General features: G+C 65.7%; 104 protein-coding genes and 1 pseudogene (2 of these 105 running past the window's edge). 47 read left to right on the top strand and 58 right to left on the bottom strand.

Going from position 1 to position 112,765, the window contains the following annotated elements:
* The 3 genes from phbB to DWG20_RS13430 all read left to right on the top strand — a co-directional run.
* Positions 1 to 322, top strand: the 3' portion of a protein-coding gene (phbB, locus tag DWG20_RS13420) for a beta-ketoacyl-ACP reductase (protein ID WP_115434274.1). Its footprint begins 416 nt before the window's first position; 322 of the gene's 738 nt are visible here — the last part of the coding sequence; the start codon falls outside the window, past its left edge; it ends in the stop codon at positions 320 to 322.
* Between the two features lie 174 nt (positions 323 to 496).
* Positions 497 to 1,000: a hypothetical protein gene (locus tag DWG20_RS16180; protein WP_181880924.1), complete on the top strand. Its 504-nt coding sequence runs from the start codon at positions 497 to 499 to the stop codon at positions 998 to 1,000.
* Positions 922 to 1,404, top strand: a complete 483-nt coding sequence (locus tag DWG20_RS13430; protein ID WP_115434275.1) for a GAF domain-containing protein — start codon at positions 922 to 924, stop codon at positions 1,402 to 1,404. The genes DWG20_RS16180 and DWG20_RS13430 overlap by 79 nt, the downstream gene beginning before the upstream one ends.
* A 6-nt stretch (positions 1,405 to 1,410) precedes the next feature.
* Here DWG20_RS13430 and DWG20_RS13435 read toward each other — a convergent pair whose 3' ends face one another.
* Entirely contained in the window at positions 1,411 to 2,469 is a 1,059-nt protein-coding gene (locus DWG20_RS13435; RefSeq protein ID WP_115434276.1) for a DNA-binding protein, read from the bottom strand.
* A gap of 598 nt (positions 2,470 to 3,067) precedes the next feature.
* Entirely contained in the window at positions 3,068 to 3,490 is a 423-nt protein-coding gene (locus tag DWG20_RS13440; RefSeq protein WP_115434277.1) for a pyridoxamine 5'-phosphate oxidase family protein, read from the bottom strand.
* A gap of 214 nt (positions 3,491 to 3,704) precedes the next feature.
* On the opposite strand from DWG20_RS13440, the gene DWG20_RS13445 reads away from it, so the two are divergent.
* On the top strand, positions 3,705 to 4,826 hold the full coding sequence (locus DWG20_RS13445) for a tyrosine-type recombinase/integrase (RefSeq protein ID WP_115434278.1): 1,122 nt from the start codon (positions 3,705 to 3,707) through the stop codon (positions 4,824 to 4,826).
* Positions 4,827 to 4,927: 101 nt separating this feature from the next.
* The gene (locus tag DWG20_RS13450; protein ID WP_115434815.1) at positions 4,928 to 6,706 is read left to right on the top strand and encodes an ABC transporter ATP-binding protein; all 1,779 of its coding nucleotides are present in this window, start codon (positions 4,928 to 4,930) and stop codon (positions 6,704 to 6,706) included.
* 62 nt (positions 6,707 to 6,768) lie between these two features.
* On the opposite strand, the gene DWG20_RS13455 is transcribed toward DWG20_RS13450, so the two are convergent.
* Positions 6,769 to 7,065 carry a hypothetical protein gene (locus DWG20_RS13455; RefSeq protein WP_066609488.1) on the bottom strand — a complete coding sequence of 99 codons (297 nt, stop codon included), beginning with the start codon at positions 7,063 to 7,065 and terminating at the stop codon, positions 6,769 to 6,771.
* 168 nt (positions 7,066 to 7,233) lie between these two features.
* Here DWG20_RS13455 and DWG20_RS13460 point away from each other — a divergent pair, with 168 nt between their 5' ends.
* From DWG20_RS13460 to DWG20_RS13480, 5 genes are all read left to right on the top strand, one after another.
* Complete coding sequence (locus DWG20_RS13460) at positions 7,234 to 8,373, top strand: imelysin family protein (RefSeq protein ID WP_115434279.1); 1,140 nt, start codon at positions 7,234 to 7,236, stop codon at positions 8,371 to 8,373.
* 110 nt (positions 8,374 to 8,483) lie between these two features.
* Positions 8,484 to 9,881 (top strand): di-heme oxidoreductase family protein, encoded by a 1,398-nt coding sequence (locus DWG20_RS13465; RefSeq protein ID WP_115434280.1) that lies wholly within the window; start codon positions 8,484 to 8,486, stop codon positions 9,879 to 9,881.
* A gap of 9 nt (positions 9,882 to 9,890) precedes the next feature.
* Positions 9,891 to 10,922 carry an imelysin family protein gene (locus tag DWG20_RS13470; RefSeq protein ID WP_115434281.1) on the top strand — a complete coding sequence of 344 codons (1,032 nt, stop codon included), beginning with the start codon at positions 9,891 to 9,893 and terminating at the stop codon, positions 10,920 to 10,922.
* Positions 10,903 to 12,006: a DUF1513 domain-containing protein gene (locus DWG20_RS13475; protein WP_115434282.1), complete on the top strand. Its 1,104-nt coding sequence runs from the start codon at positions 10,903 to 10,905 to the stop codon at positions 12,004 to 12,006. The genes DWG20_RS13470 and DWG20_RS13475 overlap by 20 nt, the downstream gene beginning before the upstream one ends.
* 317 nt (positions 12,007 to 12,323) lie before the next feature.
* Positions 12,324 to 13,517: a branched-chain amino acid ABC transporter substrate-binding protein gene (locus DWG20_RS13480; protein ID WP_245944727.1), complete on the top strand. Its 1,194-nt coding sequence runs from the start codon at positions 12,324 to 12,326 to the stop codon at positions 13,515 to 13,517.
* Positions 13,518 to 13,679: 162 nt separating this feature from the next.
* Here the strand turns inward: DWG20_RS13480 and typA are convergent, their stop codons facing one another.
* Entirely contained in the window at positions 13,680 to 15,488 is a 1,809-nt protein-coding gene (gene typA / locus DWG20_RS13485; protein ID WP_115434284.1) for a translational GTPase TypA, read from the bottom strand.
* Positions 15,489 to 15,612: 124 nt separating this feature from the next.
* Between typA and DWG20_RS13490 the strand changes: the two genes are divergently transcribed.
* Positions 15,613 to 16,470 carry a hypothetical protein gene (locus DWG20_RS13490; protein ID WP_115434285.1) on the top strand — a complete coding sequence of 286 codons (858 nt, stop codon included), beginning with the start codon at positions 15,613 to 15,615 and terminating at the stop codon, positions 16,468 to 16,470.
* Between the two features lie 283 nt (positions 16,471 to 16,753).
* Here the strand turns inward: DWG20_RS13490 and DWG20_RS13495 are convergent, their stop codons facing one another.
* Entirely contained in the window at positions 16,754 to 17,731 is a 978-nt protein-coding gene (locus DWG20_RS13495) for an NAD(P)H-quinone oxidoreductase (protein WP_115434286.1), read from the bottom strand.
* Positions 17,732 to 17,811: 80 nt separating this feature from the next.
* Here DWG20_RS13495 and DWG20_RS13500 point away from each other — a divergent pair, with 80 nt between their 5' ends.
* From DWG20_RS13500 to DWG20_RS16185, 4 genes are all read left to right on the top strand, one after another.
* A complete protein-coding gene (locus tag DWG20_RS13500) occupies positions 17,812 to 20,295 on the top strand; it encodes a heavy metal translocating P-type ATPase (RefSeq protein WP_115434287.1) in 2,484 nt (827 codons plus the stop codon).
* An 18-nt stretch (positions 20,296 to 20,313) separates the two neighbouring features.
* Positions 20,314 to 20,514, top strand: a complete 201-nt coding sequence (ccoS, locus tag DWG20_RS13505) for a cbb3-type cytochrome oxidase assembly protein CcoS (RefSeq protein ID WP_115434288.1) — start codon at positions 20,314 to 20,316, stop codon at positions 20,512 to 20,514.
* A 53-nt stretch (positions 20,515 to 20,567) separates the two neighbouring features.
* Entirely contained in the window at positions 20,568 to 21,887 is a 1,320-nt protein-coding gene (locus DWG20_RS13510; protein WP_115434289.1) for an MFS transporter, read from the top strand.
* 302 nt (positions 21,888 to 22,189) lie between these two features.
* Positions 22,190 to 22,360, top strand: a complete 171-nt coding sequence (locus DWG20_RS16185) for a hypothetical protein (RefSeq protein ID WP_181880925.1) — start codon at positions 22,190 to 22,192, stop codon at positions 22,358 to 22,360.
* 89 nt (positions 22,361 to 22,449) lie between these two features.
* Here the strand turns inward: DWG20_RS16185 and DWG20_RS13515 are convergent, their stop codons facing one another.
* Entirely contained in the window at positions 22,450 to 23,841 is a 1,392-nt protein-coding gene (locus DWG20_RS13515; protein ID WP_115434290.1) for a dihydrolipoyl dehydrogenase, read from the bottom strand.
* Between the two features lie 110 nt (positions 23,842 to 23,951).
* Positions 23,952 to 24,689, bottom strand: a complete 738-nt coding sequence (locus DWG20_RS13520; RefSeq protein ID WP_115434291.1) for a glutathione peroxidase — start codon at positions 24,687 to 24,689, stop codon at positions 23,952 to 23,954.
* A 200-nt stretch (positions 24,690 to 24,889) separates the two neighbouring features.
* Here DWG20_RS13520 and trkA point away from each other — a divergent pair, with 200 nt between their 5' ends.
* The 6 genes from trkA to DWG20_RS13550 are packed head-to-tail and all read left to right on the top strand — an operon-like array spanning position 24,890 to position 32,917.
* Complete coding sequence (gene trkA, locus DWG20_RS13525) at positions 24,890 to 26,269, top strand: Trk system potassium transporter TrkA (RefSeq protein WP_115434292.1); 1,380 nt, start codon at positions 24,890 to 24,892, stop codon at positions 26,267 to 26,269.
* Between the two features lie 10 nt (positions 26,270 to 26,279).
* Entirely contained in the window at positions 26,280 to 27,734 is a 1,455-nt protein-coding gene (locus DWG20_RS13530) for a TrkH family potassium uptake protein (RefSeq protein ID WP_115434293.1), read from the top strand.
* An 11-nt stretch (positions 27,735 to 27,745) separates the two neighbouring features.
* Positions 27,746 to 29,605 carry a lytic transglycosylase domain-containing protein gene (locus DWG20_RS13535; protein WP_115434294.1) on the top strand — a complete coding sequence of 620 codons (1,860 nt, stop codon included), beginning with the start codon at positions 27,746 to 27,748 and terminating at the stop codon, positions 29,603 to 29,605.
* A gap of 20 nt (positions 29,606 to 29,625) precedes the next feature.
* Positions 29,626 to 30,576, top strand: a complete 951-nt coding sequence (locus DWG20_RS13540; RefSeq protein ID WP_115434295.1) for a complex I NDUFA9 subunit family protein — start codon at positions 29,626 to 29,628, stop codon at positions 30,574 to 30,576.
* The gene (locus DWG20_RS13545; RefSeq protein WP_115434296.1) at positions 30,573 to 31,805 is read left to right on the top strand and encodes a multifunctional CCA addition/repair protein; all 1,233 of its coding nucleotides are present in this window, start codon (positions 30,573 to 30,575) and stop codon (positions 31,803 to 31,805) included. The genes DWG20_RS13540 and DWG20_RS13545 overlap by 4 nt, the downstream gene beginning before the upstream one ends.
* On the top strand, positions 31,802 to 32,917 hold the full coding sequence (locus DWG20_RS13550) for a 2-methylaconitate cis-trans isomerase PrpF family protein (protein WP_115434297.1): 1,116 nt from the start codon (positions 31,802 to 31,804) through the stop codon (positions 32,915 to 32,917). The genes DWG20_RS13545 and DWG20_RS13550 overlap by 4 nt, the downstream gene beginning before the upstream one ends.
* Before the next feature lie 82 nt (positions 32,918 to 32,999).
* On the opposite strand, the gene DWG20_RS13555 is transcribed toward DWG20_RS13550, so the two are convergent.
* The 3 genes from DWG20_RS13555 to DWG20_RS16615 are packed head-to-tail and all read right to left on the bottom strand — an operon-like array spanning position 33,000 to position 33,969.
* On the bottom strand, positions 33,000 to 33,593 hold the full coding sequence (locus DWG20_RS13555; RefSeq protein WP_115434298.1) for a transglutaminase-like domain-containing protein: 594 nt from the start codon (positions 33,591 to 33,593) through the stop codon (positions 33,000 to 33,002).
* A 32-nt stretch (positions 33,594 to 33,625) separates the two neighbouring features.
* Entirely contained in the window at positions 33,626 to 33,841 is a 216-nt protein-coding gene (locus DWG20_RS13560; RefSeq protein WP_115434299.1) for a hypothetical protein, read from the bottom strand.
* Positions 33,838 to 33,969 carry a hypothetical protein gene (locus tag DWG20_RS16615; RefSeq protein ID WP_281269920.1) on the bottom strand — a complete coding sequence of 44 codons (132 nt, stop codon included), beginning with the start codon at positions 33,967 to 33,969 and terminating at the stop codon, positions 33,838 to 33,840. The genes DWG20_RS13560 and DWG20_RS16615 overlap by 4 nt, the downstream gene beginning before the upstream one ends.
* A 219-nt stretch (positions 33,970 to 34,188) precedes the next feature.
* Between DWG20_RS16615 and DWG20_RS13565 the strand changes: the two genes are divergently transcribed.
* Positions 34,189 to 35,124: an NAD(P)-dependent oxidoreductase gene (locus DWG20_RS13565; protein WP_281269921.1), complete on the top strand. Its 936-nt coding sequence runs from the start codon at positions 34,189 to 34,191 to the stop codon at positions 35,122 to 35,124.
* A 394-nt stretch (positions 35,125 to 35,518) separates the two neighbouring features.
* A complete protein-coding gene (locus DWG20_RS13570) occupies positions 35,519 to 36,880 on the top strand; it encodes a DEAD/DEAH box helicase (protein ID WP_181880926.1) in 1,362 nt (453 codons plus the stop codon).
* A 122-nt stretch (positions 36,881 to 37,002) separates the two neighbouring features.
* Here the strand turns inward: DWG20_RS13570 and DWG20_RS13575 are convergent, their stop codons facing one another.
* Positions 37,003 to 37,317 carry a YkgJ family cysteine cluster protein gene (locus DWG20_RS13575; RefSeq protein ID WP_115434301.1) on the bottom strand — a complete coding sequence of 105 codons (315 nt, stop codon included), beginning with the start codon at positions 37,315 to 37,317 and terminating at the stop codon, positions 37,003 to 37,005.
* 40 nt (positions 37,318 to 37,357) lie between these two features.
* On the bottom strand, positions 37,358 to 38,086 hold the full coding sequence (locus DWG20_RS13580; RefSeq protein ID WP_115434302.1) for a pseudouridine synthase: 729 nt from the start codon (positions 38,084 to 38,086) through the stop codon (positions 37,358 to 37,360).
* Between the two features lie 173 nt (positions 38,087 to 38,259).
* Here DWG20_RS13580 and DWG20_RS13585 point away from each other — a divergent pair, with 173 nt between their 5' ends.
* Positions 38,260 to 39,762: an amidase gene (locus tag DWG20_RS13585; RefSeq protein ID WP_115434303.1), complete on the top strand. Its 1,503-nt coding sequence runs from the start codon at positions 38,260 to 38,262 to the stop codon at positions 39,760 to 39,762.
* A 159-nt stretch (positions 39,763 to 39,921) separates the two neighbouring features.
* Here DWG20_RS13585 and DWG20_RS13590 read toward each other — a convergent pair whose 3' ends face one another.
* The 3 genes from DWG20_RS13590 to DWG20_RS13600 form a co-directional block, all read right to left on the bottom strand.
* Positions 39,922 to 40,575: a Pr6Pr family membrane protein gene (locus DWG20_RS13590; protein ID WP_115434304.1), complete on the bottom strand. Its 654-nt coding sequence runs from the start codon at positions 40,573 to 40,575 to the stop codon at positions 39,922 to 39,924.
* A gap of 154 nt (positions 40,576 to 40,729) precedes the next feature.
* On the bottom strand, positions 40,730 to 41,878 hold the full coding sequence (locus DWG20_RS13595; protein WP_115434305.1) for a lytic polysaccharide monooxygenase: 1,149 nt from the start codon (positions 41,876 to 41,878) through the stop codon (positions 40,730 to 40,732).
* A gap of 231 nt (positions 41,879 to 42,109) precedes the next feature.
* Entirely contained in the window at positions 42,110 to 43,357 is a 1,248-nt protein-coding gene (locus DWG20_RS13600; protein ID WP_181880927.1) for a glycosyltransferase, read from the bottom strand.
* A gap of 80 nt (positions 43,358 to 43,437) precedes the next feature.
* Between DWG20_RS13600 and DWG20_RS13605 the strand changes: the two genes are divergently transcribed.
* Both DWG20_RS13605 and DWG20_RS13610 read left to right on the top strand, forming a co-directional pair.
* Positions 43,438 to 44,679 carry a nucleoside recognition domain-containing protein gene (locus DWG20_RS13605; protein ID WP_115434307.1) on the top strand — a complete coding sequence of 414 codons (1,242 nt, stop codon included), beginning with the start codon at positions 43,438 to 43,440 and terminating at the stop codon, positions 44,677 to 44,679.
* 119 nt (positions 44,680 to 44,798) lie between these two features.
* Positions 44,799 to 45,035 (top strand): hypothetical protein, encoded by a 237-nt coding sequence (locus DWG20_RS13610; RefSeq protein WP_115434308.1) that lies wholly within the window; start codon positions 44,799 to 44,801, stop codon positions 45,033 to 45,035.
* A gap of 48 nt (positions 45,036 to 45,083) precedes the next feature.
* Here the strand turns inward: DWG20_RS13610 and DWG20_RS13615 are convergent, their stop codons facing one another.
* The 4 genes from DWG20_RS13615 to DWG20_RS13630 all read right to left on the bottom strand — a co-directional run bounded on the left by DWG20_RS13615 (position 45,084) and on the right by DWG20_RS13630 (position 47,386).
* Positions 45,084 to 45,437 (bottom strand): hypothetical protein, encoded by a 354-nt coding sequence (locus DWG20_RS13615; RefSeq protein ID WP_115434309.1) that lies wholly within the window; start codon positions 45,435 to 45,437, stop codon positions 45,084 to 45,086.
* 117 nt (positions 45,438 to 45,554) lie between these two features.
* On the bottom strand, positions 45,555 to 45,851 hold the full coding sequence (locus tag DWG20_RS13620) for a hypothetical protein (protein WP_115434310.1): 297 nt from the start codon (positions 45,849 to 45,851) through the stop codon (positions 45,555 to 45,557).
* A gap of 83 nt (positions 45,852 to 45,934) precedes the next feature.
* A complete protein-coding gene (locus DWG20_RS13625) occupies positions 45,935 to 46,324 on the bottom strand; it encodes a lysozyme inhibitor LprI family protein (RefSeq protein WP_115434311.1) in 390 nt (129 codons plus the stop codon).
* Between the two features lie 138 nt (positions 46,325 to 46,462).
* The gene (locus tag DWG20_RS13630; RefSeq protein WP_115434312.1) at positions 46,463 to 47,386 is read right to left on the bottom strand and encodes a LysR family transcriptional regulator; all 924 of its coding nucleotides are present in this window, start codon (positions 47,384 to 47,386) and stop codon (positions 46,463 to 46,465) included.
* 120 nt (positions 47,387 to 47,506) lie between these two features.
* Here DWG20_RS13630 and DWG20_RS13635 point away from each other — a divergent pair, with 120 nt between their 5' ends.
* The gene (locus DWG20_RS13635; protein WP_115434313.1) at positions 47,507 to 48,115 is read left to right on the top strand and encodes an FMN-dependent NADH-azoreductase; all 609 of its coding nucleotides are present in this window, start codon (positions 47,507 to 47,509) and stop codon (positions 48,113 to 48,115) included.
* A 290-nt stretch (positions 48,116 to 48,405) separates the two neighbouring features.
* Positions 48,406 to 48,852 carry a universal stress protein gene (locus tag DWG20_RS13640; protein ID WP_115434314.1) on the top strand — a complete coding sequence of 149 codons (447 nt, stop codon included), beginning with the start codon at positions 48,406 to 48,408 and terminating at the stop codon, positions 48,850 to 48,852.
* 94 nt (positions 48,853 to 48,946) lie between these two features.
* On the opposite strand, the gene eptA is transcribed toward DWG20_RS13640, so the two are convergent.
* The 3 genes from eptA to DWG20_RS13655 form a co-directional block, all read right to left on the bottom strand.
* A complete protein-coding gene (eptA, locus tag DWG20_RS13645; RefSeq protein WP_115434315.1) occupies positions 48,947 to 50,581 on the bottom strand; it encodes a phosphoethanolamine transferase EptA in 1,635 nt (544 codons plus the stop codon).
* An 81-nt stretch (positions 50,582 to 50,662) separates the two neighbouring features.
* The gene (locus DWG20_RS13650) at positions 50,663 to 50,998 is read right to left on the bottom strand and encodes a helix-hairpin-helix domain-containing protein (RefSeq protein ID WP_115434817.1); all 336 of its coding nucleotides are present in this window, start codon (positions 50,996 to 50,998) and stop codon (positions 50,663 to 50,665) included.
* A gap of 237 nt (positions 50,999 to 51,235) precedes the next feature.
* Positions 51,236 to 51,439 carry a hypothetical protein gene (locus DWG20_RS13655; RefSeq protein ID WP_115434316.1) on the bottom strand — a complete coding sequence of 68 codons (204 nt, stop codon included), beginning with the start codon at positions 51,437 to 51,439 and terminating at the stop codon, positions 51,236 to 51,238.
* A gap of 286 nt (positions 51,440 to 51,725) precedes the next feature.
* On the opposite strand from DWG20_RS13655, the gene DWG20_RS13660 reads away from it, so the two are divergent.
* Genes DWG20_RS13660 through DWG20_RS13670 form a run of 3 tightly spaced genes read left to right on the top strand, consistent with a single transcriptional unit; the run spans position 51,726 to position 53,491 of the window.
* Positions 51,726 to 52,520, top strand: a complete 795-nt coding sequence (locus DWG20_RS13660) for an ABC transporter substrate-binding protein (protein ID WP_220271966.1) — start codon at positions 51,726 to 51,728, stop codon at positions 52,518 to 52,520.
* Complete coding sequence (locus tag DWG20_RS13665) at positions 52,517 to 52,885, top strand: DUF1289 domain-containing protein (protein ID WP_115434318.1); 369 nt, start codon at positions 52,517 to 52,519, stop codon at positions 52,883 to 52,885. The genes DWG20_RS13660 and DWG20_RS13665 overlap by 4 nt, the downstream gene beginning before the upstream one ends.
* Positions 52,886 to 52,933: 48 nt before the next feature.
* Entirely contained in the window at positions 52,934 to 53,491 is a 558-nt protein-coding gene (locus tag DWG20_RS13670; RefSeq protein WP_115434319.1) for a HutD/Ves family protein, read from the top strand.
* A gap of 50 nt (positions 53,492 to 53,541) precedes the next feature.
* On the opposite strand, the gene DWG20_RS13675 is transcribed toward DWG20_RS13670, so the two are convergent.
* The 3 genes from DWG20_RS13675 to DWG20_RS13685 all read right to left on the bottom strand — a co-directional run bounded on the left by DWG20_RS13675 (position 53,542) and on the right by DWG20_RS13685 (position 55,586).
* Positions 53,542 to 54,294, bottom strand: a complete 753-nt coding sequence (locus tag DWG20_RS13675) for a pseudouridine synthase (RefSeq protein ID WP_115434320.1) — start codon at positions 54,292 to 54,294, stop codon at positions 53,542 to 53,544.
* Positions 54,295 to 54,453: 159 nt separating this feature from the next.
* The gene (locus DWG20_RS13680; RefSeq protein WP_115434321.1) at positions 54,454 to 55,134 is read right to left on the bottom strand and encodes a Pr6Pr family membrane protein; all 681 of its coding nucleotides are present in this window, start codon (positions 55,132 to 55,134) and stop codon (positions 54,454 to 54,456) included.
* 248 nt (positions 55,135 to 55,382) lie between these two features.
* Complete coding sequence (locus DWG20_RS13685) at positions 55,383 to 55,586, bottom strand: cold-shock protein (RefSeq protein WP_115434322.1); 204 nt, start codon at positions 55,584 to 55,586, stop codon at positions 55,383 to 55,385.
* Positions 55,587 to 56,155: 569 nt separating this feature from the next.
* Here DWG20_RS13685 and DWG20_RS13690 point away from each other — a divergent pair.
* Complete coding sequence (locus DWG20_RS13690; protein ID WP_115434323.1) at positions 56,156 to 57,427, top strand: DUF3422 family protein; 1,272 nt, start codon at positions 56,156 to 56,158, stop codon at positions 57,425 to 57,427.
* 46 nt (positions 57,428 to 57,473) lie between these two features.
* Here DWG20_RS13690 and DWG20_RS13695 read toward each other — a convergent pair whose 3' ends face one another.
* Positions 57,474 to 58,616: a patatin-like phospholipase family protein gene (locus tag DWG20_RS13695; protein ID WP_115434324.1), complete on the bottom strand. Its 1,143-nt coding sequence runs from the start codon at positions 58,614 to 58,616 to the stop codon at positions 57,474 to 57,476.
* Between the two features lie 478 nt (positions 58,617 to 59,094).
* Here DWG20_RS13695 and DWG20_RS13700 point away from each other — a divergent pair, with 478 nt between their 5' ends.
* Entirely contained in the window at positions 59,095 to 59,295 is a 201-nt protein-coding gene (locus DWG20_RS13700; RefSeq protein WP_115434325.1) for a hypothetical protein, read from the top strand.
* 171 nt (positions 59,296 to 59,466) lie between these two features.
* Here DWG20_RS13700 and arfB read toward each other — a convergent pair whose 3' ends face one another.
* Both arfB and DWG20_RS13710 read right to left on the bottom strand, forming a co-directional pair.
* A complete protein-coding gene (arfB, locus tag DWG20_RS13705; protein WP_115434326.1) occupies positions 59,467 to 59,877 on the bottom strand; it encodes an alternative ribosome rescue aminoacyl-tRNA hydrolase ArfB in 411 nt (136 codons plus the stop codon).
* Between the two features lie 86 nt (positions 59,878 to 59,963).
* Entirely contained in the window at positions 59,964 to 60,995 is a 1,032-nt protein-coding gene (locus DWG20_RS13710; RefSeq protein WP_115434327.1) for a nuclease-related domain-containing protein, read from the bottom strand.
* A 342-nt stretch (positions 60,996 to 61,337) separates the two neighbouring features.
* Here DWG20_RS13710 and DWG20_RS13715 point away from each other — a divergent pair, with 342 nt between their 5' ends.
* Positions 61,338 to 62,072 (top strand): peptidylprolyl isomerase, encoded by a 735-nt coding sequence (locus DWG20_RS13715; RefSeq protein WP_115434328.1) that lies wholly within the window; start codon positions 61,338 to 61,340, stop codon positions 62,070 to 62,072.
* Between the two features lie 954 nt (positions 62,073 to 63,026).
* Here the strand turns inward: DWG20_RS13715 and DWG20_RS16025 are convergent.
* From DWG20_RS16025 to DWG20_RS13730, 4 genes are all read right to left on the bottom strand, one after another.
* The gene (locus DWG20_RS16025) at positions 63,027 to 64,469 is read right to left on the bottom strand and encodes a PIN-like domain-containing protein (RefSeq protein WP_147289967.1); all 1,443 of its coding nucleotides are present in this window, start codon (positions 64,467 to 64,469) and stop codon (positions 63,027 to 63,029) included.
* 227 nt (positions 64,470 to 64,696) lie between these two features.
* The gene (locus DWG20_RS13720) at positions 64,697 to 67,510 is read right to left on the bottom strand and encodes a valine--tRNA ligase (RefSeq protein WP_115434329.1); all 2,814 of its coding nucleotides are present in this window, start codon (positions 67,508 to 67,510) and stop codon (positions 64,697 to 64,699) included.
* Between the two features lie 114 nt (positions 67,511 to 67,624).
* On the bottom strand, positions 67,625 to 68,365 hold the full coding sequence (locus DWG20_RS13725) for a Mut7-C RNAse domain-containing protein (RefSeq protein WP_115434330.1): 741 nt from the start codon (positions 68,363 to 68,365) through the stop codon (positions 67,625 to 67,627).
* A gap of 100 nt (positions 68,366 to 68,465) precedes the next feature.
* Positions 68,466 to 69,296, bottom strand: coding sequence for an SDR family oxidoreductase (locus DWG20_RS13730; RefSeq protein WP_115434331.1), 831 nt, complete (start codon positions 69,294 to 69,296; stop codon positions 68,466 to 68,468).
* Positions 69,297 to 69,389: 93 nt separating this feature from the next.
* Here DWG20_RS13730 and DWG20_RS13735 point away from each other — a divergent pair, with 93 nt between their 5' ends.
* The 5 genes from DWG20_RS13735 to folE2 all read left to right on the top strand — a co-directional run bounded on the left by DWG20_RS13735 (position 69,390) and on the right by folE2 (position 74,413).
* Positions 69,390 to 70,370 carry a TerC family protein gene (locus tag DWG20_RS13735; RefSeq protein ID WP_115434332.1) on the top strand — a complete coding sequence of 327 codons (981 nt, stop codon included), beginning with the start codon at positions 69,390 to 69,392 and terminating at the stop codon, positions 70,368 to 70,370.
* Between the two features lie 106 nt (positions 70,371 to 70,476).
* Entirely contained in the window at positions 70,477 to 70,710 is a 234-nt protein-coding gene (locus DWG20_RS13740) for an exodeoxyribonuclease VII small subunit (protein WP_115434333.1), read from the top strand.
* A complete protein-coding gene (locus DWG20_RS13745) occupies positions 70,700 to 71,599 on the top strand; it encodes a polyprenyl synthetase family protein (protein ID WP_115434334.1) in 900 nt (299 codons plus the stop codon). Before DWG20_RS13740 ends, DWG20_RS13745 begins: the two co-directional genes overlap by 11 nt.
* Before the next feature lie 9 nt (positions 71,600 to 71,608).
* Complete coding sequence (dxs, locus tag DWG20_RS13750; RefSeq protein ID WP_115434335.1) at positions 71,609 to 73,456, top strand: 1-deoxy-D-xylulose-5-phosphate synthase; 1,848 nt, start codon at positions 71,609 to 71,611, stop codon at positions 73,454 to 73,456.
* Between the two features lie 162 nt (positions 73,457 to 73,618).
* Complete coding sequence (gene folE2, locus DWG20_RS13755) at positions 73,619 to 74,413, top strand: GTP cyclohydrolase FolE2 (protein ID WP_115434336.1); 795 nt, start codon at positions 73,619 to 73,621, stop codon at positions 74,411 to 74,413.
* 77 nt (positions 74,414 to 74,490) lie between these two features.
* Here folE2 and DWG20_RS13760 read toward each other — a convergent pair whose 3' ends face one another.
* Positions 74,491 to 75,288: an alpha/beta fold hydrolase gene (locus tag DWG20_RS13760; protein WP_115434337.1), complete on the bottom strand. Its 798-nt coding sequence runs from the start codon at positions 75,286 to 75,288 to the stop codon at positions 74,491 to 74,493.
* A 173-nt stretch (positions 75,289 to 75,461) separates the two neighbouring features.
* Between DWG20_RS13760 and dsbD the strand changes: the two genes are divergently transcribed.
* Positions 75,462 to 77,234: a protein-disulfide reductase DsbD gene (gene dsbD, locus DWG20_RS13765; RefSeq protein ID WP_115434818.1), complete on the top strand. Its 1,773-nt coding sequence runs from the start codon at positions 75,462 to 75,464 to the stop codon at positions 77,232 to 77,234.
* 79 nt (positions 77,235 to 77,313) lie between these two features.
* Here the strand turns inward: dsbD and DWG20_RS13770 are convergent, their stop codons facing one another.
* Complete coding sequence (locus DWG20_RS13770; protein WP_115434338.1) at positions 77,314 to 78,486, bottom strand: thiolase family protein; 1,173 nt, start codon at positions 78,484 to 78,486, stop codon at positions 77,314 to 77,316.
* Between the two features lie 81 nt (positions 78,487 to 78,567).
* Between DWG20_RS13770 and DWG20_RS13775 the strand changes: the two genes are divergently transcribed.
* Positions 78,568 to 79,683, top strand: a complete 1,116-nt coding sequence (locus DWG20_RS13775; RefSeq protein WP_115434339.1) for an enoyl-CoA hydratase/isomerase family protein — start codon at positions 78,568 to 78,570, stop codon at positions 79,681 to 79,683.
* 142 nt (positions 79,684 to 79,825) lie between these two features.
* On the opposite strand, the gene DWG20_RS13780 is transcribed toward DWG20_RS13775, so the two are convergent.
* The 18 genes and pseudogenes from DWG20_RS13780 to rimP form a co-directional block, all read right to left on the bottom strand.
* The gene (locus tag DWG20_RS13780; RefSeq protein ID WP_115434340.1) at positions 79,826 to 80,581 is read right to left on the bottom strand and encodes a competence/damage-inducible protein A; all 756 of its coding nucleotides are present in this window, start codon (positions 80,579 to 80,581) and stop codon (positions 79,826 to 79,828) included.
* A gap of 3 nt (positions 80,582 to 80,584) precedes the next feature.
* Positions 80,585 to 81,364 carry a YdcF family protein gene (locus tag DWG20_RS13785; RefSeq protein ID WP_115434341.1) on the bottom strand — a complete coding sequence of 260 codons (780 nt, stop codon included), beginning with the start codon at positions 81,362 to 81,364 and terminating at the stop codon, positions 80,585 to 80,587.
* A 6-nt stretch (positions 81,365 to 81,370) separates the two neighbouring features.
* Positions 81,371 to 82,080, bottom strand: a pseudogene (locus DWG20_RS13790) (ABC transporter ATP-binding protein).
* Entirely contained in the window at positions 82,077 to 82,847 is a 771-nt protein-coding gene (locus DWG20_RS13795) for an ABC transporter ATP-binding protein (protein WP_115434342.1), read from the bottom strand. Before DWG20_RS13795 ends, DWG20_RS13790 begins: the two are co-directional and overlap by 4 nt.
* A gap of 3 nt (positions 82,848 to 82,850) precedes the next feature.
* A complete protein-coding gene (locus tag DWG20_RS13800) occupies positions 82,851 to 83,927 on the bottom strand; it encodes an ABC transporter permease subunit (RefSeq protein WP_181880928.1) in 1,077 nt (358 codons plus the stop codon).
* Between the two features lie 21 nt (positions 83,928 to 83,948).
* On the bottom strand, positions 83,949 to 84,878 hold the full coding sequence (locus tag DWG20_RS13805; protein WP_115434344.1) for a branched-chain amino acid ABC transporter permease: 930 nt from the start codon (positions 84,876 to 84,878) through the stop codon (positions 83,949 to 83,951).
* A gap of 529 nt (positions 84,879 to 85,407) precedes the next feature.
* Complete coding sequence (astB, locus tag DWG20_RS13810) at positions 85,408 to 86,754, bottom strand: N-succinylarginine dihydrolase (RefSeq protein ID WP_181880929.1); 1,347 nt, start codon at positions 86,752 to 86,754, stop codon at positions 85,408 to 85,410.
* On the bottom strand, positions 86,751 to 88,214 hold the full coding sequence (astD, locus tag DWG20_RS13815; RefSeq protein ID WP_115434346.1) for a succinylglutamate-semialdehyde dehydrogenase: 1,464 nt from the start codon (positions 88,212 to 88,214) through the stop codon (positions 86,751 to 86,753). Before astD ends, astB begins: the two co-directional genes overlap by 4 nt.
* A complete protein-coding gene (astA, locus tag DWG20_RS13820) occupies positions 88,215 to 89,249 on the bottom strand; it encodes an arginine N-succinyltransferase (protein WP_115434347.1) in 1,035 nt (344 codons plus the stop codon).
* The gene (gene aruF / locus DWG20_RS13825; RefSeq protein WP_115434348.1) at positions 89,246 to 90,283 is read right to left on the bottom strand and encodes an arginine/ornithine succinyltransferase subunit alpha; all 1,038 of its coding nucleotides are present in this window, start codon (positions 90,281 to 90,283) and stop codon (positions 89,246 to 89,248) included. Before aruF ends, astA begins: the two co-directional genes overlap by 4 nt.
* 110 nt (positions 90,284 to 90,393) lie before the next feature.
* Positions 90,394 to 91,611 carry an aspartate aminotransferase family protein gene (locus DWG20_RS13830; protein ID WP_115434349.1) on the bottom strand — a complete coding sequence of 406 codons (1,218 nt, stop codon included), beginning with the start codon at positions 91,609 to 91,611 and terminating at the stop codon, positions 90,394 to 90,396.
* A gap of 435 nt (positions 91,612 to 92,046) precedes the next feature.
* Positions 92,047 to 94,191 (bottom strand): polyribonucleotide nucleotidyltransferase, encoded by a 2,145-nt coding sequence (gene pnp / locus DWG20_RS13835; RefSeq protein ID WP_115434350.1) that lies wholly within the window; start codon positions 94,189 to 94,191, stop codon positions 92,047 to 92,049.
* A gap of 175 nt (positions 94,192 to 94,366) precedes the next feature.
* On the bottom strand, positions 94,367 to 94,636 hold the full coding sequence (gene rpsO / locus DWG20_RS13840; protein WP_115434351.1) for a 30S ribosomal protein S15: 270 nt from the start codon (positions 94,634 to 94,636) through the stop codon (positions 94,367 to 94,369).
* Positions 94,637 to 94,738: 102 nt separating this feature from the next.
* On the bottom strand, positions 94,739 to 95,659 hold the full coding sequence (truB, locus tag DWG20_RS13845) for a tRNA pseudouridine(55) synthase TruB (protein WP_115434352.1): 921 nt from the start codon (positions 95,657 to 95,659) through the stop codon (positions 94,739 to 94,741).
* Positions 95,656 to 96,120, bottom strand: coding sequence for a 30S ribosome-binding factor RbfA (gene rbfA, locus DWG20_RS13850; protein ID WP_115434353.1), 465 nt, complete (start codon positions 96,118 to 96,120; stop codon positions 95,656 to 95,658). The genes truB and rbfA overlap by 4 nt, the downstream gene beginning before the upstream one ends.
* Positions 96,121 to 96,196: 76 nt before the next feature.
* The gene (infB, locus tag DWG20_RS13855; RefSeq protein WP_115434354.1) at positions 96,197 to 99,058 is read right to left on the bottom strand and encodes a translation initiation factor IF-2; all 2,862 of its coding nucleotides are present in this window, start codon (positions 99,056 to 99,058) and stop codon (positions 96,197 to 96,199) included.
* Positions 99,059 to 99,094: 36 nt separating this feature from the next.
* Positions 99,095 to 100,573 carry a transcription termination factor NusA gene (nusA, locus tag DWG20_RS13860; RefSeq protein WP_115434355.1) on the bottom strand — a complete coding sequence of 493 codons (1,479 nt, stop codon included), beginning with the start codon at positions 100,571 to 100,573 and terminating at the stop codon, positions 99,095 to 99,097.
* Between the two features lie 48 nt (positions 100,574 to 100,621).
* Entirely contained in the window at positions 100,622 to 101,047 is a 426-nt protein-coding gene (rimP, locus tag DWG20_RS13865) for a ribosome maturation factor RimP (protein WP_115434356.1), read from the bottom strand.
* A gap of 262 nt (positions 101,048 to 101,309) precedes the next feature.
* On the opposite strand from rimP, the gene DWG20_RS13870 reads away from it, so the two are divergent.
* From DWG20_RS13870 to DWG20_RS13890, 5 genes are all read left to right on the top strand, one after another.
* Positions 101,310 to 102,983, top strand: a complete 1,674-nt coding sequence (locus DWG20_RS13870) for a long-chain-fatty-acid--CoA ligase (protein WP_115434357.1) — start codon at positions 101,310 to 101,312, stop codon at positions 102,981 to 102,983.
* A 101-nt stretch (positions 102,984 to 103,084) separates the two neighbouring features.
* Positions 103,085 to 104,245, top strand: a complete 1,161-nt coding sequence (locus tag DWG20_RS13875; RefSeq protein ID WP_115434358.1) for a PilT/PilU family type 4a pilus ATPase — start codon at positions 103,085 to 103,087, stop codon at positions 104,243 to 104,245.
* 21 nt (positions 104,246 to 104,266) lie between these two features.
* Positions 104,267 to 104,617: an arsenate reductase gene (locus DWG20_RS13880; RefSeq protein ID WP_115434359.1), complete on the top strand. Its 351-nt coding sequence runs from the start codon at positions 104,267 to 104,269 to the stop codon at positions 104,615 to 104,617.
* Positions 104,614 to 105,744 carry a succinyl-diaminopimelate desuccinylase gene (dapE, locus tag DWG20_RS13885; RefSeq protein WP_115434360.1) on the top strand — a complete coding sequence of 377 codons (1,131 nt, stop codon included), beginning with the start codon at positions 104,614 to 104,616 and terminating at the stop codon, positions 105,742 to 105,744. Before DWG20_RS13880 ends, dapE begins: the two co-directional genes overlap by 4 nt.
* Positions 105,745 to 105,892: 148 nt before the next feature.
* A complete protein-coding gene (locus DWG20_RS13890; RefSeq protein ID WP_115434361.1) occupies positions 105,893 to 106,519 on the top strand; it encodes a MarC family protein in 627 nt (208 codons plus the stop codon).
* A gap of 76 nt (positions 106,520 to 106,595) precedes the next feature.
* On the opposite strand, the gene DWG20_RS13895 is transcribed toward DWG20_RS13890, so the two are convergent.
* The 6 genes from DWG20_RS13895 to hrcA form a co-directional block, all read right to left on the bottom strand.
* The gene (locus DWG20_RS13895; protein ID WP_147289968.1) at positions 106,596 to 107,222 is read right to left on the bottom strand and encodes a hypothetical protein; all 627 of its coding nucleotides are present in this window, start codon (positions 107,220 to 107,222) and stop codon (positions 106,596 to 106,598) included.
* Between the two features lie 35 nt (positions 107,223 to 107,257).
* Positions 107,258 to 107,854 carry a recombination mediator RecR gene (recR, locus tag DWG20_RS13900; RefSeq protein WP_115434363.1) on the bottom strand — a complete coding sequence of 199 codons (597 nt, stop codon included), beginning with the start codon at positions 107,852 to 107,854 and terminating at the stop codon, positions 107,258 to 107,260.
* Positions 107,855 to 107,980: 126 nt separating this feature from the next.
* Entirely contained in the window at positions 107,981 to 108,319 is a 339-nt protein-coding gene (locus tag DWG20_RS13905) for a YbaB/EbfC family nucleoid-associated protein (RefSeq protein ID WP_115434364.1), read from the bottom strand.
* A 4-nt stretch (positions 108,320 to 108,323) separates the two neighbouring features.
* Positions 108,324 to 110,282, bottom strand: coding sequence for a DNA polymerase III subunit gamma/tau (dnaX, locus tag DWG20_RS13910; RefSeq protein ID WP_115434819.1), 1,959 nt, complete (start codon positions 110,280 to 110,282; stop codon positions 108,324 to 108,326).
* Between the two features lie 16 nt (positions 110,283 to 110,298).
* Positions 110,299 to 111,324, bottom strand: coding sequence for a lytic murein transglycosylase B (mltB, locus tag DWG20_RS13915; RefSeq protein WP_115434365.1), 1,026 nt, complete (start codon positions 111,322 to 111,324; stop codon positions 110,299 to 110,301).
* Positions 111,325 to 111,427: 103 nt separating this feature from the next.
* A complete protein-coding gene (gene hrcA, locus DWG20_RS13920) occupies positions 111,428 to 112,459 on the bottom strand; it encodes a heat-inducible transcriptional repressor HrcA (RefSeq protein ID WP_342767279.1) in 1,032 nt (343 codons plus the stop codon).
* 217 nt (positions 112,460 to 112,676) lie between these two features.
* Between hrcA and recA the strand changes: the two genes are divergently transcribed.
* On the top strand, positions 112,677 to 112,765 hold the beginning of the coding sequence (gene recA / locus DWG20_RS13925) for a recombinase RecA (protein ID WP_115434366.1). It continues 967 nt past the right edge of the window; only the first 89 of its 1,056 coding nucleotides appear in the window; it begins with the start codon at positions 112,677 to 112,679; its stop codon lies off the right edge, out of view.

The raw sequence follows: 112,765 nt of genomic DNA on the forward strand, positions 1-112,765 counted from the left end.
GATCAACGGCCAGAAGGGCCAGTTCGGCCAGACCAACTACTCGGCGGCCAAGGCCGGCATGCACGGCTTCACGATGGCGCTGGCGCAGGAAGTCGCGAAAAAAGGCGTGACCGTGAACACCATCTCGCCGGGCTACATCGCCACCGAAATGGTGATGGCGGTACCGGAAGACGTTCGCAACAAGATCATCGCGCAGATCCCGGTCGGCCGCCTCGGCAAGCCGGAGGAAATCGCCAACCTGGTGGCCTACCTGTCGTCCGAGCTCTCCGGCTTCATGACCGGCGCCAACCTGGCGATCAACGGCGGCCAGCACACGATGTAAGCAGCACGAGACCGCACCACGCGGCAGGCTACAAAGGAGCAAACCCGGCCGTCAGGCCGGGTTTTTCTTTGGGCGCGATCCGGGCCGGGCGACACCATCGCATCCGGCGGGCGCATTGATCTCGGTCCGGCCGCAGCCTAGCCTTAGGCCATCGCGAAACCAAGGAAAGCGGCCATGAGCCTCTCCCGCCGGCTCCTCTTCCTGTCGCTTGCGGCCTTCGCCTCAGCAACCTTCTCCGCCGTGCCGGAAAAAGCAACGGGTATCGCCGCGGCGGCCGGATCGCGCCTCGCCGGCAGCGCGCTGTGGCTCACCGTTCAGCGGCGCTTCGTCTTCGTAGAAGGCTGCGCGAAGTCGCAAACACAGCTCGATTACGTCGAAGCCGTGCTGAAGTCCTTGCCCTGGGTGCAGTACGTCGGCGTCGACGCCAGCATCGGGCGATACGGGAAGAAAGGAAATGAACAAGGTTGGCCGAGACCGCCGGATGGGAGGGTGAGGCCCGCCCAAAAAAGGGAAGCGAGAAAGTCACGCTGGCAAGCCAAGGCATGGCTTGCTAGGCTCGCGTTTTCACCACATGCCTCACCAGATAAGGACAGCCTGTCATGGCCGAATCGCTGCTCGTCGACGGCAACAGCAAAGACGAACGCTACCGCACGCTCTTGCCACAAGCTCGAGCGCTGATCGCGGGCGAAACCGACCTCGTCGCCGCCCTCGCCAACCTGGCCGCCGCGCTCAACGCGACCTTTCCACGGCTGTGGACCGGCTTCTACCTCGTCAAGGGCGAGCAGCTGGTGCTCGGACCTTTCCAGGGGCCGATCGCGTGCACGCGCATCACATACGGTCGCGGTGTCTGTGGCGCGGCGTGGAAGGAGAACCGCACGTTCGTCGTGCCCGACGTCGACACCTTTCCCGGTCACATCGCCTGCTCGTCGAGCGCCCGGTCCGAGATCGTCGTGCCGGTGCATGATGCAGACGGCCGCATCGTCGCGGTGCTCGACATCGACGCCGACACGCCTTCCGCGTTCGACGAAACCGACGCGGCCCACCTCGAAGACCTAGTCAAGGCGCTCGCGCCGCTGTTTTAGACGCCCTTAAGCGCCGGCGGCCGGCTCGGCCAAGCCTTCCTGCAGCCAGCGGTAGACGCCGGCCTCGTCGAGTGCGGCCAGTTCTTCGGTCGCGCCGGCAAGCCGGCCGGCAAGACGCGGCAGCAGCACGGCCTGGCGCTCGCGCCACAGGCCGATCTGCTCGCTGGCGGCGAGCAGACGCTGCTGCACCTCGCGGCCCGCCTCGCGCTCGCGGTCGAGCTCGCCCGCCAACTGTACGGCACGTTCGAGTTGCACCTCGAGGTTGGCTGAGAGTCGGCCGTTGTCGCGCTCGAACTCTCCCAGGCGTTCGCGCGACTGTTGTTCACCCTGCTGACGCGCACGCCGCTCGGCCGCGAGCTCGTCTTCCAATCGCTTCTGCACGTCCTTCATCTGACGGCGCTCTTCCTCTACCTGTTCATACAGCCGCACCCTGAGGCCGTCCAGCCGCTCGTACGCGAGAGCCTCGCGCTTTTCGGCCTGCGCGCGCTCTTCCTGCACGCGCTGCTCGGTGCGCGCCTCGGCCTCGGCCAACCTGGCGTCGGACTGCGCCTGCTGCTCGCGCATCTCCTTGCGCAGCGCCTCCAGGCTCGCGCCCAGTTGGCCGAGCTGCTCCTCCTGCGCCTTGCTGCGCACCTCTTCGGCCCTTAACTGCTTTTCCAGCGTGTCGAGCTGCGTGTTCTTGCCGTCGACCAGGTTCGCGAGCGCGACGAGTTCGCCGGCGCGTGCGTCGATCTCGACGCGCGCTGCCGCAAGATCCGCCTCGAGCGCCCTCACCTGCTCGAGCGCCTCGGCCTTCACGCCTTCAAGCTGCCGCTCGGCTTCCTCGCACGCCTTCTGCCACACCTGCTCGAACGCCTCGGCGACGCCGGACGACCAGTCGGGGCGACGCGCCGACGTCGCAATCCGGGACAGGAATTCGTGCCGCCACTCCTTCAGCGTGTTGTTGATCGTCGTGTTCGAACCGGTGCCGAGCCGCTGCCTGACCTCGGCGACGGTCGGCCAGCTCCCTTCTGCGACCAGTTCGAAAGCGGCCTGACGGATGCGGGCGTAGATATCGGAAGCCATGGTTTTCTCGACGTAAGGAATTGCCGCGATTGTATCAGTTTTGGCTGGCACAAAATATGTACGTATATTACGTATTACATTATTTATTTAACTTGTCGTTTATAATTTTTCTCATAATAATTCTTATCGGAAGTTATTGACCCAAACAGGCCACCCGCACCCCGCATAGCCTTCGGCGCAAAGCGATGCACACGAGCACCCATGACGAGCCGCCACAAAGCAAGCGCTCACTTCAGGACCCCACCCCAAGCAAGCCCATCGGGATCCTGCCCCCCTGAAAGAAGATGGTGCGCACCCGACAACAGGGCGATATCAGACCACCATCCCTCTGGTACACGCAGACGGCACGAGATTGCATCAGGCCCTTCCGCCCACCGATACAGGCGAATACAAAAAAAACTCGACCGACCTTTTGCAAGGTCGACCGAGCTCCATTGCGGCGGCTTCACACCCCCGACTTTCCCACCGTTCTCGCCCCACGGGGAACGAAACGTGCACCCCCGTGCAACCGACCTCTCCAGAGGTGCGCAGCAGCCCAATCGGCAGACACTCCCTCGAAAAGCCGGCCACCCTTCCTGCCTATACGCTCAGGTCCGGCTCAATCCGCCAAGGTCATCTCGACGATCTGCGGCGGCTCGCGACCGAAGTCGCTGTAGCGCAGCCAGCGCGGGCGGACCAGCAGATAGGCGATATCGGGCCAACCTTCGCGCTCCGGTCCATCCGGAAAATGCGCGAAGTAGGCCTGTTTGCAGTGCGCCAACTCGTCGCCGACCGGCTCGCACGCCGTCCCCTCGTACTGCAGCGTCACCTTGTCCTTCCAGCCGATCACCAGCGCGACCTGCGGGTTGAGCCGCAGGTTCTGGTACTTGCGCGACAGCTGGCTGGTGTCGAGCACCAGCTCCAGCGCCGGCGTGACGATGAAGCCGACCAGCGCCGCCTCCGGGCGGCCGTCGGCGCCGACCGTCGCCAGGACGGCGTGGTCGTTGAGCCGCAGGAATTCGTAGATCTCGTGCCGGGTCATGGTTGTCTCCTCGCGCGTGCTTTCTCTATGTTATGCGGTCACCCGGAAAACCGAAGAAGATTTTCATCTTCAGCCACTTGCGTCCCTTTCCACCCGGCCATTCCACCCGGAAGGGCACCCCGACGCCGAGGACGGGCTCGGCCAACGTTGGTCGAGCCGGGGCGAGGCAACGCCGCTGTGGTATATAAAGGACCGTCACCGTAGCCCGCCGACCATGAACAAGCCCTTGCCCGCCCTTCTTCCATCCACCGACCTTGCCAGGCGGCGCGCGCCCGGCGCCGCACTGATCGGCGCCCGCGACGACGCCGAGGCGGTCGCGCTATGGCTGGCCGAGCACCACGACTCGCCGCGCACGCTCGCGAGCTACCGCAAGGAGACCGAGCGTTTTCTTCTGTGGTTGGCCGAGCGCGGCAGGGGCCTGTCCGGTGTGATGCGCGATGACGTGCTCGCCTATCAGGCTTTTCTCGCCGATCCGCAGCCCGCTTGGCGCTGGGTCGGGCCGAGCCGGCCGCGCGAGCACGCAGAATGGAAGCCGTTCGGCGGCCCGTTGTCGCCCGGCAGTGTGCGCCACAGCGTCACCGTGCTCGGCGCGCTGTTCGCCTACCTGAACGACGCGGCCTACCTGGCGGGCAACCCGTTCCGCTTGAAAAAGCGGCGGCAGTCGGCGGTGCGAACCACGGGCGTCGAACGCCATCTCGACAAGGACTGCTGGCAGACGGTTCTGACCACGCTCGACGCGCTGCCTACAGACACGCCGCGTGAACGCGACCACGCCGAGCGCGCGCGCTGGCTGTTCGCGCTGCTTTACCTGTCAGGCGCGCGGCGCAGCGAGATCGCCGACGCGAAGATGGGCGACTGGTTCGAGCGGCGCGGCCGCTGGTGGTGGCGCATCCACGGCAAGGGTGGCGTCACCGCCGACGTGCCGGTCTCCGACGCGCTGTTTGCCGCGCTGACCCGCTACCGCGCCCGCCTCGGCCTCGCAGCCCGCCCCTTGCCAGGCGAAGACGTGCCGCTCGTCTGCCGTATCACAGGCCGTGGCGCGCGCCGCTTCGCGCCGCTGTCGGACAAGGCGATCTACCTGATCGTCAAGACGGTGTTCGCGCGCGCCGCCGAAACGGCGCCGGCCGACAAGCGCGAGACGCTGCTCGCCGCGACGACGCACTGGCTGCGCCACACCGCCGCCAGCCATCAGCTCGACGCCGGCGTGCCGCTGCTGCTGGTCAGCCAGAATCTGCGCCACGCCAGCCTGCAGACGACGCGCCGTTACCTGCACAGCGAGGACGACGCGCGCCACGAGGCGAGCCGCGACCTCGACTGGCGGCCGACCGAGCCCTGAAGCCAGCGCCACGCATGCCATTGCTTCGCGTTATGATGTCGGGCTTTCCGACCCCCACCCGCGCCGCCGCCGTCTGGCTGCCTCAAATGGTGACTCACACCATGCAACCGTTGAAAAAACTGTTCGACCACGCGCGCCGCTACCGGCGCGACGCGTGGCTCGCATCCCTGTACTCGGTCACCAACAAGCTGTTCGACATCCTGCCCGAGGTGCTGATCGGCGTCGCGGTCGACGTCGTCGTCAGCCGCCAGGACTCCTTTCTCGCGCGGCTCGGCTTCGTCGACGTGAAGGTGCAGCTGGTCGTGCTCGGCGCGCTGACGGTGCTGATCTGGGGGTTCGAGTCGTTGTTCGAGTACCTGTACTCGGTGAAGTGGCGCAAGCTCGCGCAGAGCCTGCAGCACGACCTGAGGCTCGAGACCTATCACCATGTACAGAAGCTCGAGATGGCGTGGTTCGAGCAGAAGAAGAGCGGCCAGCTGATGGCGGTGATGAACGACGACATCAACCAGATGGAGCGCTTCCTCAACGGAGGCGCCAACAGCATCCTGCAGGTGCTGTCGTCGACCGTGCTGGTCAGCGCGGTGTTCTTCGCGCTGTCGCCGAAGCTCGCCGCGATCGCGCTGGCGCCGATGCCGCTGATCCTGTACGGCACCTTCTGGTTCCAGCGCCGCCTGGCGCCGCGCTACGCGGCGGTGCGCGAGGCGGCCGGCGACATCAACGCGCGGCTTGCCAACAACCTGTCGGGCATCGCGACGATCAAGAGTTACGCCGCCGAGGAATTCGAGGCCGCGCACGTCGAGGCCGCTAGCGACGCCTACCGCGACAAGAACGTCGAGGCGATCCGGCTGTCGAGCGCGATCACGCCGGTGATCCGCATCGCCATCCTCGCCGGCTTCGTCACCACACTGGTGTACGGTGGCTGGATGGCACTGTCGGGCGAACTGGCCGTCGGCAGCTACAGCGTGCTCGTCTTCCTGACCCAGCGCCTGTTGTGGCCGCTGACCGGCCTGGCCGAGATCGCCGACCTCTACCAGCGCTCGATGGCGTCGATCGCCCGCGTGCTGCACCTGGTCGACACGCCGATCGGCATCCCGTACGCCGGCCGCGCGCTGCCGCGCGACGGCGTCGCCGGTTCGGTCGAATTCCGTGACGTCGACTTCGCCTATGGCCTGGAATCTGGCTCAGCCCCGACGCTCTTCGGCGTCGACCTCGCGATTCCCGCCGGCCAGACGGTCGGCATCGTCGGCAGCACCGGCTCGGGCAAGAGCACGCTGATCAAGCTCTTGCTGCGCTTTTATACGCCGCGGAGCGGTCACGTGCTGCTCGACGGCGAGGACATCGCCTCGGCCGACCTCCAGGACTTGAGGCGCCTGATCGGCTACGTGAGCCAGGAGCCCTTCCTGACCGACGGCAGCATCGCCGACAACATAGCCTACGGTACGCCGGGCGCGACGCCGGGTCAGATCGAGGCTGCGGCGCGCGCCGCCGAGGCGCACGAATTCATCGCGCGGCTGCCGCAGGGCTACGACACCGAGGTCGGGGAGCGCGGCCAGCGCCTGTCGGGCGGGCAGAGGCAGCGCATCGCGCTCGCGCGCGCGATCCTGAAGAACCCGCCGGTGCTGATCCTCGACGAGGCGACGTCGGCGGTCGACAACGAGACCGAGGCGGCGATCCAGCGCTCGCTGGCCCAGGTCGCGAAGGGACGTACGACGATCGTGATCGCGCACCGGCTGTCGACGGTGCGCCAGGCCGACCGCATCTGGGTGATGGAGCACGGCCGCATCGTCGAGTCGGGTCATCACGATGAGCTGCTGGAAAAGGACGGGGTCTACGCCGGGCTATGGCGGCTGCAGACGGGGGAAAGGCTGGCCGAGGCTTGAGGCCGCCGGGCATGAAAAAGGGCGCCGTTAAGGCGCCCTTTCTATATCGGCTGGAGACGGCTTCAGAACAGCTCGCCGGTGCGGCCGGTCTGCGACTGGCACGCGATCACCAGCGCGCGGTTGATCGCCTCCTTCTTGCTGACGCCCCACCACTCGACCATCTTGTCGAGCGCCTTCTGCGCGTCGCGCGACAGCTCTACCGACATCGACAGTTCCTGGAAACGCGCGCGGCGCAAGGCGCGGCTGCGGCGCTTGCGCTCGGCGTCGGTCATCGCGCGCACGCCCAAGGGCTTGCGGCCCGGCTTCTTCTTCACGCCGCCGATCAGATCCAGGGTGTAGTGGTCGCAGGGGTCTTTCATGGGCTCGCGCCGGACGTAAGGGGGCGCAAGCATAGCACGAACCAACCTCCCGTCGGCCGTCAAAAACCGGGTTTATCCGCACGGCAAGCCGTTGACCCGGACAGGGCAAATCCCTATCATCGCAAAACGATAGTCATTCCCATTTAAGAACCAGAACGGACCGTCCTCATGAGCTTGCGCCACACCCTGATCGCCTCCGCCCTCCTCGCGCTGACCCTCGGCCAGCCCGCGACCGCCGCCGACGCGACGCCGGCCGCCGTCGCGGAAAACTACGCCAACATCGTCCACGCCAGCTACAGCGATTCGCTCGCCGCCGCCAAGGCGCTGCAGGCGGCGATCGACCGCTTCGTCGCCGCGCCGTCCGAGGCCGGCCTCGCCGACGCGAAAAAAGCCTGGCTCGCCGCGCGCGAACCGTACGGCCAGACCGAAGCGTTCCGCTTCTACGGCGGCCCGATCGACGACGACAAGGGCCCGGAAGGCCGCATCAACGCGTGGCCGCTCGACGAGGCATATATCGACGGCGTGAAGGGCAAGCCGAAGGCCGGCATCGTCAACGCCAAGGGCCCGATCACCAAGCAGCAGCTGGCCAAGCTTAACGAGCGCGGCGGCGAGGAAAACATCAGCACCGGTTTCCACGCGATCGAATTCCTGCTGTGGGGCCAGGATTTCAATCCGAACGGCCCGGGCGAGCGCGCGTACACCGACTTCGTCGACGGCAAAGCGCCGAGCGCCGAACGCCGTCGCGCGTATCTGAAGACCGTGTCCGACCTCTTGGTCGACGACCTGAACACCGTCGCCGGCGCGTGGACGCCTGACGCCGCCAACTACCGCGCGAAGTTCGTGAAAGACCCGGAAGCGCTGCGCAAGATGCTGGTCGGCATCGGCGTGCTGAGCCGCGCGGAACTCGCCGGCGAGCGCATCGAAGTCGCTCTCGACTCGAAGAACCAGGAAGACGAACACTCGTGCTTCTCGGACAACACCCACCGCGACATCGTCGCCAACGCGACCGGCATCCAGAACGTGTGGCTCGGCCAGTACCGCCGTGTCGACGGCAGCGTGGTCAAGGGTGCCAGCCTGAAGGACCTCGTTGCGGCGAAGAACGCCAAGATCGCCGAGAAGACCAGCGCCGACATCGCCGCCACCGTCGCGGCGGCCGGCTCGATCCAGGCGCCGTTCGACCAGGAGATCGTCAAGGCCGACGGCCGCAAGCGCGTCACGGCGACCGTCAACGCGCTGAAGAAGCAGGCGAACGACCTCGTCGAGGCGGCCGGCGCGCTCGGCATCAAGAGGCTGAACGTCAAGGGCTAAGGCCCAGCGCTTCCCGGCGGCGCGCCCACCCCGCGCGACGCCGGCGCAATTTGACCACCAGGCCGGACTCGTCCGGCCCTTGTCACATCTGGACTTCCCGTTTTAACGACATGAAAAACAAGCTCCTGATCGCCGCCGCGCTGCCGGTTGCCCTGTCGCTGGCGGGCTTCGGCGCCGCCGAAGTCGCCGCCTACCGAAGCGGCGACGAAAAACTGGGCGGAGACACGACCGTCTACGAGACCGGCCGCAACGCCTTCTCGCTGCCGGCCGCCAATATGGCGAGCGAGCGCCAGACGCGCTTCTTCATCGGCAACTCCTTCTTCAAGAAGGCGTGGGTCGAGGCGCCGTCGTCGACCACCGCGCGCGACGGCCTCGGCCCGCACTTCATCGCCCGCTCCTGTGGCGCGTGCCACGCCTTTGACGGCCGCGGCGAGACGCCGGCTTTCGAGAACGGACTGCAGTCCGAGCAGCCGATGGCGCTGCTGTTCCGTTTGTCCATCCCGAAGGGCAACGGGACCGCGCTCGAACCGAACTACGGCGGCCAGTTCAATAACGACGCGGTGCCGGGCGTGAAGCCCGAGGGCAAGGTCGATATCCGCTATACAGAACGATCCGGGCGCTACGCCGACGGCGAACCCTACAGCCTCGCCGTTCCCGACTACCGCTTCACCGAGCTCGGCTACGGGCCGATGCACCTGCAGGTCCAGGTGTCGCCGCGCATCGCGCCGCAGATGATAGGCCTGGGCCTGATCGAGGCAATCCGCGACGAGGACATCGTCGCCAATGCCGAGAAGCAGAAGAACGACCCCGACGGCGTGTCCGGCCGCCCGAACCGCGTACCCGACGCGTTCGCGAAGCAAACCGTGATCGGCCGCTTCGGCTGGAAGGCCAATGTCGGCAGCATCGCGCACCAGTCGGCCGGCGCCTTCAACGGCGACATGGGGATCACCTCGCCGCCGTTCCCGGCAGAGGAATGCATGCCGTCGCAGCAGGACTGCCAGAAAGCCGTGCGCGGCGGGCATCCCGAGATCGACGCGAAGAAGCTCGACGCGGTGATCTTCTACAGCCGGACCCTGGCCGTGCCGGCGCAACGCAACGCCGACCGTCTCGACGTGCGCCGCGGCGCATGGCTGTTCAACGAGGCGCGCTGCACGACCTGCCACACGCCGGGCTACACCACCGGTGTGCTCAAGAACCTCCCCGAGGTGTCGAAGCAGCGCATCCGCCCGTACACCGACCTGTTGCTGCACGATATGGGCGAGGGGCTGGCCGATAACCGTCCGGACGCGCTCGCGACCGGCCGCGAATGGAAGACACCGCCCTTGTGGGGCATCGGCCTGTTCAACGACGTGAACGGCCACACGCGCTACCTGCACGACGGCCGCGCGCGCAACCTTGCCGAAGCCATCCTGTGGCACGGTGGCGAGGCCGAAGCGAGCCGCAAGCGCTTCGCCAATTTTTCCAAGGCCGACCGCGGCGCGCTGATCGCCTTCCTCGATTCCCTGTAAGGACCCAGCATGAAACGACTGCTTCTGATCGCGGCGCTGCTGGCCGCGCCACCGGCGATGGCCGCCGCCACCGCCGAGCAGGAGGCCGCCGCCGAGCGCCTCCTGTCCGGCTGGGCGACGAGCCCGCTGCTCGCCAGCATCGAGCGTTTCGCCAGCCGCAGCGCGGCGCTCGAACCGGCGTTCGAGTCGCTATGCGCGAAACCGGCCGATGCCAAGCGCCTCGCCGGTGCCCGCGCCGCCTGGCAGAGCGCCTACCTCGCGTGGATGCCGGTCTCCAGCTTCAACTGGGGCCCGACCGCGCTCAGACGCACCGGCCGCCAGCTCGCGTTCCGCCCGGCGCGCGCCGAGCTGATTACCGCCGCGATCACGGCCGACGCCGGCCGCAAGGCCGACGAATGGGACAAGGTCGGCGTGCCGGCCAAGGGCTTCGCCGCGATCGAGGCGCTGCTTTATAAACAACCCAAGAGCTTGGCCGAGCCCGCCGCCTGCGCCTACCTGGTCCGGCTCGGCAAGGAAGCCGGCGATGAGGCGAAGGGGCTCGCTGCCGACTGGCGCACCTTCGCCGACGAGCTCAAGCACGCCGGTGAGCCGCGCGCCAAGGCCTATCCGAAGGCGAGCGCCGCCGTGGGCGACGTCGTCAACCTGCTGATCGCCGCGACCACCGAACTCGGCGAAAAGACCTTCGGCAAGATCGCCAAGCAGAAAACCGACAGCGTGCTCGGCGCCGCCAGTGGCAACGGCCGCGCGCTGGTCGCCGCGCAATGGCAAGGGTTGGCCGAGGTCGTGATCGGCAAAGACGGTGGCCTCGCCGCCTACCTCGACACGCAATACGAAAAACCGGTGCTCGCGCGCCAGTTGCGCGACGCGATCGCAGGCGGCAAGGGTGCGATCGCCGCCTTGCCGGCCAACCTCGCCGCCGCCCGGCCCGCCCAACTCGACAAGGCGCGCGCCGCCGTCGCCCGCCTGCAGGACCTGCTCGAGAACCCTGCCGCACAGGCGCTCGATTTGACGGTGAGCTTCAATGAAGCCGACGGCGACTGATCCGGCGCGCCGGCGCGTGCTGAAAGGCGCGCTGGCGCTCACGCTCGGCGCGGCGTTCCCGCTGCCGGTGCCGGCCGGAGAAACGCCGCTGACCTTGCTCGCCGCGTGGAACGTCGGCAGGCGCTCGTTCGCCGGCCGGCTGCCGGCCGGCGACGCCGACCTCGACGGCGCACCGCTGCCGACGCGCGGCCATCACCTCGCGCCGATACCCGGCCGGCCGGGCGAAATGCTCGTGTTCGCACGCCGCCCGGGGCGCACCATTTCGCGCATCGCGTGGAACGAGGGCCGCGAACTCGCGCGCTACGACTACCCGGAGGAACGCCACGGCTTCGGCCACGGCATCTTCGCACCGGACGGCGCGCTCTACACGACCGACAGCGACGTCGACACCGGCAACGGCCTGATCGCACGGCGCGACCCGGGAACGCTCGCAACGTTGGCCGAGTGGCCGTCGGGCGGCATCGGTCCGCACGAACTCGTGCCGCTGGCCGACGGGCGGCTGCTCGTCGCCAACGGCGGCATTCTCACGCTGCCCGAAACCGGCCGCCTCAAGCTCAACCGCGGCAGCATGGCGCCCAGCCTCGTCGTGTTCGAGCCGCGCACCGGCAAGATCGACGCGAGTTTTACCCTCCCCGACAATCGGCTGTCGATCCGTCACCTCGCCAAGGCGGCCGACGGCAGCGTCGGCGTCGCGCTGCAGTACGAGGGCGACGTGCCGAACCCGGCCGTGATGGCACGCTTCCACCCGCGTGACGGACTCAGCCTTCTCGGCGCGCCGAGCGAAGTACAGGCGCCGGCGCGCGGCTACGCGGCGAGCGTCGCCGGCAACGGCCGGCGCTTCGCCGCGACCTGCCCGAAAGGCGACGCGGTGCTGGTCTGGGAATCGGACGGCGCTTACGCCGGCAGCGTCGCCATCCCGCAGGCAAGCGGCATCGCGGCGACGCCCGACGGCAACCGCTTCGTCGTCAGCAGCGAAACCGGCCTGATCGCGCAGTTCGACGCCGACACGCTGGCGCCGCGCCCCGAGCTCGAGCGACGCTTCCCGGTGAGGTGGGACAACCATCTGAGCCTCGTCGCCGGCTGAGCCGGATCGTGCCAGACAGATTCCCGTCGCGCGGCTCGATTCATTTTCTTATGCACAGGTGCGGCGAAACTTTCAAAAGCCGCGCAGCACCGCGCCCTTTTCCTGCGGAACCCTTGACCGGCCAGGGGGAAAAAGATAAAACGTCACCATACGTCCGTAGTGTCGATTGTATACAAGCGAAACTATGACCGGCCGGTCCGGGCCAACCGCCCGCCCCGCGTTCCGACAGACCATGCGTGCCAAAAGCATCACATGGTTAATGACCCTGACGACCCCATTACAGACCGCATCCGTCTTAAATGAACAAGGGCATTTCCATGCAGTTCTTCCGCTACACCCTGATCGCCGCCGGCGTACTCGCGCTGGCCGCCTGCAACGAATCCCAAGACCAGGCCGCCACCGGCCAGCCGGCCGACGCCGGCGAGATCGTCGTCAAGATCGGCTCGGCCAACCCGCTGACCGGTCCGTTCGCCCACTGGGGGCGTGACAGCGACAACGGCGTGAAGCTCGCCGCCGAAGAAGCCAACGCCGAAGGCATCACGCTGGACGGCAAGAAGGTCAAGTTCGAAGTGGTGTCCGAAGACGACCAGGCCGACCCGAAGGTCGCGACCCAGGTCGCGCAGCGCTTCGTCGACGCCGGCGTCGCCGGCGTGATCGGCCACCTGACGTCGGGCGCCTCGATCCCGGCGTCGCGCCTCTACTCCGACGCCGGCATCCCGATGGTCGCCGCCTCGGTCACCAGCCCGAAATTCACCCAGCAGGGCTACAGCAACACCTTCCGCATCATCGCCAACGACACGCAGCAGGGCGAGGCGCTCGCCAAGTTCGCGCTCGGCACGCTGAAGGCGAAGAAGATCGCGGTGATCGACGACCGCACCACCTACGGCCAGGGCCTGGCCGACGACTTCGCCCGATCGGTGGAAGCCGCCGGCGGCAAGGTCGTCAAGCGCGAGTACACGACCAACAGCTCGACCGACTTCATGGCGATCCTGACGTCGATCAAGGGCGAACAGCCGGATCTGGTGTTCTACGGCGGCATGGACGCGCAGGCCGGCCCGATGGTCAAGCAGATGGCCAAGGTCGGCCTGAAGGCGGCCTTCATGGGCGCCGACGGCATCAACACCGCCGAGTTCATCAAGCTCGCCGGCAAGAACGGCGAGAATGCGTACGCGTCGAGCGCCGGCGCGCCGAAGGCCCAGATGCCGGGCTTCGCTTCGTTCAACGACAAGTTCAAGGCCAAGTTCAACGCCGAGATCCAGGCTTACGCGCCGTACACCTACGACGCGACGCGCGTGCTGATCGACTCGATGAAGCGCGCCGGCTCGGCCGAGCCGAAGCAATACCTGCCGGAACTGGCCAAGACCAAGCTCGAAGGCGTGACCGGCCCGATCGAGTTCACGCCGAGCGGCGACATCAAGAACGGCACCGTCGCGCTGTACCAACTCAAGACCGGCAAGTGGGAAACCGTGGGCGCCCCGGCCGCCAAGGCCGACGCGTCTGCCGCCAAGTAAGACCGGGCAAGGTTGGCCGAGCTCGGCCAACCTTTGCCAAAACAAAAAAGCCGCAATCGCGGCTTTTTTCATGTGTGCGACATGCGGCTGTCGGAAAATTCATTTGGGATAATAAAAAAGGCACCTTGCGGTGCCTTTTTTCATCCAGCGGGAACGTGACGCTTAGGCGTTCTTGCTCCTGCGGCGGTCTTGCTCCTGCAGGAAGCGCTTGCGCATACGGATATTTTGCGGCGTGATCTCGACGATCTCGTCGTCGTCGATGAACTCGACCGCCGACTCCAGCGTCATCTTGATCGGCGTCGTCAGACGCACCGCTTCGTCGGTGCCCGACGCGCGCACGTTGGTCAGCTTCTTGCCCTTGAGCGGGTTGACGACCAGGTCGTTGTCGCGGCTGTGGATGCCGATGATCATGCCTTCGTACAGCTTGTCGCCCGGGGACACGAACATGCGGCCGCGGTCCTCCAGGTTCCACAGCGCGTACGCGACGGCTTCGCCGTTTTCCTGCGAGATCAGCACGCCGTTGTGACGGCCCGGCATGTCCGGCTTCACCGGCGCGTAGTCGTCGAACACGTGGCTCATCAGGCCGGTGCCGCGGGTCATCGTCAGGAAGTCGCCCTGGAAGCCGATCAGGCCGCGCGCCGGGATGTGGTACTCGAGGCGGGTGCGGCCCTGGCCGTCGGATTCCATATTGGTCAGTTCGCCGCGGCGACGGCCGAGCTCTTCCATCACCGCGCCCTGGGTCACGTCCTCGAGGTCGACGGTCAGGTTCTCGTACGGCTCGCACTTCACGCCGTCGATGTCCTTGTACACCACGCGCGGTTTACCGACGGCCATTTCGTAGCCTTCGCGGCGCATGTTTTCCAAGAGGATGGTCAGGTGCAGTTCGCCACGGCCCGACACGCGGAACACGTCGGCGTCTTCGGTGTCTTCGACGCGCAGCGCGACGTTGGTCAACAGTTCCTTGGTCAGGCGGTCGCGGATCTGACGGCTGGTGACGAACTTGCCTTCGGTGCCGGCCAGCGGCGAGGTGTTCACCATGAAGTCCATCGTCAGCGTCGGCTCGTCGACGCCGAGGACCGGCAGGCCGACCGGCGCGTCGCGGTCACAGACGGTCACGCCGATGCCGATGTCGTCCAGACCCGAGATCACGACGATGTCGCCGGCTTCGGCTTCGTCAACGGCAACACGCTCCAGGCCTTGGAAGCCGAGCACCTGGTTGATGCGGCCCTGTGCGGTCTGGTCTTCGTGGTTCATCACGACGACGACCTGGCCCGGCTTGATGCGGCCGTTCAGCACGCGGCCGAGGCCGAGGCGACCGGTGTAGGTCGAGTAGTCGAGCGCCGAGATCTGCAGCTGCAGCGGCGCTTCCGGGTCGCCGGCCGGGACCGGCACGTGCTTGAGCACGGTGTCGAACAGCGGACGCATAGTGTCCGACTCTTCTTCGAGTTCGTACTTGGCGAAGCCGGACAGGCCCGACGCGTAGATGATCGGGAAGTCGAGCTGTTCGTCGGTCGCGCCGAGCTTGTCGAACAGGTCGAAAGTCTGGTCGACGACCCAGTCCGGACGCGCGCCCGGACGGTCGATCTTGTTGATCACGACGATCGGGCGCAGGCCGAGCGCCAGCGCCTTCTTGGTCACGAAGCGGGTCTGCGGCATCGGGCCTTCGACCGCGTCGACCAAGAGCACCACGCCGTCGACCATGCCCAGCACGCGTTCCACTTCGCCGCCGAAGTCGGCGTGGCCCGGGGTGTCGACGATGTTGATGTGCACGCCTTCGTAATCGATGGCGGTGTTCTTGGCCAGAATGGTGATGCCGCGCTCTTTTTCGAGGTCGTTGCTGTCCATCACGCGTTCGGCGACTTGCTGGTTCTCGCGGAAGGTGCCGGACTGGCGCAGCAGTTGGTCGACCAGCGTGGTCTTGCCGTGGTCGACGTGGGCAATAATGGCGATGTTACGGATTTGACGGGTCATGGTGCGTTTTGCGTGCGGAAAGATAAACCGACAGATTCTATCATGCCTTGGATGACAGGCCCAAGCTTGGGTCTCCCCTAGCCTTTCGGTAAACTGCGCCGGTTTGCGATTTTGGAGATGCACGATGTACGACTGGAACGCCCTCTGGCACGAAAACGCCGGGTTTCGCACCGGCTCCGACCTGACGCAGGAAGATCTGAACGGCCTCGAGGACGCGCTGTCGGCGACGCTGTTCAAGGCGGCGCGCGACGAAACGGACGTCGCGGTGTACGAAACGCCCGACCGTTTCATCCTGCTCGGCTACCAGGACGGCCTGCAGATGCTCGAAGTCGCCAAGCACACGCTGTTCGATCTGACGCTGCGCGTGGTCACCGAAGACGAAGGCCAGGGCATGGCGCCGCCCTACCTCGAGGCGCTGATCGACAACCTCGCCACCGGCGAATCGGGCGAGTGGCGCGGCGTGCTGACGCTGAACCCGGACGGCATCGCGCTGGTGAACGGCCAGGCGCTGTCGCCCGAACTGTTGCCCGACATGCTGTTCCCCGAGCTCGCGTTCACGCAGACGCCGCACTTTCGCGACCAGTTGGCCGGGCGCTGGCGCGAGGAATTGACCGCCGAACTGCCGATGATCGAAGCCGCGCTGAGCGGGGGCGCCGATGAAGGCTCGGCCGACGTAGGCCTGCCGCCGGCGCGCATGCAGCAGATCTACGACCGCTACGCCGAGATGGTGCGCCGCGAGCAGGCGAACCTGTCGCGCGTCTTTACCGACGCCGAGCTGCAGCTGGTGGCGGCGCTGTTCAAGGGCGTGACGTTCGAGTCGGCCGCGTCGTGCCGCGGCCTGTGGCTGGTGGTCGAGGCGCAACTGATCGACCAGGAGCCCGACCGTGAGCTGCAGGTCGACGCATTGGCCTTGCTGGAGAAGATGAAGGGGCTGAGCTATGCGCAGGAAGTGGCGCTGATCGAGGGACTGCTGGCTTCTTGAACCCGGCGGGCTTCTGTAAAGAAAAACGGGCGGCCGAAGCCGCCCCAATCCCATCCATACCAAGTCGGAAATCGCTTCCCAACGCCGCCACTATATGCGACATGAATATACTTGTCATTACTTTGCGTGATTAATAAACGCTATAAGCATATCGCCGTAGCGACTCGATATGTCTTGCTTGAAAGCCAAAAAGAATGGGCGGCCGAAGCCGCCCCAACCTCATCCATACCATCAACGGAAATCGCTTTCCGTGGAAACATCTTAGTCACCAAACGTGACTATTTCATGACAAATCCCAACTCAGCACCACCTTGCCGAGATTGCGGCTCTCTTCCACGTAAAGGTGCGCCGCACGGACCTCGCCGACGGGGAAAACGCGGTCGAGCGTCGGCCGCAGGCGGCCCTCGCCTAGCGCCGGCAACACCGTCCCGCGCAGCGCCTCGGCCAACCTTGCCTTCACGTCGAGCGGCTGGCTGCGCAAGGTCGATCCCAGGAGCGCGATGCGCTTGACCAGCACTTGCGCCAGATTCAGTTCTGCGCGCGTGCCGCCCATCACCCCAATCAGCACCAGGCGGCCGTCGCGCTTGAGCGCGCCAATATTCTCCGCGAGGTGACTCGCACCGACCGGGTCGAGCACGACATCGGCGCCGCCGCGCTCCTTCACCCACGCAGAAAACGCCGGCAGCTCGCGGTAGTTGAACGCGTCGCGAGCACCAAGCTTTCGGCAGAAGTCGAGCTTGGCCTCGCTGCCGGCGCTGGCGAGCGCGGTGGCGCCGATCAGGCCGGCCAGCTGGATCGCCGCCGCACCGACGCCGCTCGCGCCGGCGTGCACCAGCAACGTCTCGGCAGGCTTCAGGCGTGCGACCTCGACGAGGTTCAGCCACGCGGTCATCCACGCCTCGGGCAGGCTCGCCGCCTCTTCCCACGTCAGGCTGTCGGGCTTTTCGATCGCCAGCGCCTCGTCGAGCAGCGCGTATTCGGCGTAGCCGCCACCGGCCACCAGGCCGAATACCGCGTCGCCGGCCTTGAAGCGACTGCCGGCCGGCGCCGTGTCGACTAAGCCTGCGACCTCGAGGCCGAGGATATCGGTCACGCCGGGCGGCGGCGGATAGCGGCCCTCGCGCTGCACGATGTCGGCGCGGTTGACGCCGGCGGCGCGCACCCGGACGCGCAATTGACCTTCTCCCGGCTCGGGCAGTGGCGCGTCGCCGACGACGAGGGTGTCGGCCGAGCCGTTTGCTGTCTGGACGATGGCGAGCATGACTCCTCCATGAGGGCGAAAACAAAGCGTTGCCCAGCGCCGGCGCGCGGCGCACGGGGTTTGGATTACAATATCACGCCATGAGCGAACCCTGTTTTCACTGCGGCCTGCCGGTACCGGCGCGCGCCGACTTCCCCATCCACTACCGCGAACGCACCGAACAAACCTGCTGCGCCGGCTGCCAGGCGGTCGCCGCGACCATCATCGATTCGGGCCTGTCCGACTATTACGCGCACCGCACCGAAGGCGCGACCAAGGCCGAGCCGTTGCCGCAGGACCTGTTGGAACAGATCCGCCTCTACGACAACGAGACGCTGCAAAAGAGCTTCGTCAAGGTCGAGGACGGCCAACTGCGCGAGGCGGCGCTGATCCTCGAAGGCATCACCTGCGCCGCCTGCGTGTGGCTTAACGAGCAGCAGATCATGCGCTTGCCCGGCGTGGTTTCGGTCGACATCAACTACAGCAGCCACCGCGCCCGCGTGCGCTGGGACAATTCACGGGTTCGCCTGTCGCAGATCCTCGAGGCGATCGCCGCGATCGGCTACCGCGCGCATCCCTACGACGCCGCGCGCCAGGAAGCGCTCGCGCAGAAGGAGCGCAAAGCGGCGCTGAACCGGCTGTGGGTCGCCGGCCTGTCGATGATGCAGGTGATGATGTACGCGGTGCCGGTCTATATGTCGGCCGCCGGCGAGATCGACGCGGAGTCCCTGTGGCTCTTGCACTGGGCGAGCTTCGCCTTGACGCTGCCGGTCGTAGCCTACTCGGCACTGCCGTTCTACCAGGGCACGTGGCGCGACTTGAAGGCGCGCCGCCTCGGCATGGACGTGCCGGTCGCCGTCGGCGTGCTTGCCGCGTTCAGCGCGAGCAGCTGGGCGCTGTTCAATCGCATCGACCACGGCATCTACTTCGATTCGGTGTCGATGTTCGTCTTCCTGCTGCTCGGCGGCCGCTATCTCGAAGGTATCGCGCGGCGCCGTGCCGGCGAGGCGACCGACAGCCTGGTCAAACTGCTGCCGGCGTTCGCGCACCGCATTCAGGGTTGGCCGAGCTCGCGCGATGCGCACGAGGCGCCGGTCGCCGAACTCGCGGTCGGCGACGTGCTGCTGGTGAAGCCGGGCGAGACGATCGCGGCCGACGGCGTCGTGCTCTGCGGTGCGAGCGCGGTCAACGAGGCGCTATTGACCGGCGAGAGCCGGCCGATAGACAAGCGCCCGGACGACGCGCTGATCGCCGGCAGCATCAACCTCGCGAGCCCGCTCTATATAAAGGTCACGCAGACCGGACAGGACACGCGGCTTTCCGCCATCGTGCGCCTGCTCGACAACGCGCTCGCCGAAAAGCCGCGGCTGGCAAGGCTGGCCGACCGCTTCGCCGCGTACTTCGTCGCCGCGCTGCTCGTCGCCGCGTTGGCGACTTACCTCTTCTGGCTGCCGGCCGACGCCGACCGTGCGCTGTGGATCACCGTCGCGGTGCTGGTCGTCTCCTGCCCGTGCGCGCTGTCGCTGGCGACGCCGGCGGCGCTGACCGCCGCCACCGGCCACCTGGCGACGCTCGGCGTGCTGACCACGCGCGGCCACGCGATCGAGACGCTGGCCCGTGTCGACGACATCGTGTTCGACAAGACCGGCACGCTGACCTACGGCGAGCCGAAACTGGTCGCGACGCACGCCTTTGACGGCTGCGCGGCGTCGATGCTGGCGATCGCGCAGGCGCTCGAGGCCGGCTCCGAGCACCCGATCGCGCGCGCGCTGCTCGCCGCGCCGTGCAGCGAGGCTCGGCCAACGTTGGCCGAGCTCGGCAACCTGCCGGGCCACGGCGTCGAAGGCGTGATCGACGGCCAGGCCTGGCGGCTCGGCCGTGCAGAGTTCGTCGAAGAACTCGCCGGCGCGCTGCCGGGTGCCTTGAGCGACTGGCACGACGGCGCGACGGTGATCGCACTCGGCAACGGTGACGGCTGGCAGGCGCTGTTCGCGCTCGCCGACACGCCGCGCGCCGACGCGCAAACGCTCGTCAAGACGCTGAAAGCACAGGGCAAGACGGTGCACCTGTTGAGCGGCGACGCCGACGGCGCGGTCGCCGCGCTGGCGAAGACGCTCGCGATCGAGGAACACACCGCGCGCGCGACGCCGGAAGACAAGCTCGGCTACGTCGGCGCGCTGCAGGCGCAGGGCCGGCGCGTGCTGATGGTCGGCGACGGCGTCAACGACGCGCCGGTGCTCGCGCGCGCCGACGTGTCGCTGGCGATGGGCGGCGGCACCGACGTCGCGCGCGCCAGCGGCGACATGGTGCTGGTCAACGACTCGCTGGCGGCACTGCCGGCGGCGATGGCGCTGTCGAAGAAGACGCTCGCGGTGATCCGCCAGAACCTCATATGGGCGACCGGCTACAACCTCGTCGCGCTGCCGCTCGCGATGGCCGGTCACGTGACGCCGTGGCTCGCCAGCCTCGGCATGGCCCTGAGCTCCTTGCTGGTCGTCGGCAACGCGCTGCGTCTGGTGCGCCGTCGCGCCGACGCGAAACCCGAAGCCACGCCGGCGGCCGAGCCGATCGTCAACGGCCTTTAACCTGAACCGGATACGCTGATGGAAAGCCTGTACCTGTTGATCCCGATCAGTATCGTGCTCGTCTTCGTGATCGGCGCGCTGTTCTGGTGGGCGACGCGCTCCGGCCAGTTCGACGACCTCGAAGGCCCGGGCCACCGCATCCTGATGGACGATGAAAGACGCACCGGCGACCTGCTCGCCGACGACGACAACAAACAAGACAAAAACGACCGCGCCTGAACCCAAGGTTGGCCGAGCCTCGGCCAACCCTCGCGCCCACTTCGGACCGCCCCATGAACCCCAACACGAGCTTCGGCTTCTTCACCAAGCGGCGCTTCTTCCCGCTGTTTGCTACGCAGTTCCTCGGCGCATTCAACGACAACCTGTTGAAGACCGCGATCGTGGTGCTGATCAGCTACCACGGCCTCTCGCTCGCCGGCCTGCCGCCCGAGCAGCTGGTGAACCTCGCCGCCGGCATCTTCATCCTGCCGTTCTTCCTGTTCTCGGCGACCGCCGGCAAGCTGTCGGAGCGGCTCGACAAGGCGGCGGTCGCGCGCGTGGTGAAGCAGGTCGAGATCGTCATCATGCTCTTGGCCGGCGCCGGCTTCTTCCTGCACTCGGCGCCGCTGCTGTTGTCGTCGCTGTTCCTGATGGGCGTGCATTCGACCTTCTTCGGCCCGCTCAAGTATTCGGTGTTGCCGCAGCACCTCGGCGAACACGAACTGGTCGGCGGCAACGGCCTGATCGAGATGGGCACCTTCCTCGCGATCCTGGTCGGCCAGATCGGCGGCAGCCTGATGGTCGGCGGCGGCCCGTGGTCCATGGCCGGCTTCACGCTCGGCACCGCGCTCCTCGGCTACATTGCCAGCCGCTTCATGCCGAGCGCGCCGGCGACCAACCCCAAGCTGCAACTGTCGTTCAACGTGTGGGCCGACTCGGTGCAATTGATGCGCGAAGCGTGGGCGCTTCGCGAGGTGCGCTCGGCGATGCTCGGCATCTCGTGGTTCTGGCTGATGGGTGCGGTCTACACGACGCAGCTGCCGACCTTCACCCGCCTGCACCTGGGCGGCGACGCGGGCGTCTACACGCTGGGGCTGGCGCTGTTCTCGATCGGCATCGGCGCGGGCTCCATCGTCTGCGCGAAGCTGTCGCGCGGCAACCTGGAGCTCGGCCTGGTGCTGATCGGCGGCGCCGGCATGACGGTGTTCGGCGCCGACCTCGCGCTGTCGGCGTTCGCGCGCAACGGCCACGCGCTGCTGTCGCTTTCCGACTTCCTCGCCACCCCCAAACACTGGCGCTCGCTGGCCGACATCGCACTGTTGGGCTTCTTCGGCGGCTTCTTCACCGTGCCGCTCTACACCTGGCTGCAGACGGCGGCGCCGGAGAGCTTCCGCTCGCAGGCGATCGCCGCCAACAACATCCTGAACGGCTTCTACATGGTCGGCTCGGCGATCGCGAGCGCGGTGCTGCTGGCGCTGTACGACAACATCTCGATCCTGTTCCTGGCGGTCGCGCTTGCCAACATCGCCTACCTCGTCTACCTGACGCGCAACTCGGCGACGCTGCGCAACGCGAGCGCGAGCTGGTGGCGGCGCTGCGGCTGGCGCGGCTGAGCGGAACGACAGTCAAAAGACACGGCCAACCTTAGGGTTGGCCGTGTCTTTTAACGCCTGCGGCAGGATCGGCGGGGAGTCCGCTACGGCCGCTGCCCTAATCTGCAAGCCCCGGCATTGCCGCGCCCGCCGGGCTTCGGCAAATCATTTCACCGGCCCGGCTGTCTAAAGCAAATGTTCGCCGCCATCCGAATGGACAAGTGTGGCCCCGACCGCCATCCGCCATCGCGACGACGCACCAGCCCGCCGCATATCCTCGAAATTCGGGCAAAGCAGGCCGGCTCCGATAGAAGGAGGATGAAATGACAACTACACCGACATCGACGGCACTCAAGGTCATAGTGATCGTGCTGGCCGTCATCGGCGCTTTCACCGTAGCCGGTGCGCTTGGCGCATTGGTACTGCACGCCGGGATGATGGGCAATATGGGATCGTGCCAGATGATGATGATGGGCAACGCCCCGACCGCCTGAACCCGTCAATAGCGCATCGAGATGCAATAAGGGCGGAAACGCCATCGCCATGCAGGCAGGTCACGCTGCCCGCATGCGATCGATTCGATTTATTCCGCCAGCTTGGCCGCCGCGTCGCGCAACGCGGTGCGCAGCCCCTCCTCGATCACCGGGTGGTAGAACGGCATGTCGAGCATTTCCTTCACCGTCAGCCGCATCTGGCACGCCCACGCGAGAGTGTGCGCGATGTTCTCGGCGCGCGGCCCCAGCCATTCGGCGCCGAGGAAGCGGCCGGTGTCCTTGTCGGCGTAGACGTGCATCAGGCCCTTGTTCTTCAGCATCACGCGGCTGCGGCCCTGGTCCTCGAAGCTGACCTCGCCGGTGACGAAGCGGCCCTCTTCCAGGTCGGCGTAACGTTGGCCGACCATCGCGATCTGCGGGTCGGAGAACACGACGCCGATCGTCGCGCGGCGGTGGCCCGGTTTCACGCAGGGGTAATTGGCCGCGTTGTCGCCGGCGGTCTTGCCCTCGTCGGCCGCCTCGTGCAAGAGCGGCAGGAAGTTGTTCGCGTCGCCGGCGATGAACACCGGGCTCGCACCGCACTGCAGCGTTTCCTTGTCGAACACCGGAACGCCGTTCTTGTCGAGTTCGAGCGTGGTGTTTTCGAGCCCCAGGTGGTGGACGTTGGCTTCGCGGCCGGTCGCGGCGAGCACGTAGTCGAAGCGTTCGGTCACCTCGCGGCCGTCGTGGTCGATAAAGCGCAGCACCGCCTGCTCGCCGTCCTTCTGCATGTCGAGCACCTTCGCGTCGGCGTCGAAGGCGAATTCGCCGGAGAAGGCCTTGAGCGCGACGGCGCGCACCGCCGGGTCGGTCAGCGGGCCGACCGTGCAGCGCTTGCCGAACAGCCTGACGCGTACGCCGAGCCTCGACAGCGCCTGGCCCAGTTCGAGCCCGATGACGCCCGGGCCGAACACGGCGACGCTCTCGGGCAGGTCGTGCCAGCCGAACACGTCGTCGTTGACGATCAGCCGGTCGCCGAGTTCGCGGAACGGCGCGGCGATCTTCGGGCTCGAGCCGGTCGCGATGACGACGCGGCGGACGTGCACTTCGGTGTGGCCACCGACTTCGAGCACGGTGTTGTCGATAAAGCGCGCGTGGCCGACCAGCTTGTCGTCGTGAGGAATCGTCTCGACGCCCTTGACGACGAAGCCGACGAAGCGGTCTCGTTCGCGGCGCACGCGGTCCATCACCTCTGCGCCGGCTATGCGCACCGCGCCGTCGACGTGCACGCCGAACGGCGCGGTGTGGCGCGCCTCGAACGCGGCGTCAGCGGCGGCGATCAAGAGCTTGGACGGCATGCAGCCGACACGCGCGCAGGTGGTGCCGTAGGCGCCGCCCTCAATGATCACGGCAGACAGGCCCTTCGCCTTCACGGCGCGGTAGGCGGCGAGGCCGGCGGTGCCGGCGCCGATCACGGCGACGTCCACATTCAGCGTTTGCATTTTTCACTCCTTGGGGGCCACAGGCAGACCGCAGCATCCGGGACTGACGCTAGGGTCTTACGGCGGGAAAAGCGCCCCGGCGCGTCAGACCGCCGGGGCGTGGACTCGATTTACTTCTTGAAGTAGGTCTCGACGTCGTCGGCCGAGCCGATCAGCCTGCCGTTGATGAACACCTGCGGCGCGGTCATCGTGCCGGACACGGCGCCGAGCACCTTGCCGCGGATCTTGTTGTCGAGCGGCACGTCGACGTAGGCGAGGCCCTGCTCGTCGAGGATGGCCTTGGCGCGCGCGCAGTGCTGGCAGCCTATCTTGCTGAACACGACGATCTGGTCCGGCTTCTTCGCGTCCTTGTTGATGTAGTCGAGCAGGGTGTCGGCGTCCGACACCTTGAACGGATCGCCCGGCTCCTGCGGCTCGATGAACATCTTCTCGATGACGCCGTCCTTGACCAGCATCGAGTAGCGCCAGCTGCGGCGGCCGAAGCCGAGGTCGGTCTTGTCGACCAGCATGCCCATGCCCTCGGTGAAGTCGCCGTTGCCGTCCGGCACCATCACGAGGTTCTGCGCTTCCTGGTCCTTCGCCCATTCGTTCATCACGAAGGTATCGTTCACCGACACGCACAGGATGCTGTCGACGCCGCTCTCGAAGAAAGCCGGCGCGAGTTCGTTATAGCGCGGCAGGTGGGTCGACGAGCAGGTCGGCGTGAACGCGCCCGGCAGCGAGAACACCACGACGGTCTTGCTCTTGAACAGCTCGCCGGTGGTGACGTCTTTCCACTCGTTGCCGACACGGGTGTGGAAGGTCACATTCGGGACGCGCTGGCCTTCACGGTTCTGCAGTTGGGTCATGGTGCTCTCCTTGAGGGTGGGTTGGGGTTTTGAACGCTTCGTTCAATCGACAAATGCATTCTGATAGCCTGGGTAAAATGCGTCTAATTTATTGTCCAAATAAAATCGATAGTAATTTTCTACATGATTGACGGCAGGCTGTATCGGTGCGGCGAGCCGCTTTAGAATGACCGGCCGTGCACCGTGAATGACATGACAATATGAAGATACTGATTCTCGGCGCCGGCCAGGTCGGCTCCACCGTGGCGGAAAACCTGGTCTCCGAGAACAACGACATCACCGTCGTCGACCTCGACGCGAAGCTGCTGAAGCAGCTGCAGGACCGGCTCGACATCCGCACCGTGGCCGGCAACGCCGCCCACCCGTCGGTGCTGCAGCACGCCGGTGCCGAGGACACCGACCTGATGCTCGCCTTGACGCGCAACGACGAGACCAACCTCGTCGCCAGCAAGTTCGCGTCCGACCTGTTCAATATTCCGACCTGCGTCGCACGCGTCCGTTCGAGCGACTACGTCGAATTCGGCGGCGACGAGGACGCGCTCGTGCGCTTCGGCGTCGACCACTCCATCTGTCCCGAGCAGCTGGTCACCCACCAGCTGTCGCAGCTGTTCGAATACCCGGGCGCCTTGCGCGTGCTCGATTTCGCGGGCGGGAAGGTTCAGCTTGTAGTGGTGCGCGCTATAGAAGGCGGCTTGCTCGTCGGCAAGCCTCTGAAGCGCATCCGCGACGACCTGCCCGACGCCGTCGACTGCCGCGTGTGCGCGATCTACCGCAACGACCGGCTGGTGATTCCCGACGGCGACACCGTGGTCGCCGACCAGGACGAGGTGTTCTTTCTGGCCGCGCGCGAGCACATCGCGCTGGTGCTGCGCGAGATGCGCAAGAGCGAGCGGCCGGTCAAGCGGGTGATGATCGCCGGCGGCGGCAACGTCGGCTTCCGGCTGGCGCGCCTGCTCGAGAGCCGCTACGCGGTCAAGCTGATCGAGAGCCGGCCGGAGCGCAGCCTGTGGTTGGCCGAACACCTGTCGCAAACCCTGGTGCTGCACGGCGAGGCCACCGACGAAGAGTTGCTCGAAGACGAGCACGTCGACGAGATCGACATGTTCTGCGCGCTGACCAACGACGATGAAGACAACATCATGTCGGCGCTGCTCGCAAAGCGGCTCGGCGCCAAGCGGGTCGCCGCGCTGGTCAACCGCGGCAGCTACGTCGACCTGCTGGAAGGCAACCGTATCGACGTCGTCGTCTCGCCGCACCTGACGACGATCGGCGCGCTGCTCGCCTACATCCGGCGCGGCGACGTCGAGGCGGTCCATTCGCTGCGCCGCGGCGCGGCCGAGGCGATGGAGGTCGTCGTGCACGGCGACCGCAAGACGTCCAAGGTCGTCGGCCGCCGGCTCGACGAGATCGCGATGCCGGCCGGCTGCCACATCGGCGCGATCGTCCGCGGCGAGACGGTAGCGATGGCGCACCACGACCTCGTCGTCGAGGACGGCGACCACCTGATCCTCTTCGTCGCCAAGAAGCGGCTGGTGAAGCAGGTCGAGAAGCTGATCCAGGCCCGGTTCGGCTTTTTCTGAGGCAAGACGCATGTACAAGCTCCTGCCCGTCGTCCACGTGCTGTCGAAGCTGATCATGCTGTTCGCCGCGACCTTCCTGGTCCCGGCCGGCGTCTCGCTGATCTTCGACGACGGCACCTTCTTCGACTTCCTCGATTCGGCCCTGCTGGCCTTCATGATCGGCGCCGCCTTGTGGCTGTTCACGCGCCGCTTCGAGCGCGAGCTGCGGCCGCGCGACGGCTTCGTGCTGGTCGTCTCGCTGTGGGTCGGCTTCGCCGCGGTCGCCACCCTGCCCTTCCTGCTGCATTTCCCGGCGATGAGCTTCACCGACGCCTTCTTCGAGACCATGTCCGGCCTGTCGACCACCGGCGCGACGGTGATGACCGGGCTCGACACGCTGCCGCCGGCGATCAACTTCTGGCGCCACTTCCTCAACTGGCTCGGCGGCATGGGCATCATCGTGCTCGCCGTCGCCATCCTGCCGCTGCTCGGCATCGGCGGCATGCAGCTGTACAAGGCCGAGACGCCCGGCCCGATGAAGGACGCCAAGCTCGCGCCGCGCATCGCGCACACCGCGAAGAACCTGTGGTACGTCTACTCGGGGCTGACCGTCGCCTGCGTGCTTGGGCTCAGGGCGGCCGGCATGGGCTGGTTCGACGCGGTCTGCCACGCGTTCGCCGCGCTGTCGCTCGGCGGCTTCTCGACGCACGACGCGAGTGTCGGCTATTTCGACTCGCTCGCGATCGAGGTCGTGCTGTCGCTGTTCATGCTACTGGCGGCGCTGAACTTCGCGACCCACTTCATCGCGTGGAAAAACCGCTCGGCGCGCGCCTACCTCAACGATCCGGAAGCCAAGGCGATCGTGTTCGTGATCGCCGCGAGCATCCTGATGCTGAGCTTCTATCTGGCCGGGAAAGGCGTGTACGACTTCCCGACCGCGCTGCGCCACGTCAGCTTCAACCTGATCTCGATCGCCACCGACAGCGGCTTCGTCAGCGTCGACTTCGCGCAATGGCCGATCTTCGCGCCGTTGTGGATCCTGTTCCTGTCGTCGATCACCGCGAGCTCCGGCTCGACCGGCGGCGGCATCAAGATGATCCGTTCGCTGACGCTCGCCCGCCAGAGCACGCGCGAGATGGCCCAGCTGCTGCACCCGCAGGCGGTGCTGCCGCTCAAGGTGGGCGGCCAGCGCATCCCCGACTCGGTGGCGTTTTCGGTGCTCGGCTTCATCTTTGTCTACTTTATGAGCGTGGTGCTGTGCACCTTCGTTCTGATGGCCAGCGGCCTCGAATTTCTCACCGCGTTCACCGCGGTGCTCGCCTGCATCAACAACGCGGGACCGGGCCTCGGCGAAGTCGGCCCCGCGTCGAACTATCAGGGCCTGAACGACTTCCAAGTCTGGGTGTGCAGCCTCACGATGTTGCTCGGCCGACTCGAGGTGTTCACGCTGTTGATCCTGTTTACCCCGGCCTTCTGGCGCAAATAAGGCAACCCGACATGAAATTTTTTGATTCCGGCCGTCTGACCGCCGCCGTCCTTCTCGGGCTGGCTTCGCTCGCGCATGCCGCGCCCGCCGACGACCTCGTCGCCGCGCGCGACGCGTTCAAGCGCAAGGATGATGCGGCGCTCGCCGCTTACGCGTCGTCCATGGGCAACGATGCGCTCGCCGTCTACCCGCGCTACTGGCAGGCGTGGCGCGCGCTCGACGACGAGGATGACGAAGGCGTCGCGCGTTTCCTGAACGGCGAGCCGGCCGGCGCGCTCACCGAGCGCGTGCGCAACGAATGGCTGAAGAGCCTCGGCAAGCGCGACCAGTGGGCGCGCTTTGCCAGCGAGTGGGCGCTCTTGCCCGAGGCCGGCCGAGACGAGGAAAGCAGCTGCTACGGCGAACTGATTCTGCTGCGCCAGGGCCGCGCGCCGGGCAATTTCGACCGTTTCCTCGAAAGCCGCAGCGTGCCCGAAGGCTGCAACCGGCTGATCTACGAGGCCGGCAACCGCAAGGTGCTCAGTCAGAACTGGCTCGTGCAGCGTTACCGGCTGCTGCTGGCCGGCAACTTCGTTACCGCCGCGCGCGAACTGGCAACGAGCACCGGTCTGCCGGTCGCCGCCGGCTCGGCCAACCTCGAGACCGACGCCGGCAAGGAGGCGACCGTCGCCAGCCTGATCGCGAAGGCGCGCCAGAACCCCGACGCGGCCGCCTCCGAGCTGTCCGGCGTCGAGGCCGCGCTCGGCGAGGCACGCGCCGGCTTCGTCTGGGGCCAGCTCGCGCTCGCCGCGGCCAAGAAGCTGAACATGGCGGTCGCGCTGCAAGGGTTCGACAAGTCGGACATCCGCCAGCTGACGAGCGAGCAATGGGAATGGTGGGCGCGCGCTGCGCTGCGCCAGGGCGACTGGGTAAGGCTCGAGCGCATCGTGCGCGGCATGCCGACCGAGCTCGCCAACAAGCCGGGCTGGCTGTACTGGCGCGGCCGCGCGCTAAAGGCGCAGGGTCGCACCACCGAGGCGAGACCGCTGTTCGTCCAGGCAAGCCGCAACAACAACTACTACGCACTTCTGTCGCTCGAGGAGTTGGGCAACGTGCTCGACGCGCCGCACGACACTCGACGCCCGAGCCAGGCCGACGTCGACCAGGTGGCCGGCGAGCCGGCAATCCGCCGCTCGCTGCTGCTCGTCGACGTCGCGAGCAGCCAGGCGCGCGCCGAGATCCGCGAGGACGCCAAGCGCGAATGGCGCTGGGCGATGCGCGACAAGTCCGACAACGAGCTGTTGGCGTCGGCCGAGCTCGCGCGCCGCACCGGCTTCTACGACATGGCGATCTACAGCGCCGAGCGCACGCAGGGCAGCCACGACTACAGCCTGCGCTACCTGTCCCCCTACCGCGACGTCACGCAGCGCTATGCGCGCCAGTTCGACGTCGACGAGGCGTGGATCTACGGCCTGATCCGCCAGGAGAGCCGCTTCGTCAACGTCGCGCGCTCGGGCGTCGGCGCGTCCGGCCTGATGCAGCTGATGCCGGCCACCGCGCGCTGGGCGGCAAACAAGGTCGGCCTCGCCAGCTTCTCGGTCAACGACATCGACACCAACATCCAGCTCGGCACCTGGTATCTGCGCCACGTGCTCGACGACCTCGGCCAACCCGTGCTCGCGACCGCGGCGTATAATGCCGGCCCGGGCCGCGCCCGCGCCTGGCAGGCCGGCGTGCCGCTCGAAGGCGCGGTGTACGCCGAGACGATCCCGTTCAACGAGACGCGCGACTACGTGCAGAAGGTGATGGCCAACGCCGCCTACTACGCGCGCGACTTCGGCCACGCCGGCCTGTCGCTGAAGACGCGTATGGGCACCATCGCCGCCCGGTGAACCACAACAAGAGAGCAACCATGAAATTCCAGCGCATCGCCGTCATCGGCGGCAGCGGTTTTCTCGGGACCTATATCGCCGAACGCCTGGTCGAACAGGACGTCGAGCTGACCATCCCGAGCCGCCGCCGCGAACGCAACAAACTCGAACTGATCCTCTTGCCCAAGACCCAGCTCGAGGAAACCGACGTCAACGACGCGGCGGCGCTGAAGAAGCTCTTGGCCGGCCACGACGCGGTCGTCAGCATGGTCGGCATCCTGCACGGCAACGCACGAAGCTTCGAGGCCGCGCACGTCGAACTGGTGAAGAAGATCATCGACGCGATGAAGGAGAACGGCATCCGCCGCCTGGTGCACATCAGCGCGCTGGGCGCGAACGAGAACGGCCCGAGCCTCTACCAGCAGAGCAAGGGACGCGGCGAGAGAGTGGTGATGCAGAGCGGTCTGGACTGGACCATCCTGCGCCCGTCGGTCGTGTTCGGCCGCGGCGACCATTTCCTCAACCTGTTCGCCGGTCTCGGCAAGACGCTGCCGGTGCTGCCGCTGGCCGGCGCCGACACCCGTTTCGCGCCGATCTGGGTCGACGACGTCGCGCGCGCGGTGGTCGCCTGCTTCGCCAACGATGCGACCCTCGGCCAACGTTACGAGCTGACCGGTCCGAAGACCTACACGCTGCGCGAACTCGCAAGGTACGCGACCGAGCTGTCCGGCAATCCACGCCACGTGATCGGTCTGCCGCACAGCGTCGCGATGCTGCAGGCCGGTCTGATGGAGATCCTGCCCGGCCCGACGCTGATCAGCCGGGACAACGTGCGTTCGCTGGCGGTCGACAACGTCAGCGACCAGCCCTTCCCGGCAGACGTCATGGGCTTTGCCCCCGCCGAGCTCGAAACGGTCGCGCCGAAGTATCTGAGCCGCGCCGAGTTCAACGCCAACCTGTCGCGTTACCGCGAGGAAGCCGGCCGCCGATGAAGGTCTACGTGGTGGGCGGTGCGGTGCGCGACCGGCTGCTCGGCAGGCCGGTCGCCGACCGGGACTGGGTCGTGGTCGGCGAGAGCGCGGACTCGATGCTGGCCGCCGGCTTCCGGCCGGTCGGCAAGGACTTCCCGGTCTTCCTGCACCCTAAGACGCACGAGGAATACGCGCTGGCACGCACCGAGCGCAAGGTTGGCCGAGGCTATCACGGCTTCGCCTTCCACGCGGCGCCCGACGTCACGCTCGAGGAAGACCTCGCCCGCCGCGACCTCACCATCAACGCGATGGCCGAGGACGAACACGGCGACGTCACCGACCCGTTCGGCGGCCAGCAGGATCTGGCGGCCGGTGTATTGCGCCACGTAAGCGCCGCCTTCGCCGAAGACCCGGTGCGCATCCTGCGTCTGGCGCGCTTCGCCGCCCGCTACGGATTTTCGGTCGCGCCCGAGACGATGGCGCTGATGCGTTCCATGGTCGAATCGGGCGAAGCAGACGCCTTGGTCCCCGAGCGCATCTGGCAGGAAGTCGCCAAGGGGCTGATGGAAGATGCGCCGTCGCGCATGTTCGTCGTGCTGCGCGAATGCGGTGCGCTCGCGCGCGTGCTGCCCGAGGTCGACGCGCTGTTCGGCGTGCCGCAGCGCGCCGACTACCACCCCGAGATCGACACCGGCGACCATGTCATGCGCGTGCTCGATTACTGCGCGGCGATGGACGCGCCGCTGCCGGTGCGCTTCGCCGCGCTGATGCACGACCTGGGCAAGGCGCTGACGCCGAAAGACGTGCTGCCGCGCCACATCGGCCACGAAGGCCGCGGCCGCACGCCCATCCTCGCGCTGTGCGAGCGGATAAGGGCGCCGGCCGACTGCCGCGACCTGGCGCTGATCACCGCGCAATACCACACGCTGGTGCACCGCGCCGCCGAACTGCGCCCCGACACCTTGCTGGGGCTGTTCCGTGACTGCGACGCGCTGCGCCGCCCGGAGCGCTTCCAGATGATGCTCGACGCCTGCGTCGCCGACGCGCGCGGACGTCTACATTTCGAAGCCTGCGACTACCCGCAGGCCGCATGGTTGGCCGAGGCGCTCGCCACCGCGCGCGCGGTAGACGCCGGCGCTGTCGCGCGCGCCTGCGCCGAGCCGCGCGACATCGCCCGCGCGGTCGACGCCGCGCGCGTTGCGGCGCTCGCCGACTACAAACTCGCCCACCCCCTCGCCCCCCGCCCATGACCGACTATTACCGCCTCAAAGCCAGCCTGATGCGCGGCGGCACCAGCAAGGGGCTGTTCTTTAGCGCCGACGCGCTGCCCGACGACCCGGCGCTGGTCCAGCAACTGTTGATGCGCGCCATCGGCAGCCCCGACCGCTACGGCAAACAGATCGACGGCCTCGGCACCGGCATCTCGAGCACCAGCAAGGTCGCCATCATCGGCCCGTCCAACCGGCCCGACTGCGACGTCGACTATCTGTTCGGCCATGTCGCGATCGCCGACGCGCTGATCGACTGGTCGGGCAGCTGCGGCAACCTGACCGCCGCCGTGCCGCTGTTCGCGCTGATGGAAAAACTGGTCGACAAACCCGACGGCAACACCGAGATCCGCATCTGGCAGGCGAATATTGGCAAGAAGATCGTCGCCGAGCTGGCGGTGAAGGACGGCGAGCCGGTGCTGGCGGGCGACTTCCAGGTCGACGGCGTCGCCTTCCCCGCCGCGCCGATCAAGCTGCGCTTTCTCGACCCGGCCGGCGGCGTCACTGGCAAGCTGTTCCCGTCGGGCTCGCAAAAAGACACGCTGAAGCTGCCCGACGGCCGCAAGATAGCCGCGACGCTGATCGACGCCGGCAACCCTACCGTCTTCATCCGCGCGGCCGATCTCGACCTGACCGGCTCAGAAACCGCCGAAGACCTCGACCTTGCGCGGCTCGACGAACTCGAGGCGCTGCGCGCGCAGGCCGCGGTCAAGATGGGGCTGGCCAAGACCGTCGCCGAGGCGACCTTCGAGCGCCCGGCCATTCCGAAGATCAGCTTCATCAGCCCGGCGCGCGTCGAGGGCACCGAGATCAACGCGCGCATCGTGTCGATGGGCAAGCTGCACCACGCGTACACCGGCACCGGCGCGATCGCGCTGGCCGCCGCCGCCGCGATGAAAGACACCGTCGTCAGCGACATGCTCGGCCAACCGTGGCGCGAGAGGCCGCTGCCGTTCAGCCACGCCAGCGGCACGCAGACGCTCGAAGCCGTCGTCAAACGCCACGGCCGCGGCTGGAAGATCGCCGAGGTGGTGATGACGCGCACCGCCAGGCCGCTGATGGCGGGCGAGGTCTACATCCCGGCGCCGGGCTGAACGACGGACGCTGCGGCGCAAAAGAGCTCGGCCAACCTTTGAGGTTGGCCGAGCTCTTTTCTGGCTGCGCGCTTGCCGCCTGTCAGCCTATCAGTTCGACGTCCGGCAAGTTGTCCCGCACCTGGGCGACCGTCTCGAAAGTCGTCAGCACCGAGACCACCACCGGCAGCGGCTCGGGCCAGATCTCCGGCAGGTCGCGCTCGAGGCGGTCGCCGATAGCGAACGCCAGCCGTTCGACGGGCGGTCTGAAGGCCGCGTCGACGCCCGGCTTGTTGCCGCGCGCGTCGATGCGGTACCAGCCGTGCCCTTCGAGCCATACCGCGTTAAGCCCGTGCAGGCAGTAAGGCGCGCCTTCGCCGTCGAGCGACAGACGCTGGTAGCAGAGCCCGGCCGGGATGCCGTTGGCGCGCAGCAGCGCCGCCAAGAGATGGCTCTTCGCATAGCAGTAGCCGGTGCGGAAGAACAGCACGTCGGACGCCTTGCAGGTAACCGGGTTGTCCAGGTCGTCGCGGGAGTCCCAGCTGTGGCGGATCGTGTCGCGCACGAATTCGAAGCAGCGGCGCGCGATCTCGGTCTTGTCTTCACAGTCGTCGGCCAACTCGGCGGCCTTGGCCCTGATGGACGGGTGCTTCCAGTCGATGTCTTCGCTGCTGGCCAGAAACGGCGTCTTATCCATGCTTGTCTCGCTATTCCTTGGACATAAAGCCGCTAGCGTAACATCAGTTTCAGCAGGAATGCAGCCAGTCGCCCGTAAGGCGGCTCGACCAGCCGCATGCCGTTGAAGCGCCGCGGCTGGCGCAGCACCGGCTTCAGCTTGGAGAAGGTCAGGAAGCCTTCGTGGCCGTGATAATGGCCGATGCCCGACGCGCCTACGCCGCCGAACGGCAGCGAATGCTGGCCGACGTGGACGATCGTGTCGTTCACCGTGACGCCGCCTGCGTGCGTCGCGTCGCCAGGTCGGGAAACGGTTCGGCCGCCGCGGCGGCGCGCAGCCTTGCGAAGGTGGCAGACAGGGCCGCTTGGCCAGCGGTGTCATCGAGTCTGTTACTCATGGGCTATCCTTGCCTGACGTTTTAAACCAAACGGTTGTTTAGAGTTCGGGCTCCAATCTAGCGCTCCGGACCCCGCTTGTCACCCCCTGCCCCGCACGCCATGTTCGTCGACTTCTCCCTCGCGCTAAAAAACGGTTCTTCACGGATTACCGGGGCAGCGAGTACTTCTTCCTAAAGATCAAAGCCGCCTTCCCTGGCAATCCGTGAAGAATCTTTTTTTTGCCCGGACTAGCGCTTATCCTTGCGGCCTCGGACAAAACAACAGAAGAGACTGCCATGGACAAAATCGGATTCGTCGGCCTCGGCCTGATGGGCCAGCCGATGACGCGCCGCCTGATTGAGGCCGGTTTCGACGTCACCGTGTGGAACCGCTCCCCGGACAAATGCGCCGACCTCGTGAAGGCCGGCGCGACGCTCGCCGCCAGTCTCGGCGAGCTGGTCGAACGCGTCGACGTCGTGATGACCTGCGTGTCGGACACCGCGGCGGTAGAAGCGGTCGTGTTCGGCGAGGGCGGCGTCGCGGCGCACGGCGCCGCCGGCAAGCTGCTGGTCGACTTCTCCAGCATCGAACCATCGGCGACGCGCGACCTGGCCGAACGTCTCCAGGCCGCCTGCGGCATGCACTGGGTCGACGCGCCGGTGTCCGGCGGCACCGCCGGCGCCGAGAACGGCACACTGGTGATCATGGCCGGCGGCCGCGATGAGGACGTAGAGCGACTGCGTCCGCTCGCCGCGCCGCTGTCGCAGCGGCTGACGCGCATGGGCGGCGTCGGCGCCGGCCAGGTGACCAAGCTGTGCAACCAGCTGATCGTCGCCACCAACGCGATGCTGATCGCCGAGGCGGTGACCTTGGCCGAGAAGAGCGGCGTCGACGCCAGCCAGCTCGCGCCGGCGCTCGCCGGCGGTTTCGCCGACTCCAAGCCGTTCCAGATCCTCAGCCCGCGCATGGCGGCGAAGGACTACGAGCCGGTGCAGTGGAAGGTGGCGACGCTGCTCAAGGACCTCGACAACGCGACCAAGCTCGCGCGCGAAGTCGGCGGCGGTGCACCGCTGGCCGGCCTCGCCAACCAGCTGATGCGCGTGTTCGCCGAGCAGGGCAACAGCCAGCGCGACCTCGCCAGCGTGATCGAGCTCTACCAGGGCCCGGCGCGCTGACCGGCGCGCGCGGGTCGATCGCCGCACCGAATCTCGACCCGCGCGCGAACTTTGCGCCCTAAGTGGCCGTTTTTTCGCGAGTATTTCGAAACCCGCTTGCACTGGCACGGGTTTTGCCTTATATTGGCGCCACTTCGCGCTTGCTTCAACGGCAAGCGCATTATGTTTCATCGTCCCCCACCTCGCTTTTGCCTCGTCTTTCGCCGTTTTCCTTTGCTGAACACGCATCGCGGCTCGATTAACAGGTAGGTGCCGATGAGTATCGGATGCGCATAGACCGCATCCAGAACGCGCCGACCCTCCTGTTTAGTCCGGACCCATTCGTCCGGACAGCCTTGTATCGTCCAGGGCTCGGCCAACCTTTGCCGCCATGCCGGCAAAATAAGGAAAACACATGCTGCAATTTAGCGAACTGGGCTTGCCCGCCGTCATTACCCGTGCCCTGGAAGAAGTCGGCTACACCACCCCGACCGAAGTTCAAGCCCAGTCGATCCCGGCCGCGCTCAAAGGCGCCGACCTCTTGGTGTCCGCGCAGACCGGTAGCGGCAAGACCGCCGCCTTCCTGCTGCCGGCGCTCGCCAAATTGAGCGAGCGTTCGACCGGCACCGGCAGCGGCCCGCGCATCCTGGTGCTGACCCCGACCCGCGAACTGGCGCAACAGATCGAAAAGAACGCGCAGACCTACGCTTCCGGCATGCGCGGCATGCGCACCGCCTGCCTCGTCGGCGGCCAGCCGTTCGGCTTCCAGACCCGCGCGCTGTCGCGTCCGGTCGACGTCGTCGTCGCCACCCCGGGCCGCCTGATGGACCACATGCGCCAGGGTCGTATCGACTACTCGCGCCTCGAGATGCTGGTGCTCGACGAAGCCGACCGCATGCTCGACATGGGCTTCATCGAAGACATCGAAACCATCGTCAAAGCTACCCCGGCCACCCGTCAGACGCTGCTGTTCTCGGCGACGCTCGATGGCAACGTCGGCCGCCTCGCCCGCGAACTGACCAACAACCCGGAACGCATCGAGATCGCGCGCCAGGAAAGCGGCGGCAACATCGCCGAACACCTGTTGTACGCCGACGACATGCGCCACAAGGAGCGCCTGCTCGACGCGATCCTGAAGGATTCGAACTTCGACCAGGCCGTCGTGTTCACCGCGACCAAGATCAGCACCGAAGAAATCGCCGACAAGCTGTCGGACATGGGCTACGCGGCCGCTTGCCTGCACGGCGACATGCCGCAATCGTGGCGTAACCGCACGCTGAACGACCTGCGTCGTGGCCGCGTGCGCGTGCTGGTCGCCACCGACGTCGCCGCGCGCGGCATCGACGTGCCGACCATCACCCACGTCGTCAACTTCGACCTGCCGAAACAGGCCGAAGACTACGTGCACCGCATCGGTCGTACCGGCCGTGCCGGTCGTGACGGCACTGCGATCACGCTGGCCGACACCCGCGAGTTCCACAAGGTGCGCCGCATCGAGCAGTATCTGAAGCGCACGCTGCCGGAAGGCGTGATCGAAGGCCTCGAGCCGACCCGCCGCATCCAGAAAACCACCGGCGGCCCGCGTCGTCCGGGTAGCGGCGGCGCCGGCAACGGCCAGCGTCGCAACAGCGGCGGCGGCTACGGCGGTAACAAGTCCTACGGCGGCGGTAATGGCGGCAACAGCAGCTACGGCAACAAGCGCCAGGGCGGCCAAGGCGGCCCGCGCGGCAACGGCGGCGGCAGCTACGACCGTCGCGGCAGCGGCTCGCGCGACTAAGCCTCGCTGAAAGCACGATGAAAAACAGGCCACCTTCGGGTGGCCTGTTTTGTTTCGGCGTGCAAAAGCCTCAAAAAAGGGTTGGCTGAGCCTTTTCACGAGCTCGGCCAACCCTTCGGCCTTTACAACTCCAGCGGCGGCAGGCCGTGGCGCGCGCGAGCGCGGTTGCAGGCGTCGTCGTACACGCCGATCGCCGAGCGCGGCGCGAATTCGCGGCACGGCGACGGGCGCTCCTTGTAGATGCCGCAGTGCACTTCTTCACCGATCTTGCCGACCAGCGCGCGACAGCGCGGATTCGCGTAGTCGGTGCCCCTCAGACGCGCGAGGCTCGCGGTTTCCAGGTCGGCGAGGCCCGACGGCACCAGGCCGCCTTCGCTGTCGAGTTCGGAACGGTGGAAGGTCACGCGAAACGCCGCGCAACACGCGCCGCACGACAGGCAGACAACGGCTTTTCCATTACAGACCCCGGTCGGCGCGTCAGATCCGTTCGTCGGCGCCGAGGTAGCGCCACTGGCCGGTCGGCAGGTCGGACAGCTTCAGGCGACCGATGCGGATGCGCTTGAGGCCGACGACGCGCAGCCCGACCAGTTCGCACATGCGGCGGATCTGGCGCTTCTTGCCTTCCTGCAGCACGAAACGCAGCTGGTCTTCGTTCTGCCAGCTGACCTTGGCCGGCTTCAGCTTGTCGCCGTCGAGAGAAAGGCCATGGTTCAGCCGCTTAAGCCCCTCGTCGGATAGGTGGCCCTCGACGCGCACCAGGTACTCCTTCTCGACCTCGCTCGTCTCGCCGATGATGTGTTTGGCGACGCGGCCGTCCTGCGTCAGGATCAACAAGCCGACCGAATCGATGTCGAGCCGCCCGGCCGGCGCGAGGCCCTTCAGGTGCTCGGGCGAGAAGCGGATGCCGCTCTTGTCGCCCTTCCAGTGGTTCTCGCGCGTGACCAGCACCACCGCCGGCTGGTAATCCTTCTCGGCCTGCGCCGACACATAGCCCATCGGCTTGTTGATGAGGATGGTCACGCGCTGGCTCTGCTTTTCGCGCGCGCGCGGGTCCAGGTCGATGCGCTGGCCCGGCACCACTTTCTGCCCGAGCACGGCGACTTCGCCGTCCACCTTGACCCAGCCCTGCTCGATGTAGCTGTCGGCCTCGCGGCGCGAACACAGGCCGAGCTCGGCCAACCTTTTGGACAAACGGACGGGTTCCATGCGGACTCCAAATAAAACCGGGCGGCCAACGCCGCCCGCGGTGAAATATCGACCCCGTATTGTAAGAAATGCCGGCGTTCCGGCCAAGCTCGGGGACGCGCCCGGGTCATGACAAGAACGGGGTAGCCCGTGTTAGCCTGTGACGACAACATGCACAACGATGGGGCTAACACATGAAGGGCTTTACCGACTACGAGGACTACGACGGCCTGGGACTGGCCGAACTGATCAAAAAGCGCGAGGTGAGCGCAGAAGAGGTGCTCGACGCCGCGCTCGCGCGCATCGACGCGCGCAACGGCACGCTCAACGCGGTGGTGCACCGTATGGACGACGCGGCGCGCCGCCAGATCGCGTCGCCGCTGCCCGACTCGCCGCTGGCCGGCGTGCCGACGCTGATCAAGGACCTGCTCGCCGACGTCGCGGGAGAGCCGACGCGCAACGGCTGCCGGCTGTTCGACGGCTATAGAGCGAGCGCCGACGTCGAGCTGATCCGCCGCTACCGCGCCGCCGGCCTGGTGTTCGCCGGCAAGAGCGCGACACCCGAGCTCGGCCTCTACCCGTTCACCGAATCCGAGGTCTACGGCGCCACGCGCAACCCCTGGGACCCGACGCGCACGCCGGGCGGCTCGAGCGGCGGCGCGGGCGCGGCGGTCGCCGCCGGCATCGTGCCTTTCGCGCACGGCGGCGACGGCGGCGGATCGATCCGCATCCCGGCGTCCAACTGCGGGCTGTTCGGACTCAAGCCGTCGCGCGGGCGTTCGCCGATCGGCCCCAGCTTGGCCGAGGTCTGGCAGGGCATGGTGGTCGAGCACGCGATCAGCCGCTCGGTGCGCGACAGCGCCGCGTTGCTCGACGCGATGGGCGGCGCGGCCGACGGCGACGCCTACCGCTGCCCGCCGCCGGCCATACCCTTCCTCGAACAGATCGCGACGCCGCCCGCCGTGCTGCGCATCGCGGTCGGCTACGACGCGCCGCTCGGCGGCGCGCTGCACCCGGATTGCCGCCGCGCGGTAGAACACACCGCCCGGCTGCTGGAAGGCCTAGGCCACCACGTCGTGGAAGCCAGCCCGAAACTGCCGTCGGCCGAAACCTTCAACCGCGCGATGCTGACCATCGTCGCCGGCGAACTCGCGCTGCGCGTACGCAACAGCGAAACCAGCGTCGGCCGAGCCGCGCGCCACACCGACTTCGAGGCCGGCACCTGGGCGATGGCGCGTTACGGCGAACGACTGTCGGCCGGCCAGTTCGCGTGGGCGCGCGATTTCCTGTTCGATATCGGCCGCCGCATGGCCGCCTTCCACCGCGACTACGACGTGGTGCTGTGCCCGGTGCTGAACCGACCGCCGGCGAAGATAGGCGAACTCGGCGTCACGCCGCTCGAGAACGCGATGTCGCGCGTGCTGATCGGCGTGCTCGGCCAGGACTGGACGCTGTCGCTGAGCAATCTGATCGAGTCGAATTCGCTGAAGGTGCTGCACTACATCGGCTGGACGGTGCACGCGAACATGAGCGGCCAGCCGGCGATGAGCGTGCCGCTCTACTGGAGCGACGAGAACCTGCCGATCGGCAGCCAGCTGATCGGCCGCTACGGCGAGGACGGACTGCTGCTGCAACTGGCGGCGCAACTGGAAGCGGCGCAACCGTGGGCGCGGCGGCGCCCCTTGCTCCAGCCCTGAAGCCTGCGTAACGCGCCATCCGTTCCAAAGTTTTAAGAATTGACCGGAGCTCGGCCAACCTTTCCCCCCCTCACCTCCCCGGCTCGCGGCACACCGCGGGCCGGGACCCGCCTTCCTCCGCGCAGCGACCCCGCCACTCGAGTGGATTGCCCAACCCGATCATGAGCTTGCGTTTGACGGCGCCGGGTCCTTCCGGCGCCCCAGGACAATGAAAAGCGTCGCGATCCCGAGGAACGCCATAAGGATGACGACGCTGTTTTTGAACGCGACGCCGTAGCCCAGCCGGGCCACATCGATGAACGGGTACGGATAGGTTCCAGACAGCGCACCTCGGAGCAGCGCGTACACAAGGTAGGCCATGGGATAGAGCGCCCATCGCAGCGCGTCCCGCCAGCAAAGCGCCGTTTTCGGCACCCACAGCCACCAATAGACGATGAAGACAAGCGGCATGACGTCGTGCAGCAGCCCGTCGGCAACGAGTTGCGCCCCGGTCGGCTGCCAGGTCTGTCGCAAAAGCAGGCTGTAAACGATGCCCACGAGCGCGATGCTGACGGCAATGCCGCCGAGAACGGAGGGGCGCAAAAACAAACGAAACCAAGCTGCAGGCCTTAACACGGCGACCGTGAAGGCAACGGCGGCGAGAAGGTTCGTGAGGATCGTGAAGTAGCCGAAGAACACGAACAGACTGGCCAGGAAGCCTCTGCCCTGCGACAAGACCAGTGCGTTTGTCAGGTAGAACTGGAGGCCGAGCGCGAACCAGGCCGATACGCCGGCCGCTGCCGCAAAGAGGGTGCCCGTTTGATGCCGATTCATCTCGCCGATAACTCCATTCAGACGCGGCCCGACTCCAGCCGCCCGTCAGGCTAGCATGGCCGCGCGAACATAAAAAAAACCCAGCCCCCGCGGGGGCTGGATCGAAAGCATGCCGACGGCGGTGCGTCGGCATGCGGCTGCTTCGAATGCGGGATTACTTGAGGTCCCAGGCTTCTTTCCACGCGAGGCCCGTGCCCGGCGCGTAGTACATCGACGAGCCGTTGCACCAGCCGGTATACGGCCACGGTTTGCACGCATAGGCCTTGCCGTCGGTGCCTTTGACCGCGGTGCCGGCCACGTAGCCGCCCAGGCCCTGCGGGTAGGTGTACTGCGTCGTCACGCCGCCTGTGCTGCCCCCGTTGTCGGCCGGCGGTTTCGGCGGCTCGACCGGTTTCGGCGGGTCGACCGGCACGGGCGCGACGGCGATGTCGACGTTGAAGCCGATCTTGTCGCCGGCGTCGGCGCGGCGGAACACCTTGTTCGCATCGGCGCCCCTGGCGGCCTGCACGTTGCCGTTGGCGTCGATCGCGCCCATCTGCACCAGCGACGACGAAACGTTCACCTTGCCGGCCAGGTAATACGGCCAGTCGGCGGCGGCGGTCTGGCCGGCGACCAGCGTCACGCTATGCGACTCGAGGTCGCGGTAGGCGTTCGGGTCGGTCTTGTCGAACACGCGCAGCGTGACCTTGCTCTGCGGCGTCAGCGCCTGCTTGGCGCTGACCGGGCCGACTTCCTTCCACGACGACACGACGTTGCCGCCCTTCAGGTTCACGTCGATGCACGCGTAGAACGCCTCCTGGCTGTCCGAGCGCTGCCAGATGTTGTAGATCACGTGCTTGCCGGTTTTCTTCGGCAGCTGGCACGTCATCTTGTAGCGTCCGTTCTGCAGCGGCAGGTTACCCGTCGTGCAGAACGGGCTGCTTTCGAGGTCGGACCATTTCAAGGGCTTGGCCGGGTCGTAGCCGTCGCGGGTCACGTAGAACTCGAAAGACTTGGTCGCGTGAGGCGCGGTGCCGACGTAGCTGAATTCGTAGTTCCCGTTGCGGTCCGGCACGAGGGTCGCGGCCGGCCAGTCGCCGCGCGCGACGTCCAGCCCCTTGAAGTGCGAGTTGCCGCCACTGCACAGCTGGCCGTCCGGCACCACCGCGCGGTGGTTGCCGTTCGCGCTCCCCTGGTTCACGCCGTTCCAGTCGTAGAACTGTTGCGAGCCACCGATGGCCTTGGCCGCCTGACACGCGGCCGATTTCGGATTCTCTGCGCCTTCCTGAAAGCATTGCAGCACGCGGCTGGGCGGCGTCTCCATCGTGCCATGGGCGGCGGCGAGCGCCGGCGAGGGGGGCGCGAGAAAAGAACGATGACGCGGCGGTTCCGGGCGGCTTTTTGTTCCGCATGGGAAGCTAGCGAGGCAGGCAAGACGGAAGGATGATCCGGCTTCGCGACGGCGGAGTACGAGCGAGGAGGATCGCTGATGCGGTCCGCACGGACCGGCAGACGGATGGAAGGGCAAGGTCGGCCGGGCTCGTCATCGGACGGCTCACGGGACGCGCAAGGCCTCGATCGCATCGAGCGCCCTCTCCCGCCCGGCGGCGAAGTCGACGCGGCCGGCCAGCTCGGCGCAACGCTCGGCCAAGCCTGGCCGCGCGAGCAGCGACGCCAGCGTCGTCGCGAACGCGACGCCGGAGACCTTCGCGAACGGCAGGCTGGCCGCGACGCCAAGACGGGCGAGCCGCGCGGCGTTGTCGGGCTGGTCGTGCGCCATCGGCGTCACCAGCTGCGGCACGCCGGCGGCGAGCGCCTGCGCGGCGGTGCCGATGCCGCCGTGGTGGACGACCGCCGCGCAGCGCGGGAACACGGCGGAAAACGGCGCGTAGCGCACCGCGTACACGGTAGCCGGCAGCGCGGGCAGTTGCTCGGAGTGGCCGCTCAAGAGCAGGCCACGTTGGCCGAGCCTCTCGCAAGCGTCGACCGCCGCCCGGAAAAAGTCTCGCCCCTGGCGCATCGCGCTGCCGGCGGTGAACGCGAGCGGCGCGGCGCCTTCGCCGAGAAAGGCGTCGAGACCGGCATCGAGCCCGGCGCCGTCGCCCGCGTCATAGCGCGCGAAGCCGGTCAGCCGGGTCGCGGCTGGCCAGTCGGGCTGCGGCGCGGCGAACCAGCCGGGGAACGGGGCGACGACGAGGTCGGGCGAATGCATCCAGCGGCCGAACACCGACACGACCGGCTCGGCCAAGCCCAGCCTGCGACGAAAGGCGTTCAGCTCGGGCGCGATCAGGCGGTCGATCAAGAGCCGGTCGATGCCGGCGAATGCGAGGCGCTTGAGCCAGCGCGGCGTGCGCGGCCCGACCGGCAGGCCCGGGTAGCAGGCCGTTTCATAGACGCTGCGCAGCATCGACGGCTGCAGATGGACGGTGGCGAGCCGGAACCCGCGCGCCTCCTGCGCGACGCGCGCGCCGAACATCAGGCCGGACGCGACGAGTACCGTATCCAACGGATCGAACGCTTCGAGCGCGTCGTAAGTGGCCGGCAGGCCGGGCAGCATGCCGCTTTCGACGACGTACTCGAAGCCGCGGCGCGCGTCCCACAGCCGAGGATCGTCCATCGCCGCCTCGAAATCGGCCACAGTGCCGAGCGGCAGGAAAGCGAGCCCCTCGGCCTCGATCCGGCGCTGGGAATAGGGGTTGGTCATCAGCCACACCGCGTGGCCGCGCGCCTTGAGACCGGCGCCGAGCCCGATCATCGGGAACACGTCGCCGGCCGAGCCCATCGTGCACAACACATAACGCATACTCGCTCCTGACGGCCGTTGACGGCCTGTTATCATGGCACGCGGCGCCATGCCATCGACAACAACAACGAACGATCCCTATGCTGCTCAACGTCTTGTGGGCCGGCTTCATCCTTGCCGGCATCGCCGCCGCGCTCGCGCAGGCCTTCGTGTTCGGCCAGCCGCAGATCTTCGCCGAGATGACGCGTGCGCTGTTCGACGCGGCCAAGTCGGGCTTCGAGATCGCGCTCGGCCTGACCGGCGTGATGACGCTGTGGCTCGGCATCATGAAGATCGGCGAGAAGAGCGGCCTCGTCGCGCTGGCGGCGCGCGCGCTCGCGCCGCTGTTCCGCCGGCTGTTCCCCGGCGTGCCCGAAGGCCACCCGGCGCTCGGCAGCATGACGATGAACATCTCGGCCAACATGCTCGGCCTCGACAACGCGGCGACGCCGCTGGGGCTCAAGGCGATGCGCGAGCTGCAGACGCTGAACCCGACGCCCGACACCGCGACCGACGCGCAGGTGCTGTTCCTGGTGATCAACACCGCCGCCGTGACGCTGTTCCCGGTGACGATCTTCGCCTACCGCACGCAGCTGGGTGCGGCCGATCCGACCGACGTCTTCATCCCGCTGCTCTTGGCGACCTATGTCGCGACGCTGGCGGGCGTCACGCTCACCGGCCTGATCCAGCGCCTCAAGCTGTGGGACCCGGTAGTGCTGGCGTACCTGGGCGGCCTGTCGGCGCTGGTGCTCGGCGCGGCCGCGTGGTTCCTGCGACTGCCGCCCGAGCAGATGCAGGCGCAGTCTTCGCTGCTGAGCAACCTGCTGCTGTTACTGATCGTCGCCGCCATCATCGTCTCGGCGCTGATCAAACGGGTGAACGTCTACGAGAGCTTCATCGAGGGCGCGAAGGAAGGCTTCCAGGTCGCGATCGGCATCGTTCCCTACCTCGTCGCGATGCTGGTCGCGATCGCGCTGTTGCGCGCGAGCGGCGCGCTGGATTTGCTGATCGGCGCGATCAAGTCGCAGGTAGCCGCCGCCGGCTACGACGCGCGCTGGGTCGACGGCCTGCCGACCGGCGTGATGAAGTCGCTGTCCGGCAGCGGCGCGCGCGCGCTGATGATAGAAACGATGAAGACCGAGGGCGCCGACTCGTTCGCCGGCCGGCTGGTGTCCATCATCCAGGGCAGCAGCGAGACGACCTTCTACGTGCTGGCGGTCTACTTCGGCGCGGTCAACATCAAGAACACGCGCTACGCCGCCGGTTGCGGCCTGTTCGCCGACCTCGTCGGCTTCGCCGCGGCGGTCGCGGTCGCCTATCTGTTCTTCGGGCACCTTGCCTGATACCTTCAAACGGCTCGGCCGACTTGCAGGACTTGGACGTTGGCCGAGCGCTGGCGTATCACGAAGTACGACTCGTATTCACAGCCGTTGCGTCGAACGCGACGGACCGGGAGGACTGGATGGAAACGCTGAACGCTTACGACCTGGAGCTCATCGCCAAGCTGGAGAAATGGCAGCACGCGAGCAAGCCGGCACTGTCCGACGACGACGCCTGTACCTTGGCGGCGATGCGCAGCCTGCCGCCCGACGAACCGATCTCCGACGCGCTGTACTCCCGCTTTCTGGAGTTGGCGACGCGCTATATCCGGACATTGACCGTGCACGAGCCCAAGTCGCCGAGCGCCTCAGCGCCTTGAAAAACCAAAAGCGACCCGAAGGTCGCTTTTTTATGGCCAGCGGGTCGCTCAGCGGTAGCCGCGGCGGTCCCAGCGGTCGTGATCACGGCAGTCGCGGTCGTGCGACTGGCGCCAGATGTCGCGCGACAGTTCGCGGTGGTCGCGGCGCAGCGCTTCGCGTTCGCGCCAGTCGAGCCGGCCGTCGTCGCGCCAGAAGCGTTCGCGCTCGCGGTGCAGCGCGACGCGGTCGGCGTCGAGGCGGCGGGCCTCGTGCGGCGTCAGCCGGCCGGTGCGATAGCCGTGGTCGATGCGCTCGCCGAGGCTGCGCCCTTCCGGGCGGTAATGGTCGTTGGGGTGGGCCTCGGCGGCGGCCATCAGGCCGAAGGACAAGGCGGACAGGATCAGGGCGGAACGCAGCTTCATGGCGGTCTCCAGCGTGGGCTTGGGGGTGAACACGCCCTGACTGTAGCCGGCAAGTTTTGCCCAACTGTCAGCGCCGCGCCGCCATTCATTAACGGCTGTTAAGCCATGGGAATGCGCTCAGCCGACGTCCTTCAAGAGTTCACGCGCGATCTGTTCCCATTCTTCCTGCAGGCTGCAGGACGGGCGCTTGCGGCCGGCGGTGCGGTACCAGTAGTCGGCGTTCCACATCACGCCTTCGACGCGGTGCAGGTAGGCGTGCACCCACGCGTAGTCGGGCCGGGTCAGCTCGCGCACGGTTTCGTGCGCGTCGCCCCAGCGGTCGCGCGCGACCAGCCACAGCGCGGTGAGCGGTTCGGACAGACCCTCGGGCGGCGCGTCGGCCATCAGCGAATCGGAAAATTCGGCGTAGTTCATCTCGTGCCCCCTGCAAAAGCGGCAAGACTAGCAGAGCCGCAAGCGGGCGTCCAAGGCCGGACCCGGGTTTTCCCGCGCCACGCTCAACGCGGGCGCATCGCCTCGAGCTCGCCGGCGCGCTCGGCGGTCATCTGCAGCTTGCAGTCCACCGCCTGCACGCGCGCCATCGTGCCGCCGTCCGGGTCGTAGTAGAAGCCACAATTGGCGTCGCGGTAGCGCATCCACTGGCGCTGTACCGTTTGCAGCAGCGTACGGCGCGTGGCAGGCAACGCGGCCGACACCTGCCGGTAGGCGCGGTTGAGCCGTGCGTCCTGCCGGCCTATCTCGCCGTCCATGCATTCGACCATGCCCTGCGTGACGCCGTCGGCGCGGTCCATGCACGCGTTGTAGGCCTTGCTGTAAGCCGGTTCGCCGGCGTGCGCGGCGCCGGCAAGCAGCAGGCCGGCCAGCCACGCCCATTGTCTTGTTTTCATCGCGACCTCCTCATTCGTCTTCCACTCTAGCCTGAAGCCTTCACGACCGCCTACCGCGCCAAGATGCCAGCTTGTTTAACCCCATCGGGCGATGACCGGGCTGGCTCAGCCCGGCCGCCCCGAAGGCTCGGCCAACCCTCACACCCTCACATAAGCGGGATGGTCATCGGGCACCAGCTCGTCGGCGAGGAAGTCGATGAAGGCGCGCACCGCCGGCACCAGGTGGCGGCGGCTCGGGAAGGCCGCGTGCAGGATGCCACCGGGGATCTCGTAGCCGGGCAAGAGCCGTACCAGCCGTCCGTCGTCGAGCGCCTCGTGGCACACCAGCGTCGGCAGCACGGCGGCGCCGACGCCGCCGATCGCCGCCGCGGCGAGCACCATCAGGTCGTCGCTCATCAGCCGCGGCGCGTCGAGCTGCACCGTATAGAGCTGGCCGACCTCGTCGAGCAGATTCCATTCGCTTCGTCCGTCGGGCCGGCTCATCGCGAGCGACGGCCAGTTCGCCAGCCCGGCCGGGCTCGAAGGTTGGCCGAGCTCGGCGAGCAGAGCCGGGCTCGCCACCAGCGCCATATGGCTGATGCCGAGCCGGCGCACCACCAGGCTCGCGCTGTCGTCGATCCGGCTCCTGACGCGCAAGGCCACGTCGATCCCCTCCTCGATCAGGTCGACCGGCCGCCCGGTGATCTCGAGCAGCACCCTCACCTTCGGATGCGCGGCAAGAAAGCGCGGCAGCCGCTCGGCGAGCAAGGTCTTGGCGAGCATCTCCGGGCAGCTGACACGCACCGGCCCGCGCGGCTCGGCGGTGGCGCGCGCGATCGCCTCCTCGGCCGCCTCGGCCTCGGCCAACATCGCCTGGCAGTGCCGGTAGAAGCTCTCTCCGACCTCGGTCAGCGCCAGACGACGCGTGGTGCGGTGCAAGAGCCGCACGCCGAGCTTGGCCTCGAGTTCGGCCACGCGGCGCGACAGCCGCGACTTGGGCACGCCGAGCTGCCGGCCGGCCGCCATGAAGCCGCCGCACTCGATCACCTTGGCGAAGTAGAAGAAGTCGTTCAGGTCACGCATCGCTAATTGTCTCACTGATGGAACAATGTTTCCGATTTTAGCCGTCTAGTGCGGATTCGTCCCATTGCTTATCGTTACCCCATCGCAAGACGACTTGCACCCCACCGCAAAGGACACACCATGAACATCCTGCACATCGACTCCAGCATCCTCGGTCAGAACTCGGTTTCCCGCCTGTTGTCGCAGGCTCTGGTCGACGCGATCCGCGCCCGCCGCCCGGGCGCCGAAGTGGTGCAGCGCGACGTGAGCAGCGAAAACATTCCGCACCTGTCGGGCGAGATCCTTGGCGCCGCGTTCACGCCGGAAGCCGAATGGAACGACACGCAGCGCAGCGAACGCGCCCGCACCGACGCGCTGATCGAGGAATTCCTCGCCGCCGACGTCGTCGTGATCGGCGCGCCGATGTACAACTTCTCGATCCCGTCGCAGCTGAAGGCATGGATCGACCGCGTCGCCGCCGCCGGCCGTACCTTCAAGTACACCGAAACCGGCCCCGAGGGCCTGGCCGGCGGCAAGAAGGTGTTCGTCGCCTCGAGCCGCGGCGGCGTGTACAGCAGCGAACAGGGCCGCCTGATGGACTTCCAGGAAGACTACCTGAAGGCGGTGATGGGCTTTCTCGGCATCACCGACGTCGAATTCATCCGCGCCGAGGCGGTGAACATGGGCGAGGACAAGCGCGAGACCGCGATCTGGGCGGCCAAGGACGCGATCGGCAAGCTGGCGTTCTAAATCGCATCACACACAGCGACGGGGGCTTGAGCCCCCGTTTTGCATTGTGCGCGAGCGATAAGCGCTTGAGCCGGTACCGTGCCTCGCCGCCTCGACACGCCGGCCTGACACCGGCAGGCGTTCGACCATCAAGCCGACGCCAACGGCTAAATCCACGCCATGGGCATGGCACCCATCATAAACATCTTGAAATAGCAGCTTTAAGGATTTCCACTAGACTGGAAAGACCAAGGTGTTGATGCCATCGGGAACGCGCGAACCGTCGCCGCCTTCCCGGGCCGGAGGCCGCCATGCCCTACCAACGCATTCTCGTTCCGGTCGACGACAGTACCGTCTCGTCGCTCGCCATCGACCACGCCTGTATGCTGGCCAAGGAGATGAAGGGCAGGTTGCGGCTCGTGCATGTGGTCGAGCTCGACCAGTTCGGCTGGGGTCGCGCGCATCTGCTCAGGGAGGAAGAAAACCAGTACATCAAGGAAACCGGCGACCGCGTGCTCGATCTGGCGACGCTGCGCGCGCTGAAGGCCGGCATCACGCCCGAGGTGCACGCGCTCAGCGCCTGGCGCGAATCGATCACGCCGGCGCTGGTCGAAGAGGCGCGCCAGTGGCAGGCCGACCTGATCGTGATGGGCACTCACGGCCGCACCGGGCTCGATCACCTGATGGTCGGCAGCATCGCCGAGGGCGTGCTGCGCCACAGCGAAGTGCCGGTGATGCTGATCCGCCACCGCGGCTGACATCCCGCACCCGAAGATGTCTCAAACAAGCTTGGCCGAGCCCCCACGAGGGAAGCTCGGCCAAGCTTTTTGCCTTACGTACTGCGGCGCAGCGTCAGCTCGGACGGCAGGGGCGGAACAGGTCGAGTTCCGGCTGATACAGCCGGGTCTTCACGTTCATGATGCCCAGCACCGAATGGAACAAATTGTCCTGCGAGTGCGGCTGCGCCGCGCGCGCCTTCAGGCAGGCGGTGTTCACGCCGAAGTCCTTCTGGTAGCCGTCAGACAGCCACACCATCATCGGGATGTGCTTCTGCACGTCGGGCGCGAACAGGTACGGCGTCGCGTGCAGATACATATTGTTCTCGCCGAGCGACTCGCCGTGATCGGACATATAGATCATCGAGGTGTCGAAACGCCCGCCGTTCTTCTTCAGGAAAGCTATCGTCTGGCTCAGGAAGTAGTCGGTGTACAGGATGGTGTTGTCGTACACATTGGTGATTTCCTCGCGCGAGCACTCCTGCAACTGGTTGGTGCGGCAGGTCGGCTGGAAGGCGTCGAAACGCTGCGGGTAGCGCAGGTAGTAGGCCGGGCCGTGGCTGCCCTTCTGGTGCAGCACGATCACCGCGTCGCCCTTTAGCTGGTCGACGTAGTCCTGCAGCTTGTACAGCATCGCCTCGTCGTAGCACTCGTCGTCGCCGCAGGACTCGGGCAGCTTGCCGCGGTAATCGTCCGCACTTTCATAGGCCACGCGGTCGCACGCGCCCTTGCAGCCGGAGTTGTTGTCGCGCCACAGCACCTCGACGCCGGCGCGCTTGAGCACGTCGAGCAGGCCCTGCTGACTCTTCCCCTTCTCGTCGCTGTAGTTCTCGCGACCGAGGCCGGAGAACATGCACGGCACCGACACCGCCGTCTCGGTACCGCACGAGTGGGCATTAGGGAAGTTGATCAGCCCGTCCTGCTTTTTCAGCAAGGGGTTGGTCTCGCGAGCGTAGCCGTTGAGCGAGAAGTTGGCCGCACGCGCGGCCTCGCCGACCACGATCACCGTCAGCGCCTTCTTCGGCCGCGCCGCCTCGGCCGGATCGCGATGCGCGTCCTCGCCGATCGGCTTGATCTCCCGCGGCTTGCCGGTCGCCGACTTCGCGTACGAATAACCGGCCTGCAGCACGTTGCTCGGCACCAAGAGGAAACACAGCTGGCGGTTGTTGCGCGCGATCGACGCGATGTCCTGGTAGAAGCTCATCACCAGGCCGCCCGCCAGCGCGGCCGACAACACCAGCGCGCCGCCGCGCAACAGCAGGCCCTTCCACCAGCTATTGCCGTAGTCGACCCTCACCCAGCACACCAGCGCCGCCGGCAACCCGCCCAGCCCGACGATATACGCCAGCATCTGTGAATCGAAGAGTTCGGTCGCTTCGGCCGGATCGGTCTCGGTGACGTTGCGGACCATGTCGACGTCGATCATCACGCCGTACTTGTGCATGAAGTAGGCGAGCGACGCCGACAGGATCAGCAGGATCACCGCCACCGGCTTGGTCAGATAGGGCCAGGACAGCAGCGACAGCAACACGTTGAATATCAGGATCAACGCCGCGCCGACCGCGCCCATCAGCAACCAGGCTCGGTCGCCGGCGGCGGCGTTGGCGCCCGACAAGGCATGCCAGAACGGCAGGTTGTAGATCAGGACGAAAGCGGCCGAGAGCAGCAGCGTGACGACGGCGACGGGGACGCGCGGACGGTTCTTGAACATGGGCGGGCGGCGGATACGAAACGCAAAACTCGACACGTTAGCCGGCCTCGCTTAATGGAATATTAAGCCCGACCGATATCTCTAGCGCCTTGAACGACGGCTGGCTACCTGCTCGGCCAACGATCCCCCGCCAGCAACGCTGGCCTTGCGCTCGGCGGTGTAATCCCACCAGACGCGCGCGCCCTGGCCGTCCATATAGCGCACCACCGAAATCAGCACGTCGATCACGCATGGGTCGTGCCGCACCCCGCTCGACACGCACAATTCGTCGTATAGGCGGTAGGGATCACAAGCGACCAATTGCCCAGGGTGGGTGATGCCGATGAGACGCAGGTCCTCGGCCATTGCGGGCCCGATATTGGGAAGATCGGTCAGCGCCTTTGCCTCATGCGGCGGGCCGCAGCGTTTGGGATGCATGAAGATTCCGTCTACGGAAAAGGCTCCAACAAGAAGCCTCATGGCAATCGATACGCCGGTTTAGGGCGGGGGAAACCGGCGCGGTACAGACCATCAGTCGCCGAAACATCGGAAACGCACCGCCGGTGTCCGGGAACGACCAAAAGGACGAGGGTGAAGCGCGCCGTCGCCCGCTCCACCCTCGTCGATTCTTTCCTTGATTCTTATGGCCGGAATGCTGGAATACTTATTAAAGGCTCAGGCCGGCAAGTCGGGCTCGGCGTCCACGGTGTAGTCGTCGTTCGCCGCTTCGCTCGGGTCGATACTGCCATGCTGCTGGCACCATGCGGCGGCTTCGGCTCGATCGGTAAGCAGGCGCTCCGACCAGTAGGACAAGCCGCCCGGGCCCTCTTGGCCCGTCGCGATACCCCGCAGCGAATCGATGTAGTTCAATGCATCCATCGCGCTCCTCCTTTTTTATTTTTTGGTGGACTCTGAAGATAGTGTCTGGCAAGCCGTATCACCATAAGTAGGATTACCTATTTTTGTCATTATTTCACTGATGCGGCGCAACAAAGCGATTGATTTTGCAGGAAAAAGGGCAAAGACAAGGCAAACAAGCGTTTGTCGGCCGGGCACGATTGATGCTAGGCGATTATTTTCCCTCCCCACTCCGTCCTGGTCGCACGCCGAGCTACAATGCGCGTCTTTCCGAGCCTCCACCCGACCCCATCCCCGGAGACCCCGCTTGAGCCACTACCGCCGCATCGCCTGCCTCAGCACCGAGGCGGTCGAAACCCTCTATCTACTGGGCGCCGAAGACCGCATCGCCGGCATCTCGGGCTTTACCGTCTACCCGCCCGAGGCGCGCCGCGACAAGCCGAAAATCAGCGGCTTCTCCAGCGGCAAGCTCGAACGCATCCTCGCCGTCGAACCCGACCTGGTGATCGCGTTCAGCGACATGCAGGCCGAACTCGCACGCGAGCTGATCAAGGCGGGCCTCGAGGTCCATGTGTTCAACCAGCGCACCCTCGCCGGCATCCTGAATATGGTGTCGACGCTCGGCGCGCTCGTCGACAGGAGCGCCGAAGCCGCCGCGCTCTCGGCCAAGCTTGCGGCTAGGATCGACGAAGCGCGCGAGCAAGCCGCACCGGTCTCCCGGCGGCCCGGCATCTACTTCGAGGAATGGGACGAGCCGCTGATCAGCGGCGTCGGCTGGGTGTCCGAACTGATCGTTGCGGCCGGCGGCGTGGACGTGTTCGCCGAGACCGCGCATCACGCGTCGGCCAGCGAACGCATCATCGCCGACCCGGCCGAAGTGGTGAGACGCGCCCCTGACATCGTCGTCGGTTCGTGGTGCGGCAAGAAATTCCGGCCGGAAAGCTTGGCCGAGCGCGCAGGCTGGGAGGGCATTCCCGCACTGCAGAATGGCCACGTTCTCGAGATCAAGTCGGCCGACATCCTGTCGCCGGGGCCATCGGCGATCCTGCGCGGCCTGCCGCAGCTGCAGGCGGCCGTCGCACGCTGGCGGGCGGCGCAATGAGCGACATCCCTTCGCCGTGCGTAAAGCTGTGCCAACTCGACGATGCCCGCGCGTTCTGTACCGGCTGCCGCCGCACGCTCGACGAGATCGCCCAATGGTCGAAGTACAGCGCCGCACAGAAGCGCGCGGTGTGGGCGCGACTGGAGAGCGAATCGCCGACGCCGGTCGGCCGAGCCAAACGGTGCGAGCGCTGCGACGCCGAATTCGCTTGCGGCAGCGGCGGGCGCGACGGCCGCTGCTGGTGCAACGAACTGCCGCAGGTGCTGCCGCTGGCGGCCGACGGTGGCGACTGCCTGTGCCCGAACTGCCTCGCCGATCACCTGCGACGCGAATACGAAAAGCGCGACCTGACGCCGCCGTTCTGAGACCTTGACCATGCACAGACTCGACGCCACCCATTATCCGGTCGCCGCGTGGAAGAACGGCGGCGGCAGCACGCGCCAGGTCGTGATCCACCGGCCGGCGCCGACCTCGAGACCTTCGATTACCGCATCAGCCTCGCCAACGTCGCAAGCGACGGACCGTTCTCGTTTTTCTCAGGCGTCGACCGCACGCTGGCGCTGATCACCGGCGAGCGCGACGGAGACGGCCTCGAACTCAGCTTTGCCGACAGTGCCACCCACCACAGCCTGACGCCTCAGAGCGCGCCATTGGTATTTGCCGGCGAGCTCGCCGTCGTCAGCCGGCTGACGGGCGGCCCGGTACTCGACTTTAACGTGATGACCCGCCGTGCCCGCTGCCGTCACCGGGTCAGTGAATTGCGGCTGACTGAAGCGCTCACGCTGGCCCATGGCGCGGACACCTTCCTGCTGCTCGCCGCGGGCGACGCGTGCACCGCAAACGACGGGTTCCGTTGCGAAACGCTGGCCCGGCTCGACGCGCTGAGCCTGGCCGTGCCCGGCGTGCTGACCTTGACGCCGCACGGCCCGTGCCGGTTGTTCCGGATCGAGATCCTGCCGGCCGGCGCCTGAGGTCGGCCCAAACAAAACCCGCCATGAAGGCGGGTTTGTTTTTAGGCAAATCAGAAACGCTCGAACTCGCGCAGGTAGCGCCACTGCCCTTCGGCCAGATCGCCAAGCGCGATGCGGCCGACGCGGATGCGCTTGATCGCCGTCACGTTCAAGCCGGCCGCCTCGACCAGCCCCCGCACCAGCCGCGGCCGGTTCTGGCGCACGACCACGCGCAGCTGCAGATCGCTCTGGCGGCTGATCTTGTACGGCCCGATGCGCTTGCCTTCGAGTTCGCGCTTCGCGTTCAGACGGGCCAGCGCCTCCGGCGGCAGCGGCTCGGCCAACCACACCAGGTATTCCTGCTCGAAGTCGGTGGCGTCCTTGATCAGCTTGTTCGCGACGCCGTCGTCCTGCGTCAGCACGACGAGGCCGGTCGCGTCGTTGTCGAGCCAGCCGGCCGACACCAGATGCTGCTGGTGACGCTTGAGGAAGAGGATGCCGGAGCGGTCGCTTGCCGCCCGTTGTCCGACGACGACGAGTTCGGCCACGCCGTGCTCGCCCGGCCGCGTCTTGGACAGCGTGTAGCCGGCCGGCTTGTTGACGATCAGCGTGACCCTATCGGCCTGCACGCCGGCCGGGCGCGGTGCCAGCTCGATGCGCTGGTCGGCGCGCACGCGGCTGCCGAGCGCGTCGACCACCACGCCGTCGACCTTCACCAGCCCCATCTCGATCAGTTCGTCGGCCTCGCGGCGCGAGCAGCGCGCGAGTTCGGTCACGCGCTTGGACAGGCGGAGGGTGTCGTCGTTGGCTTGCGGGTCGGTCATGGCGGGGTTTCCGGAAAACGGGCGGGACCGCGATTATCCGCGTGTTTGCCGCGCGGCTCAAATCGCGATGCGAAAGACGCCGCCGGCGCGCGGATCCGGCCCGATGTCAAAGCTTGGCCGAGCGCTGTGCCGAATCTCATCGGCGGCTCGGCCAACGTGTCATCGGGCGTCCCCTTCTCCCGGCGGGTCGGAACGCACCGTCCGTGCCGCCTTCAGCCGCGCATCCAGCGCCACCACCAGCGAGCCCATCGCGAAGAAGGCCATCGCCAGAAACGCCGAGTTGAGCAGCACGCCTTCGTAGCCGAGGTGCAGCACATTCAGGAAGGGATAAGGGTAGTGCCCGAGGAAGGTGCCGCGCAACAGCGTGTAGCCGAGGTAGGCGGCCGGGTAGGCCAGCCACCGCAGCGCGTCGTGCCAACGCAGCCGTGCCGGCGGCACGTACAGCACCCAGTAGACGAAGTAGCCGAGCGGGATCGCATCGTGCAGCATCAGGTCGGCCAGCCACTGCAGGCCGGTCGGGTGCCACAGCTCGCGCAGCAGCAGCTCGTACACCAGGCCGACGATGGCGATATAGGTCAGCGACGCCGAACGCGCCGCCGGCCGGCCGAGGAAGCGGCTGAAGCGCATATCGGGGAACAGCAGCGGCAGCGTCAGCCCGGCCGCCAAGAGCAGGTTGGTCAGGATAGTGAAGTAGCTGAAGAAGTTGAACACCGATATCGGCCACGGCACGCCTTGCGCCAGCCCGGCCGCCACGCCGTGGTAGAGCTGCAGGCCGAGCGCGAACCAGCCCGCCGTCAGCAGCGCGACTTCGAACGCGCGTCTTGTTTGATGGTTTTTCATGACTGGCCCCTCGGCGCAGACGATTTGAAACCACGCTCGGGCGAAGAGCAGCGGCGAGCGAAAGCCCTGTCCCAAGACCGGAAGTAACAACAAAACGTGACAGCAGTTGTCGGCGGCTATTGAAAGCATAGCCAAAGCAGGGCTTGACGGCTCTCTCGGCTAGGCGTCGCGGGGGGCAGGACGGGACACCGCCAAAATACAAAAAGCCCCGCGATGCGGGGCTTTTCAGTCAAACACTCAGCCGGTAATTACTGCGGCTGGATGTTCGAAGCTTGCAGGCCTTTTTGGCCTTGGGTCACTTCGAAGCTCACGCGCTGGCCTTCTTGCAGGGTCTTGAAGCCGTTGGCGCGGATTTCGGAGAAGTGAGCGAACAGGTCGTCACCACCTTCGTCCGGGGTGATGAAACCAAAGCCTTTAGCGTCGTTGAACCACTTAACGATACCAGTTTTCATAATCTAAAACTCCCTAATTAGGACAAATGAGCAAATGCTCGGGGCGCATGTAAATCAAGGAGGGGGTAGCACAACTGAAGTACCGCTGAGGAACCACAAGTGGACAACGATCACACAACTTGAAAAACTTGCGAGACACGTTATACGGGAGATTGGCCCACAGGGCAAATTTATTTTGCGCGACACCCTATGCAAGACGCATTCTAGGCGACGAATCCAAACCGGACAAGCCCGTCACACAAGGCCCTGCGACATCATGGGCCCGCAGCAAGAAATTGGACCGAGCCTGCCGCGAGGCTCGGCCAACCCAGACCTAGCCGGCCACCGTCCCGCGAACGCCATCCGAGAGGGTGCGAGCAGCATCGCTACGGTTCAGCCCGGCAACTTCGCCGCCAAGGGGTCCACCTCCCGCCGGCCCGGCCGCAAGCCGCACCGGGATTACCCGCAAGACAATGGACTTCCCCTATCGCCCGCCCGGGCGGCATGGCCGATAGTGACCGTCGCCGGCGATGCCGGGACACGACCGCCCCGCGCCGGACGCCCCCTTACCGACTACTGGAGCTTGCAACGTGTTGGACCATCCGCTGAGGGACACCTTGGCCAGCGAAGTACACGCCCGCCCCTTTCTTCGCCTGGAGGGCTCGGCCCGCCTGTCTCACCTGGCGATCTACACCGACGAACAGCCAGACATCCACCACCGCCTGCTCGCCGCCCTGTGCGCGGCGCTGGGCACCACGCCCCCTCCGGCCTCGGCCAACCATTTCACCCACCGCCACGACGGCCTGCTGCTCAAGTGGGAGCGCCACATCGAGTTCTCGACCTTCACCTTCGTGCTCGAGGACACCCGCGGCGAGCCGTTCTCCGACACCGCGATCAGCCGCGTGCCGGCCGGATGGCTGTCGCAGCTGAAGGGCACGCGGCTGGTCGCGCTGCACGCCGAAGTCATCCAGCGCGGCGCAGCCGAACGGGCGCGCGCGTCGCTCAGGCAGTGGTTCTCCGGCCCGGTGCTGGTCGGCAGCCGCGTGCTGGCCGGCGGCGAGGTGTGGTGCGACTGGCATATCGCGCCCGACGGCTTCTCGCGCTTCCTGGTGCTCGACCTCGACTTTCGCGAGGCGCAGGTCGGCCGCCTGCTGCAGCGGCTATACGAAATCGAGACCTACCGGATGATGGCGCTGTTGGCGCTGCCGCTGGCGCGCGAGATGGCGGGCACCTTAGGCCGCCTGGAGGCCGAACTGTCCGCCATCATGGAAAGGATGGACGCCAACGCCGGCGGCAGCGAGGACCCGGCACTGTTGCAGCAACTGACCCGGCTGGCCGCGCATGCGCAGGCGCTGAGCGCGCACAGCACGCGCTTCAGCGCGTCGCGCGCCTACGACCAGCTCTTGACCGCGCGCATCACCGAACTGCGCGAAGAGCGCATAGAAGGCGTGCCGACCATCGGCGAATTCATGGAGCGCCGCCTGTCGCCCGCGATCAACACCTGCCGCTCGGTGCAGGCGCGCCAAGAACAGCTCGCCACGCTGGTCGCCCGCGCGATCGACCTGTTGCGCACTCGCGTCAACCTCGCGCAGGAACGGCAGACCAACGCGCTGTTGCAGGGGATGAACCGCACCGCGCGCACCCAGCTGCAGATGCAGCACGCGGTGGAAGGACTGTCGGTCGCGGCGATTTCCTACTACGTGCTGAGCCTGTTGGCGGTCGCGCTCAAGGCGCTCAAGCAGGCAGGCCTGCCGGTCAGCCCCGAGGTCGGACAGGGGCTCTTGATCGTGCCGGTGGTGCTGTGCGTGTATTTCGGCGTGCGGCGGCTGCACAAGAACTTCGCGGTAGAGGGCAAGCATTGAAAAAGGCCGGCCGGAGGGAGTCCCTCGGGCCGGCCCATTCACCCGATCAACGCGGCACGTGGCTGCTCACCTCGCCGCCGCGCACCTTGTGCAGCACCGCTTTGGCGGCGCCCTGCCCTTCGCTGCGCGTCCACGGCGCCTGCTGCAACGCATGCCGCATGTCCTGGAAACCGGCGTCGCGGCGCTTGGCGATCGACGAGCGCGAAAACTCGGCATCGCTGAACGAGCTCTGGTCGGCAGTCGGCTGGTAGGTGATGTGCACGATGTCGACGCGGCGCTGCTTCACCCTCAACGCCGCGCCCTCGCCGACGGCCTCGGTGTCCGGCGACGCGGCCAGCGCCGCGCGCAAATTATGCTGCGCGCACAAGGCTTCGACCTGGCTACTGCGGCTGGCGTACTGGATCTGCTTCTGGCGCCACGCCACCTCGTCCATCGTCGACGGCAGGCTGCCCTTAGCGCTCCACAGATCGATCATGAACACCAGCAGGTCGCTGTCGTCCTCGTCGTCGAGGATCGCGTTGAGCGGCGTGTTCGACACGCAGCCGCCGTCCCAGTAGTAATGCCCGTCGACCTCGGTGGCCGGAAAGCCTGGCGGCAGCGAGCCGCTGGCGAGCACGTGGCGCGGCCCGAGCGCCTGGCGCGCCGAATCGAAAAAGACCAGCTCGCCGGTGTCGACGCGCGTCGCGCCCAGGCTCAGGCGCGCGCTCTTGCCCTCGTTGAGGCGGTCGAAATCCGCCACGTCTCGCAGCGTGCCCAGCATCGGCGTGGTGTCGTAGAAGCTGGTCTTGTCCGGCGGCGCGCTTTGCACCAAGAGCGGGCTCGGCAGCCGCGGCGACCAGAAGTTGGGTTGGCCGAGCACCATGGCCTCGGCCACGTTGAACTGGTTGTACCAGCGCAACAGCGGGCCGGAAAGCAGCGTGCCCGACTCGTCCGGACGGGAGATGTCGTCCCACAGGCGCTCCAGCTGCGTCAGGCGTTTATCCGGCGGATTGCTGGCGATCACCGCCGCGTTGATCGCGCCGATCGAGATACCGGCCACCCAGTCGGGCTGAAAGCCCGCCTGCTCCATCGCCTCGTAGGCGCCGATATGGTAGGCCCCGAGCGCGCCGCCGCCCTGCAACACCAGCGCCACCTTGGGCTTACCCTCTGCCTTCTTGTCACCCGCACCGCTCTTCTGCCGTTCTGCCATCGTGCTTCCTTTCGTGGTCAAACGCTTCATGGACGAAATCGCCGCCTGACGATCATGCCAACCGGGCGAACCAATCAAACAGCATAGCCATCGGCCGCGTCAACTCTTTGAATTAATTGTGAAACGGCCGCTTGAAAATGCGTGACGTCGCCGGCAGGAAGGGCGGGGGTTCACTCGGCATGGCGGCAAGCTCGCCGAAGCAAGCCGTGTCCCTCGACCGACAAACGGCTTTTTTCTGCCTGGACGAGATGCTTTCCTGCGCACACCCTGCGCAAGACACGAAATTCCGTCAGGGTCGTTCGTGTCTTTACGTGGGGCCAATGGGAAACGCCCTCCTAAGTGAGCGGCACCCCGCAATAACGGTGGGCCGCGTTTTTCTCTGCTACAGTACGGGCCGCCGGCCAGGCCTTGGACGGTCTCGACGCCCGTCGCCGAATGGCCGTGCGAGTCAACACCAGCCAAAGAAAGGGCATCGACCATGGCACAAGACAAGAAACTGGACCCGGAAACCCTTGCCCTCTTGCAATGGTGCGAAGAGGTGGAAGCCGCGATGGTCGCCCGCGGCGCGCCGCGCAAGGACGCGCAGCAGCACATCGAAGAACAGGCCGAATGGTTCACCGACCAGTTCTACGAAGGCCTGACGCCCGAACAGGCGGCGGCCGCAGCGATGCACGACTGATCGCCGCAGCTGGCGGCGCGATCGCAGCGGTGACCGAAGCCAAGACACCCTAGACGGCATGTGCAGCAAAAGCCTGGCCGAGCCCTGTTACAGGCTCGGCCAGGCTTTTGCTTTTCGCCCACGGATGTAAGCCGGAGGGATACCGCGCGGGCGAACGTCGCCGGGAAAACGCTAGTGGGGGTCCACCTTGCCGCGCAGCGCCTTGATCCCGCTGCGGTTCGCCTTGCCCGCCAGGCGGCGCTGCCTGGACCCGAACGTCGGCTTGGTGGCCCTGCGCGCCTTGGGCGTGTGGCTGGCGCCGTCGATCAGCGCCTGCAGGCGCAGCAGCGCGTCGGCACGGTTCAGCTCCTGCGTGCGGTATTGCTGCGCCTTGATCACCACCACGCCGTCCTTGCTCACCCGCTGGTCGCCCGACCGCAGCAGCCGCTCCTTGACGAAGTCCGGCAGCGACGAGGCCTTCACGTCGAAGCGCAGATGGATCGCCGACGACACCTTGTTGACGTTCTGCCCGCCGGCCCCTTGCGCGCGGATGGCACTCATCTCGACCTCGTCGTCGCGAACTAAAAAGGATGGGGCTGACATGGCAAATCCTTGATAACAGGGCCGATATTCTACAACGATAGCGCCTTGCGCCGGTCGCGACGACCAAAGCCCGGCAAACGGCGCCTTCAGCCCTTCAACTCCGGTATCGGCCGGTCGTTGCGATGCAGCACCTCGGACAGCTTGCACGAGGCGCATTCGACGAACAGCAGCTGACCATCCTTGCGCAGCTTGGTCTGCCGTCCGCACTGGCGGCAATCGGGCTTGAGGGACGTGTTCTCGCTGCAATCGAGGCATCGCAGAAAATAGCCGAACTTGCCGTAACGGAACTCCAGATTCTGCGAGTCGCATTTGCGGCAATAGGTGGCGTAGACCTTGCGCGGTTCGTCGGCGCCGATCAGGCTGCGCAGCAAGCCGGTGCTTCTCAGGCGCTCGCCGATATAGCCCAGATGCGCCGGACGGCTTCGCACCAGCCGTTGCGTTGCCTCCGGCACCACCACGTAGTCCGCCTGCGGCTCGCGCGCCACCGATGCCGGCTCGATCGGCGCGGAGGCAGCCGGCTCCGGCGTCACGGCCTTGCGCGGCGTATGGCTACGGCACAGAAACTCGCCCAGCACCTTGCGGAACGCCGTCGGAAAGACCACTTCCCCGTTGGCTCTGGCCTGGATCTTCTCGCCGACCATGTCGGTCTTGCACACTTCGGCGGGCGGGTTTTCCTTCGGCGGGATGAACACGCCCTGCGACGAAATCGCCACCAGATAATCGAGATTCAGCTTGTCGATGATTTCCGGCTGGCGGGTATTGGCGCGCAGGAATTTGCGCAGGAAGTCGGCCTGCAGTTTCGCCTGGATCAAGGGCGAGGCCATGCCCGACGACTTGTCACCGTACCAGCGCAACCACTGCCCGTCCTGGCGCAGCTGGATCTTGCCGGCGACGCTCTTGGTTTCGACGATGGTCATCCCGGCCGAATGGATGATCAGGTGATCCATCTGCGCCGCGTCGTCGTTGAAGGCTATGCGGATATCGTTCAACACGAACACCTCGGAGTCGTCGGCGAAGTAGCGCTTCAGATAGAACGCCAGCTCCTTTTCTGCCGCGTCGCCGGCCGCCTGAAACTTGTCTTTCGCCTCGGCAAACGCTTTCTCTTTCAAAATCATCATCTACACCCGAATTTGCCCATCAAACATGACATGTAACTGGCCGGGGATTCTAGCGGCCGGGGCATGACGGAGCAACGACATGAGCATAGGGGTTGGCCCGGCAATTCGATGGAGCCCGGGCAGGACCCCCGGTCGATGAAGCCCTTCAACCGCGCCCGCATCGCGCCCCACCAGACCGGGTAGACGAACACGGCTCCCGGCCCTGAAAATGGCGTCCTACGCGACCTGCGCCGGCCCGTCACGCCGGGCATTGAGATTGCGATGATCGCTCCCATATAGCGAAAACCAGCGTTCGCACGCACCAGGCGGCGACTCCCTCTACCCGAAAGAAAGCCCTCATTCATGGCCATTACCGTCAACGGCGTCGAAATCACCGAAGCTCAAGTGCAAGCCGAAATGGACAATCACGCCGATACCCCGAGCCCGCGCGACGCCGCCGTGCAGCAACTGGTGCTGCACCAGCTGCTGCTGCAAAAAGCCAAGGAAAGCGGCCTCGACACCAGCAACGAAGGCCAGGCCGTCGGCGAGCTGCTCGACAAGGAGCTGCAGTTCACCCCGGTCGACGAAGCCGCGGCCCGCGCCTTCTACGACGCCAACCCGGAACAGTTCAGCCAGGGCGACAGCGCCGTCGCCAGCCACATCCTGTTCCCGCTCGGCAGCGGCGACGAGCTGGCCGCCATGCTCGCCAAGGCGAAGGCCGAAGGCGTGCTGGTCGAAGCGCAGGCCGACCCGGCCCGCTTCGCCGACCTCGCGCGCGAGCACTCGACCTGCCCGTCCGGCAAGCAGGGCGGCGACCTCGGCCAGTTCGGCCGCGGCCAGATGGTGCCGGCGTTCGAACAGGCGGTGTTCGGCACCGAAGCGGGCCAGATCGCCCCGCAGCTGGTCGAGACCCAGTTCGGCTACCACATCATCCAGGTGAACGACCGCCAGGACGGCGGCCAGGTCGCGTTCGAAGAGATCAAGGACCGCCTGCAGCAGTACCTGAACCAGATGGCCAGCCGTCAGGCGATGCACGAGTACCTGTCGAAGCTGGTCGACGCGGCCAAGATCGAAGGCTATGCGATGCCGGGGCTGTAATCCTGCTTGCGGCATGCACGAAAAAAAACCGGGCCTTGTGTCCGGTTTTTTTTATTGGCTGGAGTGGAGGTTGGCCGAGGTCCATGTTTCATGGCTCGGCCAACCTCTTGGGCTCATGGCCCGCGCTGGTGGTTTGCGACGATTGCCGGTTCCGCCCGGCGGACGGGAAAGGGGGCTGTATCGACAGCCCCCCTTTCATCCCCCAACGACCCCGACACCCCGCGAAACCCCGCCACAAAAGCCCCCGCCAAGGCGCCGCCGAACTCGCCGTTCGCTACCGTCGAACGACTCAGACAGACGGCGGCTTAAAACCTTGGCGGGGGCTTTTGTGGCGGCGCGGGGCGAACGGGGACAGGTCGCGCAGGGGCAGAATATACCGTTGAATTGACTTCAAGGTTGGCCGAGCTTTCCAAACCACTAGGCTCGGCCAACCTTGCGGTAGCACGCGAGCTGCCGGCGTCACGTCACGAAAATCGAACGCACGCAGCCCCCCCATTAATCACGTCCGACACAAAAAAGGTTGGCCGAGCCTCCGTTTCAGAAAGCTCGGCCAACCTTTTCATTCCCCAACTTACTTCGCAAACCACCGCCGCCCGTTTCCCCTTTGCCCGCCGAGCGGGTGGCCGTGGCCGAGGTTTTAAGCCGCCGGCTGTTTGAGCGATTCGACGTTAGCGAATCGCGAGTTCCGGCGGCGCCTCGGTCACGGACTCACCCGCGAGGGAAGCCGAAGGCCGGGCAAGCGGGGTGGCCTTTTCTTTGGTTACTTTCTTTTGGCCAGGCAAAAGAAAGTAACCCGTCCGCCGGGCGGAACCGGCAATTCAGGCACAACCACTTGCGTGACAAAAGGTTGGCCGACCCCATCATCAAAACAAGCTCGGCCAACCTTTACGTGCCAATGCTTTTGAACCCTAACGAATTAAGGCCGCGCCGAAGGCGTCGGCCTTGAATGACTTGTTAGAAAAGTCTTTCGTCTTCAGAAATCGGATCGGACTGTTCTAGAAATATTTCAAATTTTCCGTCAATAACGCCGCCTATAAGTATGGAATCGATGGGATATTTTCCTAGCAACCGTGCTAAACGACCACTTAGGATTGACATCTTTCCGGATTCTGCAATCTCAAAGAAACTTTCTTCTGATATTGCAATTACAAGAGTAAATAAATAAATCCTTCCTTCATTTTTCTCCATGTAACCGCGCAACATGCTATTTATGACGCTTGGTGAAACTATCATTCTCTCAAAATTTCGGAGATATTTAACTTCATAGCCATGAAGGCCGCGAGAGGTGTTAACCAAATAATCCGGAAATCCTCTTGAATTGTATTCAGGAGGCCCAATATTTGTTGATATCCATTCCCCTACGCACTCCTCGACATATCGAATTTCGTAGCGATCATCTGCATACATTCTAGTTTGGCGGTCAAGTATTTGAGTGTTCTCGGTTGAGTAATGCATAAAATTTGGAGCGCTTGTTTCTGTTTGGCTGGATAGGGAAACGTGTTTTATTTCTGCTACTGATTCAGTAGATACCGTGGCTTTCAAATATTCATTAGCGTGTTCGACGAATTGATCTGATGAGTACATCCAGAATAGCTCTACTCCGCCATCTTTTATTATTTCTCTAATTAGTTCGGGGTGAGGGCCAATCGTCCGTCCTTGCTCTCTCCACCACCAATCGTCTTTTCTGTCAGCGGTTATTAGAACAATTTCTTTTATGTTGTTGGCCTTGGCGTGGTTTATAAGCTGCCGCCACAAAATAAGGTCTCCAAATTTTCTCTGATATTTGATTTTGTCAAAAATAAATGTTGCTTCATTTGGGTTTTTATCTTTATCGGCGTCCATGAAGCCGGGAGGAATTTTATCTTTGAATCGCTCCTCTCCATTTTCAACTAGAGCATCTAGTTCCGCTTGTGATGCTGGGCCGGTTCCAACGCGAGAACTAAAAAGGTTGTCCACCTTTTCTCGGATAGGATCTGCAGCTGAGATACCAAGTTGTTGTTCATGGGCTGCTTTAATGGCAGCCACTAGCTGGCCGCTTGCCTTATCAAGCTCTGTTATGAGCGAATCAGAATTTATTTCTAATCCGCGCTTATCTATTTGAAGCCCGTCAACTCTTTTCCTGATCTCGTTAACTAGTCCGGACGCATATGTGAGTGCTTCGTCTGTTGATTTTCTCTCTGCCGAAATAACGGTTAAGCGATTTCTTTGAAATTCAAGAGCTACTTGATGGGGTATCCAGAATCTATCTTTTAATAGTTCCAATACGCTTAAGAAGTCTTTCCTTGCTGAAGATGGAAGCCTATAAAGATTTAGTAAAACATTTGCATCAAGGACAATTAGAGCGCCATCCCATAAGCGTTTGTATTCTTCTTTTGTTGGGGGGGTAATAACCAGCAAATGATTTCTTCATGGTATCTCTATAATTTCTAACTACAATTAGACGTCCTAAAAGACGTAATATTTTGCGTCACGACGCCTGGCTGCATGCGGACACCCCCACGTCTCAAGACTTTACGACAAATGAAATTCAATAATCATATCGCAAACACGTCGCTCGTTGGCACTTCGCGCCCAACAAAAAAGGCCGCCATTCCTGGCGGCCTTTCGTTTGCCTATCGCTTGGATCAGGCAAGCTTGGCGAGTTGCCCCTTCAGCTTCTCCAGCTTATCGGACAGCTCGGCCAACTGCGCCTTATCGCGCTCGACCAGGTGCGCCGGCGCCTTGTCGACGTAGCCCGGCTTCTCCAACTTCGCCGTCAACTTGGTCAGGTCGCCTTCGACCTTGCCGATCTCTTTCGTCAGGCGCGCGGTTTCGGCAGCCTTGTCGATCTCGACCTTGAGCATCATGCGCGCTTCGCCGCTGATGGCGACCGGCGAGTCGTCTTCCGGCAGTTTCTCGACGATGGTCGCGTCAGACAGGCGGGCCAAGAGCTTCAGATACGGCAGGAACACTTCAAGGTTGGCCGAGCCCTCGACGAACAGCGGCGCCTTCACCGCCGGGCCGAGGCCCATTTCGCCGCGCAGGTTGCGCACCGCGTTGACCATGTCCTTGAACGCTTCCATGCGCGCGTTGGCTTGGGCGTCGATCTTCTCGGGCGCGGCCACCGGCCAGGCGGCGACCATGACCGAGTCGGTCTTCTTCGCGTTCGCCAGCGGCGCGACGGTCTGCCACAGCTCTTCGGTGATGAACGGCATGATCGGGTGGATCAGGCGCAAGGCGACTTCGAGCACGCGCACGATGGTGCGGCGGGTGGCGCGCTGCTGGGCTTCGTTGCCGCCTTGCAGCTGCACCTTCGCCAGTTCCACGTACCAGTCGCAGTATTCGTTCCAGACGAATTCGTAGATCAGCTGCGACGCGAGGTCGAAGCGGTAGGTGTCGAGCGCCTCGGTGACGCTGGCTTCGACTTCCTGCAGGCGGCCGATGATCCAGCGGTCGACGAACGAATACTCGAGCGGCAGCGATTCGTCCTGGCCGCAGTCCTTGCCCTCGACGTTCATCATCACGAAGCGGGTCGCGTTCCACAGCTTGTTGCAGAAGTTGCGGTAGCCTTCGGCGCGCTTGAAGTCGAAGTTGACCGATCGGCCGAGCGACGCGTAGCTGGCCATGGTGAATCTCAAAGCATCCGTACCGAACGGCGGGATGCCGTCCGGGAACAGCTTCTCGGTGGCCTTGGCGATCTGCGGCGCCTTTTCCGGGCGGCGCAGGCCGGTGGTGCGCTTCTCGACTAGGCGTTCGAGGTCGATGCCGTCGATCAGGTCGACCGGGTCGATCACGTTGCCCTCGGACTTCGACATCTTCTTGCCTTCGTGGTCGCGCACGATGCCGTGGATGTAGACGTCCTTGAACGGGACCTTACCCATGAAATGGGTGGTCATCATGATCATCCGGGCGACCCAGAAGAAGATGATCTCGTAGCCGGTGACCAGAACCTGCGACGGCACGAAGGCCTTGAGTTCCGGCGTGTCGTTCGGCCAGCCCAGCGTGCTGAACGGCACCAGCGCCGAGCTGAACCAGGTGTCGAGCACGTCGTCGTCGCGGCGCAGCGTCTTGCCCGGCGCCTGCGCCTGCACTTCTTCGAGCGTACGGCCGACGTAGACCTTGCCGTCCTCGTCGTACCACGCCGGGATCTGGTGGCCCCACCACAGCTGGCGGCTGATGCACCAGTCCTGGATGTTGTTCATCCACTGGTTGTAGGTGTTGACCCAGTTTTCCGGGATGAAGCGCACTTCGCCCGACTCGACCGCGTCGATCGCCTTCTGCGTGATCGACTTGCCGGTCTCGTCGCCGTCGGCGACCTTGCTCATCGCGACGAACCACTGGTCGGTCAGCATCGGCTCGATCACCGAGCCGGTGCGGTCGCCGCGCGGCACCATCAGCTTGTGCGGCTTGACTTCTACGAGGAAGCCTTGCGCGTCGAGGTCGGCGACGACGGCCTTGCGAGCGTCGGCGGTCGACTTGCCGGCGTAGGCGGCCGGCAGCTCGATCGTGCCCTTCGCTGCGCCGTCGAACGCGAACACCTGGGCGCGCGACAGGAGGGTCGCGTCGAGCGCCATCACGTTGATCAGGTCGGTGTCGTGACGCTTGCCGACCTGGTAGTCGTTGAAGTCGTGCGCCGGCGTGATCTTCACGCAGCCGGTGCCGAAGGCGGCGTCGACGTAGTCGTCGGCGATCACCGGGATCTGGCGGCCGGTCAGCGGCAGTTCGAGCAGCTTGCCGACGAGGTGCTGGTAGCGTTCATCCGTTGGATTTACCGCGACGGCGACGTCGCCGAGCAGCGTTTCCGGACGCGTGGTGGCGACGACGACCGACTCGTCGCTATCGACGACCGGGTAGCGGATGTGCCACATCTTGCCGTCTTCTTCGACCGACTCGACTTCGAGGTCGGACACGGCGGTACCGAGTTTCGGGTCCCAGTTCACCAGGCGCTTGCCGCGGTAGATCAGGCCCTGCTGGTACAAGCGCACGAACACTTCGCTGACCACTTCGGCGCGCGTGTCGTCCATCGTGAAGTATTCGCGGCTCCAGTCGACCGAGCAGCCGACGCGGCGCATCTGGCTGGTGATGGTGCCGCCGGACACGTCCTTCCACTCCCACACCTTGTCGATGAAGGCGTCGCGACCGAGGTCGTGGCGGTTGACGCCCTTCTCGGCCAGCTGGCGCTCGACGACGATCTGCGTCGCGATGCCGGCGTGGTCGGTGCCGGGGATCCAGACGGTGTTGTCGCCCTTCATCCGGTAGTAGCGCGTCAGGCCGTCCATGATGGTCTGGTTGAACGCGTGGCCCATGTGCAGCGTGCCGGTCACGTTCGGCGGCGGCAGCTGGATGGCGAAGGAAGGCTGGGTGGTGTCCATGCTCGGCTTGAAGTAGCCGGCTTGTTCCCATTGGTCGTACCAGCGACGTTCGATGTCGCCCGGCTCAAAGCTCTTGGCAAGTTCCATATGCGCTCGTGGAAAGGGGCTAATTTCGGGGAAAAATGGGCCAATTATATACGCTAGCGCCGCGCGCGTCCGGATGCGGGCGGAACCCGGCGGCGCGGAACGCGGTCCCCGTCGTCAACGGCTCGCCAGCTCGTCGAGCAAGGCGCGCATGCGCCGCCAGTGCGAGCCTTCCCAGTACACGCGCCGGCACACGTCGCAGGTGACGAAACGCGCGTGGCCGGCGAACACGTCCGACGGCACGCGCGTTTCGATGTCCCCCTTGGCGATCTCGCGCAGCGGCGCGTTGCACGCCATGCACAGGCTGAACGGCCGCGCGCTGGCGAAAAGGTCGAGCCGCGTGAAGATCTCGCGCAGCTGTTCGGCCGGCTTTTGCGCGTGGACGTAGCAGCCGTGCGTGATCGCGCGCCGCTTGAGCAGCTCGCGGTCGCGGCTGAGCACGATGCGACGCTCGGCGACGGCGAGCGCCTCGATCTCGTCGTCGTCGAAATGGTTGTCATACAGCGTGTCGAAACCCGCCATGCGCAGTTTGGCCGCCAGCGCGCCAAGGTGCGCGTCGGCGACGAAACGCGTCACGCGCAGCGGGCTTTCGCGCAGCCGCAACAGCGGCGCGACGTCGAACACTTCGAACACCGGGTAGACCGCGATACGATCCCCTTCGGTCAAGATCCGGTCGAAACCCACCGACTCGCCGTCGACCAGGATCAGCTCGACCTCGGTGTGCGGCACGCCGAGCGCCTCGATCGCGTGCTTGACGGTCTCGCCGGGCGCGCATGCGTAGCAGAACGCCGTCTTGCGCCGCGACGACGGCAGGAAGTCGTTCAGTTCTTCGTAGAAGCGGAAGGTGACGGTGGCCATACGCGCAGTATCGCACCGCGGACGGGAAAGGTTGGCCGAGCCCGAGCGAGGCAAGCGAAGCGTCACGAGGAAATAGCTCGGCCGACCTTGAGAACCAGGCTTACGCGGCGCGGCCGAGCAGGCCGTCGAGCCAGCGCGTCGGCAGCAGGCGCTTGAGGTACCAGAACACCTTGGTCGGCGTGGTCACGCGGTAGCGCGCGGCCGGCATGCGGGCCTTGAGGGCGCGGCGTGCGGCGTCGCACACCGCCGAGGCCGGCAGCGTGAACGGCGCGGCGTGGCCCTCCTTCTTCAGACGGGCGAGCTGTTTCTGGTAGCTGTCGCGGTGCACGCTGGCGTCGATGTCGACATACTCGAGGAACTTGGCGAGCGCGTTCGTGCGGAAGCGGCTCTCGATCGGCCCCGGCTCGATCAGCGACACGTGGATGCCGCTGCCGGACAGTTCGAGCCGCAGCGTGTCGCACAGGCCTTCCATCGCGTACTTGCTCGCGTTGTACGCGCCGCGCCACTTCATCGCGGCGAAGCCGAGCACGGAGCTGTTGAACAGGATGCGGCCGTGGCCCTGCGCGCGCATCACCGGCAGCACCTTCTGCGTCAGTTCCCACGCGCCGAACAGGTTGGTTTCGAACTGCGCGCGCAAGGCGGCGCGCGGCAGGTCTTCGGCGGCGCCGGGCTGGCCGTAGCCGGCGTTGTTGAACAGCGCGTCGAGTCTGCCGCCGGTCGCTTTCAGCACGGTGTCGAGCGCTTCGGCGATGCTGACGCTGTCGTCGACGTCGAGCCGCACCGCGTCGAAACCGGCCTCGGCCAACTTCTGCACGTCTTCGGGCCGACGCGCGCTGGCGAACACGCGCCAGCCGTCGGCCTTCAGGCCTTCGGCGGTGGCAAGGCCGATGCCGCTCGAGCAGCCGGTGATCAGGATGGTTTTTTCTTTCATTGTTGAACCCGGTTACATTCTGTTACGTCATAATGGCTGGCTTCGTTATTCCGACGAATCCGTTCCCAACCGTTCTAAGGAGATGTCTGCATCATGCAGTCCGAGTTGCCGTCCATCGGCTCCCCGTTTTTCTACGGCGTGTTCTTCGTCGCCGTACTAGTGATGATCGCCATCGACATGGTGGCGCTCAACAAGAAGGGTTCGCACAAGGTCGGCGTGAAGGAAGCGCTCGGCTGGTCGCTCGTGTGGGTCTGCGTGTCGGTCGCCTTCGCCGGCTGGCTGTGGTGGAGCCTCAGCCATAACCCGGCCTTCGGCCCCGAGATCGCCAACCAGAAGGCGCTCGAGTTCTTTACCGGCTACGTGATCGAGAAATCGCTGGCGGTCGACAATATCTTCGTCTTCCTGATGATTTTCGCCTATTTCAACGTGCGGCCGGAACACCAGCGTCGTGTGCTGCTGTACGGCGTGTTCGGCGCGATCGTGCTGCGCGCGGTCATGGTCGGCGTCGGCGCGGTGCTGGTCAGCGAATTCGCGTGGGTGCTGTACGTGTTCGGCGCCTTCCTGGTCTTCACCGGCCTGAAGATGATGCTGCCGGAAAAAGACGAAGAGGCCGATCTCGCCGCCAACCCCATCCTCAAGTTCCTGCGCAGCCACCTGCGCATGACGAACGAGTTCCACGGCGAGAAGTTCTTCGTCGTGAAGCAGGGTGTGCGTTACGCGACGCCGATGTTCCTCGTGCTGATGATGATCGAGTTCTCCGACGTGATCTTCGCCGTCGACAGCATCCCGGCGATCTTCGCCGTCACCACCGACCCGTTCATCGTCTTGACGTCGAACATCTTCGCGATCCTCGGCTTGCGCGCGATGTACTTCCTGCTTGCCGACGTCGCCGACCGCTTCCATTATTTGAAATATGGCCTGGCGGCGGTGCTGACCTTCATCGGCGTGAAGATGCTGATCGTGAAGGTGTTCCACATCCCGGTGCTGGTGTCGCTCGGCGTGGTGTTCGCCGTGATCGGCGCGTCGGTCGTCGCGTCGTTGATGTTCCCCAAACCCCTGCTCGCAGAAGCCTGAGCCCGCCGCTGACGCTTCGTCTTCTTGCCCCGCGCTGGTCGGCGCGGGGCAAAATCGCCTAAAATGCCTGCCGATTCTCGCGCCACGACATCATTAAGGACATCGCATGGCCAAAACGGCAAAGTCACCGGCAAGCTTCGAGGCGGCGCTCGCCCAGCTGGAAGACATCATCCAGGCCATGGAGAGCGGCGATATCCCACTGGAAACCGCCCTCGGGTCCTATAAACAGGGCATCGAGCTGATCAAGTTCTGCCAGGGCAAGCTGGCCGACGCCGAACAAGAGCTCAAGGTGCTGGAAAACGACGAACTCAAACCGCTGGAGCTGCCCAATGGCCAATGACACCGTCTTCATCGGCTGGATGAGCGGCGTGCAACAGCAGATGGAAAGCACGCTCGCCGCCCTGCTGCCCGACCCCGCCGTCGCGCCGCAACGCCTTCACGAGGCGATGCGCTATGCCGTGCTCGAAGGCGGCAAGCGCGTGCGCCCGCTCTTAGTGTTCGCCGCCGGCGAACTGGTCTTAGCCGACCCCGCCAACCTCGCGCGCGTCGCCGCCGCGGTCGAACTGGTGCACGCCTACTCGCTGGTGCACGACGACCTGCCGTGCATGGACGACGACGTGCTGCGCCGCGGCAAGCCGACCTGTCATGTCGCTTACGACGAGGCGACCGCGCTGCTCGTCGGCGACGCGCTGCAGACGCTCGCCTTCGACCTGCTCTCCGCGCCGCTGGCCGGCGTCGACGCCGCCGCGCAGCTGGCGATGGTCAAGACGCTCGCGCATGCGTCCGGCCACGCCGGCATGGCCGGCGGCCAGGCGATCGACCTGGCCAGCGTCGGTCAGGAGCTGTCGCTGCCCGAACTCGAATTCATGCACCTCTTGAAGACCGGCGCGCTGATCCGCGCGTCGGTGCTGCTCGGCGCTCTCGCCGGCAGACCGCTTACGGCCGAGGAAACCGAGCGGCTCGACCACTTCGCCAAACGCATCGGCCTGGCGTTCCAGGTGGTCGACGACGTGCTCGACGTCGACGCCGACACCGCGACGCTCGGCAAGACCGCCGGCAAGGACGCCGCCAACAACAAGCCGACCTACGTGAGCCTGATGGGGCTTGCCGAAGCCAAACAATTCGCCCGCGAACTCAGCGACGACGCCTTCGAGGCCCTTGCCGGCTTCGGCCCGTCCGCCGAGCGCCTGAAGGCGCTGGCCGACTACATCGTCGCCCGTTCGTTCTGACAAGCCACCATGACGACTCCGCTTCTCGACACCCTCCACCGCACCGCCGACCTGCGCCTGCTGGACCGCGCCCAGCTGCCGCAGCTGGCGAGCGAGCTGCGTGAATTCCTGGTCGAGTCGGTCAGCAAGACCGGCGGCCATTTCGCGTCCAACCTCGGCAGCATCGAGCTGACGATTGCGCTGCACTACGTGTTCAACACGCCGGATGACCGCCTGGTGTGGGACGTCGGCCACCAGACCTACCCGCACAAGATCCTGACCGGCCGCAAGGACCGCATGGGCACGATGCGCCAGAAGGGCGGCCTCGCCGGCTTCCCGAAGCGCGAGGAATCCGAGTACGACACCTTCGGTGTCGGTCATTCGTCGACGTCGATCGGCGCGGCGCTCGGCATGGCGGTCGCCGCCAAGGCGCAGGGCACCGATCGCAAGGCGGTCGCGATCATCGGCGACGGCGCGATGACCGCCGGCCAGGCATTCGAGGCGCTGAACAACGCCGGCGCGATGGACACCGACCTCTTGGTCGTCCTCAACGACAACGATATGTCGATCTCGCCCAACGTCGGCGCGCTGAACAACTACCTGGCCAAGATCCTGTCCGGCCGCTTCTACTCGGCAATGAAGCACGGTTCGAGCAAGGTGCTCGGCATCGTGCCGCCGATGCGCGAGATCGCGAGCAAGATGGAAGAACACGTGAAGGGCCTGTTCACGCCGGGCACGCTGTTCGAGGAATTCGGCTTCAACTACATCGGCCCGATCGACGGCCACGACCTCGACGCGCTGGTCACCACGCTCGGGAACATCAGGACGCTGAAGGGCCCGCAGTTCCTGCACGTCGTCACCAAGAAGGGCCAGGGCTATAAGTTGGCCGAGAACGACCCGGTCGCCTACCACGGCGTGTCGAAGTTCGACCCGGCCAACGGCCTTTCCGGCGGCAAGGCCGGCGGCAAGCCGACCTACACGCAGATCTTTTCCGACTGGCTGTGCGACATGGCCAAAGAGGACCAACGCCTCGTCGGCATCACGCCGGCGATGCGCGAGGGCTCGGGCCTGGTGCGCTTCGAGCAGGAGCACCCGGACCGCTACTTCGACGTCGGCATCGCCGAGCAGCACGCGGTGACCTTCGCCGCCGGCCTCGCCTGCGACGGCATGAAGCCGGTGGTCGCGATCTACTCGACCTTCCTGCAGCGCGCGTACGACCAGCTGATCCACGACGTCGCGATCCAGAAGCTGCCGGTGCTGTTCGCGATCGACCGCGCCGGCCTCGTCGGCGCCGACGGCCCGACCCACGCCGGCGCCTTCGACATCAGCTACCTGCGCTGCATCCCGAACATGATCGTGATGGCGCCGTCGGACGAGAACGAGTGCCGGCAGATGCTGTACACCGCGTTCAAGATCGACGGCCCGACCGCGGTGCGCTACCCGCGCGGCAGCGGCCCGGGCGTCGTCCCCGAAGAGACCATGCGCGAACTGCCGCTGGGCAAGGGGGTCGTGCGCCGCGAAGGCAACAAGGTCGCCATCCTCGCCTTCGGCAGCATGGTCACGCCGGCGCTCGCCGCAGGCGACGAACTCGACGCCACCGTGGTCGACATGCGCTTCGTGAAGCCGCTCGACGAGGAGCTGGTTGTCCACTTGGCAAAGAGCCACGATCTGATCGTCACCGTCGAGGAAAACACGGTGATGGGCGGCGCAGGCAGCGCTTGTCTGGAGGTGCTGTCCGCGCGCGGCATCACGGTCGACACGCTGCTCATCGGCCTGCCCGACGAGAACGTCGACCACGGCGACCCGGTCGGCATGCTGGCCGACTGCGGCCTCAACGCCGCCGGCATCGCCGCCAGCATCCGCGCCAGGCTCGGCTAGGGATCGATGCAGCAAGAAACGGCCACCGTGCACATCGAGCGGTGGCCGTTTTTGCGTCTGGATGGGTCGACACCGGGTTGACGCCGACGGGCAAACCCGACTGCTTTGCTCGGGTATTTTCCCTTGGTATAATGGGACGTCCACTGTGGAGACCCCATCGGCATGAACGCTCAGACCATCCCCGACGTGCAAAGCTCGCACGACAGCCGCAACCTTCCGATCAACAAGGTCGGCATCAAGGCGATCCGCCATCCGGTGCGCCTGGCCGAGCGCGAAGGCGGCGTGCAGCACTCCGTCGCCACCTTCGACATGTACGTGCACCTGCCCGCGCATTTCAAGGGCACCCACATGTCGCGCTTCGTGGAGATCCTTCACACGCAGGAGAAGGAAATCTCGGTCTCGTCGTTCGAGAACATCGTGCGCGCGATGGTCGACCGGCTCGAGGCCGAATCCGGCTACATCGAGATGCGCTTCGACTACTTCGTCAACAAGACCGCGCCGGTCTCGGGCGTGAAGAGCCTGCTCGACTACCAGGTCACCTATATCGGCGAGATCAAGGGCGGCCAGTACCACTTCACGATGAAGGTGCTGGTGCCGGTCACGAGCCTATGCCCTTGCTCGAAGAAGATCTCGCAATACGGCGCGCACAACCAGCGCTCGCACGTCACCGTCACCGCGCGCACCGATGAGTACATCTGGATCGAGGAACTGGTCGACATGGTCGAACAGGAAGCGTCGTGCGAACTCTACGGCATCCTGAAGCGCCCGGACGAGAAATACGTGACCGAGCGCGCGTACGAGAATCCGAAGTTCGTCGAGGACATGGTGCGCGACGTCGCCGGGCGGCTCAACGCCGACCCGCGCGTGCTGGCCTTCGTGGTCGAATCGGAAAACTTCGAGTCGATCCACAACCACTCGGCTTACGCGCTGATCGAGCAGGACAAGAGGGCGCGCTGATCGCCGTCCCGTTCATGCAAAAAAGCGGCCCAGCGGGCCGCTTTTTCGTTGTCGCCGACCGGGCTCGGCCAGCCGGGCTATCGACGTTGGCCGAGCCCGGCGAGCGCCGCGTGAATCCGCTCGGCCGTTTCGAGCGGCCGCTCGAGCGGGTACAGATGCGTGCCCTCCTCGGTCAGCACGCTCATGTCGAAATGGCGGCGCATGAAGGCGAGGTCCGACTCGCCGACGACGTGGGTACGGCTGCCGACGATATACGCGGCCGGCACCTGCAAGAGCCCGCGGTAGCGGTGGTAGTTGTGCGGCAGGCCGCGGAAGATGCGGTACTCGATCTCGGGCTCGAAGCGCAGCTTGCGCACGCCGTCCTGTTCGACGGTGCCGAACTCGGCGTAGTCGTCGAGGCACTGGGGGTCGAGCTCGGCGAACAGCCGCCGCGTCGAGAAATAGTGGCGTGCCGCCTCGACGCTCGGCCATTCGGCCCGGCGCCTGCGCGTCTGCGCCGCCGGCGTGACCTTGTCGATCATGCCGAACGCCTTGGCCATCAACAGCCCGCGCGCGCGCCACGGGCCGAACAGCGGCGAATCGAGGATCACCAGCGACTTGAATAATTCCGGGCGCTTCAGCGCGGCGAACAGCACCAAGAGGCCGCCGAGCGAATGACCGACGCCGATCACCGGTTCCGGGTAGCGCGCTTCGATGAAGTGGACCGTCTCATCGACCAGGTTCGGCCAGCAGTCGGTGACCGGATAGCGCGCGTCGTGGCCAACCGCGTCGATATAGCCGACGTCGTAGCGCTCGCCGAGGCGGTCGAGCAGCTTGCGGTACACCGGCGCCGGGAAGCCGTTAGCATGCGCGAAATGCAAATGGGGTTTGTTCATGGCGGGGGCGGTTCGGTATCCTAGTCATCCTGCCGTCACTATAACCGAAAATAAAACGATCGTTTGATCTGGATCTTTGCCGCCCGCCGTCGTTTTTTCCTGCCCAATCCGTAACAGGGGAAACTTCGCGCCGGATGCCGGGTCAAGCTTCCATCGTCATCGATCCCAACACCATGACCGCATTTCGCTTAACGACCCTGCGCCGGCTCGCCGCCTTCGCCGCGCTGCTGTTCTTCCTGCCCACGCTGGCCTTCGCGGTCGACGCCGACGAACTGTTGCCACCCGAAAAGGCCTTTCCGGTCAGCGCGACGCGCGAGGGCGATGCCGTCAGGGTCCGCGTCGAGGTCAGCCCCGGCTACTACCTGTACCGCGACCGCAGCCGCTTCGCCAGCGAGCCGGACGGCCTGCTCGCCGGCCCGGCCAGGATGCCCGACGGCAAGCACAAGAAAGACCCTTTCTTCGGCGAGCAGGTGGTCTATACGAGCCCGGTCGACATCATCGTGCCGCTCAAGGCCGGCGCGCCCGAACAGTTCATGCTGAAAGTGACGGTGCAAGGCTGCGCCGAGGTCGGCGTCTGCTACCCGCCGTACACCACCCGCGTCAGAGTCGGCGGCAAGGCCGGCCCGCTCGACTGGCTCGGCGGCGACCGACCGACGCCGCCCGCCAATGCGCCGCCGGCCACGCTCGGCGACGGCGGGCGTGTCGTGACGCTCGCCACCTTCTGGATCGCCGGCCTCGGCACGGCGTTTACCGCGTGCATGTACCCCCTTCTGCCCATCCTGTCGTCCATCATCGCCGGCCAGGGCCACACGCTGACCCGCCGGCGTGGCTTTTTTCTGGCGCTCGCCTACGTGCAGGGGCTGGCGTTGACCTATACGGCGGTCGGCGTGCTCGCCGGCCTCACCGGCAGCCTGCTGACCGTCTGGCTGCAACAGCCGGCGGTCGTGCTGTCGGCCGCCACGCTGATGGTGATCCTGGCGCTGTCGATGTTCGGCCTGTTCAATCTGCAACTGCCGTCCAGCTGGCAGAGCCGGCTGGCCGACGGTTCCAATAAGCTCTCCGGCGGCCACTTCGTCCCGGTGTTCGGCATGGGCGTGCTGTCGGCGCTGATCGTCGGCCCGTGCGTCGCGCCGCCCTTGGCGCTCGCGCTCGGCTACATCGGCCGCACCGGCGACGCGTTCCTCGGCGGCGGCGCGCTGTACGCGATGGCGCTGGGCCTGGGCACGCCGCTCTTGCTGCTCGGCGCCTTCGGCGGCGAGATCCTGCCGCGCGCAGGCGCGTGGATGAAAGGCGTCAAGGCCAGCTTCGGCGTGGTGATGCTGGCCGTCGCGCTGTGGATGGCTTCGCCCTTCCTGCCGGGCATGGCGGTGATGCTCGGCTGGGCGGCGCTCGCGATCGGCAGCGCGGTGTTTCTTCGTGCTTTCGACGCCCTGCCGGCCAATGCCGGCGCACGACAGCGGCTGCTGAAGGCCTTGGGCCTGCTGCTCTTCCTCGCCGGCGCGGCACAGCTCGTCGGCGCGCTCAGCGGGCGCTACGAGCCTGCGTCGCCGCTCAAGGGCCTGTTCGGCGGCGAAGCACAAGCGACCGAGCGGCTCGCCTTCCAGCCGGTGTCGAACATCGCTGCGCTCGACGCCGCGATCGCCGCCAGCGCAGGCAAACCGGTGCTGCTCGACTTCTACGCCGACTGGTGCGTCGCGTGCAAGGAGCTGGAAGCCAAGACCTTCACCGACCCGGCGGTCGCCGCCGCAATGCGGCGCTTCACGCTGTTGCGCGCCGACGTCACCGCCAACAACGCCGAACACCAGGCGCTGCTGAAGCGCTTCGGCCTGTTCGGCCCGCCCGGGCTGATCCTGTTCGACGCGCAAGGCCGCGAGGCCAAACGCGTGATCGGCTATGTCGAGGCGCCCGCCTTCCTGCCGCAACTGACGCCGCTGCTGCCGCGCTGAATTCGGCCCTAGAAGAACCGTAGCCAACAGGTTGGCCGAGCGTTTAACGCTCGGCCAACTCGTCTTGACCGCTGCAGGATTACACGACCCTCTCCACCGCCAGCGCCACCGCCTCGCCGCCACCGATGCACAGCGACGCGACGCCGCGACGCAAACCCCGCTCTTCGAGCGCCGCGAGCAGCGTCACCAGGATGCGCGCGCCCGACGCGCCGATCGGGTGGCCGAGCGCGCATGCGCCGCCGCGCACGTTGACCTTGTCGTGCGGCAGCTTCAAGTCGCGCATCGCCGCCAGCACCACGACCGCGAACGCCTCGTTGACCTCGAACAGGTCGACGTCGTCGACCGTCCAGCCGATCCGCGTCAACAGCTTGTCGATGGCCCCAAGCGGCGCGGTCGTGAACCAGCCGGGCGCCTGCGCGTGGCTCGCGTGGCCGACGATGCGCGCGCGAGGCGTCAAGCCCAGCCGTTCGACTTCGGACAAGGGCGCCAGCGCCAACGCCGCCGCACCATCGGCGATCGAGCTCGAGTTGGCGGCGGTCACCGTGCCGCCCGCGACGAAGGCCGGCTTCAGCGCGGCGATCTTCTCCGGGCTCGCGCGCGACGGCGGCTCGTCATCAGACACGGCGGCCTCGCCGCCGCGCCCCTTGACCGCCACCGGCACGATCTCGCCTGCGCCTCGTGACGCGAGCGCGCGCTCGAGCGACGCGAGCGCGAACGCGTCCTGCTCGGCGCGCGTAAAGCCGTAGTGGTGCGCGCAGCGCTCGGCGTACACGCCCATCGGCTCGTTCTCGTACGCGTCCTCGAGACCATCTAGCATCATGTGGTCCTCGACCGCGACCGAGCCCATGCGCCAGCCGCGGCGCGATTTGAGCAAGAGGTGCGGTGCATTGCTCATGCTCTCCATGCCGCCGGCGAGGAGACGGCGCGCAGAACCGGCACGAATCATGTCGTAAGCGAGCATCACCGCCTTCAGCCCCGAGCCGCAGACCTTGTTCAGCGTCGTCGCGCCGACCAACGCCGGCAGCCCGGCCCCCAGCGCCGCCTGGCGCGCCGGCGCCTGGCCGAGGCCGGCCGGCAGCACGCAGCCCATCAGCACTTCGTCGATGTCGTCGGCGTCGAGCCGCGATGCGGCCAGCGCGCCGGCCAGCACGGTCGCGCCCAATTCGGACGCCGACAAGCTCGCGAGCGCGCCGCAGAAAGCGCCCGTCGGGGTCCGACAGGCGGACAGGATCATCACCGCTTCGCTTTGCATGGGTTTCTCCCTCGGGTTTCTTTTACTTTAGGCGGCTTAAGCGTATGGGTTAAGCTTGATAAAACCCGACTAGGAGGCCGCATGTCTACGCAACCGGTTCACTTCTCGCGTCTTCACGGAGGCAACGGCCACACCGTCGCGCTCGCCCGGCTCAACACGCCCGCCACCCTCAATGCGCTGACGCTGGAGATGGTCGAGGCGCTCGACGCCCAGCTCGTCGCCTGGGCCGCCGACCCCGAGGTCGCGCTGGTCGTGCTTCACGGCGCCGGCGCGCGCGCCTTCTGCGCCGGAGGCGACGTGCATGCGATGCGTGACGTGGCGCTCGGCCAGGCCCGCGACGAAGCCGTCGCCATCCTGACGCGCTTCTTCGCGGCCGAATACCGGCTCGACCACCGCATCCACCGTTACCCGAAGCCGATCCTGGCCTGGGGCGACGGCATCGTGATGGGCGGCGGGCTCGGCCTCTTGGCCGGCGCGAGCCACCGCGTCGTCACCGAAAACAGCCGGCTCGCGATGCCCGAGATCAACATCGGCCTCTACCCGGACGTCGGCGCCAGCCACTTCCTCGGCCGGCTCGACGCGCTCGGGCGTTTTCTCGCGCTGACCGCCGCGACGCTCAACGCGGCCGACGCGCTCCATTGCCGGCTCGCCGACATCGCGCTCGAGAGCGACGCCTTCCCGGCGCTGCTCGAGCGGCTCGCCGCGACACGCTGGCGCCATGACGCACAGGACGACCGCGCGCGGCTGACGGCCCTCTTGTCCGGGCTAGCCGCCGAGGCACCGCCGACGCTCGCCCCGTCGCCGGTCGCCGCGCACCGCACGGCCATCGAAACGATCGCCAGCCGTTCGACGTTGGCCGAGTTCGCCGCTGCGCTCGACGTCACTCAGGACGACTGGCTGGCGAGCGCGCGGGAACAGTTCGCCGCCGGCTCACCCTCGAGCCGCGCGCTGATCTGGGAGATCGGCGAACGGCTGAAAGACGCGTCTTTGGCCGAGGCCCTCCGCGCCGAACTGGCGCTGTCGGTCAACACCTGCCTTTCGCCCGACTTCGCCGAAGGCGTTCGCGCCCAGCTCGTCGACAAGGACAAGCAACCGCGCTGGCAACCGGCCACGTTGGCCGAGGTCGATCCGGCCGACATCGCCGCGCGCTTCGATGCGCCATGGCGCGGGCCGCATCCGCTCGCCGAGCTTGACTAGCATGAGGCCTGCTAACGGCGCGCCGCCGTAGGCACAGGGCTCGGCCAACCTTTCGGGCTCAAGGTTGGCCGAGCCCGATGGGCACAAAAAAAACCGCCCCCTCGGGGCGGTTTTTTTCGACCGGGCGAGGCTCGGCCAGGGTTCAGGCGCTTTTTCCCGGCAGCACGGTATAGTCGCGCGCCTTGAGCGCCTTCTCCAGCTCGGCCAGCGCGATCGCCGCCAGCGCGCTCTGGCCGGTGAAGCCGAACTCGATCTGCATCGGCCGCTCGGCGGTCGCGAACGACGGCAGGCTCGAAAAACGCAGCGCCGGGTAGCGGGCGACGAAGTCCTGCATCAGGTCGATCAGGTCGCCCTCGCGTGCTTCGATCGCGATCAAGGTCACGTCGACGTCGGGAATGGCGGAGAACAGATGCGGGTAGCGGGTATCGAGTACCGCTTCGACCATCGGCCACGCCATCGAAGGAAAGCCCGGCACGAAGTGCACGTCGCCATGGCTGAAGCCCGGGATCTGGTTGACCGGGTTCGCGATCAGCCGCGCGCCGGCGGGAAACACGCCCATATTGATGCGGTGCGGATAGGCGTCGGCACCGAAGCGGCCCTCGATGATCGTCTTGGCGTCCGGATGCAATTCCAGCCCGACGCCGAGCGCGCGCGCCGCGCAGGCGCGGGTATGGTCGTCTGGCGTCGCGCCGATGCCGCCGAAGCTGAACACCAGGTCGCCACCGGCAAACGCACGCTTGAGCGCCGCCTCGATCCGCGCCGGCGAATCGCCGAGACATTCCGCCCACGCGAGCTTCATGCCGCGCGCGGCGAGGAGGCGGATCAGCGCCTGCAGATGCTTGTCCTGCCGCTTGCCCGACAACAGTTCGTCGCCGATGATCAGTGCGCCTACGTCCATGCCTCAGCCCCCTGCGAGTTGTCCACGCAGCGCATAGTACAGCATGCCGATGTATTCCCGCGTCAGGCTGTACACCTCCTGCATCGCCCTGCCCTGCGGCACCCAGCGGAGGAAGGCCGGGCCGTCGTAGCGGATGAAGCCGGTCGGAGCCGGCACGACGGCTAAGCCCTGTTCGCCGAAAAACCCTACGGCGCGCCTGAGGTGCCAGGCCTGGCTGACGAGCGCGATGCGTTTGACGCCTTGCGGCAGCAGGATCTTCGCGCTGTTCTGCGCATTTTCCTGCGTGGTGTTCGACGCCGTCTCGCGCCAGCGCACCGGCCGCTTGAACTCGTTCTCCAGCACTCCAGCCATCAGACTGCCTTCGGCATTCCCGCCCAAGGGCGCGCCGCCGGTGACCAGCAGCGGCTTGCCGGAGCGAGCGGAAAGCCACGCGCCATAGCGCACGCGCGACAGCGTGTCGAGGCTGACCGTCTCGCCGCCGTATTCGGGCGACGGCCGCTTGCCGCCGCCGAGCACGACGATGGCGTCGACCGAGGCGAGCGCGTCCGCTGAAATCGGCGGATCGGTCTCGAGGCCTCGCGCGAGCCATAGCGCCATCTGCGGCGTCGCCGCGAGATAGAGCCCTGCGAAGGCCAAGACCCACAAGGCTCGGCCAACCTTGCGCCAGCCGCGCCGAATGAAGAGCGCGCCTATCAGCATCGGCCACAGCCACAGCAGAGGCGGCAAGAAAAAAGCCCCCGCGAGCTGGTGAACCAGCACGAGGGGGCTGACGTCGGTCATCATGCGGCTTTATTCGCCCAGGTAGGCGTTGCGCACGCGCTCGTCGTCGAGCAGGTCGCGCGCGTTGCCGCTCATGGTGATCTTTCCGCTCTCCATCACGTAACCGCGCTGCGAGACCTCGAGCGCCAGCTTGGCGTTCTGCTCGACCAGCAGCATGGTCACGCCTTCGGCGGCGACCATCCGGATGATCTCGAAGATCTTCTGCACGATGATCGGGGCGAGGCCCATCGACGGCTCGTCGAGCAGCAAGAGCTTGGGACGCGACAGCATCGCCCGGCCCATCGCCACCATCTGCTGCTCCCCCCCGACAAGGTGCCGGCCAGCTGTTTCTGGCGCTCCTTCAGCCGCGGGAACAGGCCGTAGACACGCTCGATGTCGTTCTGGATCTCCGCCTTGTCGTTGCGGTAGAACGCGCCCATGTGCAGGTTCTCTTCGACCGTCAGCTTGGCGAACACGCCGCGGCCTTCCGGCACCATCGCCAAACCATGACGCACGAAGTCGTACGGCGCGATCGAAGCGCTGTCCTTGCCGTCGTAGTCGATGCTGCCGCCGGCCTTCTTCACCATCCCGACCAGGGTCTTCAGCGTCGTGGTCTTGCCCGCGCCGTTGGCGCCGATCAAGGTCACCAGCTCGCCCTGGTTGATGTGAAAATCGATGCCCTTGACGGCCTGGATGCCGCCGTAGGCCACTTGCAGGTTTTTGACTTCCAAAAGACTCATGTGCTTGCGACCCCCAGGTAGGCTTCGATCACTTTCGGGTCTTTGCGGACCATTTCCGGGATGCCCTCGGCGATCTTCTTGCCGTAGTCGAGCACCGCGATGCGGTCGCACAAGCCCATCATCAGCTTCACGTCGTGTTCGATCAGAAGGATGGTCACGCCATCCTTGCGGATTTTTTCCATCAGGTGCTTGAGGTCGTCGGTCTCGCGCGGGTTCATGCCGGCGGCCGGCTCGTCGAGCGCCAACAGCGTCGGCTCGGTCGCGAGCGCGCGGGCGATTTCCAGACGGCGCTGGTGACCGTAGGAAAGGTTGCGCGCGTGTTCGTCGGCCACTTCGGTGATGCCGACGTAGTCGAGCAGTTCATACGCCTTCTCGCAGATCGACGCCTCCTCGGCGCGGGTGCGCTTGTCGCGCAGGATGGCGCCGATGGCGCTCGCCTTGGAACGGATGTGGCGGCCGACCATCACGTTTTCCAGCGCGGTCATCTCGCCGAACAGGCGGATGTTCTGGAAGGTACGGGCGATGCCCGTCTCCACCACCTTGTGCGGCTTGGCGCAGAACAGGTTCTGGCCGCGGAAGGTGAAGCGGCCTTCGTCCGGCATGTAAAGGCCGGTGAGTACGTTAAAGAGCGTGGTCTTGCCGGCGCCGTTCGGGCCGATCAAACCGTAAATCTCGCCTTGATTGATGGAGAGGGTCACGTTGTTGAGCGCGTGCAGACCGCCGAAACGCTTGTGAATCCCCTCGATGTTCAGGAGTTGTTCTGCCATGACTCAACCTTTCTTCGCATCCTTGAATTCGGCCTGACGGCGCTTGGAGGGCCAGACGCCTTCCGGGCGGATCAGCATCATCACCACCATGGCAAGGCCGAACAGCAGCATGCGGGCGTTTTCCGGGTCGACGATCATGCGGCCGAAGGTCGCCATCTGCACCGGGCCGATCACGTCGCGCAGGAATTCCGGCGCCAGCGTCAGCATCACCGCGCCGAGGATCACGCCCGGGATATTCCCCATGCCGCCCAGCACGATCATCGCGAGGATCATGATCGATTCGAGCAGGCCGAACGACTCGGGCGAGATGAAGCCCTGGAACGACGCGAACAAACCGCCCGCGATACCGCCCGACAGCGCGCCCAACGCGAAGGCGAGCAGCTTGATGTTGCGGATGTTGATGCCCATGGCCGCCGCGGCGATGTCGTTCTCGCGCAGCGCCACCCAGGCACGGCCGATACGCGAACGCTGCAGACGCGAGGCCATGATCACCACCAGCACGGTCAGGATCAGGAAGAAGTAGTAATAGAGATAGACGGGGTTGATGCTGTAACCGGCGATCTCGAGCGGCTTGCCGAGCGACACGCCGGCCACTTTCACCGGGTCGATCAGGTTGATCCCCTGCGGGCCGTTGGTGATGTTCACCGGTGCGTTCAGGTTGTTGATGAAGATACGGACGATCTCACCGAAACCGAGCGTCACGATCGCCAGGTAGTCGCCCTTCAGCCGCAGCACCGGCGCCCCCAGCAGCACCCCGAAGAAGGCGGCGATGAGCGCCCCGAGCGGGATGGTGATGTAGAACGGCAGATGGATGCCGAAGTGCGGCGAACTGAGCAGCGCGTAGCCATACGCGCCGACCGCGTAAAACGCGATGAAGCCCAGGTCCAAGAGGCCGGCGAAGCCCACCACCATATTGAGGCCGAGCGCCAGCATGATGTAGAGCAGCGCGAAGTCCAGCGTGCGGACCCACGAGTTGCCGAAGGCGCCGCCGATCAGGATCGGCAGCACCGCCAGCACCACGCCCATCGCGAGGTAGAGGCCGATCTTCTTGTTGGCGTCGAGCTTATTTGCAATTGCCATGTTCACAATGCGTCTCCCCGATCAAGCACGGTCGGCCATCTTCTCGCCCAAGAGGCCAGAAGGACGGAAGATCAACACCAGGATCAGCACCATGAAGGCGAAAATGTCCTGGTAGTGCGAACCGAGGAAGCCGCCGGTCAGCGTGCCGATGTAGCCGGCGCCGAGGCTCTCGATGATGCCGAGCAGCAAACCGCCCGCCACCGCGCCGCCGAGGTTGCCGATGCCGCCGAGCACCGCCGCGGTAAACGCTTTAAGACCGATCAGGAAGCCCATGTAGTAGTGGGCCTGGTCGTAGTTGGTCGCCACCATCACGCCGGCAACTGCGCCGAGGCCGGAGCCGATCATGAAGGTCGCCGAGATCACGGTGTTGACGTTCACGCCCATCAGGCCGGCCACCGCCGGGTTCTGGCTGGTGGCGCGCATCGCGCGGCCCAGCTTGGTCTTTTCGACCATCAGCAGCAGGCCGCCCATGATGACCAGACACAGCACGATGATCATCAGCTGGAGCTCGGTGATGCTGGCGCCCATGAAACTGATGGTTTCGTGAGTGAGAATCGGCGGGAAGGGAATGTAGTTGCGGCCCCAGATCAGGATCGCGACTTGCTGAAGCACGATCGACAAACCGATCGCGGTAATCAGCGGCGCCAGGCGCGGCGCGTTGCGCAGCGGCCGGTAGGCCACCCTCTCGATGGTGAAACCGAGCAACATGCACGCCGGAATCGCCACCATTAGGCCGATCAGGACCAGAAGCGGCCCCGGCACGGCGACGCCGGCTCCCATCAGCGTGGAGATGACGGTGATCGTTACCATCGCGCCCACCATGACGATTTCGCCATGGGCGAAGTTGATCAGACCCATGATCCCGTAAACCATGGTGTAGCCCAGCGCGATCAGCGCGTAGATGCTCCCCAGGACGAGACCATTGAGTATTTGCTGCAGAAAAATATCCACGGTCGGAAATCTCCTTAGATAGATCGACCCAGCGGCTTTCGGGGGGTTTCCCGGGCCGCCTGTTCTCTTTTGTGTTGGCACGGCACGGATCGAGCCCTGCCGCATGTCCGCCCACCCGCCACCTGGATACAATAGACAGTAAGCAAACGAAGGGCGGATTATCGTGCTGGCAACAAATCCCTGTCAATCTTAAAAATTGATTAAACCGGGGGCAAAATCAATCCTTTTTCCGAGAAGGGTTTTTTCCTGAAATAAGCTTGTTTTTCAGCAGTTTACTTTTAAGGGTTATTCCTTGAGTGCGCCAATAGCGGGGTTTCCCTAGGAAAGCATTTCCCACAAGATCACCCTGAAATGCGGACGCGTTCATCATGCTATTCTAACGACATAATCCGCAGCCGCGAACGCTGGCCGAGCCGGGCTTCCCATTTCAACATCCACCGCCGTGAATTTAATAAAACGCGACGCAACAACGCGACAAAGGCCGCCCCGCAATGGGGCGGCCTTTTCACATCCCAACGGGTGCGAACACTCAGCCGAGCTGGAAGGGATAAACCGATCCCATACCGAGAATGCCGGTCAGTTCGTCGAGCGCCGCGCGGCATTCGACCAGCAGTTGCGGATCGCCGAGGTCTTCGGGCGAGATACGGTCACGATAATGACGGTCGACCCAGGTGTTGAGCGCCGCGAACAAGGCGTCGTTCATCATCACCTTCGGATTCACCGCGGCGAGTTCTGCCTCGTTCAGCGCCACGCGCAGGCGCAGGCAGGCCGGCCCGCCGCCGTTCTGCATACTCTGCTTCAGGTCGAACACCTTCACCTCGGCGATCGGGCCGCCGCTCGCCGCCAGTTTTTCGAGATACGCCCAGACACGCGGCGTCACGCGGCATTCTTCGGGTACGACGATGATCATCTTGCCGTCGGCGCGCGACAAGAGCTGACTGTTGAACAGATAGCTCTTGACCGCCTCCTCCACGCTGACATCGGCCTCGGGCACCTCGACCGCGACAAAGCGGCCGCCAAAGGCCTCGAGCTTGCGGTCGATTTCCGACAGCACCGACGCCTGGTCGAGGAAGGCGCGCTGATGGTGGAACAGCACGTTGCGGTTGCCGACCGAGATCACGTCGTTGTGGAACACGCCCTTGTCGATCGTGTCCGGGTCCTGCTGACCGTAGACGACGTTGCCTTCGGAAAGGCCGTGCAGACGGGCTATAGCCTCGCACGCTTCCAGCGTCTGGCGCGCCGGAAATTTGGCCGGCTTCGGACGGCTGGCGTCGAAGGCCGACGCGCCGTAGACGAAGAACTCGACGCCCGGCGCGTCGTATTCGGCGCAGAAACGCGTATGGTTGGCCGCGCCTTCGTCGCCGAAGTGCATCTGCGCCGGCAGCGCCTCGTGCACCGCGAAACGCGACTCGTCGTTGAACATCGCCTTCAGCACGCGGCGCGTGGTCGGGTGTTCGATCGAGCGGTGGAACTTGTTGTTCAGGTTGGCCGGCGTGAAGTGCACGCGCCTGTCCGCCGTATCGGCCGACGGGCTCACCGTCGCGGCGTTCGCGGTCCACATGCACGAGGCCGAAGTCGCGGCCGCGAGGATGGCCGGCGCCTCTTTGGCGGCGCGCGCGACCACCTCGGCGTCGCTGCCGGCAAAACCCAGACGGCGCAAGCTTGCGACGTCCGGGCGCTCGTGCGGTGCGAGCACACCCTGCTTGAAGCCGAGGTCGGCCAGCGCCTTCATCTTTTGCAGGCCCTGCTTGGCCGCCAGCTTCGGGTTCGACGCCGCGTTCTGGTTGCCGGTCGACGCGACGTTGCCGTAGGACAGGCCGCTATAGTTGTGCGTCGGGCCGACCAGGCCGTCGAAATTCACTTCGTAAGCATTCACAGTACGATCCCTGGGCTGAGTTGTTGCGGAACGGTCAGGCTGTCGCATTCGAGCGACGCGACCGGATAGGCGCAGTAGTCTGCGGCGTAGTAGGCGCTCGGTCTATGGTTGCCCGACGCGCCGATGCCGCCGAACGGCGCGGCGCTGGAGGCGCCGGTGAGTGGCTTGTTCCAGTTAACGACACCGGCGCGGCTCTCGATCAGGAAGCGGTCGAACAGCTCGCGCCTGTCGGACAGCACGCCGGCAGCCAGGCCGAAGCGCGTGGCGTTGGCCAGGGCTATCGCCTCGTCGAAGTCGGCGTAGCGGATGACCTGCAACAGCGGGCCGAAGAATTCCTCGTCCGGACGATTCTGTACCGCCGTCACGTCGACGATGCCCGGCGCCAGCATCGCGAAGCCCGGCTCGAGGCGGCGCATTTCCAGCAGCACCTTGCCGCCGGCCTCGGCCAACCTAGCCTGTGCGGCGAGCAGCGCGTCGGCCGCTGCGTTGGAGATCACCGCGCCGAGGAAGGGCGCCGGTTCGTCGTTGTAACGGCCGACCTTGAGCTTGGCCGAGACCTCGACCAGGCGAGCGATCAGCCTGTCGCCCCACTCGCCTTGCGGCACCAGCAGGCGACGCGCGCAGGTGCAGCGCTGGCCGGCCGAGATGAACGCCGACTGCACGATGTGGTGCACGGCGGCGTCGAGCTCGGCGACGTCCTCGACGATCAGCGGGTTATTGCCGCCCATCTCGAGCGCGAGGATCTTGTCCGGGCGGCCGGCGAAGTTCTTGTGCAGGATCTCGCCGGTGGCCGAGCTGCCGGTGAAGAACAGGCCGTCGAGGCCGTCGTGCGCCGCGAGCGCGACGCCGGTTTCGCGCGCGCCCTGCACCAGGTTGATCACGCCGGCCGGCAGGCCGGCCTCCGCCCACAGCTTGACGGTCAGCTCGGCGGTCGCCGGCGTCAATTCGGACGGCTTGAACACCACCGCGTTGCCCGCGAGCAAGGCCGGCACGATGTGGCCGTTAGGCAGGTGGCCCGGGAAGTTGTACGGGCCGAACACCGCGACCACGCCGTGCGGCTTGTGGCGCAGCACAGCCTGCGCGTCGCCCATGGCGCTGGCGCGGGTGCCGGTGCGCTCCTCGAGCGCGGCAAGCGAGATCGCCACCTTGTTCGCCATGCTGGTGACTTCGGTCTGCGCTTCCCATAAGGGCTTGCCGGTTTCGCGCGAGATCAGCTCGGCCAACGTTGCTTTGTTGGCGTCAAGGAGTTCGCCGAAACGACGCGCGACGGCGGCGCGCGCTTCCAGCGGCTGGCGCGCCCAGCCGGCAAAGGCGGCGCGGGCCGCCCTCACCGCGGCGTCGACCTGTGCGGGACTCGCGGCGCGGCCTTGCCATACCGTTTCGTTAGCCGCCGGGTTGACCTTCTCGAACGCGTCGCCTTCGCCGGCGAGCCACTGTCCGTTGATGAAATGGGTGCTCATTTACGCTTTCTCCTTGGGCGACAGGGTCACCGCCCGTACGGTGTCGCCGTCTTTCACATTGAGCGCCGCCGCCTGGTCGGGCTTGAGCGCGAGCGAGGCCGCCGGATAAGCCGCCTCGATAAGAACCACGCGGAAGTCCTCGAGCGACTGGTTGGAAACCAGCAGCCATTCTCGCGCATCGTCGGACGAGGGCTCGGCCAACGTCACCGGCACGAGACGGCTTTCCTTCACCGCACGCACCTCGCTCGTGTACGTCTGCACCGTCGGGCCGGCGTCGAAGATGTCGACGTAGCCTTCGTAACGGAAGCCCTCGGCCTGCAGCATCGCCACCGCCGGACGCGTGTTCTCATGTGTCTGGCCGATCACCGCCTGCGCGTCGGGCGGCAGGAAGTCGATGTAGACCGGGTACTTGGGCATCAGCTCGGCGACAAAGGCCTTCTGGCCGACGCCGGTCAGATAATCGGCGCGCGCGAAGTCGATCGAGAAGAAATGGCGGCCGAGCGACTCCCAGAACGGCGAACGGCCGTTCTCGTCCGACACGCCGCGCATCTCGGCGACGGTGATCTTGCCGAACAGCGCGGGGAAAGCGGCCATGAACAGGAAGCGGCTCTTCGACAGCAGGCCGCCGTTCTTGTTGGCGCGATAGTCGGGGTGCAGGAACAGCGAACACAGCTCCGAATAGCCGGTGTGGTCGTTAGACAGGAACAGCGTGTCGTGCCGGGTGTAGACGCCGAGTTCTTCGCTCGCGTGGACGATGGTGCCGACGCGGTAGTTGTACCAGGCCTCTTTCAGGCCGACGGCGGCCTCGATCGCGCAGATGCCGGCCACCTTGCCGTTTGCACTGTCTTCGAGCACGAACACGTAGCCGTAGTCGCCCTCTTCGGCGGTGCCGGCGAACGATTGTTCGGAGCGCGCGATGCGGCGCGCCAGGCGTTCTTCGTTGACTGGCAACGAGGTCAGTCCCACGCCGGCGCTCTTGGCCAGCTCCAGGAGGCCGGGCAGGTCGCCCTGGCGGATCGGTCGGATCAGCATCATGCGGTTTCTCCTTCCGGCTCGACCTGAAGCGGCGCGAGACGGATCGTGTCTCCGCTCGTCACCGAGAGCGCCAGCGCGCCGTCCGGGTTGACGAAGGCGACGCCGTCGACCACTTCGGCTTGCACCAGCGTCGCGACGAAATCGGCGACCTTCTCGTTGCTCGCGAGGCGAAGGTTGGCCGAGGCCGGCAGGCTGGCGGTCACCTCGACCGGGTGGCAGCTGCTGGTGCGCACGGTGTAGAGCCGGTCGACGTCGGCGGTCAGCACCGCGCCACCGTCGAAAATGTCGATGTAGTTGTCGGCTTCGAAACCCTCGCGGCCGAGGATGCCGAACGGGCGCTCGAAGTCGGGGTGGACCTGGCCGATCGCCTGCTGTGCCGCGCCGGGCATCAGCGGCACGTAGATCGGATAGGCGGGCATTAGTTCGGCGATGAAGGTCTTGCTGCGGCTGGCGAACGCCTGTTCGACCTCGACGAAGTCCATGTTGAAGAAGCGGCGGCCTATCGCGTCCCAGAACGGCGACTGGCCGGCGGCGTCGTGGATGCCCTGCATCTCGGCGACCACGCGGCGGCCGAAGCGCTGCTGCTGGCTGGCGATGAACAGGAAGCGCGCACGCGACAAGAGTTCGGTCGCCAGCGCGTCGATCGCTGGCTCGGAGTAGAAGCCGCACAGCTGGACGAGGCCGGTCAGGTCGTGGCACATCGTCAGCACGTGCACCTTGTTGTTGACCTTGAGCGTGCGCGACGCGTGCACGAAGGTTTCGCTGCGATAGCTATAGAACGGCTCGTCGAATCCGGCGCACGCGCTGATCGACGCGGTGCCGACCACCTGTCCGTGCGCTTCGAGCACGAACATGTAGTACTCCTTGCCGGCGTCCAGATCGGCGTCGTGCTCGAACGCGTCCAGCGACTGCTGGATGCGCTCGAACAGCTTCTCGCGGTTGTTCGGCAGGCTGGTCACGCCGATGCCGCTCGCCACCGCCATCTTCTCGATGGCCGGCAGGTCGGCGGTGCGTGCAGGTCGCACGACATACATGGTGTTTCTCCCTCGTGCTTGCCAAGCCCGCCCTGAAAAAGACGCAAGGGGGCCCAGCGGCCCGCCGCAAGGCGGGCCGCTCCGACAAAATAGCTTGTTATTCTGGGGGTTTAGGCGGTCTGGCCGACGACTTCGGCTACCGCGGCCTCGAAGCGTTTGAGGCCTTCATCGATGTCTGCGTCCGGGATCACCAGCGACGGCGCGAAGCGCACCACGCTGACGCCGGCGACCAGCACCATCAGCTGCTGGCGTTCGGCGGCGAGCATGAAGTCCTTCGCGCGGCCGGCGAAAGCCTCGGTCAGCACGCCGCCGAGCAACAGGCCCATGCCGCGCACTTCCTTGAAGATGCCGTACTTGGCGTTGATCGCATTCAGACCGTCGACGAAACGTTGCGACTTGGCGCGCACGCCCGCGAGCACCTCCGGCGTGTTCACGACTTCGATTACCTTTTGAGCGACCGCGCACGCGAGCGGGTTGCCGCCATACGTAGATCCATGAGTCCCGACGCCGAAGCTCTTGGACACCTTCTCGGTGGTCAGCATCGCGCCGACCGGGAAGCCGCCGCCGAGCGACTTGGCGGAAGTCAAAATATCCGGCGTCACGCCGTATTCCATGTACGCGTACAGCGAGCCCGAACGGCCGACGCCGGTCTGCACTTCGTCGAACACCAGGAGCGCGTTGTGCTGGTCGCACAGCTCGCGCGCGGCCTGCAGGTATTCACGCGTGGCCGGCAGCACGCCGCCCTCGCCCTGCACCGGCTCTACGACGACCGCGCAGGTCTTGTCGGAGATCGCGGCCTTCAGCGATTCGATGTTGTTGTACTCGACGTGCTTGATGCCGCCCGGCACCGGCGCGAAGCCTTCAGTGTACTTCGGCTGGCCGCCGACGCTGACGGTGAACAGCGTACGGCCGTGGAAAGAGCTCTTGCAGGAGATGATTTCGTGCTTCTCGACGCCGACATGGTCGGCGGCGTACTTGCGCACCAGCTTGAACGCGGCCTCGTTGGCCTCGGCGCCCGAGTTGCTGAAGAACACGCGCTCGGCGAAGGTGGTTTCGGTCAACAGCCGGGCGAGCTTGAGCGCCGGCTCGTTGGTCAGCGTGTTGCTCACGTGCCAGAGCTTGCCGGCCTGCTCGGTCAGCGCGGCGACCAGCGCCGGATGGCAATGACCGAGCGAGTTCACCGCGATGCCGCCGGCGAAGTCGACGAATTCACGGCCGTCCTGATCCCACACGCGCGACCCTTCGCCGCGCACCGGGATGAACTGGGCCGGCGCGTAGTTGGGGACCATGACCTGGTCGAACAAGGCGCGGGTGACGGAATGGCTCATTGGTTTTCCTTCCTGCAAGGCTGATAGAGGTTGTGTTTCACAACATGAAAACGATTCTAATGAATCCCATCGGCGGTCCATATCCGGTTTGCGACATGGGTTTACAAAAAACACGGCGACGATTTCCTGCCATTTTCTGGCATCAAAGCGCACAAAAAAGCCGGTTTCTGGCTTGACCAATGGGAAAGAATGAAAAAAATGACGCAGATTCGGTCAATATTGTGCGGGCAAAAGGGTTGCCCCTCAAGCGGGCCGGCGTTGCCGACCCGGGATTTTCGCTTGCCCGGCCAGGCTTTGAGCTCAAAGCTGCCCTGCCCCGCCCGACAAAAAGCTCGGCCAACCTTGAAGGTTGGCCGAGCTTTTTCGTGACGCTGTCTTTCATAAACAAAAACGCCCGCGGGATTCGCGGGCGTTTCGGTACGGCAGACTTGTCGCTTAGCTCGAGCGCAGGCCGAACGATTCGGCGGTCGCGTTCGCGGTTTTCGCTTCGTCTTCCAACAGCGCCTTGATCGACAGACGCACGCGGCCGCGGTCGTCCATCTCGATCGCCTTGACCTTCACGACCTGGCCTTCTTTCAGGTAGTCGGCCACGTTCTTGATGCGCTCGTTGGCGATCTGCGAGATGTGGACCAGACCATCCTTGCCCGGCAGGATGGAGACGATCGCGCCGACGTTGTTGTCGAGGATCTTCACCACGGTGCCTTCGTAGATCTTGCCGACTTCGACTTCGACGGTGATCTCTTCGATGCGCTTCTTGGCCGCGTCAGCGCCTTCCTGCGTGATCGACGCGATGGTGATCGTGCCGTCTTCCTCGATGTTGATCTCGCAGCCGGTGTCCTTGGTGATCGAACGGATGGTCTCGCCACCCTTGCCGATCACTTCGCGGATCTTGTCCGGGTTGATCTTCATCGTGAACAGGCGCGGCGCGTGGCTCGAGATTTCCTGCGGGCCTTCGACGGCTTCCTTCATGTAGCCGAGGATGTGCAGACGGCCTTCCTTGGCCTGCTCCAGCGCCACCTGCATGATTTCCTTGGTGATGCCCTGGATCTTGATGTCCATCTGCAGCGCGGTCACGCCATCGGCGGTACCGGCCACCTTGAAGTCCATGTCGCCGAGGTGATCTTCGTCGCCGAGGATGTCGGTCAGCACCGCGAAGCGGTTGCCTTCCAGGATCAGGCCCATGGCGATGCCGGCCACGTGCGCCTTCAGCGGCACGCCGGCGTTCAACAGCGACAGGCAGCCGCCGCAGACCGAAGCCATCGACGACGAGCCGTTCGACTCGGTGATTTCCGACACGACGCGCAGCGCGTAGCCGAATTCGTCTTCCGGCGGCAGCACGGCGAGCAGCGCGCGCTTGGCCAGGCGGCCGTGGCCGATCTCGCGGCGCTTCGGCGGGCCCATGCGACCGGCTTCACCGGTCGAGTACGGCGGGAAGTTGTAGTGCAGCATGAAGCGGTCGGTGTATTCGCCGGCCAGCGCGTCGATGCGCTGCTCGTCGAGCTTGGTGCCCAGCGTGGTCGCGACGATCGCCTGCGTCTCGCCGCGGGTGAACAGCGCCGAGCCGTGAACACGCGGCAGCACGCCGGTCTGGATCGCGATCGGACGCACGGTGCGGGTGTCGCGGCCGTCGATGCGCGGGTCGCCCGACAGGATCTGGCCGCGAACGATCTCGGCCGACAGGTTCTTGAAGATGCCCTTGATCTCGTTGGCCTTCAGCGTCGACGTTTCTTCGTTGATCAGACCCGATTTAACGGCGTCCCAGGCCTCGGCCAACGCCTGCGAGCGGGCCTGCTTCTGGCGGATGCGGAAGCCGGCGGCGATCTTCTCGCCGGCGATCTCGCGGACCTCTCCGATCAGCGCTTCGTCCTGGGCCGGAGCGGCCCAGTCCCACACGACCGGGTTCACTTCGTCGGCCAGCTCGTTGATCGCCTTGATCGCGGCCTGCATCGCGTCGTGGCCGAACACCACGGCGCCGAGCATCGTCGCTTCCGACAGCTCTTTGGCTTCGGATTCGACCATCAGCACCGCGCGCTCGGTACCGGCGACCACGAGGTCGAGCTCGGAGGTGGTCAGCTCGGTCTTGGTCGGGTTCAGGATGTAATCGCCGTTGGCGTAACCGACGCGGGCGGCGGCGATCGGGCCGGCGAACGGCAGGCCCGAGATCGCGAGCGCGGCGGACGCGCCGATCATCGCCGGGATATCGGAGTCGATTTCCGGGTTCAGCGACATCACGGTCGCGACGATCTGCACGTCGTGGTAGAAGCCTTCCGGGAACAGCGGGCGGATCGGACGGTCGATCAGGCGGCTGGTCAGGATTTCCTTCTCGGACTGCTTGCCTTCGCGCTTGAAGAAGCCGCCCGGGATCTTGCCGGCGGCGTAGGTGCGCTCGAGGTAGTCGACGGTCAGCGGGAAGAAGTCCTGGCCCGGCTTGACGCTTTTCGAGCCGACGACGGAGACCAGCACGACGGTCTCTTCCATCGACACGAGCACGGCGCCCGAGGCCTGACGGGCGATCTCGCCGGTCTCCAGCGTCACGGTGTGACGGCCATACTGGAACGATTTGGTGATTTTGTTGAACATTTAAGATCCTGTTCCGAAATCAGTGAACGATTCGAGCAACGGGAACCCCTAAAGATTCGGACCCGGCGGCGCCGGATCGGAATGTCTAGAGGCTCCCCCCGCGGCTCGACAACATTAGAACACCGGAAAACGAAAAAGTCGCAGACGGGCTGCGACTTTTTCGATCCGGCGTCGATTACTTGCGCAGACCCAGGCGGGCAATCAGGGCGCGGTATGCGTCGTTATCGGTGCGCTTGAGGTAGTCAAGCAGACGGCGACGACGGCTCACCATTTTCAAGAGGCCACGACGGCTGTGGTGGTCCTTGGTGTTCGCCTTGAAGTGCGGGGTCAGGTCGTTGATGCGAGCGGTCAGCAGTGCAACTTGCACTTCCGGGGAACCGGTGTCGCCTTCGGCGCGCTGAAAGTCTTTAACGATATCGGCTTTTTGAGCAACGGTAACTGCCATTTTTACAACTCCAGTTTTATATAGGGGCTTGGCACCGCGGCTTGGCACCGCGGCAAAATGCCCGACGAGTACGGCGAGCCAGATCGACCTGACCGCACTCCCTCAAGCGGCCGTCGAGACGGCCAGGAGCCTGGTTGGGTGAAGAAGACCGTCGGCCTTCCACTCCGCCAGACCCATGAATTCGCGCGTCGCCTCTCGGTACACGCGAAAGCGCGACATTATGGCATGGTTTTGCGCGACGCGCACCGCCTGGCCATGCAGGAAACGACCGGCGGCATCCTCGTCGAGCGACACTTCGGGGAAGTGTGCGACCAGCACGTCGGCCGGCATCAGCAACGCATCGCGCCCCTCCGCCGACAGCGCCTCGATCGCCTCGAGTGTCATCGCCGCCTCGAGCGGAAAACCCGCCGTCGCCGTGCGACGCAGACCGATCAGGTGCGCGCCGCAGCCGAGCGTCTCGCCGATCTCCTCGGCCAAGGTGCGGATATACGTGCCCTTGCTGCAGGCGACGTCGATCACAGCGACATCGCCGGCGAATTCGACGATTTCTATCGAGTGGATGGTCACGTCGCGCGCCTTGCGCTCGATCTCGATGCCGGCCCGCGCATACTCGTACAGCGCCTTGCCCTCGAACTTGAGCGCCGAGTACATCGGCGGCACCTGGCTGATCATCCCCTTGAAGCGCGCACAGGCCTCGGCCAACGTCTCTATCGTGACATCGACCGGGCGCTCTTTCACCACCTCGCCCTCGGCGTCGCCGGTCGTGGTCACCACGCCGAATTTCACCGTCGCGCGGTAGCCCTTGTCGGCGTCGAGCAGGAAGGACGAAAACTTGGTCGCCTCGCCGAAACACACCGGCAACAAGCCGGTCGCCAGCGGGTCGAGCACACCGGTATGGCCCGCCTTGGCGGCGTTATATAGCCAGCGCACCTTCTGCAGCGCGCCGTTGCTGCTCACGCCGAGTGGCTTGTCGAGCAGCAACACGCCGTTGACGGCGCGGCGTATGCGGCGCGGCTTGCTCATTCCTTGTCTTCCGATTCGGAAGCTGCGGATTCGGCATCGCCAGCCGCGGCGTCGTCGACTTCGGACTCGTCAGCGTTGGCCGAGCCCTGATCGTCGGCCGCAGCCTTGTCGCCGGCCTGGACGACTTCGTCGATCAAACGCGTCATGTAGACGCCGCGCTCGATCGATTCGTCGTAGACGAAATGCAGCTGCGGCATGCTGAACAGGCTGATCCGCTTGCCGAGCTCGGCGCGCAGGTAGCCGGCGGCGTCCGCCAGCGCTTCTACGGTCGCCTCGCGCGTGCTGTCGACCATCACGGTGTAATAGATCTTGGCGTGAGAGTAATCGCGGGTCACTTCGACCGCGGTGATCGTCACCCAGCCGACGCGCGGATCCTTGAGCCCCTTCTGCAGGATCTCGGCCAGTTCACGCTGAATCTGGTCGGCCACACGGTCGGAGCGGGAGAAATTTTTCTTGGCCATGGCTGTTCCTTGGCAAAACAAAAGGCGAGCGGCGCCCGGAAAACCGGCCAACCGCCCGCCCATCAGAAGGTAACGCTTACAGCGTACGCGCCACTTCCACGATTTCGAACACTTCCAGCTGATCGCCTTCGCGGATGTCGTTGAAGTTCTTCAGCATCAGGCCGCATTCGTAGCCCTGGCGAACTTCCTTCACGTCGTCCTTGAAGCGCTTGAGCGAGTCGAGTTCGCCGGTATGAACCACGACGTGGTCGCGGATCAGGCGCACTTGAGCGTGACGCTTGACGATACCGTCGGTAACCATACAACCGGCGATGTTGCCGACCTTGGACACGGTGATGACCTGACGGATCTCGACCGTGCCGAGGATCTGCTCTTTCTTCTCCGGTGCCAGCATGCCCGACAGCGCGGCTTTCACGTCGTCCAGCGCGTCGTAGATGATGCTGTAGTAGCGAATATCGACGCCTTCGGACTCGGCCAGCTTGCGCGCGGCCGCGTCGGAACGGGTGTTGAAGCCGATCACGATGGCCTTGGACGCGATCGCCAGGTTGATGTCCGACTCCGAGATGCCGCCGACGCCCGAGTGTAGGATGTTGACGCGCACTTCGTCGGTCGACAGCTTCTGCAGGCTCTGCGCCAGCGCTTCGTACGAACCCTGAACGTCGGCCTTGACGATGATCGACAGCGTCTGCACTTCGCCGCCTTCCGCCATCTGCGCGAACATGTTCTCGAGCTTCGACGCCTGCTGCTTGGCCAGACGCACGTCGCGGAACTTGCCCTGACGGAACAGCGCGATTTCGCGCGCCTTCTTCTCGTCGGCGAGCACCATCGTGTCCTCACCGGCTGATGGCACGTCCGACAGACCGAGAATCTCGACCGGAATCGACGGGCCCGCCTGGTCGATCGACTTGCCGTTCTCGTCGATCATCGCGCGGACACGGCCGAACGCGGTACCTGCCAGAACGATGTCGCCCTTCTTCAGCGTACCGGACTGCACCAAGAGCGTCGCGACCGGGCCGCGGCCCTTGTCGAGGCGGGCCTCGACGATCACGCCCTTGGCAGGCGCGTCTTGCGGCGCGGTCAGCTCCAGCACCTCGGCCTGCAGCACGATCGCTTCGAGCAGGCCGTCGATATTGGTGCCTTGCTTGGCCGACACTTCGATGAACTGCGTGTCGCCGCCCCACTCTTCGGGCACCACTTCCTGCGCGACCAGCTCCTGACGGATGCGCTCGGGGTTGGCACCCGGCTTGTCGATCTTGTTGACCGCGACGACCATCGGCACGCCGGCCGCCTTGGCGTGGTGGATCGCTTCGATCGTCTGCGGCATCACGCCGTCGTCGGCCGCCACGACCAGCACGACCAAGTCGGTCGCCTTAGCGCCACGAGCACGCATCGCGGTAAACGCTTCGTGACCCGGGGTGTCGAGGAAGGTGACCACGCCGCGCGGGGTTTCCACGTGGTAGGCACCGATGTGCTGGGTAATGCCGCCGGCTTCGCCCGCCGCCACAGTCGCGCGGCGGATGTAGTCGAGCAGCGAGGTCTTGCCGTGGTCGACGTGACCCATCACGGTCACTACCGGCGGACGCGGCAGCGCCTCGGCTTCGGTCGCGCCTTCGGTCTTCTCGAGGAAGGCCTCCGGATCGTCGGCCTGGGCCGCCTTGCCGATGTGCCCCATCTCTTCGACGATGATCAGCGCGGTTTCCTGGTCGAGCACCTGGTTGATGGTCACCATCATGCCCATCTTCATCAGGACCTTGATCACCTCGGCGGCCTTGACCGCCATGCGGTGGGCGAGGTCGGCGACGGTGATGGTTTCCGGCACCAGCACGTCGTGCACGATGGGCTCGGACGGGGTCTGGAAGGCGTGCTGACCGTTGCCGTGACGATTGCGGCCGCCCTTTTTGGACTTCCAGTCGCCGCCGGCGTCGCCGCCACGGGTCCTGAGACCGCCCTTGCCCTTGCGGCCTTCGCTCCAGTCGCGATCGCCCGGACCTTTCTTGCCCCCCTTTTTATCGCCCGGCTTGGCGCCGGCAGCCGGCGCAGCCGCACCCGGAGCCGGACGCGCACCGGCCGGACGGGCACCGGCGGCCGGACGGGCCGACGTAGCGGCCGGGGCCGGCTTCACCACCGGGGTGGAGCCCGGGGCCGGCTTGTTGCGCGACAGCACCGCTTGCTGCGGCTTGTCTTCCGGCTTGACGACCGGCGGTGGCGGTGGCGGCGCGTTTTTGGCGGCCAACGCGGCCAGGCGACGCACTTCGCGCTCCTGCTTCTGACGCATCAGGTCTTCTTGCGCCTTGCGCAGCTGGGCCTGACGACGATCGTCGGCCTCGCGCAGCGCCACTTCTTCCGGCGACAGGATGCTTGTCGGTGCGGCACGCACCGGTGCCGCTGCCTTGACCGGCTCGGCGGCGGGCTTCTGTGCAACGGGCTCGGCAACCGGCTCGACGACCGCTTCGGCCACCGGTTTTTGCACCGGCGCTTCGATAACGGGTTCGGGTTTGGCTTCCACCGGCTGAGTCTCCTCGACTTTCGGTGCTTCAACTTGCACTTGCGGCTCGACAGCCGGCTCGGCTTGTACCGCAACTCCCTCTTCAACCCGAGGCGCTTCGGTCGCCGCCGCAGCTACCGGCTCTGCAGACGAGGAACCCGCCTGCGGCTCTTCCGTACGGACCAGGGTGCGCTTCTTACGGGTCTCAACGCGGACGGTAGCACCGTCGGCGGTGCGGATCTCACTGGTCTGCTTGCGGGTCAGCGTGATCGCGCTCTGATCCGCCGCGCCGTGCGAGCGCTTGAGATAACCCAACAACTGGGACTTGTCCTGCTCGCTCAATGCATCGTCCAGCGCACGCTTGGCCACACCGGCGTCACGCAGCTGCTCGAGCAGGCGTTCCGGTGACATGCCAAGCTCACTGGCAAACTGTTTTACATTCGTCAATACCATTCGTCTTCAACACTCCGTCAAAACTAGCCGATTCGCTTACTGGTTGAACCAGTGTTCGCGCGCTTTCATGATGAGAGCACGCGCGGTCTCGTCGGATACGCTGGTCAATTCGACCAGATCGTCCACCGCCAGATCGGCAAGCTCATCACGGGTGGTCACCCCGTTCTCGGCCAGTTTGCGGACTATATCCGCATCCAGGCCTTCCAGGTTCTTCAATTCTTCAGATACCGCCTCGACCTTTTCCTCGGAGGCGATAGCCAATGTCAGCAGTGCATCGCGTGCACGGCTGCGCAACTCGTTCACCAGCGCCTCGTCGAAGCCTTCGATCTCGAGCATCTCGGCGATCGGCACATAGGCGACTTCTTCCAGCGTGGCGAAACCTTCCTGCACCAGTGTCGCGGCGACGTCTTCGTCGACGCCCAGCTGGTTGATGAACAGCTCGCGCATCGCCGCGTCTTCGGCCTGGATTTTCTCCTCGGCCTCGGTCACGGTCATGATGTTGAGGTTCCAGCCGGTCAGCTCTGCGGCGAGCTTGACGTTCTGGCCGCCGCGACCGATCGCGAGGGCCAGTTGTTCTTCCTCGACGATGACGTCCATCGCGTGACCGTCTTCGTCGACCAGGATGCGGTTCACTTCGGCCGGCGACAGCGCGTTGATCACGAACTGGGCCGGCTCCGGTGCCCACAGCACGATGTCGACGCGTTCGCCGGCGAGTTCCTGCGTCACCGCCTGAACGCGCGAACCGCGCACGCCGATGCAGGTGCCCTGCGGGTCGATACGCTGGTCGTTCGCCTTGACGGCGATCTTGGCGCGCATACCCGGGTCGCGGGCGACTTCCTTGATCTCGAGCATGCCGTCTTCGATCTCGGGCACTTCGAGCTCGAACAGTTTCTTGACGAACTCGCCCGAGGTGCGCGACAGCACCAACTGCGGGCCACGACCGAGACGGTCGATGCGCAGCAGGAAGGCCTTCACGCGGTCACCCACGCGCAGGTTTTCCTTCGGGATCATCTGGTCGCGCGGCAGCACGGCTTCCAGTTTGCCGCATTCGATGATCGCGTTGCCGCGTTCGATGCGCTTGATCGTGCCGTTCACCAGGTGTTCGCGACGCTGCAGAAAATCGGCGAGGATCTGCTCGCGCTCGGCATCGCGGATCTTCTGCAAGATCACCTGCTTGGCGGTCTGAGCGCCGATGCGGCCGAACTCGACCGCTTCCATGGGCTCTTCGATGAAGCCATCCACTTCGGCGCGCGGGTCGCGCTCTCGGGCGTCCGAGAGGGTGATTTCCTTGCCGTCTTCCTCGATGAGGTCGTCCTCGACGATCTGCCAGCGGCGGAAGGTCTGGTACTGGCCGGTGTGGCGGTCGATCTCCACACGCACTTCCAGATCATCCTGATTGAATTTCTTCTTGGTCGCCGAAGCCAGCGCCAATTCCAGCGCGGAGAAAACCACCTCCTTGCCGACATTCTTTTCGCTAGCCAGCGCGTCAACCAGCAACAAAATCTCGCGACTCATTCATTCCTCCGAAATAGGGTCCCGTGGGCGTGACGAACATCTGTCCGATCAGAACTCCGGCTCGAGCCGGGCCTTGTCGATATTGGACAGGGGAATCGTCACCTGATGGCCGTCGACTTCGAGCAGCACCGCGTCGTTCCCGATCCCTACAATGCGTCCGATGAATTTCTTCTGCTGTTCGATCGGGGTACGCGTGCGGATCTTGGCCAACTGACCGGTGAAGCGAACGAAGTCCGCCTCTTTCTTGAGCGGCCGATCCAGGCCCGGCGACGACACTTCCAAGCGGCCGTAATCGACGTTCTCGACGGTGAAGAGACGGGTCAGGTGGTTGCTCACGCGGACGCAGTCGTCCAGCGTGATTCCGCCCGGCTTGTCGATGAACAAGCGCATATCCCCACCGCGACCGAGCTCGACATCGACGAGCTCGTAGCCCAAACCGCTCAGCGTGTTTTCCAGCAGCAAACGGACATCCATGCTTTTTCCACAAATAAAAAAATGGGCAGACCGCCCATTCCTAAATTGATTGAATTTTACAGCATCCCCAACAAAAAGGAAACCGGCCCACCCGGCGCGTCCGCAGGTGCTTTGCGGGGGCCTCGACCTTCCGGTAAATTAAGTTCACTTAAACGCCGGTTTGACCGACGCATAAGTTACGACACATAACTAAATGACAAGGCTCGGCCAACCTCGAACGTTGGCACGACCCCCTGACCAACACGAAGGAGAAGCTCTACCCATGGACAAGATCTGGCTTTCGCATTACCAGCCCGGGGTTCCCCACGACATCGACCTCGACAGCTTCCAGTCGGCGGTCGACGTTTTCGACAAGAGCGTCGCCAAGTTCCGGGACCGTCCGGCGCTGGCGAATATGGACAAGATTCTCAGCTACGGCGAGCTGGACGAATTGTCCGGCCGCTTCGCCTCCTACCTGCAACACGCGCTCCGGCTGCAAAAGGGCGACCGCGTCGCGGTCATGATGCCCAACCTCTTGCAATACCCGATCGCCATCTTCGGCACGCTGCGCGCCGGCTGCACCGTCGTGAACGTCAACCCGCTCTACACGCCGCGCGAACTCGAGCACCAGCTGAACGACGCGTGCGCCGAAACCATCGTCATCCTGGAGAACTTCGCCGGCGTGCTCGAGAAAGTGCTGCCGCGCACCCAGGTGAAGAACGTGGTCGTCGCGGCGATCGGCGACCTGCTCGACTTCCCGAAGTCGTTGATCGTCAACCTCGTCGTGCGCAAGGTCAAGAAGATGGTGCCGGCGTGGAACATCCCCGGCCACGTTCGCTTCAACGAGGCGCTCAAGCTCGGCCAACGTCAGCCGTTCACCAAGATCAGACTGGCGCACGACGACATCGCCTTCCTGCAGTACACCGGCGGCACCACCGGCGTCGCCAAGGGCGCGATGCTGCTGCACAAGAACATCGTCGCCAACATGCTGCAGGCCGGCGAGTGGATCAAGCCGGCGGTACGCGAAGGCGAGGAAGTTCTCATCACCGCGCTGCCGCTCTACCACATCTTCTCGCTGACCGCGAACCTGATGGTGTTCACCGAGGTGGGTGCGCTCAACGTCCTGATCACCAACCCGCGCGACATCCCCGGCTTCATCAAGGAGATGAAGAAATACAAGGTCACCGCGATGACCGGCGTGAATACGTTGTTCAACGCGCTGCTCAACAACCCGGAATTCAAAACGATCGATTTCTCGACCTGGCGGCTGGTGCTCGGCGGCGGGATGGCGGTGCAAAAGGCGGTAGCCGACAAGTGGAAGGCGACCACCGGCGTGCCGCTGATCGAGGCCTACGGACTGACCGAGACGAGCCCGGCCGTCTGCATCAACCCGCTCGATCTGAAGGAGTACAACGGCAGTATCGGCCTGCCGGTGCCGTCGACCGAGATCCAGGTCCGCGACGCCAACGGCCAGGAAGCACCGCTGGGCGAGCCGGGCGAATTGTGCGTGCGCGGCCCGCAGGTGATGAAGGGTTATTGGAATCGCCCGGACGAGACCGCGAAGGTGCTGGGCACGGACGGTTTCCTCGCCACCGGCGACATGGCGATCGTCACGCCCGAAGGCTACGTGAAACTGGTCGACCGCAAGAAGGACATGATCCTCGTGTCCGGCTTTAACGTGTATCCTAACGAGATCGAAGACGTAGTCGCCGCGCTGCCGGGCGTGCTCGAAGTCGCCTGCATCGGCGTGCCCGACGACAAGTCCGGCGAAGTGGCGAAGGTGTTCGTCGTCAAGAAGGACGCCACACTGACCGAACGCGACGTGATCGAGCACTGCCGCAAGAACCTGACCGGCTACAAGGTGCCCAAGTCGGTCGAATTCCGCAGCGAACTCCCGAAGACCAACGTCGGCAAGATCCTGCGCCGCGCGCTGCGCGACGAGCCGGTAAAAGCCTGACCGGTCCCCACCCGCATCGACCCGGCCCGCTTCGGCGGGCCTTTTTACGACGCCAGACCCCGAAACAAGAAGCTCGCCCGACGAGCCCGGAGCAAGACAACATGCTGATGCTGCCCTTCTTCAAGCTGATGGCCGAGAAACAGGCCAGCGACCTCTTCTTCACCCGCGACGCACCCGTGCAGATCAAGATCGACGGCCAGGTGCTGCCGGTCAACGAGAAACCGCTGTCGGCCGAGCTCGTCGAGCGCCTCGCCTTGAGCCTGATGAGCGACGAAGAAGCCGCCCGCTTCGCAGCCGAATGGGAAATGAACTTCGGTCGTCCGGTCGACGGTCTCGGCAACTTCCGCGTCAACATCTTCCGCCAGAAGGGCGCGGTCGCGATGGTGGTGCGCTTCATCACGCCGACCATCCCATCGCTCGACAAGCTCAAGCTGCCGGCCAACCTCAAGCCGCTGATCCAGGGCAAGCGCGGGCTGATCATCGTCGTCGGCGCGACCGGCAGCGGCAAGAGCTCGACCGTCGCCGCGCTGATCGGCCACCGCAACCAGGCGCAGAGCGGCCACATCCTGACCGTCGAGGACCCGATCGAATTCATCTTCGAGCACGGCCGCTCGATCGTGAACCAGCGCGAGATCGGCGTCGACACGCAAAGCTACGGCCACGCGCTGAAGAACGCGATGCGCGAGGCCCCCGACCTGTTGATGATCGGCGAGATCCGCGACGCCGAGACGCTGAACTACGCGATCAACTACGCGCAGTCGGGCCACCTGTGCGTGACGACGCTGCACGCCAACAACAGCTACCACATGCTGAACCGCATGATCAGCTTCTTCCCGCCGGAAACCCGCCAGTCACTCTTGATGGATTTGTCGGTATCATTGCGGGCGGTGATCTCGCAGCGGCTGGTCCCGACCGCCGACGGCAAGCTGACGCCGGCGGTCGAACTCCTGATCAATACGCCGCACATCGCCGAACTGATCCGCACCGGCGAGGTCGACCGCATCAAGGAAGCGATCGAGAACAGCCTGAGCGAAGGTTCGCAGACCTTCGAGCAGTCGCTGTACCGCCTCTACCAGGAAGGCGCGATCACGCTTGACGACGCGCTAAAGAACGCCGATTCGCCGACCAACCTGTACTGGCTGATCAACAACGCCGCCGACTCGCAGCCGGCGCGCGCGGTCGACGCCGCGCGGCAGGCCGACGGCGAGCAAGCCACCGCGCGGCCGCCGGCCAGCTTCGACGGCTTCACGCTCGACATTTGACACCCGAACCGAACCAGCCCCATGACCACCCTCTACGGCATCCCCAACTGCAACACGGTGAAAAAAGCACGCCAATGGCTCCTCGACGCCGGCGTCGACCACACCTTCCACGACTTCAAGAAGCTGGGCGCGCCGGCCGACCGGCTCGCCGCCTGGGCCGACGAGCTCGGCCTCGCGAAGATCGTCAATCGCCAGGGCACGACCTGGCGCGGCCTGTCGGATGAAGACCAGGCGCGTGCCGAAGCACGCGAATCGGCGATCGCGCTGATGCAGGACAAGACCTCGGTCATCAAGCGCCCGGTGCTCGAGCACGACGGCAAGATCCTCGCCGGCTTCTCCGAAGCGGCCTACGCGGAGGCATTCCAACGATGAGCGCGACCCTCGAACTGACGCAGGAACTGATCCGCCTCGACTCGATCACGCCGCGCGACGCCGGCTGCCAGCCGCTGATGATCGAAAGACTCGAGGCGCTCGGCTTCGTCGTCGAGAACATGCGCTTTAACGACGTCGACAACTTCTGGGCGCGCCGCGGCACGGCCGGCCCGGTGGTCTGCTTCGCCGGCCACACCGACGTGGTTCCGACCGGCCCGGTCGAGCGCTGGGACTCGCACCCGTTCGAGCCGACGATCCGCGACGGCCACCTGTTCGGCCGCGGCGCCGCCGACATGAAGGCGTCGCTCGCCGGCTTCATCACGGCGATCGAACGCTTTGTCGCCGCGCACCCCGACCACGCTGGCTCGATCGCGCTGTTGATCACCTCGGACGAGGAAGGCGTCGCGCACGACGGCACCGTCCGCGTCGTCGATGCGCTCGAGGCGCGCGGCGAGGCGATAGACTACTGCATCGTCGGCGAGCCGACGTCGAGCGACGTGCTCGGCGACACGATCAAGAACGGCCGCCGCGGCTCGCTGTCCGGCCGCCTCGTCATCAAGGGCCAACAGGGCCACATCGCCTATCCGCACCTGGCCAAGAATCCGATCCACTTGATGGCGCCGGCGTTGGCCGAGCTGGTAAACGAGCATTGGGACGACGGCAACGCCTACTTCCCGCCTACCAGCTGGCAGGTGTCGAACCTGAACTCGGGCACCGGCGCGACCAACGTGATCCCGGGCACCGCCGAGCTGAAGTTCAACTTCCGCTTCTCGCCCGAGCACAACGCCGAGTCGCTGAAGGCGCGCGTGCACGAGACCCTCGACGGCCACGGCCTCGACTACGAACTCGAATGGGCGCTGTCGGGCAATCCGTTTATCACCGAGCCGGGCAAGTTGACCGCGGCGATCGGCGCGGCGATCAGCGACGTCACCGGCGTCACGCCCGAACTGTCGACCAGCGGCGGCACCTCGGACGGCCGTTTCATCAAGCGCATCGCGAAGGAACTGGTCGAGTTCGGCCCGATCAACGCGACCATCCACAAGCTCAACGAGTGCATCCGCGTCGATGACGTCGAGCCGCTGTCGCAGGTTTACGAGGCGACACTGGAACGCCTGCTGCTCGCCTGAGCCCGCACTTCACCCCAAAGGTTGGCCGAGACCGAGCGAAGCGTCGCGAGGAAAGACTCGGCCAACTTTTTTCTTTCCCGCGACCCCTCCGCCAACATCGCTGTTCACCCTGATTGAGTGGCGAGCCACGCCCCGCTACCATCAGGGCATGGATATCGCCAAAATCGTCATCGCCCTCCTCGTCCTCGTGAATCCGCTGGGCGCCGTGCCGCTCTTCATCAGCCTGACGCCGCACAGCAGCCAGAGCGAGCGCAAGAAGATTGCCAAGACCGCGGCGATCTCGGTCGCGATCGTCATCGGCCTGTTCGCGCTGGTCGGCGAAGGCCTGCTGCGCTTTGTCGGCATCAGCATCGGCTCCTTCCAGGTCGGCGGCGGCCTGCTCGTGATGCTGATTGCGATCGCGCTGATGAACGCCAAGCCCAACCCGACCAAGACCACCGACGAGGAGCGCGAGGAAGCCGAGAGCCGCAGCAATATCGCGGTGGTGCCGATGGCGATCCCGCTGTTGACCGGGCCGGGTACGATTTCCACCGTGATCATCTACGCGACCACCGCGAAGACCGTCTGGCAGGTCGGCTCCCTCGTCGTCGCCGGCATGGTGGTGGCGAGCACCTGCTACCTCGCGATGACGCTGGCGACGCCGATCTCGCGCCTTCTCGGCCAGACCGGCATCAACATCGTCAACCGCGTAATGGGCATGCTGCTCGCCGCGGTGTCGGTCGAGATCGTCGTCGACGGCATTTACCGGCTGTTCCCGATGCTGGGCGCGCACTGAGCCCGGCCGGGGCAGCTCACGACGACCTCGCCCCAAAGAAAACAGGCCACCCGGAGGTGGCCTGTCGCGTGTTCGCTCAGGACCTGGGCAGCAACAGGCCCTGCTTGCGCAGACTGTCGTCGACGACGCCTTCCAGCCCCTTGACGAGCTCGGCCGACGAGCGCGGATCGACGGTCTCGGTAACCGCGTTCCACACCATCTTCCCTTCCGGCAGCCGGTAGAGCAGCACCTCGACCACGACCCGCGTCGTCAGCGTGGTGTAGCCCGGCGTTGTGTACGCGTAAGGGTAATAGCTGTAGAACGAGCGGTAGCCCGGCCCCCAGCCACCCCAGCCACCGACCCAGTTGGTTTCCGGAGGATGGTAGCGCGTGGTCGTGTCGTGCGACACCAGCCGCGCCAACAGCGCGCTGTCGAAGCCTTCGCGCGACAACTTGTCGCGCAGCGCGGGCGTCGACACGTCGGCGCCGAGGCCGAGCCGGTTGCCCGCCCGGGCGTCGACCCGGTTCCTGGCGCTCAGGTTCAGCGCCAGTTGATCTTCGGCAAACTGGCAGACCCGGCTGTCCTGGGCCGCGACGAACACCGCCATTTTCCTCACCGAGCCGGCGGCATCCTGCGCATCCCGCCATTCCGAGCGCAAGTGCGTCGACGCGCAGGCGGCCAACAGCAGCGCCACGCCGGCACACGCCCATCGATCTAGCTGCATGGCGATCTCCGCACCATTCAATCAATGCAATGCGATCAAACGCCGCGCCTCTCGAACATCGCCTGCGCTAGCGTCCCCGGGTCGACGTACTCGAGCTCGCCGCCCACCGGCATGCCGCGCGCGATCCTTGACAGTTTGAGCCCGCGGTTCTTCAGCAGTTCCGACACCACGTGCGCGGTCGCCTCGCCCTCGGCGGTGAAATTGGTCGCGATGATGACTTCCTCGACCGTGCCGTCGAGCGCGCGGTGGAACAGCTTCTCGAGCGCGACGTCGCGCGGGCCGACGCCGTCGAGCGGCGAGATGCGTCCCATCAGCACGAAGTAGAGGCCGTCGAAGCACTGCGCCTGCTCGAGCATCAATAGGTCGGCCGGCATCTCGACCACGCACAGCACGTCCTGGCGGCGCTCTTCGTCCGCACACAGATTGCAGATCGGCATCTCGCTGAAGGTGTTGCAGCGCTCGCAATGGGTGAGGTTGGCCAAAGCCCGATCGAGCGCGCGCGCGAGCTTCTCCGCCCCGCCCTTGTCGCGCTGCAACAGATGGAAAGCCATGCGCTGGGCCGACTTGGGGCCGACGCCGGGCAGCACCTTGAGCGCGGCGATCAGCGAATCGAGCGAGGGGGGATTTTTCATAGGGACCCAAAAGCACAAAGGTTGGCCGAGCCCCTTGGCGTCGGCCAACCTTTTATCAACGTGGAAGCCAGGTAAAGCGCTTCTCCACAAAGCACCGCGTCATCGCAGGCTCGAACAGCATCCGGCTCAGAACGGCAGTTTCATGCCCGGCGGCAGGTTCAGGCCGTTGGTGAAGCCCGACATCTTTTCCTGCGTGGTCGTCTCGACCTTGCGCACCGCGTCGTTCAGCGCGGCGGCGATCAGGTCTTCGAGCATTTCCTTGTCGTCGGCGTCGCCTGACACGAGGCTTGGGTCGATCGACACGCGCTTGACCGCGTGCTGGCAGTTCATCACCACCTTGACGAGGCCGGCGCCGGCCTGGCCCTCGACCTCGACGTTGGCCAGTTCTTCCTGCGCCTTCTTCATGTTTTCCTGCATCTGCTGGGCCTGCTTCATCAGGCCGGCGATTCCGCCTTTGCCGAACATGGTGTCACTCCTGGATGGGTTGGATGGTGTCGGTCAACAGCACCGCGCCGAATTCGCGTTCGAATGCCTTGACCACGGGGTCGTTCTCCAGCGACGTGCGCGCCGCCGCCAGTTGCTCGTTTCTGTGCCGCGCGCGCCTGAGCGCGGGCGTCTCGCCGATCGACGCGTCGGTTTCGACATAGACCTCGATCGACTGATCGAGGCAGGCCGAGATCGCTTCCTTCAATTTTTGCACCGATTCGCGTGCCGCGCCCGGGTGGTTGGCGAACGCCGGCGCGATCGCCAGATGCCAGCGCTCGCCGTCGATGCGCTTGAGCACTGCATTTTCGAGCAGCATGCGCGCCATGCCGAGCTTGCTCGCCGCGGTCGCCATCAGGTGGTCGGCCAGATTCAGCCAGTCGCCATCGAAACGGAACGGCCCGGCGGGCTCGGCCGACGTTTGGGATTCTGGCTGGGCTTGCGGCGCAATCGGCGTCGGCGCGGGTTCTGCGGGCTTTGCCGCGGCCGGCGCCGGCTTGCCGGCCGTCTCGCGGCGCGCTTCGGTCGCGACCGCGCGCGGCGCGTCGTCCCAGCCGTCGGGCGGCGGCGCCTCGTCCATCCACGGCGGGACGTCAAAGTCGGCGGCGCGCGGTACGGACTGCGGCGGAACTTGCGGTGTGGCTTGCGTCGGCTCGGCTGCCTTGGGCGGCGCGGGTTCCGCTGCCGGCTCGGGTTCGGGAGCCGGCTCGGCCACGGGCTCGCTCGGCCGGGCAGCGGCTTGAGGCGCGTGCGCCGGCACGGCCGCTGCGGGCTGCGGCGTCTTCACAGGCGTCGACGCCGGGGACGAGGCGCTTCGCACCGCCGGCGCCTTGGTCGCCCCGCCGCCTGCCGCAGGCAGTCGCGCCGGGTGGAAGGCCAGCATCCTGAGCAAAGCCATGTTGAAGCCGGCGTGCTCGTCGGGCGCGAGCGGCAGGTCCTTACGGCCGTGCACGGCGATCTGGTAGTAAAGCTGTACGTCTTCGGGCGCGAGCCGCTCGGCGAGCGAGAAGATGGCGTCGCGTTCGGGCTCGTCGGGCGCCAGCGCCGCCGGCACGGTCTGTGCGAGCGCGACCTGGTGCAGCAGCAGCGCGAGCTCGGCCAACGCGTGGTCGAAGCCGACCGAAAGCTCGGCCAGGCTGTCGGCCTCGGCCAACAGGCGCGGCCCGTCGTTGTCGGCGAGCGCTTCGAGCAAGGTAAACAGATAACGGCGGTCGATCGCGCCGAGCATCGCGCGCACGCCGCCCTCCTCCACCGTCCCGATGCCGTAGGCGATCGCCTGGTCCAAGAGCGACAGCGCATCGCGCATCGAACCGGCGGCGGCGCGGCCGAGCAAGGCCAGCGCGGCCGGCTCGAACGGCACCTGTTCGGCGTCGAGCACGTAGGCGAGGTGACCGGCGACCTGCTGCGGCGTCATATTGCGCAGCGAGAACTGCAGGCAGCGGCTCAATACCGTGACCGGCACCTTCTGCGGGTCGGTGGTGGCGAGGATGAACTTGACGTGCGAAGGCGGTTCTTCCAGCGTCTTCAGCATCGCGTTGAAGGCGCTTTTGGACAGCATGTGCACTTCGTCGATGATGTAGACCTTGAAGCGGCCCGACGACGGCGCGTACTGCGCGTTCTCCAGCACTTCGCGGATATTGTCGATGCCGGTGTTCGACGCGGCGTCGATCTCCAGCAGGTCGACGAAGCGGCCGGCGTCGATCTGCGTACACGACGAGCAGACGCCGCACGGCTCGGCGCCGGCGCCCTGTTCGCAGTTCAGGCTTTTGGCGAGGATGCGCGCGATGGTGGTCTTGCCCACGCCGCGCGTGCCGGTCAACAGGTAGGCGTGGTGCAGGCGGTTTTCCGCGAGCGCGTTCGACAGCGCGCGCACCACGTGCTCCTGGCCGACCAGATCGGCAAAGCGCTTGGGACGCCACTTGCGGGCTAGGACTTGGTAGCTCATGGCGGCGGATTCTACCTTATTGACCGGCGCGCGCGACACCACCGTCGGCGGCGTATTTCGCCTCGCGGATGCGCCCGGCCAGCTCCTGGGCCGCCTTCGCGTACAGCGTGCTCTTGTTGTAGCGGGTGATCACGTAGAAGTTGTTCAGCCCCAGCCAGTATTCGGTGACGCCGGGCGAGGTCTCGAGCGGCACCAGCACCGCCTTTACCTCGTCACGCACCGGCGCCTGAGGCACGATGCCCATCCTCTTCAGCTCGCCGACCGTATAGTGCAGGTTGAATTTGTCGGCGATGAGCCGGTCGACCTGCGGCCCCGGCGCGGCCTGCGCCGGCACCAGCACGTCGTCGCCGGCCATCCAGCCGTGGATCTTGAAATAGTTGGCGACGCTGCCGATCACGTCGGCGCTGTTGCCCCAGATGTCGCGATGGCCGTCGCCGTCGAAGTCGACAGCCCACTTTCTGAAGCTCGACGGCATGAACTGCGGCATGCCCATCGCTCCGGCGTAGCTGCCCACAAAGCCCATCGGGTCGCGGCGCTCCTCCTTGGCGAGCAGCAGGAACTCGGTCAGCTCGTTGCGGAAGAATTCGGCGCGGCGCGGGTAGTCGAAGCCGACGGTCGCCAGCGCGTCGACGACGCGGAAGCTGCCCATGTTCTGGCCGTAGCGCGTCTCGATGCCGACGATGGCGGCGATTATTTCCGGTGGCACGCCGTACGTCGCTTCGGCGCGCTGCAGCAGCGTCTCGTTGTCGCGCCAGAACGCGGCGCCGGCAGCGACCAGTCTGTCGTTCACGAAGCTGCCGCGGAACTGGTGCCACGGCCGCGACGTCGACGGCTTGTCGAGCGCGGTGATGATGCCGGGCTTGGACTCGACGTTGGCGAACACCGCCTCGAGTTCCGGGCGGTTGAAACGGCCGGTCGCGACCTGCTCGTCGATGTAGCGCTGCACGTCGGCGCGCAGGATCAGCGCGGCGTCGGCGAAGACGGCCGGCGTGACGGCCAGCGCCAGAGCGGCAGCGGCGAAATTTCGGAACGTGCGGGTCATGGACATCCTTTTGCAAGACAGGGTTGGCCGAGCCATCGCGTCGCGCAGGCGGCTTCGCTCAGTCACCTGCGCGACGCGGCACCCGGCTCGGCCAAGCCCGGGTTCATTCGGTGTAAGAGAGCGCGCCGCTCACGAGCCGCGCGGTGATGTCGACGATGGGGATCACGCGCTCATACGCCATGCGCGTCGGACCGACCACGCCGAGCGTGCCGACCACCTGGCCGTTGATGCGGTAAGGCGCGGCGACCACCGAGCAGTCGCCGAGCGTCATCACGCCCGACTCCTCGCCGATGAAGAGGCGCACGCCCTGTGCGCCGCGGCTCTGGTCGAGCAGGCGCAAGAGCTCGGTGCGGCGCTCGAAGGTGTCGAACAGCTCGCGCAGCCGCGTGCGGTCTTCAGACAGCTCGTCGACGCTGAGCAGCCGGCTCTCGCCGGCGATCACCACCGCGCCGGCCGGATCGGTGAGCGAACGTTGGCCGAGCCGGATCGCCGCGCTCATCAGCGCGCTGATGTCGCTCTGCAACTGCTGCAGCTCGGCCTCGATGCGGCCCGCGACGCTGGTCAGCCCCTGGCCGGCGTAGTGCGCATTCAGATAATTGGCCGCCTCGATCAGCTCGCTCGCGCTGTAGTCGCGCTCGGTCGGCAACAGGTGATTCTGCACGTCGCCGTCGAGCGTCACCAAGATCAGCAGCACGCGCTTTTCCGACAGCCGCAAAAATTCGATCTGGCGGAACGCGACGTCGGGGCGTTGCGGCGTCACCACTACGCCGGCGAAGTGCGTCAGCTCCGACAACAGGTGCGATGCCGCCTGCGCGAGCTTTTGCGGGCTGTCGGGCATCAGGCCGAGCGCGATCTGGTCGACTTCGGGTGCCGCCAGCGGCCGGATAGTGAGAAGATTGTCGACGAACACCCGGTAGCCGCGCGCGGTCGGAATGCGGCCGGCCGAGGTGTGCGGGCTCGCGATCAGCCCCATGTCTTCGAGGTCGGCCATCACATTGCGGATCGACGCCGGCGACAGCTCGAGCCCCGGCAACCTGGAGAGCGTGCGCGAGCCGACCGGCTGACCGTCGGCGATATAGCGTTCGATCAGGGCCTTGAGGAGTAACTGGGCGCGCTCGTTCAACATGCCGGTCATTGTGGCATACCTCCTGCTGCGCGTGTCATGCCGTACGCTTGCCGCCTCGCCCCGAAGAGGCTAAAAAGGCGGTGCGACAAGGCGTCATGACACGACCTTGAACTCTTAAGTGGGCCCGATCGCGCATTCCTCAAGCACCATCGCGCAGGCCGTTTTGATTTTGTGCGATAATCAACCGGCACCCTAGTTCATCGACACAGTTCTGTTTGGAGAAAGCATGGCGGACGATAAAAGCAAGGCACTGGCGGCGGCGCTCGCCCAGATCGAAAAGCAGTTCGGCAAGGGCTCGATCATGCGCATGAGCGA

Origin of the sequence: Crenobacter cavernae (assembly GCF_003355495.1) — a bacterium.
Lineage (GTDB): Bacteria > Pseudomonadota > Gammaproteobacteria > Burkholderiales > Chromobacteriaceae > Crenobacter > Crenobacter cavernae.

Coding starts and splice junctions, on each gene's coding strand:
- DWG20_RS13715 (WP_115434328.1), top strand. CDS start 61,338: ATGGCCATTACCGTCAACGGCGTCGAAATCACCGAAGCTCAAGTGCAA.
- dsbD (WP_115434818.1), top strand. CDS start 75,462: ATGACCGCATTTCGCTTAACGACCCTGCGCCGGCTCGCCGCCTTCGCC.
- DWG20_RS13495 (WP_115434286.1), bottom strand. CDS start 17,731: ATGCTCGCCATCGTCCAGACAGCAAACGGCTCGGCCGACACCCTCGTC.
- DWG20_RS13610 (WP_115434308.1), top strand. CDS start 44,799: ATGGAAACGCTGAACGCTTACGACCTGGAGCTCATCGCCAAGCTGGAG.
- DWG20_RS13630 (WP_115434312.1), bottom strand. CDS start 47,386: ATGCGTGACCTGAACGACTTCTTCTACTTCGCCAAGGTGATCGAGTGC.
- DWG20_RS13445 (WP_115434278.1), top strand. CDS start 3,705: ATGAACAAGCCCTTGCCCGCCCTTCTTCCATCCACCGACCTTGCCAGG.
- ccoS (WP_115434288.1), top strand. CDS start 20,314: ATGGAAAGCCTGTACCTGTTGATCCCGATCAGTATCGTGCTCGTCTTC.
- DWG20_RS13475 (WP_115434282.1), top strand. CDS start 10,903: ATGAAGCCGACGGCGACTGATCCGGCGCGCCGGCGCGTGCTGAAAGGC.
- pnp (WP_115434350.1), bottom strand. CDS start 94,191: ATGTTCAACAAAATCACCAAATCGTTCCAGTATGGCCGTCACACCGTG.
- recR (WP_115434363.1), bottom strand. CDS start 107,854: ATGAAAAATCCCCCCTCGCTCGATTCGCTGATCGCCGCGCTCAAGGTG.
- DWG20_RS13465 (WP_115434280.1), top strand. CDS start 8,484: ATGAAAAACAAGCTCCTGATCGCCGCCGCGCTGCCGGTTGCCCTGTCG.
- aruF (WP_115434348.1), bottom strand. CDS start 90,283: ATGTATGTCGTGCGACCTGCACGCACCGCCGACCTGCCGGCCATCGAG.
- dapE (WP_115434360.1), top strand. CDS start 104,614: ATGAGCGCGACCCTCGAACTGACGCAGGAACTGATCCGCCTCGACTCG.
- DWG20_RS13760 (WP_115434337.1), bottom strand. CDS start 75,288: ATGAACAAACCCCATTTGCATTTCGCGCATGCTAACGGCTTCCCGGCG.
- DWG20_RS13540 (WP_115434295.1), top strand. CDS start 29,626: ATGAAATTCCAGCGCATCGCCGTCATCGGCGGCAGCGGTTTTCTCGGG.
- DWG20_RS13635 (WP_115434313.1), top strand. CDS start 47,507: ATGAACATCCTGCACATCGACTCCAGCATCCTCGGTCAGAACTCGGTT.
- DWG20_RS13890 (WP_115434361.1), top strand. CDS start 105,893: ATGGATATCGCCAAAATCGTCATCGCCCTCCTCGTCCTCGTGAATCCG.
- dnaX (WP_115434819.1), bottom strand. CDS start 110,282: ATGAGCTACCAAGTCCTAGCCCGCAAGTGGCGTCCCAAGCGCTTTGCC.
- DWG20_RS13795 (WP_115434342.1), bottom strand. CDS start 82,847: ATGGCAGAACAACTCCTGAACATCGAGGGGATTCACAAGCGTTTCGGC.
- DWG20_RS13460 (WP_115434279.1), top strand. CDS start 7,234: ATGAGCTTGCGCCACACCCTGATCGCCTCCGCCCTCCTCGCGCTGACC.
- DWG20_RS13695 (WP_115434324.1), bottom strand. CDS start 58,616: ATGGCAGAACGGCAGAAGAGCGGTGCGGGTGACAAGAAGGCAGAGGGT.
- DWG20_RS13585 (WP_115434303.1), top strand. CDS start 38,260: ATGAAGGGCTTTACCGACTACGAGGACTACGACGGCCTGGGACTGGCC.
- DWG20_RS13800 (WP_181880928.1), bottom strand. CDS start 83,927: ATGGCAATTGCAAATAAGCTCGACGCCAACAAGAAGATCGGCCTCTAC.
- DWG20_RS13515 (WP_115434290.1), bottom strand. CDS start 23,841: ATGCAAACGCTGAATGTGGACGTCGCCGTGATCGGCGCCGGCACCGCC.
- DWG20_RS13775 (WP_115434339.1), top strand. CDS start 78,568: ATGTCTACGCAACCGGTTCACTTCTCGCGTCTTCACGGAGGCAACGGC.
- DWG20_RS13500 (WP_115434287.1), top strand. CDS start 17,812: ATGAGCGAACCCTGTTTTCACTGCGGCCTGCCGGTACCGGCGCGCGCC.
- DWG20_RS13745 (WP_115434334.1), top strand. CDS start 70,700: ATGGCCAATGACACCGTCTTCATCGGCTGGATGAGCGGCGTGCAACAG.
- DWG20_RS13710 (WP_115434327.1), bottom strand. CDS start 60,995: ATGATGATTTTGAAAGAGAAAGCGTTTGCCGAGGCGAAAGACAAGTTT.
- DWG20_RS13685 (WP_115434322.1), bottom strand. CDS start 55,586: ATGAAAACTGGTATCGTTAAGTGGTTCAACGACGCTAAAGGCTTTGGT.
- DWG20_RS13620 (WP_115434310.1), bottom strand. CDS start 45,851: ATGAACTACGCCGAATTTTCCGATTCGCTGATGGCCGACGCGCCGCCC.
- DWG20_RS13680 (WP_115434321.1), bottom strand. CDS start 55,134: ATGAAAAACCATCAAACAAGACGCGCGTTCGAAGTCGCGCTGCTGACG.
- DWG20_RS13580 (WP_115434302.1), bottom strand. CDS start 38,086: ATGGAACCCGTCCGTTTGTCCAAAAGGTTGGCCGAGCTCGGCCTGTGT.
- astD (WP_115434346.1), bottom strand. CDS start 88,214: ATGAGCACCCATTTCATCAACGGACAGTGGCTCGCCGGCGAAGGCGAC.
- DWG20_RS13875 (WP_115434358.1), top strand. CDS start 103,085: ATGCTGATGCTGCCCTTCTTCAAGCTGATGGCCGAGAAACAGGCCAGC.
- DWG20_RS13870 (WP_115434357.1), top strand. CDS start 101,310: ATGGACAAGATCTGGCTTTCGCATTACCAGCCCGGGGTTCCCCACGAC.
- DWG20_RS13590 (WP_115434304.1), bottom strand. CDS start 40,575: ATGAATCGGCATCAAACGGGCACCCTCTTTGCGGCAGCGGCCGGCGTA.
- DWG20_RS13780 (WP_115434340.1), bottom strand. CDS start 80,581: ATGGACGTAGGCGCACTGATCATCGGCGACGAACTGTTGTCGGGCAAG.
- DWG20_RS13550 (WP_115434297.1), top strand. CDS start 31,802: ATGACCGACTATTACCGCCTCAAAGCCAGCCTGATGCGCGGCGGCACC.
- trkA (WP_115434292.1), top strand. CDS start 24,890: ATGAAGATACTGATTCTCGGCGCCGGCCAGGTCGGCTCCACCGTGGCG.
- DWG20_RS13665 (WP_115434318.1), top strand. CDS start 52,517: ATGAGCGACATCCCTTCGCCGTGCGTAAAGCTGTGCCAACTCGACGAT.
- astA (WP_115434347.1), bottom strand. CDS start 89,249: ATGATGCTGATCCGACCGATCCGCCAGGGCGACCTGCCCGGCCTCCTG.
- DWG20_RS13785 (WP_115434341.1), bottom strand. CDS start 81,364: ATGATGACCGACGTCAGCCCCCTCGTGCTGGTTCACCAGCTCGCGGGG.
- DWG20_RS16615 (WP_281269920.1), bottom strand. CDS start 33,969: ATGAGTAACAGACTCGATGACACCGCTGGCCAAGCGGCCCTGTCTGCC.
- DWG20_RS13650 (WP_115434817.1), bottom strand. CDS start 50,998: ATGCATCCCAAACGCTGCGGCCCGCCGCATGAGGCAAAGGCGCTGACC.
- folE2 (WP_115434336.1), top strand. CDS start 73,619: ATGAACGCTCAGACCATCCCCGACGTGCAAAGCTCGCACGACAGCCGC.
- DWG20_RS13530 (WP_115434293.1), top strand. CDS start 26,280: ATGTACAAGCTCCTGCCCGTCGTCCACGTGCTGTCGAAGCTGATCATG.
- DWG20_RS13545 (WP_115434296.1), top strand. CDS start 30,573: ATGAAGGTCTACGTGGTGGGCGGTGCGGTGCGCGACCGGCTGCTCGGC.
- DWG20_RS13600 (WP_181880927.1), bottom strand. CDS start 43,357: ATGCGTTATGTGTTGTGCACGATGGGCTCGGCCGGCGACGTGTTCCCG.
- DWG20_RS13490 (WP_115434285.1), top strand. CDS start 15,613: ATGTACGACTGGAACGCCCTCTGGCACGAAAACGCCGGGTTTCGCACC.
- DWG20_RS16180 (WP_181880924.1), top strand. CDS start 497: ATGAGCCTCTCCCGCCGGCTCCTCTTCCTGTCGCTTGCGGCCTTCGCC.
- rpsO (WP_115434351.1), bottom strand. CDS start 94,636: ATGGCAGTTACCGTTGCTCAAAAAGCCGATATCGTTAAAGACTTTCAG.
- DWG20_RS13480 (WP_245944727.1), top strand. CDS start 12,324: ATGCAGTTCTTCCGCTACACCCTGATCGCCGCCGGCGTACTCGCGCTG.
- DWG20_RS13520 (WP_115434291.1), bottom strand. CDS start 24,689: ATGACCCAACTGCAGAACCGTGAAGGCCAGCGCGTCCCGAATGTGACC.
- DWG20_RS13880 (WP_115434359.1), top strand. CDS start 104,267: ATGACCACCCTCTACGGCATCCCCAACTGCAACACGGTGAAAAAAGCA.
- dxs (WP_115434335.1), top strand. CDS start 71,609: ATGACGACTCCGCTTCTCGACACCCTCCACCGCACCGCCGACCTGCGC.
- DWG20_RS13675 (WP_115434320.1), bottom strand. CDS start 54,294: ATGACCGACCCGCAAGCCAACGACGACACCCTCCGCCTGTCCAAGCGC.
- DWG20_RS13450 (WP_115434815.1), top strand. CDS start 4,928: ATGCAACCGTTGAAAAAACTGTTCGACCACGCGCGCCGCTACCGGCGC.
- DWG20_RS13510 (WP_115434289.1), top strand. CDS start 20,568: ATGAACCCCAACACGAGCTTCGGCTTCTTCACCAAGCGGCGCTTCTTC.
- DWG20_RS13555 (WP_115434298.1), bottom strand. CDS start 33,593: ATGGATAAGACGCCGTTTCTGGCCAGCAGCGAAGACATCGACTGGAAG.
- DWG20_RS16185 (WP_181880925.1), top strand. CDS start 22,190: ATGACAACTACACCGACATCGACGGCACTCAAGGTCATAGTGATCGTG.
- DWG20_RS13895 (WP_147289968.1), bottom strand. CDS start 107,222: ATGCAGCTAGATCGATGGGCGTGTGCCGGCGTGGCGCTGCTGTTGGCC.
- rbfA (WP_115434353.1), bottom strand. CDS start 96,120: ATGGCCAAGAAAAATTTCTCCCGCTCCGACCGTGTGGCCGACCAGATT.
- mltB (WP_115434365.1), bottom strand. CDS start 111,324: ATGACCCGCACGTTCCGAAATTTCGCCGCTGCCGCTCTGGCGCTGGCC.
- infB (WP_115434354.1), bottom strand. CDS start 99,058: ATGGTATTGACGAATGTAAAACAGTTTGCCAGTGAGCTTGGCATGTCA.
- DWG20_RS13740 (WP_115434333.1), top strand. CDS start 70,477: ATGGCCAAAACGGCAAAGTCACCGGCAAGCTTCGAGGCGGCGCTCGCC.
- DWG20_RS13430 (WP_115434275.1), top strand. CDS start 922: ATGGCCGAATCGCTGCTCGTCGACGGCAACAGCAAAGACGAACGCTAC.
- DWG20_RS13655 (WP_115434316.1), bottom strand. CDS start 51,439: ATGGATGCATTGAACTACATCGATTCGCTGCGGGGTATCGCGACGGGC.
- eptA (WP_115434315.1), bottom strand. CDS start 50,581: ATGTTCAAGAACCGTCCGCGCGTCCCCGTCGCCGTCGTCACGCTGCTG.
- DWG20_RS13905 (WP_115434364.1), bottom strand. CDS start 108,319: ATGTTCGGCAAAGGCGGAATCGCCGGCCTGATGAAGCAGGCCCAGCAG.
- DWG20_RS13605 (WP_115434307.1), top strand. CDS start 43,438: ATGCTGCTCAACGTCTTGTGGGCCGGCTTCATCCTTGCCGGCATCGCC.
- DWG20_RS13595 (WP_115434305.1), bottom strand. CDS start 41,878: ATGGAGACGCCGCCCAGCCGCGTGCTGCAATGCTTTCAGGAAGGCGCA.
- truB (WP_115434352.1), bottom strand. CDS start 95,659: ATGAGCAAGCCGCGCCGCATACGCCGCGCCGTCAACGGCGTGTTGCTG.
- nusA (WP_115434355.1), bottom strand. CDS start 100,573: ATGAGTCGCGAGATTTTGTTGCTGGTTGACGCGCTGGCTAGCGAAAAG.
- DWG20_RS13725 (WP_115434330.1), bottom strand. CDS start 68,365: ATGGCCACCGTCACCTTCCGCTTCTACGAAGAACTGAACGACTTCCTG.
- DWG20_RS13770 (WP_115434338.1), bottom strand. CDS start 78,486: ATGCAAAGCGAAGCGGTGATGATCCTGTCCGCCTGTCGGACCCCGACG.
- arfB (WP_115434326.1), bottom strand. CDS start 59,877: ATGTCAGCCCCATCCTTTTTAGTTCGCGACGACGAGGTCGAGATGAGT.
- DWG20_RS13455 (WP_066609488.1), bottom strand. CDS start 7,065: ATGAAAGACCCCTGCGACCACTACACCCTGGATCTGATCGGCGGCGTG.
- DWG20_RS13830 (WP_115434349.1), bottom strand. CDS start 91,611: ATGAGCCATTCCGTCACCCGCGCCTTGTTCGACCAGGTCATGGTCCCC.
- DWG20_RS13440 (WP_115434277.1), bottom strand. CDS start 3,490: ATGACCCGGCACGAGATCTACGAATTCCTGCGGCTCAACGACCACGCC.
- DWG20_RS13615 (WP_115434309.1), bottom strand. CDS start 45,437: ATGAAGCTGCGTTCCGCCCTGATCCTGTCCGCCTTGTCCTTCGGCCTG.
- rimP (WP_115434356.1), bottom strand. CDS start 101,047: ATGGATGTCCGTTTGCTGCTGGAAAACACGCTGAGCGGTTTGGGCTAC.
- DWG20_RS13720 (WP_115434329.1), bottom strand. CDS start 67,510: ATGGAACTTGCCAAGAGCTTTGAGCCGGGCGACATCGAACGTCGCTGG.
- DWG20_RS13700 (WP_115434325.1), top strand. CDS start 59,095: ATGGCACAAGACAAGAAACTGGACCCGGAAACCCTTGCCCTCTTGCAA.
- DWG20_RS13435 (WP_115434276.1), bottom strand. CDS start 2,469: ATGGCTTCCGATATCTACGCCCGCATCCGTCAGGCCGCTTTCGAACTG.
- typA (WP_115434284.1), bottom strand. CDS start 15,488: ATGACCCGTCAAATCCGTAACATCGCCATTATTGCCCACGTCGACCAC.
- DWG20_RS13640 (WP_115434314.1), top strand. CDS start 48,406: ATGCCCTACCAACGCATTCTCGTTCCGGTCGACGACAGTACCGTCTCG.
- hrcA (WP_342767279.1), bottom strand. CDS start 112,459: ATGACCGGCATGTTGAACGAGCGCGCCCAGTTACTCCTCAAGGCCCTG.
- DWG20_RS13535 (WP_115434294.1), top strand. CDS start 27,746: ATGAAATTTTTTGATTCCGGCCGTCTGACCGCCGCCGTCCTTCTCGGG.
- DWG20_RS13730 (WP_115434331.1), bottom strand. CDS start 69,296: ATGAAAGAAAAAACCATCCTGATCACCGGCTGCTCGAGCGGCATCGGC.
- DWG20_RS13625 (WP_115434311.1), bottom strand. CDS start 46,324: ATGAAAACAAGACAATGGGCGTGGCTGGCCGGCCTGCTGCTTGCCGGC.
- DWG20_RS13570 (WP_181880926.1), top strand. CDS start 35,519: ATGCTGCAATTTAGCGAACTGGGCTTGCCCGCCGTCATTACCCGTGCC.
- DWG20_RS13470 (WP_115434281.1), top strand. CDS start 9,891: ATGAAACGACTGCTTCTGATCGCGGCGCTGCTGGCCGCGCCACCGGCG.
- DWG20_RS13735 (WP_115434332.1), top strand. CDS start 69,390: ATGCAGTCCGAGTTGCCGTCCATCGGCTCCCCGTTTTTCTACGGCGTG.